Annotated in this window: 97 protein-coding genes and 8 pseudogenes (2 of these 105 cut by a window edge); 64 read left to right on the forward strand and 41 right to left on the reverse strand. The window is 60.0% G+C overall.

Annotated features, from left to right (window positions below):
* Positions 1-574: the 3' portion of a DNA-binding protein gene (locus MasN3_RS13545; protein ID WP_071362777.1), read on the forward strand. The gene continues 494 nt to the left of window position 1, outside the view; 574 of the gene's 1,068 nt are visible here — the last part of the coding sequence; the start codon falls outside the window, past its left edge; it ends in the stop codon at positions 572-574.
* A gap of 129 nt (positions 575-703) precedes the next feature.
* A protein-coding gene (locus MasN3_RS13550; RefSeq protein WP_370662286.1) for an IS3 family transposase occupies positions 704-1,881 on the forward strand; the annotation gives its coding sequence in 2 pieces (ribosomal slippage) (positions 704-971 and positions 971-1,881; 1,179 coding nt in all).
* A 1,694-nt stretch (positions 1,882-3,575) separates the two neighbouring features.
* Here the strand turns inward: MasN3_RS13550 and MasN3_RS13555 are convergent.
* Positions 3,576-4,640, reverse strand: coding sequence for a DNA-binding protein (locus MasN3_RS13555; RefSeq protein WP_281907727.1), 1,065 nt, complete (start codon positions 4,638-4,640; stop codon positions 3,576-3,578).
* A 378-nt stretch (positions 4,641-5,018) separates the two neighbouring features.
* Between MasN3_RS13555 and MasN3_RS25305 the strand changes: the two genes are divergently transcribed.
* Positions 5,019-5,321, forward strand: a complete 303-nt coding sequence (locus MasN3_RS25305) for a hypothetical protein (RefSeq protein ID WP_370662287.1) — start codon at positions 5,019-5,021, stop codon at positions 5,319-5,321.
* A gap of 59 nt (positions 5,322-5,380) precedes the next feature.
* Here the strand turns inward: MasN3_RS25305 and MasN3_RS25310 are convergent, their stop codons facing one another.
* A complete protein-coding gene (locus MasN3_RS25310) occupies positions 5,381-5,779 on the reverse strand; it encodes an HAD-IC family P-type ATPase (RefSeq protein ID WP_370662288.1) in 399 nt (132 codons plus the stop codon).
* A gap of 1,331 nt (positions 5,780-7,110) precedes the next feature.
* Between MasN3_RS25310 and MasN3_RS13565 the strand changes: the two genes are divergently transcribed.
* From MasN3_RS13565 to MasN3_RS13585, 5 genes are all read left to right on the forward strand, one after another.
* Positions 7,111-7,473, forward strand: a complete 363-nt coding sequence (locus tag MasN3_RS13565) for a hypothetical protein (protein WP_281907730.1) — start codon at positions 7,111-7,113, stop codon at positions 7,471-7,473.
* 63 nt (positions 7,474-7,536) lie between these two features.
* A complete protein-coding gene (locus tag MasN3_RS13570; protein WP_281907732.1) occupies positions 7,537-8,904 on the forward strand; it encodes a TolC family protein in 1,368 nt (455 codons plus the stop codon).
* A gap of 18 nt (positions 8,905-8,922) precedes the next feature.
* The gene (locus MasN3_RS13575; RefSeq protein WP_281907733.1) at positions 8,923-10,314 is read left to right on the forward strand and encodes a multicopper oxidase family protein; all 1,392 of its coding nucleotides are present in this window, start codon (positions 8,923-8,925) and stop codon (positions 10,312-10,314) included.
* 40 nt (positions 10,315-10,354) lie between these two features.
* Positions 10,355-10,795, forward strand: a complete 441-nt coding sequence (locus MasN3_RS13580; protein WP_281907735.1) for a DUF411 domain-containing protein — start codon at positions 10,355-10,357, stop codon at positions 10,793-10,795.
* Between the two features lie 32 nt (positions 10,796-10,827).
* The gene (locus tag MasN3_RS13585; RefSeq protein WP_281907736.1) at positions 10,828-11,193 is read left to right on the forward strand and encodes a copper-binding protein; all 366 of its coding nucleotides are present in this window, start codon (positions 10,828-10,830) and stop codon (positions 11,191-11,193) included.
* Positions 11,194-11,254: 61 nt separating this feature from the next.
* On the opposite strand, the gene MasN3_RS13590 is transcribed toward MasN3_RS13585, so the two are convergent.
* The 4 genes from MasN3_RS13590 to MasN3_RS13605 all read right to left on the reverse strand — a co-directional run bounded on the left by MasN3_RS13590 (position 11,255) and on the right by MasN3_RS13605 (position 13,772).
* Positions 11,255-12,742, reverse strand: coding sequence for an NADH:ubiquinone reductase (Na(+)-transporting) subunit F (locus MasN3_RS13590; RefSeq protein ID WP_281907737.1), 1,488 nt, complete (start codon positions 12,740-12,742; stop codon positions 11,255-11,257).
* Between the two features lie 81 nt (positions 12,743-12,823).
* Complete coding sequence (locus MasN3_RS13595) at positions 12,824-13,048, reverse strand: hypothetical protein (RefSeq protein WP_281907739.1); 225 nt, start codon at positions 13,046-13,048, stop codon at positions 12,824-12,826.
* Positions 13,049-13,052: 4 nt separating this feature from the next.
* On the reverse strand, positions 13,053-13,313 hold the full coding sequence (locus MasN3_RS13600; protein ID WP_281907741.1) for a hypothetical protein: 261 nt from the start codon (positions 13,311-13,313) through the stop codon (positions 13,053-13,055).
* An 18-nt stretch (positions 13,314-13,331) separates the two neighbouring features.
* Positions 13,332-13,772: a hypothetical protein gene (locus tag MasN3_RS13605; RefSeq protein ID WP_281907744.1), complete on the reverse strand. Its 441-nt coding sequence runs from the start codon at positions 13,770-13,772 to the stop codon at positions 13,332-13,334.
* 160 nt (positions 13,773-13,932) lie between these two features.
* Between MasN3_RS13605 and MasN3_RS13610 the strand changes: the two genes are divergently transcribed.
* The 4 genes from MasN3_RS13610 to MasN3_RS13625 all read left to right on the forward strand — a co-directional run bounded on the left by MasN3_RS13610 (position 13,933) and on the right by MasN3_RS13625 (position 20,413).
* Positions 13,933-14,301, forward strand: a complete 369-nt coding sequence (locus MasN3_RS13610; protein ID WP_281907745.1) for a hypothetical protein — start codon at positions 13,933-13,935, stop codon at positions 14,299-14,301.
* A gap of 63 nt (positions 14,302-14,364) precedes the next feature.
* Positions 14,365-15,681, forward strand: a complete 1,317-nt coding sequence (locus tag MasN3_RS13615; RefSeq protein ID WP_281907747.1) for a TolC family protein — start codon at positions 14,365-14,367, stop codon at positions 15,679-15,681.
* Positions 15,678-17,267: an efflux RND transporter periplasmic adaptor subunit gene (locus tag MasN3_RS13620; protein ID WP_281907748.1), complete on the forward strand. Its 1,590-nt coding sequence runs from the start codon at positions 15,678-15,680 to the stop codon at positions 17,265-17,267. Before MasN3_RS13615 ends, MasN3_RS13620 begins: the two co-directional genes overlap by 4 nt.
* Positions 17,264-20,413: an efflux RND transporter permease subunit gene (locus MasN3_RS13625; RefSeq protein ID WP_281907750.1), complete on the forward strand. Its 3,150-nt coding sequence runs from the start codon at positions 17,264-17,266 to the stop codon at positions 20,411-20,413. The genes MasN3_RS13620 and MasN3_RS13625 overlap by 4 nt, the downstream gene beginning before the upstream one ends.
* A gap of 84 nt (positions 20,414-20,497) precedes the next feature.
* Here the strand turns inward: MasN3_RS13625 and MasN3_RS13630 are convergent, their stop codons facing one another.
* On the reverse strand, positions 20,498-20,896 hold the full coding sequence (locus MasN3_RS13630; protein WP_281907751.1) for a MerR family transcriptional regulator: 399 nt from the start codon (positions 20,894-20,896) through the stop codon (positions 20,498-20,500).
* Between the two features lie 69 nt (positions 20,897-20,965).
* Between MasN3_RS13630 and MasN3_RS13635 the strand changes: the two genes are divergently transcribed.
* From MasN3_RS13635 to MasN3_RS13655, 5 genes are all read left to right on the forward strand, one after another.
* Positions 20,966-21,304 carry a mercuric transporter MerT family protein gene (locus MasN3_RS13635; protein WP_281907753.1) on the forward strand — a complete coding sequence of 113 codons (339 nt, stop codon included), beginning with the start codon at positions 20,966-20,968 and terminating at the stop codon, positions 21,302-21,304.
* Positions 21,305-21,316: 12 nt separating this feature from the next.
* Positions 21,317-21,595: a heavy-metal-associated domain-containing protein gene (locus tag MasN3_RS13640; RefSeq protein ID WP_281907754.1), complete on the forward strand. Its 279-nt coding sequence runs from the start codon at positions 21,317-21,319 to the stop codon at positions 21,593-21,595.
* A 4-nt stretch (positions 21,596-21,599) separates the two neighbouring features.
* Positions 21,600-21,875, forward strand: a complete 276-nt coding sequence (locus MasN3_RS13645) for a GDCCVxC domain-containing (seleno)protein (RefSeq protein ID WP_281907756.1) — start codon at positions 21,600-21,602, stop codon at positions 21,873-21,875.
* Positions 21,872-23,427 (forward strand): IS3 family transposase gene (locus MasN3_RS13650; protein WP_370662289.1). Its coding sequence is split into 2 segments (ribosomal slippage): positions 21,872-22,343 and positions 22,343-23,427, totalling 1,557 coding nucleotides; the frame shifts between segments, so codons are not numbered across the junction. The genes MasN3_RS13645 and MasN3_RS13650 overlap by 4 nt, the downstream gene beginning before the upstream one ends.
* Positions 23,428-23,568: 141 nt before the next feature.
* Positions 23,569-24,540, forward strand: coding sequence for a cation diffusion facilitator family transporter (locus tag MasN3_RS13655; RefSeq protein ID WP_281907761.1), 972 nt, complete (start codon positions 23,569-23,571; stop codon positions 24,538-24,540).
* A gap of 406 nt (positions 24,541-24,946) precedes the next feature.
* Here the strand turns inward: MasN3_RS13655 and MasN3_RS13660 are convergent, their stop codons facing one another.
* Entirely contained in the window at positions 24,947-25,192 is a 246-nt protein-coding gene (locus MasN3_RS13660) for a hypothetical protein (protein ID WP_281907763.1), read from the reverse strand.
* Between the two features lie 334 nt (positions 25,193-25,526).
* On the opposite strand from MasN3_RS13660, the gene MasN3_RS13665 reads away from it, so the two are divergent.
* From MasN3_RS13665 to MasN3_RS13695, 7 genes are all read left to right on the forward strand, one after another.
* Positions 25,527-26,825, forward strand: a complete 1,299-nt coding sequence (locus MasN3_RS13665) for a TolC family protein (protein WP_091874538.1) — start codon at positions 25,527-25,529, stop codon at positions 26,823-26,825.
* Positions 26,822-28,105: an efflux RND transporter periplasmic adaptor subunit gene (locus MasN3_RS13670; RefSeq protein WP_281907770.1), complete on the forward strand. Its 1,284-nt coding sequence runs from the start codon at positions 26,822-26,824 to the stop codon at positions 28,103-28,105. The genes MasN3_RS13665 and MasN3_RS13670 overlap by 4 nt, the downstream gene beginning before the upstream one ends.
* Before the next feature lie 14 nt (positions 28,106-28,119).
* A complete protein-coding gene (locus tag MasN3_RS13675; protein WP_091874536.1) occupies positions 28,120-31,284 on the forward strand; it encodes a CusA/CzcA family heavy metal efflux RND transporter in 3,165 nt (1,054 codons plus the stop codon).
* 971 nt (positions 31,285-32,255) lie between these two features.
* Positions 32,256-33,206: a cation diffusion facilitator family transporter gene (locus tag MasN3_RS13680; RefSeq protein ID WP_091874635.1), complete on the forward strand. Its 951-nt coding sequence runs from the start codon at positions 32,256-32,258 to the stop codon at positions 33,204-33,206.
* A complete protein-coding gene (locus MasN3_RS13685; protein ID WP_281907772.1) occupies positions 33,203-33,799 on the forward strand; it encodes an SIS domain-containing protein in 597 nt (198 codons plus the stop codon). The genes MasN3_RS13680 and MasN3_RS13685 overlap by 4 nt, the downstream gene beginning before the upstream one ends.
* Before the next feature lie 77 nt (positions 33,800-33,876).
* Positions 33,877-35,874 carry an LTA synthase family protein gene (locus MasN3_RS13690; protein WP_281907773.1) on the forward strand — a complete coding sequence of 666 codons (1,998 nt, stop codon included), beginning with the start codon at positions 33,877-33,879 and terminating at the stop codon, positions 35,872-35,874.
* 528 nt (positions 35,875-36,402) lie between these two features.
* The gene (locus MasN3_RS13695; protein ID WP_281907775.1) at positions 36,403-38,055 is read left to right on the forward strand and encodes a phosphoethanolamine transferase; all 1,653 of its coding nucleotides are present in this window, start codon (positions 36,403-36,405) and stop codon (positions 38,053-38,055) included.
* 1,020 nt (positions 38,056-39,075) lie between these two features.
* Here MasN3_RS13695 and MasN3_RS13700 read toward each other — a convergent pair.
* Entirely contained in the window at positions 39,076-39,474 is a 399-nt protein-coding gene (locus tag MasN3_RS13700) for a diacylglycerol kinase (RefSeq protein ID WP_281907778.1), read from the reverse strand.
* 1,174 nt (positions 39,475-40,648) lie between these two features.
* The gene (locus tag MasN3_RS13705; protein ID WP_281907780.1) at positions 40,649-40,987 is read right to left on the reverse strand and encodes a P-II family nitrogen regulator; all 339 of its coding nucleotides are present in this window, start codon (positions 40,985-40,987) and stop codon (positions 40,649-40,651) included.
* Between the two features lie 487 nt (positions 40,988-41,474).
* Between MasN3_RS13705 and MasN3_RS13710 the strand changes: the two genes are divergently transcribed.
* A complete protein-coding gene (locus MasN3_RS13710) occupies positions 41,475-42,539 on the forward strand; it encodes a patatin-like phospholipase family protein (protein ID WP_370662290.1) in 1,065 nt (354 codons plus the stop codon).
* A gap of 315 nt (positions 42,540-42,854) precedes the next feature.
* Here MasN3_RS13710 and MasN3_RS13715 read toward each other — a convergent pair.
* A protein-coding gene (locus tag MasN3_RS13715; protein WP_370662284.1) for an IS3 family transposase occupies positions 42,855-44,020 on the reverse strand; the annotation gives its coding sequence in 2 pieces (ribosomal slippage) (positions 42,855-43,744 and positions 43,744-44,020; 1,167 coding nt in all).
* Positions 44,021-44,211: 191 nt separating this feature from the next.
* Between MasN3_RS13715 and flgB the strand changes: the two genes are divergently transcribed.
* Positions 44,212-44,616, forward strand: coding sequence for a flagellar basal body rod protein FlgB (gene flgB / locus MasN3_RS13720; protein WP_281907785.1), 405 nt, complete (start codon positions 44,212-44,214; stop codon positions 44,614-44,616).
* Positions 44,617-45,122: 506 nt separating this feature from the next.
* Here flgB and MasN3_RS13725 read toward each other — a convergent pair.
* From MasN3_RS13725 to MasN3_RS13755, 7 genes and pseudogenes are all read right to left on the reverse strand, one after another.
* Positions 45,123-45,575, reverse strand: coding sequence for a DUF6328 family protein (locus tag MasN3_RS13725; RefSeq protein ID WP_307730421.1), 453 nt, complete (start codon positions 45,573-45,575; stop codon positions 45,123-45,125).
* A pseudogene (locus tag MasN3_RS13730) lies at positions 45,566-45,716 on the reverse strand (transposase); the annotation flags it as partial. The gene MasN3_RS13725 and the pseudogene MasN3_RS13730, both read right to left, overlap by 10 nt.
* Positions 45,717-46,055: 339 nt before the next feature.
* Positions 46,056-46,409, reverse strand: a complete 354-nt coding sequence (locus MasN3_RS13735; protein ID WP_281907787.1) for a four-helix bundle copper-binding protein — start codon at positions 46,407-46,409, stop codon at positions 46,056-46,058.
* A gap of 134 nt (positions 46,410-46,543) precedes the next feature.
* Complete coding sequence (locus MasN3_RS13740) at positions 46,544-46,786, reverse strand: hypothetical protein (RefSeq protein WP_281907788.1); 243 nt, start codon at positions 46,784-46,786, stop codon at positions 46,544-46,546.
* 45 nt (positions 46,787-46,831) lie between these two features.
* On the reverse strand, positions 46,832-47,674 hold the full coding sequence (kdsA, locus tag MasN3_RS13745; RefSeq protein WP_281907790.1) for a 3-deoxy-8-phosphooctulonate synthase: 843 nt from the start codon (positions 47,672-47,674) through the stop codon (positions 46,832-46,834).
* Between the two features lie 96 nt (positions 47,675-47,770).
* A complete protein-coding gene (locus MasN3_RS13750; RefSeq protein WP_281907792.1) occupies positions 47,771-48,490 on the reverse strand; it encodes a ZIP family metal transporter in 720 nt (239 codons plus the stop codon).
* Positions 48,487-51,162: a heavy metal translocating P-type ATPase gene (locus tag MasN3_RS13755; RefSeq protein ID WP_281907793.1), complete on the reverse strand. Its 2,676-nt coding sequence runs from the start codon at positions 51,160-51,162 to the stop codon at positions 48,487-48,489. The genes MasN3_RS13750 and MasN3_RS13755 overlap by 4 nt, the downstream gene beginning before the upstream one ends.
* An 897-nt stretch (positions 51,163-52,059) precedes the next feature.
* On the opposite strand from MasN3_RS13755, the gene MasN3_RS13760 reads away from it, so the two are divergent.
* The 7 genes and pseudogenes from MasN3_RS13760 (at position 52,060) to MasN3_RS13790 (ending at position 56,136) form a co-directional block, all read left to right on the forward strand.
* A complete protein-coding gene (locus MasN3_RS13760; protein WP_281907794.1) occupies positions 52,060-52,251 on the forward strand; it encodes a hypothetical protein in 192 nt (63 codons plus the stop codon).
* 774 nt (positions 52,252-53,025) lie between these two features.
* Positions 53,026-53,268 (forward strand): hypothetical protein, encoded by a 243-nt coding sequence (locus MasN3_RS13765; protein ID WP_281907796.1) that lies wholly within the window; start codon positions 53,026-53,028, stop codon positions 53,266-53,268.
* Between the two features lie 174 nt (positions 53,269-53,442).
* Positions 53,443-53,672, forward strand: a pseudogene (locus MasN3_RS25220) (efflux RND transporter permease subunit); the annotation flags it as partial.
* 48 nt (positions 53,673-53,720) lie between these two features.
* Positions 53,721-54,353 carry a hypothetical protein gene (locus tag MasN3_RS13775; protein ID WP_281914635.1) on the forward strand — a complete coding sequence of 211 codons (633 nt, stop codon included), beginning with the start codon at positions 53,721-53,723 and terminating at the stop codon, positions 54,351-54,353.
* A 1-nt stretch (position 54,354) separates the two neighbouring features.
* Complete coding sequence (locus MasN3_RS13780) at positions 54,355-54,540, forward strand: hypothetical protein (RefSeq protein WP_281907797.1); 186 nt, start codon at positions 54,355-54,357, stop codon at positions 54,538-54,540.
* A 90-nt stretch (positions 54,541-54,630) separates the two neighbouring features.
* A pseudogene (locus MasN3_RS13785) lies at positions 54,631-55,497 on the forward strand (cation diffusion facilitator family transporter); the annotation flags it as partial.
* A 57-nt stretch (positions 55,498-55,554) separates the two neighbouring features.
* Complete coding sequence (locus tag MasN3_RS13790) at positions 55,555-56,136, forward strand: SIS domain-containing protein (RefSeq protein ID WP_281914509.1); 582 nt, start codon at positions 55,555-55,557, stop codon at positions 56,134-56,136.
* 87 nt (positions 56,137-56,223) lie between these two features.
* Here the strand turns inward: MasN3_RS13790 and MasN3_RS13795 are convergent, their stop codons facing one another.
* Positions 56,224-58,653 carry a heavy metal translocating P-type ATPase gene (locus MasN3_RS13795; protein ID WP_281907798.1) on the reverse strand — a complete coding sequence of 810 codons (2,430 nt, stop codon included), beginning with the start codon at positions 58,651-58,653 and terminating at the stop codon, positions 56,224-56,226.
* Positions 58,654-58,743: 90 nt separating this feature from the next.
* Between MasN3_RS13795 and cadR the strand changes: the two genes are divergently transcribed.
* The 4 genes and pseudogenes from cadR (at position 58,744) to MasN3_RS13815 (ending at position 63,968) form a co-directional block, all read left to right on the forward strand.
* Positions 58,744-59,172 (forward strand): Cd(II)/Pb(II)-responsive transcriptional regulator, encoded by a 429-nt coding sequence (cadR, locus tag MasN3_RS13800; RefSeq protein WP_091877009.1) that lies wholly within the window; start codon positions 58,744-58,746, stop codon positions 59,170-59,172.
* Between the two features lie 130 nt (positions 59,173-59,302).
* Positions 59,303-61,231 carry a cytochrome c/FTR1 family iron permease gene (locus MasN3_RS13805; protein WP_281907801.1) on the forward strand — a complete coding sequence of 643 codons (1,929 nt, stop codon included), beginning with the start codon at positions 59,303-59,305 and terminating at the stop codon, positions 61,229-61,231.
* A gap of 335 nt (positions 61,232-61,566) precedes the next feature.
* A pseudogene (locus tag MasN3_RS13810) lies at positions 61,567-62,541 on the forward strand (IS481-like element ISKpn27 family transposase); the annotation flags it as partial.
* A gap of 455 nt (positions 62,542-62,996) precedes the next feature.
* Positions 62,997-63,968, forward strand: coding sequence for an arsenic resistance protein (locus MasN3_RS13815; protein ID WP_281907803.1), 972 nt, complete (start codon positions 62,997-62,999; stop codon positions 63,966-63,968).
* A gap of 189 nt (positions 63,969-64,157) precedes the next feature.
* Here the strand turns inward: MasN3_RS13815 and MasN3_RS13820 are convergent, their stop codons facing one another.
* The 4 genes from MasN3_RS13820 to lpdA all read right to left on the reverse strand — a co-directional run bounded on the left by MasN3_RS13820 (position 64,158) and on the right by lpdA (position 67,284).
* Complete coding sequence (locus MasN3_RS13820) at positions 64,158-64,520, reverse strand: CzcE family metal-binding protein (RefSeq protein ID WP_281907805.1); 363 nt, start codon at positions 64,518-64,520, stop codon at positions 64,158-64,160.
* Between the two features lie 276 nt (positions 64,521-64,796).
* A complete protein-coding gene (locus tag MasN3_RS13825) occupies positions 64,797-65,117 on the reverse strand; it encodes a hypothetical protein (RefSeq protein WP_281907806.1) in 321 nt (106 codons plus the stop codon).
* 202 nt (positions 65,118-65,319) lie between these two features.
* Positions 65,320-65,823: a signal peptidase II gene (gene lspA, locus MasN3_RS13830; RefSeq protein WP_281907807.1), complete on the reverse strand. Its 504-nt coding sequence runs from the start codon at positions 65,821-65,823 to the stop codon at positions 65,320-65,322.
* A 24-nt stretch (positions 65,824-65,847) separates the two neighbouring features.
* On the reverse strand, positions 65,848-67,284 hold the full coding sequence (gene lpdA, locus MasN3_RS13835; RefSeq protein ID WP_281907809.1) for a dihydrolipoyl dehydrogenase: 1,437 nt from the start codon (positions 67,282-67,284) through the stop codon (positions 65,848-65,850).
* A gap of 185 nt (positions 67,285-67,469) precedes the next feature.
* On the opposite strand from lpdA, the gene MasN3_RS13840 reads away from it, so the two are divergent.
* From MasN3_RS13840 to MasN3_RS13875, 8 genes and pseudogenes are all read left to right on the forward strand, one after another.
* A complete protein-coding gene (locus MasN3_RS13840) occupies positions 67,470-67,883 on the forward strand; it encodes a MerR family transcriptional regulator (RefSeq protein ID WP_281907810.1) in 414 nt (137 codons plus the stop codon).
* 100 nt (positions 67,884-67,983) lie between these two features.
* On the forward strand, positions 67,984-68,544 hold the full coding sequence (locus MasN3_RS13845; protein ID WP_281907812.1) for a heavy-metal-associated domain-containing protein: 561 nt from the start codon (positions 67,984-67,986) through the stop codon (positions 68,542-68,544).
* Positions 68,541-69,545: an IS481-like element ISKpn27 family transposase gene (locus MasN3_RS13850; protein WP_281907815.1), complete on the forward strand. Its 1,005-nt coding sequence runs from the start codon at positions 68,541-68,543 to the stop codon at positions 69,543-69,545. Before MasN3_RS13845 ends, MasN3_RS13850 begins: the two co-directional genes overlap by 4 nt.
* Positions 69,496-70,131: pseudogene (locus tag MasN3_RS13855) on the forward strand (cation transporter); the annotation flags it as partial. The gene MasN3_RS13850 and the pseudogene MasN3_RS13855, both read left to right, overlap by 50 nt.
* A gap of 911 nt (positions 70,132-71,042) precedes the next feature.
* Positions 71,043-72,122 (forward strand): IS21 family transposase, encoded by a 1,080-nt coding sequence (gene istA / locus MasN3_RS13860; RefSeq protein WP_281907819.1) that lies wholly within the window; start codon positions 71,043-71,045, stop codon positions 72,120-72,122.
* Positions 72,119-72,904 carry an IS21-like element helper ATPase IstB gene (gene istB / locus MasN3_RS13865; RefSeq protein WP_281907820.1) on the forward strand — a complete coding sequence of 262 codons (786 nt, stop codon included), beginning with the start codon at positions 72,119-72,121 and terminating at the stop codon, positions 72,902-72,904. The genes istA and istB overlap by 4 nt, the downstream gene beginning before the upstream one ends.
* Before the next feature lie 466 nt (positions 72,905-73,370).
* On the forward strand, positions 73,371-74,663 hold the full coding sequence (locus MasN3_RS13870; RefSeq protein ID WP_281907821.1) for a hypothetical protein: 1,293 nt from the start codon (positions 73,371-73,373) through the stop codon (positions 74,661-74,663).
* Between the two features lie 243 nt (positions 74,664-74,906).
* The gene (locus tag MasN3_RS13875) at positions 74,907-76,097 is read left to right on the forward strand and encodes a restriction endonuclease (protein WP_281907822.1); all 1,191 of its coding nucleotides are present in this window, start codon (positions 74,907-74,909) and stop codon (positions 76,095-76,097) included.
* A 65-nt stretch (positions 76,098-76,162) separates the two neighbouring features.
* Here MasN3_RS13875 and MasN3_RS13880 read toward each other — a convergent pair.
* Positions 76,163-76,407 (reverse strand): annotated as a pseudogene (locus MasN3_RS13880) (xanthine dehydrogenase family protein molybdopterin-binding subunit); the annotation flags it as partial.
* A 291-nt stretch (positions 76,408-76,698) separates the two neighbouring features.
* Here MasN3_RS13880 and MasN3_RS13885 point away from each other — a divergent pair.
* Genes MasN3_RS13885 through MasN3_RS13900 form a run of 4 tightly spaced genes read left to right on the forward strand, consistent with a single transcriptional unit; the run spans position 76,699 to position 81,262 of the window.
* Positions 76,699-77,814 (forward strand): SAVED domain-containing protein, encoded by a 1,116-nt coding sequence (locus tag MasN3_RS13885; protein ID WP_281907826.1) that lies wholly within the window; start codon positions 76,699-76,701, stop codon positions 77,812-77,814.
* Between the two features lie 14 nt (positions 77,815-77,828).
* Positions 77,829-79,058, forward strand: a complete 1,230-nt coding sequence (locus tag MasN3_RS13890; RefSeq protein ID WP_281907829.1) for a nucleotidyltransferase domain-containing protein — start codon at positions 77,829-77,831, stop codon at positions 79,056-79,058.
* Positions 79,051-80,787 carry a ThiF family adenylyltransferase gene (locus MasN3_RS13895; protein ID WP_281907831.1) on the forward strand — a complete coding sequence of 579 codons (1,737 nt, stop codon included), beginning with the start codon at positions 79,051-79,053 and terminating at the stop codon, positions 80,785-80,787. The genes MasN3_RS13890 and MasN3_RS13895 overlap by 8 nt, the downstream gene beginning before the upstream one ends.
* Complete coding sequence (locus MasN3_RS13900; RefSeq protein WP_281907832.1) at positions 80,780-81,262, forward strand: Mov34/MPN/PAD-1 family protein; 483 nt, start codon at positions 80,780-80,782, stop codon at positions 81,260-81,262. The genes MasN3_RS13895 and MasN3_RS13900 overlap by 8 nt, the downstream gene beginning before the upstream one ends.
* Before the next feature lie 6 nt (positions 81,263-81,268).
* Here MasN3_RS13900 and MasN3_RS13905 read toward each other — a convergent pair whose 3' ends face one another.
* Positions 81,269-82,249 (reverse strand): IS481-like element ISKpn27 family transposase, encoded by a 981-nt coding sequence (locus MasN3_RS13905; protein WP_281907834.1) that lies wholly within the window; start codon positions 82,247-82,249, stop codon positions 81,269-81,271.
* Positions 82,250-82,361: 112 nt separating this feature from the next.
* Between MasN3_RS13905 and MasN3_RS25315 the strand changes: the two are divergent.
* The 4 genes and pseudogenes from MasN3_RS25315 to MasN3_RS13920 form a co-directional block, all read left to right on the forward strand.
* Positions 82,362-82,529, forward strand: a pseudogene (locus MasN3_RS25315) (collagenase); the annotation flags it as partial.
* Positions 82,530-82,593: 64 nt separating this feature from the next.
* Entirely contained in the window at positions 82,594-83,808 is a 1,215-nt protein-coding gene (locus MasN3_RS13910; protein ID WP_281907836.1) for a M24 family metallopeptidase, read from the forward strand.
* Between the two features lie 152 nt (positions 83,809-83,960).
* A complete protein-coding gene (gene glyA / locus MasN3_RS13915; RefSeq protein ID WP_281907839.1) occupies positions 83,961-85,232 on the forward strand; it encodes a serine hydroxymethyltransferase in 1,272 nt (423 codons plus the stop codon).
* An 89-nt stretch (positions 85,233-85,321) separates the two neighbouring features.
* Positions 85,322-86,580 (forward strand): IS3 family transposase gene (locus MasN3_RS13920; RefSeq protein WP_370662292.1). Its coding sequence is split into 2 segments (ribosomal slippage): positions 85,322-85,661 and positions 85,661-86,580, totalling 1,260 coding nucleotides; the frame shifts between segments, so codons are not numbered across the junction.
* Between the two features lie 157 nt (positions 86,581-86,737).
* Here the strand turns inward: MasN3_RS13920 and MasN3_RS25320 are convergent.
* Positions 86,738-86,971: a DUF4118 domain-containing protein gene (locus tag MasN3_RS25320; RefSeq protein WP_370662293.1), complete on the reverse strand. Its 234-nt coding sequence runs from the start codon at positions 86,969-86,971 to the stop codon at positions 86,738-86,740.
* 921 nt (positions 86,972-87,892) lie between these two features.
* Positions 87,893-88,030 carry a hypothetical protein gene (locus tag MasN3_RS13925; RefSeq protein WP_281907844.1) on the reverse strand — a complete coding sequence of 46 codons (138 nt, stop codon included), beginning with the start codon at positions 88,028-88,030 and terminating at the stop codon, positions 87,893-87,895.
* Between the two features lie 84 nt (positions 88,031-88,114).
* On the opposite strand from MasN3_RS13925, the gene MasN3_RS13930 reads away from it, so the two are divergent.
* A complete protein-coding gene (locus tag MasN3_RS13930; protein ID WP_281907847.1) occupies positions 88,115-89,263 on the forward strand; it encodes a sensor histidine kinase in 1,149 nt (382 codons plus the stop codon).
* Positions 89,264-89,865: 602 nt separating this feature from the next.
* Here MasN3_RS13930 and MasN3_RS13935 read toward each other — a convergent pair.
* From MasN3_RS13935 to MasN3_RS13945, 3 genes and pseudogenes are all read right to left on the reverse strand, one after another.
* Positions 89,866-90,171 (reverse strand): annotated as a pseudogene (locus MasN3_RS13935) (Dps family protein); the annotation flags it as partial.
* A gap of 457 nt (positions 90,172-90,628) precedes the next feature.
* Positions 90,629-93,691 (reverse strand): TonB-dependent receptor, encoded by a 3,063-nt coding sequence (locus MasN3_RS13940; protein WP_281907849.1) that lies wholly within the window; start codon positions 93,689-93,691, stop codon positions 90,629-90,631.
* 436 nt (positions 93,692-94,127) lie between these two features.
* Positions 94,128-94,985 carry a protein phosphatase 2C domain-containing protein gene (locus MasN3_RS13945; protein WP_281907850.1) on the reverse strand — a complete coding sequence of 286 codons (858 nt, stop codon included), beginning with the start codon at positions 94,983-94,985 and terminating at the stop codon, positions 94,128-94,130.
* Between the two features lie 251 nt (positions 94,986-95,236).
* Between MasN3_RS13945 and MasN3_RS13950 the strand changes: the two genes are divergently transcribed.
* Positions 95,237-95,515, forward strand: a complete 279-nt coding sequence (locus MasN3_RS13950; protein WP_281907852.1) for a hypothetical protein — start codon at positions 95,237-95,239, stop codon at positions 95,513-95,515.
* 24 nt (positions 95,516-95,539) lie between these two features.
* Here MasN3_RS13950 and MasN3_RS13955 read toward each other — a convergent pair whose 3' ends face one another.
* Positions 95,540-96,700: a tyrosine-type recombinase/integrase gene (locus tag MasN3_RS13955; protein WP_281907853.1), complete on the reverse strand. Its 1,161-nt coding sequence runs from the start codon at positions 96,698-96,700 to the stop codon at positions 95,540-95,542.
* A 108-nt stretch (positions 96,701-96,808) separates the two neighbouring features.
* Between MasN3_RS13955 and MasN3_RS13960 the strand changes: the two genes are divergently transcribed.
* Together MasN3_RS13960 and MasN3_RS13965 are read left to right on the forward strand one after the other, a co-directional pair.
* Positions 96,809-97,261 carry a DUF411 domain-containing protein gene (locus MasN3_RS13960; RefSeq protein ID WP_281907855.1) on the forward strand — a complete coding sequence of 151 codons (453 nt, stop codon included), beginning with the start codon at positions 96,809-96,811 and terminating at the stop codon, positions 97,259-97,261.
* Positions 97,262-97,327: 66 nt separating this feature from the next.
* Positions 97,328-97,669 carry a hypothetical protein gene (locus MasN3_RS13965; protein WP_281907856.1) on the forward strand — a complete coding sequence of 114 codons (342 nt, stop codon included), beginning with the start codon at positions 97,328-97,330 and terminating at the stop codon, positions 97,667-97,669.
* Here the strand turns inward: MasN3_RS13965 and MasN3_RS13970 are convergent, their stop codons facing one another.
* Positions 97,670-98,170 carry a pyridoxamine 5'-phosphate oxidase family protein gene (locus MasN3_RS13970; RefSeq protein WP_281907858.1) on the reverse strand — a complete coding sequence of 167 codons (501 nt, stop codon included), beginning with the start codon at positions 98,168-98,170 and terminating at the stop codon, positions 97,670-97,672.
* 161 nt (positions 98,171-98,331) lie between these two features.
* On the opposite strand from MasN3_RS13970, the gene nadB reads away from it, so the two are divergent.
* The 4 genes from nadB to MasN3_RS13990 all read left to right on the forward strand — a co-directional run bounded on the left by nadB (position 98,332) and on the right by MasN3_RS13990 (position 102,934).
* Positions 98,332-99,960, forward strand: a complete 1,629-nt coding sequence (gene nadB, locus MasN3_RS13975) for an L-aspartate oxidase (protein ID WP_281907860.1) — start codon at positions 98,332-98,334, stop codon at positions 99,958-99,960.
* 51 nt (positions 99,961-100,011) lie between these two features.
* Positions 100,012-100,911: a DMT family transporter gene (locus MasN3_RS13980; RefSeq protein WP_281907862.1), complete on the forward strand. Its 900-nt coding sequence runs from the start codon at positions 100,012-100,014 to the stop codon at positions 100,909-100,911.
* 85 nt (positions 100,912-100,996) lie between these two features.
* A complete protein-coding gene (locus MasN3_RS13985) occupies positions 100,997-101,878 on the forward strand; it encodes an NAD-dependent protein deacetylase (protein WP_281907864.1) in 882 nt (293 codons plus the stop codon).
* A gap of 9 nt (positions 101,879-101,887) precedes the next feature.
* Positions 101,888-102,934: an alpha/beta fold hydrolase gene (locus MasN3_RS13990; RefSeq protein ID WP_281907865.1), complete on the forward strand. Its 1,047-nt coding sequence runs from the start codon at positions 101,888-101,890 to the stop codon at positions 102,932-102,934.
* Between the two features lie 3 nt (positions 102,935-102,937).
* Here the strand turns inward: MasN3_RS13990 and MasN3_RS13995 are convergent, their stop codons facing one another.
* The 9 genes from MasN3_RS13995 to queE form a co-directional block, all read right to left on the reverse strand.
* Positions 102,938-103,261: a hypothetical protein gene (locus tag MasN3_RS13995; RefSeq protein WP_281907866.1), complete on the reverse strand. Its 324-nt coding sequence runs from the start codon at positions 103,259-103,261 to the stop codon at positions 102,938-102,940.
* Entirely contained in the window at positions 103,258-104,154 is an 897-nt protein-coding gene (nadC, locus tag MasN3_RS14000; RefSeq protein WP_281907867.1) for a carboxylating nicotinate-nucleotide diphosphorylase, read from the reverse strand. Before nadC ends, MasN3_RS13995 begins: the two co-directional genes overlap by 4 nt.
* Positions 104,151-105,299, reverse strand: a complete 1,149-nt coding sequence (gene nadA / locus MasN3_RS14005; protein WP_281907868.1) for a quinolinate synthase NadA — start codon at positions 105,297-105,299, stop codon at positions 104,151-104,153. The genes nadC and nadA overlap by 4 nt, the downstream gene beginning before the upstream one ends.
* Before the next feature lie 16 nt (positions 105,300-105,315).
* Positions 105,316-106,917 (reverse strand): ABC-F family ATPase, encoded by a 1,602-nt coding sequence (locus MasN3_RS14010; protein WP_370662294.1) that lies wholly within the window; start codon positions 106,915-106,917, stop codon positions 105,316-105,318.
* A gap of 149 nt (positions 106,918-107,066) precedes the next feature.
* The gene (gene ldcA, locus MasN3_RS14015; RefSeq protein ID WP_281907869.1) at positions 107,067-107,996 is read right to left on the reverse strand and encodes a muramoyltetrapeptide carboxypeptidase; all 930 of its coding nucleotides are present in this window, start codon (positions 107,994-107,996) and stop codon (positions 107,067-107,069) included.
* A 10-nt stretch (positions 107,997-108,006) separates the two neighbouring features.
* Positions 108,007-108,933, reverse strand: coding sequence for an alpha/beta fold hydrolase (locus tag MasN3_RS14020; protein ID WP_281907871.1), 927 nt, complete (start codon positions 108,931-108,933; stop codon positions 108,007-108,009).
* Positions 108,934-109,093: 160 nt separating this feature from the next.
* On the reverse strand, positions 109,094-109,594 hold the full coding sequence (tadA, locus tag MasN3_RS14025) for a tRNA adenosine(34) deaminase TadA (protein ID WP_281907872.1): 501 nt from the start codon (positions 109,592-109,594) through the stop codon (positions 109,094-109,096).
* Positions 109,587-110,033, reverse strand: a complete 447-nt coding sequence (queD, locus tag MasN3_RS14030; protein ID WP_281907874.1) for a 6-carboxytetrahydropterin synthase QueD — start codon at positions 110,031-110,033, stop codon at positions 109,587-109,589. The genes tadA and queD overlap by 8 nt, the downstream gene beginning before the upstream one ends.
* Before the next feature lie 15 nt (positions 110,034-110,048).
* Complete coding sequence (gene queE, locus MasN3_RS14035) at positions 110,049-110,684, reverse strand: 7-carboxy-7-deazaguanine synthase (RefSeq protein WP_281907875.1); 636 nt, start codon at positions 110,682-110,684, stop codon at positions 110,049-110,051.
* A gap of 204 nt (positions 110,685-110,888) precedes the next feature.
* Between queE and MasN3_RS14040 the strand changes: the two genes are divergently transcribed.
* The 3 genes from MasN3_RS14040 to MasN3_RS14050 form a co-directional block, all read left to right on the forward strand.
* Positions 110,889-111,788, forward strand: coding sequence for a sensor histidine kinase (locus MasN3_RS14040; RefSeq protein WP_281907877.1), 900 nt, complete (start codon positions 110,889-110,891; stop codon positions 111,786-111,788).
* Positions 111,789-111,916: 128 nt separating this feature from the next.
* Positions 111,917-112,909, forward strand: coding sequence for a sensor domain-containing diguanylate cyclase (locus MasN3_RS14045; RefSeq protein ID WP_281907878.1), 993 nt, complete (start codon positions 111,917-111,919; stop codon positions 112,907-112,909).
* Positions 112,910-113,007: 98 nt separating this feature from the next.
* Positions 113,008-115,343 carry the 5' portion of a M16 family metallopeptidase gene (locus MasN3_RS14050; protein ID WP_281907880.1) on the forward strand. Its footprint extends 541 nt past the window's final position, so the window shows 2,336 of its 2,877 coding nt (coding positions 1-2,336); its start codon is at positions 113,008-113,010; its stop codon lies beyond the right edge, outside the window.

Raw genomic sequence — 115,343 nt, forward strand, 5'->3', positions numbered from 1 at the left:
GGCTGTTAGTGCTTCGGCAGCTGCCGAGATGAATGCAAAGCTAGCTGATGCTCGCCAAGCTGTTTCGGAAGCCGGGCGGCAGCTTCAGGCAATCCGTGCCGAACACGCTGCGGAAATTGAGCGAGTTACGGCACGGATTGCGCAAGCCGAGGAGCGCTACGCAGCGTTGGAACATCGCGCCCTGGTCGAAATTGATCGTGAACGCACGGCCGTGAATAAAATGGAGAAGGCCCTTGAGTCAGAGCGGAGCCTGTCTGCGGCATCGTTGCAGCGACTCCAGTCCGAGCTGACGCAATCGCAGATCGAAGGGGCGAAGCGGGACAGAGACTTTTCCGCGCTCAAAGATAACCTGAAAGCAGCTACCAATGAGAGGAATATTGCTAGAGACAAGGTCGAGCAATTGCAATCCATTACATCGGATTTGACCTCGCAAATCGCGGTCGAGCGAGCTCGCGCGGAGGTGCTTCGTGAGCAGCTAAATCGTCGCCCGTCTACGTCCAAACGTGTCTCCAAACCAAGTCGACAGGGGGAAATCAGCGCCGCGCGCAGGTCTAAAGCAAAGCCAGCTACATGAATGCGTCGGATACAGGGAACGAAGACAAGAAGTTTTAAGCGCTTGGTCTATTTCTTCTCAGAGGAGTGTAGTGGTCTAATGTCCCCGGACACCTCGATAGGTGGATAATTCACCTTCGAAGGAGTTTACATGACCAGGCAACGCCGCAATTTTGACCCCAGCCTCAAGCTCGAGGTCGTCCGCATGATCACGGAACAAGGGCTCAGCATTTCTCACGTCAGCCAGACAATGGATATCGGCGTGACCGCGATCCGTCGCTGGATGAAGCAATATGAGGCCGAGCAACAGGGCCAGCCAGGGATTGGCAAACCGTTGACGGCTGAGCAGCAGCGTATTCGTCAGCTCGAGCAGGAAAACCGTCAGCTTCGTAGTGATGTGGACGTCTTAAAAAAAGCATCGGCCTTCTTTGCCCGCGAGCTCAAGTGAGCTACCGGCTCATCGACGAGCTGCAAATGAAGGCCATCCCTGTGACACAAACCTGTCGCCTTCTCGGCGTGAGCCGGGCCGGGTTTTACGAAGCCAAGCACCGTGCCGCCAAGCCAATTTTTTGCAAAGCGAGCGTGCACCTGCGAACCGCGTTCATGAGCAGCGGCCAGAGTTACGGCAGCCGCCGCCTGGTCACGGCGCTGGCTAATAGCGGCCTCCAGATCGGGCGTTACAAGGTGCGTCGGCTGATGCAGCAGGCTAGCCTGAAGCCAGTCTGGAAGCGCAAGTTCGTGCACACGACCGACAGCAAGCATGCCCTGCCGGTTGCTCCGAACGTGCTTGCCAGGCAGTTCAACCCGGCAGCGCCAAATCTGGCTTACGCCTCGGATATCACGTACATCCGCACTGGCGCCGGCTGGCTGTATTTGGCTGTCGTGCTCGACCTGTTCTCGCGCAGAGTCGTGGGCTGGGCGATGGCACCGAGCATGCCAGCGACTTTGGTCTGTGATGCCCTGCGCATGGCGATCCAGGCGCGCCGCCCGCCTGCGGGGCTGATCGTCCATTCCGACCGTGGCAGCCAGTATGCGAGCGACCAGTACCAGGCCATGTTGACCGAACATGGCTTTGTCTGCAGCATGAGCCGCAAGGGAAACTGCTGGGATAACGCCGTCGCTGAACGCTTCTTCCTGAACCTGAAGATGGAACGTGTCTGGCAGCGCAATTACGCCAACCACGCGGAAGCGAAGCTTGACGTGGCCAACTACATCGCCGGCTTCTACAACTGCGAGCGCCTGCATTCAGTTTTGGGCAATTTGCCGCCCAGCGTCTATGAACGCACAATGGCAGCGAAAGAACCTATCGTCGTGTCCGAAATTACTTGACCACTACAGAGGGCCCGCGGCACTGAGCCGCTGAAAACGTCCGTTTTCAGTTGTCGAAACGGTCATTCCATCGCAAGTCCGAGTTGCCATATGGTTAAGATCAGCAATTCATGTATCCGCTCTGCTTAACCCCAATGAAAGGAATGTGTATGACTGTTCCGCAAGACAACAACCATCGCGGTGCTCCCCCGTAACTTTCTGCATTGCTGGGAAAGGAGTCGACGACCCTCCCAGTCGATTTCGAAAACATCCTTATCGCCCGATCTGATGGTCGGGAAAGGAAGTTAATCACGACGTATAAACAGGAGGTAAAAGCGTCTAGAGACTGCTTTCACCGTACTTTGCGTCGTTAGTCCAGACAACTGTACTAAAGTACTCCGTCACCTATTTACAATTAATCATATGCGTATAAGGCAGAATTAAAGTGATTACTCGTGCGCAGGGCGCACCAAGTCAATTTTACAAAAAATCTCGAAACTAAAACTATCGCCACGAAGCGATAAAAGACTGGAGGCGACGAGCCAAGTTAAACTAAAAGTGAGTACTTGAGGCGGAATCAACCTTTTTCCCGCAAATATCCGCAAAATCGAAAGATCGTGCATAGAATTAGTTTGGAGCGCTGTTGGCCCTCAGCCGGTCGGGACATTCCAACTCGGCTCTCACATATAACGCCGCATAATCTATATTATGTTAAATGGCGTCGTGCACGTCGAGCTGTGTGTCCTTGGTCAGAGTCGACCGACAGAATATACCCCCTGATACCGACAGAATCCTGTGAATTCTTGCGTTTCCGGAAACGATCGCGAATTACTCACACTATTCTGTCACGCTTTTAGGGTCGCCTCGGGAATGATCAAACTGTTCTGTCGAGGTTCAGACCTTCGTTTTGGCCCGTGGCACCCGGATTTTCGACATCTTCACAAAATTCTGTCGTGCTCTGCTAAGGGCTTGGCATGCATGTCGGCGACAAACTCACATCATTCTGTCGTCAACAACGTACTCACATTATTCTGTCGCTACCAAGACGGCCCGTCCAACTGTCGGGACGGTTTTCTACCCCCAACCGGGGTGCCTACGAGACTTGGCGTAACGCAGTTCGTGGATTTTGTGCCAACAAAGCGGCCGCCGATGGTCCAATAGTCTAGTATTTTGCCGCACGAAACAGCGATAGTTGCTGAGACCATTTATTGTTCGCACATCCAAGAGAATGACCACGCCGCTCTTAGAACTACGTAAAGGATGCGAGAGAAGACTCAGCCATTACTGCCAAAGCTGGGATGCGTAGATTTTTCTTCTGATAGTTCAGACGGCGCGGACGCTTTTTCAGGTGGGAAAACGAAAGAAATACTAAAGTGAGCGCATGGCCAAATGACCGCTTGATTGAAGTCCAGGACTTGGGGCTTGCTTGCGGCCATGCTCGACCCTTCAGTCAGCTCGCATCAGGTGTGCCGACCAGGGGTCTATTCGAGTAGTTCCTAGCGAAATAATGTCCGGATTCCAAAAAAAACTGAACTCGACATTACAGAACATAATGTCGAGTTGATTAAAGAAGCAAGAAATAGCACGACGAACTGCTATTTTTGACCAGTCGCGGTCAAAGGGTTCTCATGGCGAGCAGTGGACTTGGTTTGGTCGTATGAGCCGAAGCATCGTCCAGTGTAACACCAGGCCATGAGGCGCCGGATCGCTGATCCTTATATGTCGTTGCCCTTGCTTTCCTTACTCTGTCGCTTGCTTCTGGTTGAGGACTTTTGGCGCGTGCTAACTTCTCTTCGCGCCCTTTCGAGCTCATCACGCAACTGGTCGACCCGTGCACTGTCGCCGGCGGCTTGTCGTACCGCGGCGTCGAGATGCGTTCGCACGGCCTGCAATTCTACCCTCTCTCGATCCCGCTCGTAATTCAGGGCTTCGACAGAGTTCTGTAGCGCGCCGATCTGCTCTCTCAAGTGCCCAATCGTCGTCTGCGCCGCATTGTGTTCTGAGCGTAATCGGTCGAGGGCCGCAGTGTGCTCTGCCCGTTCTATGTCGAGTCTTTTCTGTAGCTTTGCCGCCGCCGTACGTTCCCTGTCGATTTCGACGAGCGCCCGCTTTTCCATATCTGCGAATCGTTCCTCGGCCAGACGAGTGCGGTCAGTCAGTCTCTCCCGCTCAGTGGCGTGCTCGGCACTCAATTGGTCCATTCGCGCCCCCAGGGTACGAATCTGACCATGCGCCTCCCCCAATCTCGCTTCCAGACTTTCCCTGGTGGCCGCCGCAGCCGCCAGTTCCTCACGCAGGTGGGCAGCGTCTTCTTTGCTTGCGCTCAGGTTCGTTCGTACCTGTTCTAGAGAATTTAGTGCATCCGCTTTGGCCGCCTGCGCGCGCGCAACCTCGGCTTTTGCGCTGTCCACTGCAGCAGCCGCATCTACTTGGAGCGCTGCCAGTGACTCGCGGGATTTCGACTGAGCTGATCTCCACAGGGCGGCGACCAAGTCGCCAGCCGCAGTTCGTAACTCGTCTGGAAGGTCCGAATGCTCGATCGTGACACGTGAGCGTTCGCGCAGCGTCTTCCAGAAGTGATTCAGCGCTTCGGTCGGTGCCGACATGCTGCCCTTGCGCACTAGCTGATACAACTTGTTCGCTGTTGGCGTAATGCCATGCCGGAAAAATAGTAATACGCAGACCTCGCGGTACAGGTCCTGGGTGCGCGGAAACCGCTCGCGCAGCTCCGCCACGCTGGCAGCGATAGCGTTTTCGATCGAAAGCTCTTCGGTCTTCATTGAAAGAACCCTAGTCAGAAGATTTTGTAATATTACATATTACGTCGTAAAACCGACGCCCTACTCTGAAAATATGACATTACTTCTATAATGTCAAATAAGCTTTCGTGTGACGCGGTATTCCTGCTTGTTCATGCTATTTGAGCTGTCGATGCTGTGGAACGATTTCAGGCTTGCTTTGATCGAGACTGGGCCATGAAGTAGCTTAGGCTGGCACCGAACTGTAGCCCTCGATGTGACCAGGTTGGATAATGCCTTTCTTGGGCTGAGGTGCGCCAGCCCACCGCGATAAGCAACCTCGACATGATCCAATGAGAGTCGGAAAGCTAAACTTCATACTTCTTTAACGGATGGGGGGTAGGCTTTGCAGCAGCGAAATTGCGCCTACCTACTCTTGCCACCCCTGCCAGGCTTTCTTCTGCCGCGCGTATTGGTTTCTTTCGCTCGGCTTTTGCGACTGCGGCGTCGCTGGATCTCGCCGTAAGCAATGAACCCGGCGGCGAGGATGCCGAAGATGACCCCGACCATTACCGTCAAACCGACCATCTCGTCTGTGACACCGAAATTCATGTGCGGCTTCCCCTCAAGCGTAGCGCATTACCGCTCACCGAAACCGAATTCAGGCTCATGGCCAGCGGCGATCATTTGCGACAGGCGTTGTCCAGTAAAGGGATAAAGTAGACCTGCGGCGAGCAGAATTCCCATGGCGTTGTAAACAGTGTCAAAGCCGAGATTCTGCCTCATATTGCGCACAGTCTCCAGTGAAAGAAGTCGCGATCGCGCAATCGCACGCAGGTCGCCTTTGATGAGCGCAACGTGAGCTGATTTAATCGCGATGTCAGTATCGGTTCCATCGCAATCCCGGGATCCGCCTTTGCCAGCGCTGGCGCATCGTTGATGCCATCGCCGGCCATCGCGACGACCTTACCCGGCTGCTGCAGCTGTTTGACCAGAGTAAGGTTGTCCAGCGGTTCGACCTCGCCGTAGACGTCCGAAATGCCGAGCTTTGCAGCGACTGCCTTTGCTGTGGTCACACCATCACCGGTCGCCATCACCACCGTCATGCCAACGTCGCGCAGGGTCGCCATGGCTTCCGGCATCGTCTCCTTGGCCGGGTCCGACACTGCGATCAGGCCCACGAGCTTTCCTTGTAGTGCAGATACATCACCCTTGCGCTGACATGCCGAAGCTCTTCCGAGACCTTTTTAAAGCGGCGTCCAGTCAACCCTCCCGATATCCATGAGCGCGGTGTTACCCAATGCTACCCCTGTACAGTGTCACGCTCAACAATGCCGCTGGACGATTCGAAGGTCGCAGGTTTGTGCAGCGGCAGATTCCGCCCACGTGCCTCAGCGACGATCGCATGTGGCACCGGATGCTCGCTCCCCGCGTGTTCGATGTCGCTCCTGTTCCCTAGCAGGGCGTCGCGGAGGCTCGTACCGGGAGCGGCTTCGGTCCTTGCTCCGGCAGGAGCACAATCCGGATGGGGAAGCACCGTAATACTACGCATTCATGCCATCCTTGCCCAAGCCTGGGCTCCGGTAGCGACAAAACAGGCATCCGCCAGCGGGGCCGCGCGTTCGCACCGATACGCCGTCCAGGACGCTGGCAGGGGTGACGTCGTCTGCCCTCCCCTGTGCAGTCCCAATGTTCCTCACAGACCATAGCGCACCGGGGTCAGCGCGCGAATCCGCCTCCTGTAGCGTGCGGCTGTCCTTAGGTTTAAGGGCAAACATGAAAGCCTCCAGTATGTAGACAAGTCCACTGTAAACCTTCCAACTATGGAAAGGTCTAGCGAATTGTTTCATGGAGTTGCGATTCGCTACTTCAGCCCGATTTGCTCTGAAGTATCAGGTGAGGAGACGGTCTCGGCGCGGTCTGGGTGGAAGCACGGAGGCCGCTCCAAGCCAAAATTGTCGTGATATACTCCCCGCAACAATGAACCGTGCTCTGAAGACATTTTTGGTTTGGCTACTGCTGGCCGTGCTTCCGCTCCATGCGGTTGCCGCTGGCCGTTTATCGTGCGGACCGGTTCACCAGCAGTCCAGCCAGGAATCGATTGATCCGGTTTCGCAGTCCCACGAGCACATGGCCGATGCACATGCCCAGCACGGCGGGGAGCATGCAAGCCAGGTGGACGACTCCATGGCCGATGCCGAACCGGCGGACTCCAAGGCCGAGAAAAAGTCATACGCCACCTGCAGCGCCTGTTCCGCGTTCTGCCTGGGCGCCGTCGCGCCACCCTCCACTCATCTCGCAGTCCCGGCTGTCGATGGCTCAGACGCAGTCGTCGTCGCGCCTGCGGCCTTCGCCGTAGGCTTCATCCAGGACGGCCCCCAGCGCCCTCCCCGGCATCAGTCCACTTAATCGTAGCGAGAGCTGACCCGGCTGCCTTTCAGCGCCGCGGTCATGGCTATTAAGCACTCGCGTGTGCATGTGCACGCCCTGTTACCGATTTTGAGGATTGACCATGACCTCCAAGCTTTGGGCCGCCGCCATCGGCGCCCTGCTGACCCTGCCGATTTGTGCGCAGGCCCAGCAATCCCGTCCGCTCGCGGACCCCGCAGACCCCACTGTGGCAGTGCCACCGACCGTGTACGAATCGGTCATGACCGTTCATTCGCGCGCGCCGCAGGACAGCCAGACGACGCCTGATAAATCCTGGCGAGCCGCAAACGATGCCGTTGCCGGCCTGCCGGGCCACGCGGGACATAGTGACACTGGCGGTGAACAGAACAAGCACGGCAACAACGCGGCGCCGGCTCCGTCCGCACCCGCGTCGCCAGTGAAGCCGGTCAGTCCAGCGCCTGTGGATCACAGCAAACATCATTAAGCCGAACACCTAATGACAACAAAGCTTCCTATTCCTACACTGCGTGCCGTCGCGGCAGGCGCCATGGTCCTTGCGTTAAGTGGATGCGCGACGTTCTCCAAGGACGGCGGCCTGGACGTTGTCTCATCCTTGACCGCCGAGCGCACCGGCCAGGACGTTCGCCTGCCCAAGACGAATGCCGATAGCGCAGCCACCCAGGACGAGATGAACCAGCTGCTGAAACAGCCTCTCTCCGCCGACAGCGCCGTCCGTGTCGCCCTGATCAACAACCGCGGCTTGCGGGCGTCACTCGCCGAACTGGGTGTCGCCGAAGCCGACCTGGTGCAAGCGGGCCGCATGGCCAACCCCGGCTTCGGCTTCAGCCGCTTGTCTGGTGGCGGCGAAACGGAGATAGAACGTAGCGTCATGTTCGATCTCGTCGGTCTCGTAACCATCCCGATCCGTCGCGATATCGAGTCGCGCCGCTTTGAGAGCGCCAAGCTGGTCGCGGCAACCGAAGCGGTCCGGCTCGCGGCAGACACGCGCAAGGCCTACTTCAATGCTGTCGCGGCTGTGCAGTCGGCGCGCTATGCGGAGCAGGTGCGTGAAGCGGCTGGCGCGAGCGCCGAGCTGGCACAGCGCATGGCCAAAGTCGGGAACCTCAGCGCCCTCGACCAGGCGCGCGAACAGGCATTCTCGAGCGAAGCCTCGACCCAGCTGGCACGTGCACGGCACAGTGCGACGGCTGCGCGCGAGCAGCTTGCCCGGCAGATGGGTGTGTGGGGAGAGAACACGGCATTCCAGCTTCCGGACAAGCTGCCCGAGCTGCCGGCGGTTCCGCGGGAGGCAGGCAATATCGAGTCGCTCGCGATGCAGCAGCGCCTCGATGTACGCCTGGCAAAGCTCGGCACCGAGTCGACTGCGCGCGCACTGGGCCTGACGAAGGCGACTGGCGTCATCAACGTCCTCGACGCGGGATACGTCGACTCGAGCAAATCCGGCGCACACCGCGAAAATGGATACGAGATCGAACTCGCCCTACCGATCTTCGATTGGGGAGGCGCACGTGTGGCGAAGGCCGAGGCGCTCTACATGCAATCGGTCCACCGCACCGCGGACACCGCCATTAATGCCCGGTCACAGTTCCGCGAAGCGTATTCTGCTTATCGGACAAGCTATGACGTCGCCCGGCAGCATCGGGACGAGCTGGTACCGCTACGGAAGAAAATCTCCGAGGAGAGCCTGCTCCGCTACAACGGCATGCTCATGAGCGTATTCGAACTGCTGGCCGACGCACGCGCCCAGATTGGGGGCGTGAATGCGGCCATCGACGCCCAGCGAGAGTTCTGGATCGCCGAAACGGATCTGCAGGCCGCGATCAGCGGCAGCGGCGGTTCGTCGATCGCCATGGCCTCAACCGCCGCGCCTGCCGAAGCCGCCGCGGAACACTAAACAAGGAATGAATCAACAATGAGTTCTCGTCGAGATTTCTTCACTGGCGCAGCCGCCCTGGTCGGCGCCGGACTGGTCAGCCGCGCCGGCGCGGCCACGCTCCCGGAAGCCCCGATCATGACCAGCGCGGCCACGCAGCCGCCTCCGCCGCCGCCGAACGGCCGACCGTACAATCCGGTCGTCACCCTGAACGGCTGGTCGCTGCCCTGGCGCATGAACAATGGCGTCAAGGAGTTCCTCCTGATCGCCGAACCGGTGGTGCGCGAGATCGCGCCTGGCATGAAGGCCAACCTGTGGGGCTACAACGGCCAGAGCCCGGGGCCGACCATCGAGGTGGTGGAAGGCGACCGCGTGCGCATCTTCGTCACCAACAAACTGCCGGAGCACACCAGCATCCACTGGCATGGCCAGCGCCTGCCCAACGGCATGGACGGCGTCAAGGGCCTGACCCAGCCGGGCATCCAGCCGGGCAAGACCTTCGTCTACGAATTCGTCGCTCGCCGTCCGGGCACCTTCATGTACCACCCGCACGCCGATGAAATGGTGCAGATGGCGATGGGCATGATGGGCTTCTGGGTCACGCACCCGAAGAATCCGGCCCATCACAAGGTTGATCGCGATTTCGTATTCCTGCTGAACGCCTACGACATCGAGCCGGGCAGCTACACCCCGCGGGTCAACGAAATGCTCGATTTCAATATCTGGACCTTTAACAGCCGCGTTTTCCCGGGCATCGATACCATGAACGTGCGCCAAGGCGACCGCGTGCGCATCCGCACCGGCAACCTGACGATGACGAACCACCCAATCCACCTGCACGGACACGAGTTCGAGGTTACGGGCACCGATGGCGGATGGACCCGGCCCGAGTCGCGCTGGCCGGAGGTCACGACCGACATCGCCGTTGGCCAGATGCGTGCTATCGAGTTCATCGCGGACGAGCCGGGCGACTGGGCCTTCCACTGCCACAAGTCGCACCACACGATGAACGCGATGGGACATGACGTGCCAACCCTCATCGGCGTCGACCACCGCGGCGTCGCCGAGAAGATCACCAAGCTCGTGCCGGACTACATGGTCATGGGCGAGAAAGGCGGCTCGATGGGCGACATGGAGATGCCGCTCCCGGAAAACACGCTGCCGATGATGACGGGCCAGGGCCCATTCGGCGGCGTCGAGATGGGAGGCATGTTCACCGTGCTCAAGGTACGCAAGGACCAGAAGCCGGGTGACTACATAGATCCGGGCTGGTACAAGCATCCTGCCGGCACTGTCGCCTACGAGTGGAAAGGCGAGCCTCCGGCTGCGGTGCGCAGCCAGGGCGCTGGCGGCCAGGCGATGCCGGCTGCAAAGCCTGCGGACATCGAGGTAACCGTTCGTAAGCCGACTAGCCACCAGGGCCATCACTGAATAAAGTACGACCTCAACCAGAGTACGAAAGGAGTCTCTAATGAACCGTTTATTACGTCAGGCCGGACTCGCCACTGCCTTGTGCGCACCCATGTTTGCAATGGCGACCGCTCCGGTCATCGAGGTCTTCAAGAGCGAATCCTGCGGCTGCTGCGCGGCCTGGGTGGATCACCTGAAGGCCAATGGCTTCGCGCCCAAAGTGTCGAACGTCGCCAATCCGTCGGATTACCGCGAACGGGGTGGCATCCCCAACGAGCTTGGCTCGTGCCATACCGCGATGGTACAAGGCTACGCGATCGAAGGACACGTGCCGGCGAGCGACATCAGGCGGCTACTGGTCGAACAGCCGAAGGCAAAGGGACTGGCTGTGCCGGCCATGCCGCTCGGCTCCCCCGGCATGGAAGGCCCGCGCAAGGATCCGTTCGACGTCCTGCTTGTACAGGCGGATGGCAAGACCAAGGTTTTTAAGCACTACAAATAAACTCTCTTTCTTCACCACTGAAAGGAATGAACATGAACGCTTGCTCGAAATTCACTCTCGCTATTACCCTGGCTGCCGCAGCTTCCGTTGCCGCCGCCCAGAACGGCGCCCACAGCGGCCATGGCGCCCATGACGCCCATGACGCCCATGCTGGCCACGCCGCACCGGCGACTGCCGAACTGACCGACGGCGAAGTCAAGAAGATCGACAAGGAGGCCGGCAAGATCACGCTGCGCCATGGCGAACTCAAGAACCTCAACATGCCGGCAATGACCATGGTATTCCGCGTCAAGGATTCGGCCATGCTCGGCCAGGCAAAGGCTGGCGACAAGGTCAAGTTCGCAGCTGACCGCGTCAACAACGCAGTCACGATCGTCCAGCTCGAGGTGGCCCGGTAAACCCAGCACCCATGAACCGGGCTCGGTATGCCTGATCGCGTTATTCGAGCCCTTTTGAAGTTCAGATTTTGAAATCGTCGTAGGCGATGTCAGCCTCCGCGACTCCAAGACTGCGTAGCATTGCCCGGGTACTCGACAGCATCGCCGGCGGGCCGCAGACGTAGAACTCGAGCGATCCAATGTCCTGGTGCCTGCGAAGCAGGCCCTCCAGCACGGCCTCATGTACCAGCCCCGCGGGCGCGCCGTTCTCCGCTTTTTCCTCAGACAGTACCAGGTGCCAGTGGAAGTTTGGGTGCCCCGATGCAAATGCCCGCATTTCGTCCACATAAGGAGCATCGCGCCGGGTGCGCGCCCCATACCAGAAGTGCAGCTGCTCGGTCGCTCCCTTTAGCAGCAGCTCATGGATCATTACACGCAATGGCGCCATCCCGGCGCCGCCGCCGATGAACACCTTCTCGCGCGATCCCGGCTTCAGCGCAAAGTCGCCGAACGGCCCGCTGAAGCCAAGCTCGTTGCCCACCTTGAGGGTGTACATGTAGCCTGATCCCCGTCCCGGCCGTTCCCCCGGCATGAAGCGGACCAGGAAGGTCAACTGCGAGCCGGCGCACTCCATGGGAATCGATATCGAGTACGACCTTCGAACGGGCGCATCGTTGGCAAGCGCCGACAGCGAACCTGCGGCGCGCCAGTCCTGCTGATGGTCGCCAGGGACATCTAGGTGGCTGGGATCACGCACATACGCGGGAACGTGGATCTGGACATAGGCGCCTGGCCGGCATTTCACCTGTCTGTCCGGACGCACCGTGATCTCTCGAAGGAACGGCGTAAGCGGCTTGACGCCGGTGACCACGCCAACCCGCTCGGCAGAGGATGCAAGGGCATTCTCGACGTCGATATCGGTACTGCGCGTCACCGGAAGGTTGCAGGCCAACCTGTATCCCGCCGCGAGCTTCTGTGGCGCCAGCAGCGCGCGGTCGGCGCCGGTAGGTTCGGGCGCGCGGCCAAGGCATCTCACCTCGCACAGTCCGCAGCTTCGGCCTCCGCCGCAGTTCGACGGCAACTGCAGGCCCGAGTGGGCGAGCGCCTGAAACACGGTCTCGCCCTGGAGTGCTTCCACCGCGCGCAGGGGCGTTCCGTTTCCCTCCACCAGATTGACGCTACGGCACCGGCGACAGCGGCTCGGCACAAATTCTGCGAGCCGGAGACTGGAGAACAGCAGCCAGACTCCAGTCAGTGCCATCCACAGTCCGCCGATCGCATTGGAGATTAGCAAGGGATTGTTGAAATTGGTCCGCTCGCTATAGTCCATGATGTGGAGCATCCAGAACAGGTCGAACAGGCGCCAGGTACTGTTCCTGTGTTCGAGCACCACCCCCGACCGGCTGGAGACATAGATCGATGTTTCGTCCGGATCGTCGAAGTCGACGCGCCAGACAGGCTCCTTGTGTGCACGTGCCTCGAGCGTGAAGTTCAGCAGGCGCGGTGTGCCGGCTTTGCCGGTTCCCGAATAGGACTTGTGGGCAATCTCCGCAGCCAGGCTGGCGTCCACCGCGACCGCTTCCCCGTCCGATGCGCCGACCAGCCAGCTGCGCTTGTTGTTCTGCAGCCGATAAAGGGGCCGGTCGAGCAGCTAGCCGGAAGTAATTGCCATGACGTTTTCCCGGCTGGCCGCAAGCACGTCGTCCGTGCTACGCACGTCGAGGGGCCATGCGGGCGCCGCCGGCGGCTTGATGCGGAATTCGCGTCCCTGCACCTTGGTCGCGTCGAGCAGGCTCATGACAACGCCGCTCGACATCCACAACAGGAACTGGATCGCCAGGATCACCCCACCCACTTGTGCAGGCGTCTCATCCATTGGCTCATGCCTGTTTCCTCCGTTTGAAGCTGTAGAAGAGCAGCCATGCCCCGCCAAGGGTGAACAGCAAGCCGGTGATCGACGCCGTGCGCAGCAGCGTGTTGTTCACGTTCTCGCGTTCCTCGTAGTCCATGATGTGGAACATCCACAGGAAATCGAACCACCGCCAGAGTTCGTGGTGCCGCGCCACCAAATCGCCGCTGTGAGGCGAAAAATAGAGCGTCGTCTCACCCGGCTCGTCGTAATGGACGGCCCACAGCGGCACCGGCCGTGACGCGACTTCCTAAGGAGCCTTTGTCACCCATTCGACACCCTTGATGCTGCCCTCCCCCACGTAGGCCACATCGGCCAGGGCAATGATCTTGTCGCGATCGAGTGGGCTGATCTTCTCTCCACTCGTGGCGTCCACCAGGCTTGTTTGCTGCCCCTGCTGGATCTCGTAGACCTCCTTGCCCAGCAGGTTTTTCATGCGAACGGCAGTGATGCCCGGATAGGTCTCATGCAGGCGAGCCTGGGTGACGCGGGTAGCGGAGGGCTTGAGCGGTACGGTCGGGACGTGGGCCAGGTGGTCGCCGTGAATGACCTCCAGCGGAACGACGACCATATAAAGGCCACTGATCATCCAGAGTAGTGCCTGCACGCCGATGACAAGTCCAATCCATTTGTGGGCGCGTCGCACCCAGAAGGCTAATTGCATAGTTGTTGTAATGATGAAGTTACCCACTCAGCCCGGCGGCCCGGTGCGAAGCATACATGCTTGCAGGCTCCTTGGCATCATTGGTCAGCCACACAACCAATGCCGGAACAGAAGCTTGGACCCGCCACGTAATATGGTTAGAATGGCAGGGACCGCCGTTACCCACCTAAACCCGATGCGACGCTCCTTGCCGGAACTGTTCAGATTCATTGCACTGCTCCTCGTCATGACCCTCATGACGTCGGGCATGGCGATGGCATCCTATGTGTGTCCGGAGCTGGTCGGCAAGCCGGCACCCATGCAGATGATGGACGGCGAGCCCTGCGCCGGCATGGATATGGAACGTCCCGTCCATTGCGCCGAATTCTCGGCCGACACCAAGGCTTCGGTCGATCACCATCATCCGGTTCCCGCGCTGACCCTTCTGTCTCCCGCAAGCCTGGTTCGTATCGTCGCGCCTGTCTCGGCGCTCGCGATCGTCCCGCCCTGGACCGGCGACCTTCCTGAGCCGGGCGCCGGCCCGCCCTACCTGCGAACCCTGCGCATCCGAGTCTGATCACCTCCCATTTGGCATGTGCCCGGCGAGCCGCCGGCGCTCGTTTTCATTTGCGGAGGATGTATGTATTCTATTTTCACGTCACGTCATGAGGTGCCGGCCAGGCCTGCACGCTCCGGTCACGCCCTGATCGTGGCCTTATTTTTGTTTGCTTCCGTGGGCGCGTCAGCCGCGCCGGATCGGCTCACCCTGAACGAAGCCTTGCGGCTTGCAACGTCCGTATCGGCATCTGCAAAAGCGGCGCGAGTCTCGGTCGCGGCCAGCGAGCATGCTGCCGCGCGCGCAGGCCAGCTGCCCGATCCCACCCTGAAATTGGGCATCGATAACCTGCCCGTAACGGGCCCCGAGCGCTTCCGTCCCAATGCCGATTTCATGACGATGCGCAGGATCGGCATCGAACAGCAGTGGATTTCCCGCGACAAGCGGCAGGCCAGGTCGGAGCTGGCACGCCGTTCAGTCGAGGCCGTCGAGGCGGCCCGGCTGGACAAGCTTGCGAATATCCGGGTCGAGACCGCGAAAGCCTGGCTGACCGTGCTGTACAAGCAGCGCGCACTCGGCCTGTCCAGCTCTATTGCACGGGAAATGGCAAGCGAGCTTTCCGCCCTCCAGGCGGCGCATCGCGGGGCCAAGGCCTCCGCCAGCGACGTGCTGCAGGCAAGGAACGAACTGCTGCTCAGCGGCGACGGCGTCGATGCGGCCGAGCAGGACCTGCAGACCGCGCTCCTCCAGCTGCGCCGTTGGATCCGCACCGAAACCAAAGCCGTGTCCGATGAGGCGCCGAACCTCGAGATAGCGGTGAACCGCTTCGCCATGCCGAACCTGGAGCGGAATCACCCGGCCATCCTCAGCGCGCGCCGTGCCGTCGACCTGGCCGATGCCGACGCCGGCGCGGCCGTACACGAGAGCCGTCCCGACTGGTCGTTCGAAGCCGGCTTCGCCCAGCGCAGCAGCCAGTATTCGAACATGGTCTCGTTCGGCGTCAGCATCCCCTTGACAGTCAATCGAACGCAGCGCCAGGATCGCGAGATCGCGGAGAAGGCCGAACTGGGCACGCGGGCAAGGCTGGAGTACGAGGAAGCGCTGCTTGAGACACAATCGTTGACCGAGGCCCAGTTGGGGCAGCTCGACAGTCTGAATCGCCGCATCGCGCGGCTCCAGAAGGAATTGCTGCCGACTGCGACCCAGCAGGTCGAGATCGCACTGGCCGATTATCGCGGCGGAACCGGAACACTGACCGCGGTATTCAGGGCCAGGCGTGCCGCCCTTGAGCGCAGGCTGCAGGTCAATGCGCTCGAACTGGAGGCGGGGATGAGTTGGGCGGAACTGGAGCTGCGCCTGATCCCACCGGACATGGCAAGTGCAGGGAGGGTCGGCCAATGAAACGCTCCCATATAACGAGAATTCTCCTCCTCACCTTTGCGGGTGGCTTGATCGGCTATGGTGGCTACTGGCTGGGCGTGAACAAGCCTGTACGCACCTCAGGCGAACACGCTGGCCACAATGCGCCCGCCGCTGCCCCGTCGGATTCGGGCAAGCGCGTCCTGTATTGGCACGACCCGATGGTCCCCGGCAAACGCTTCGACAAGCCAGGCAAGAGCCCGTTCATGGATATGCAGCTGGTCCCGGTGTATGCCGACGAGGGCGAGACGGCCGGGGTCCGAATCGCGCCGACGCTCCAGCAGAACCTCGGCATTCGCTTCGCTACAGTGCGGCGCGAGGAAGTCGCCGACTCGCTCGACCTGGTGGGGACCACCCAGTTCGATACCAGCCGCGAGGAGGTGATCCAGAGCCGTACTGCCGGCTACATCGACAGGCTCCACGTCCGCGCACCACTCCAGCAGGTCAAACGCGGCCAGTCCGTTGCCTCGGTGTTCGTCCCGGAATGGATTGCGCCACAGGAGGAATACCTCGCGCTCAAGCGCGGAGGCGACGCAGCCCTTGCTACTGCTGCACGCCAGCGCATGCGCGCACTCTCGATCCCCGACTCCCTTGTCACGGAGCTGGAGCGTACCGGACGTATGCAGACGCACCAGCTACTCACCTCCCCCGTTTCCGGGATCGTCAGCGAACTCGGGGTGCGCGAAGGGGCCCAGGTCACACCCGGCATGACGATCGCCAAGGTGATCGGCTTGCAGACTGTCTGGTTGCTTGCGGAGGTGCCGGAAGCCCTGATCGGCTCCGCGCGAGCCGGCATGCGGGTGAGCGCGACGGCGGACGGCGAAGCCAGGCGCACCCATGAAGGCAAGGTGAGGGAAATCTTGCCTGGCGTGAATGCCGCGACCCGGACCGCCCAGGCCCGTATTGAACTGGACAACCGCGACGCATCGCTGATGCCTGGCATGCTGATGCGCGTCCGGCTTAGCGCTGCGGTAGCGAAGCCCCGCTTGATAGTGCCGACCGAAGCAGTGATCGCGTCGGGTACTCGCTCCACCGTACTGGTCGCACAGGGCGACCGGCTGCGTCCTGTGGTCGTTACAACCGGTCGCGAGATCGGTGACGCCACCGAGATTCTCAGCGGTCTGGAAGAAGGCCAGAAAGTCGTCGCCTCGGGCCAGTTCCTGATCGATTCCGAAGCAAACCTGAAATCGGTCTTGCCCAAATTTGCGGGTGAGGCACCGGCGGCACGCGCCGATGGCGGCATTGGCCAGGCGCCTGCAGCCGACCGCATGGACGCGATGAAGAAACCGCCCGCCGCTCCTGCACGGGCGCAGAAGCCAGGCAAGGCCACTGCAACCGTGCACACGGCGGTTGGCAAGGTGGAGGAGGTTTCGGCTGATGCCATCACGCTGTCGCACGGACCTGTCGCTACACTGCAATGGCCGCCCATGACGATGGATTTCATGAAGCCCGCGCCTGATGCGTTCAAGGATATCAAGGCCGGCCAGACCGTCGAATTCGACTTCATCGAGGGAGCCGATGGCTACCTGCTCAAGCGGGTCGTGGTAACGAAGGGCGGCAAGCAATGATCGCGCGCATCATCCGCGCCGCGATCGCCGCCCGGGTCTGGGTCCTACTTGCCGCCGCCCTGCTGGCGGCATGGGGCGTCCATTCGCTGCGCACGACCTCGCTCGACGCCCTGCCCGACCTTTCCGACACCCAGGTCATCATTCGCGCCCAGTATCCCGGCAAAGCGCCGCAGCTCGTCGAAGACCAGGTCACGTATCCCCTGACCACCGCCCTGCTGTCGGTGCCCGGGGCGACCTCCGTGCGCGGCTATTCCTTTTTCGGCGACTCCTTCGTCTACGTGCTGTTCAATGACGCGACCGACCTGTACTGGGCGCGTTCGCGCGTGACCGAGTACGTCAACCAGGTGCAAGCCCGTCTTCCCGCAGGCGTGAGGGCCGAGCTGGGTCCCGACGGTACCGGCGTGGGCTGGGTATTAGAGTATGCCCTGGTCGACCGGACCGGGCGACATGACCTCAGCCAGCTGCGCGCACTGAATGACTGGTTCCTGAAGTTCGAGCTGAAGACGGTGCGCGACGTCGCGGAAGTCGCCAGCATCGGCGGCATGGTCCGGCAGTACCAGATCGTCCTCAACCCCGACAAGCTGCGCGCGTTCGGCATGTCCCACACCCGGGTGCTCGATGCGGTTTCACAGGCCAACCAGGAATCCGGAGGCTCCGTCGTCGAAATCGCGGAGACCGAGTACATGGTCCGCTCCCACGGCTACCTCCGTTCCCTGGAGGACTTCCGCAACATCGTCCTGAACGCGAGCGAAGCCGGCACGCCGGTCCTGCTGCGGGACGTCGCCTCGGTGCGTCTGGGGCCGGAGATGCGACGCGGTATCGCCGAGCTCAATGGCCAGGGCGAGGTCGCCGGCGGCGTCGTGATCATGCGGTCCGGGAAGAACGCACTCGACACTATTTCCGCCGTCAAGGCAAGGCTCGAAACGCTCAAGCACTCGCTCCCGAAAGGTGTCGAGATCGTCACGACCTATGACCGCTCGACGCTCATCAAAGCATCAGTCGCCAACCTGGGAAGCAAGCTGGTCGAAGAGTTCGTCGTTGTCGCGATCGTGTGCGCGGTCTTCCTGTTCCACGTTCGCAGCGCACTCGTGGCCGTGCTCACCCTGCCGCTGTGCGTGCTGGCTGCATTCATCGTCATGCGCTACCAGGGCGTGAATGCTAACATCATGTCGCTCGGGGGTATCGCGATTGCCGTAGGCGCCGCCACCGATGCCGCGCTCGTCCTGGTCGAGAACGTGCACAAGCACCTTGAGGCCCATGCGGACGCCAACGCGACCGCGGCGCCTGACGCCAGGACCCGCTGGGAGATCATTGCCCGGGCTTCGGTCGAAGTCGGACCGGCCCTGTTCTTTTCACTGCTGATCGTGACCTTGTCCTTCATTCCGGTGTTCGCGCTCGAAGCCCAGGAAGGCAAGCTGTTCGCCCCGCTTGCCTACACCAAGACCTACACCCTTGCGGCAGCCGCCGGGCTGTCGATCACCCTGGTTCCTGTGCTGATGGGTTACCTCATCCGGGGCAGGATTCCGAAGGAATCCGCCAACCCGATCAACCGCCTGCTCATCAAGGGCTACCGTCCGCTGCTCGACGCCAGTCTCCGCCATCCGAAGACCACCCTGGGCATCGCCGTGATCGCGCTCATGCTAACGGCGATTCCCATTTCGCGCCTTGGTGGTGAGTTCCTGCCGCCCCTGAACGAAGGCGACCTGCTCTACATGCCGTCGGCCCTTCCCGGCCTGTCCGCCGCAAAGGCCGGCGAGCTGCTGCAGCAGACCGATCGGCTGATCAAGACGGTGCCCGAGGTGGCGACAGTCTTCGGCAAGGCGGGCCGTGCGGAGACCGCGACCGACCCGGCGCCGATGGAGATGTTCGAGACCACGATCCAGTTCAAGCCGAAGGACCAGTGGCGCCCTGGCATGACCACGGAAAAACTGGTGGAGGAGCTTGATCGGATCGTCAAGGTACCCGGGCTGTCGAACGTATGGGTGCCGCCGATCCGCAACCGCATCGACATGCTCTCCACCGGTATCAAAACGCCGGTAGGCATCAAGGTGTCCGGGCCGGACCTGGGCCAGATCGACAAGCTGACGACCGCCATCGAGGCCGCCGTCAAGACGGTACCCGGCGTCAGTTCGGCACTCGCGGAGCGGCTCAGCGGCGGCCGCTATATCGACGTCAGCATCGACCGGCAGCGCGCCGCGCGCTACGGGATGAGCGTGGCCGCCATCCAGACGATGGTGTCGACGGCGATCGGTGGCGACAACGTGGGCGAAGTCGTCGACGGGCGGCAGCGCTTCCCGATCAACGTGCGCTATCCGCAGGACTACCGCGATTCGGTGCAGGCCCTGCGCGAGCTGCCGGTCGTCACCGCGCGCGGCGCTCAGATCCGCCTTGGCGACGTAACGACGATTGTCGTGATGGACGGTCCCCCGATGATCCGAAGCGAGAATGCTCGCCTGTCCGGCTGGGTGTATGTCGATGTCCGTGGGGTTGACCTTCTCACCGCCGTTCGTGCGATGCAGGAGCGGGTCCGCGACAAGGTTGCGCTGCCCCCGGGCTATGCGATCGGCTGGTCGGGGCAGTTCGAGTATCTCGAGCGCGCGTCCGAGCGCCTGATGACCGTGGTTCCACTCACCTTGCTGGTAATCTTCCTGCTGCTTTACCTGGCCTTCCGCTCCACGGCGGAAGCGGTACTTCTGATGGCGACAGTGCCGTTCGCACTCGTGGGCGGGTTCTGGCTGGTCTGGCTACTTGGTCACGCGGTATCGGTCGCAACAGCGGTAGGGTTCATCGCGCTTGCAGGGCTGGCGGCGGAATTCGGCGTCGTCATGCAAGTCTATTTGCGTAATGCGCTCCGGAGCCGGCTCGATGCCGGGCGTGCATTGACCAGCGAGCTGGTGTTGGAAGCGATCACGGAAGGTGCGCTCCTGCGGGTACGGCCCAAGGCGATGACGGTCGCCGTCATCGTGGCCGGGCTGCTGCCCATCATGTTCGGAAGCGCGGCCGGCTCCGAGGTCATGCAGCGCATTGCGGCGCCGATGGTGGGCGGGATGGTCACGGCGCCGCTGCTGTCGCTGTTCGTGATTCCTGCCGCCTGGCGGATGCTGCAGGAGCGGCGCATACGTAAAAGGAAGAATCAGGAGACCTAGCTTCAGCCCGCGCCGGACGTACGTGAAGGCGCGCTTTCCTAGTCCGGACTACCCTGTTTTCTTAATCCGCGCTTACTCGCCCAATCAGTCGTCGATCAATGCCTGAATGATCGGACAGCTCGTCTCCAGAGCTTCGCTGTCGCAGCGCGCAACCATAGTGGCCAGTGCTGTCCTCATTGCAAGGAGGTCGCCCACCTTTGCCTCCACCAAAGCGAGCTTTTTCCCCGCGAGCGCGCGCGTGCTCGAACATGTCCCCGAGCCTTCCAGTTTCAGCAAGCTCGCAATTTCCTCCAGCGTAAAGCCGAGAAGCTGCGCGCGCTTGACGAAGCGAATCCGGCGTACATGTTCGTCTCCATAGGTGCGGTAGCCGCTACTCGGCCGCACCGGCTCATCGATCAATCCACTGCGCTGGTAAAAGCGGACAGTCTCGACGTTCACTCCGGCGGCGGTCGACAAGCGGCTTATCGTCATTTTCTCAGGCATACACTTGACTCCGTATCTATGTACGGAGTTTATCCTATCTGTGGATCAATCGATTGGGACAGGGACAAGATGGGAACCAAAGGGCCTTTAGTCGCAGGTGCGCTGGCTGCGCTGGGTGCATCGGCTTGTTGTGCGGGGCCGCTCATCCTGCTATTGCTGGGTATCGGCGGCGGTTGGGCGTCTCTCCTGATTGCGTTCGAACCCTATAGCCCCTATCTCACCGCGCTTACGGCACTGTGCCTCAGCATGGCATTCAATAGCTTGTATCTGCGCCGGCGTGCGTGCACGCCGGCTGAAGCCTGTTCCGATGACCGCATGCTCAGGAATCAACGCATCTTGTTCTGGCTTGTTTCATTGCCGGTCATATTGCTGCTGACCTTTCCCTTGTACGCCTCGCTGTTCTACTAAAAGGATTATTCGATGCGCATCTATAACATCGCGATCGCCGGCTTATTGCTGACCGGTTCGGCCATCGCCGGCACAACACAAACCCTCACCCTCGACGTGCAGAACATGACCTGCGCAACTTGCCCGATTACTGTCAAGATGGCGCTACAGCAGGTTCCGGGCGTCAGCGACGTGAAAATCGATTACGAGCGCAAGACGGCCACCGTGCGGATTGACCCCGACAAGGCCAGCGCGGCGATGCTAACGAAGGCGACAGCCGACGCAGGCTTCCCATCGAATGCCAGGAAATAGCCCAATGACCAAAGCTATCCTGGAGTCGGTCCTGACCTGTCCGCATTGCGGCCACAGCAAAGAGGAAACCATGCCGACTGACGCGTGCCAGTTCTACTACGCATGCGAAGGGTGCGAGGTCGTGCTGCGCCCGAAGACTGGCGACTGCTGCGTCTTTTGCTCGTACGGCACGATGAAGTGCCCGCCGATTCAACTGGACCATCCCCCCGGTGTCAGAATAGTTGTCGCGTCACTTGGTGAAGTAAAACCATACCGGGGACGGGCAAGAGAGATTGCGTGAAGCAGTATTCAGCAGAACGGAAAGAAGCACTACTACGGCAGATGATGCCGCCGCAGAACAGGTTGGTGTCGGAGCTGGCTCGCGAGAGCGGGATTACCGAGCAGACCCTTTATACTTGGCGCCGTCAACTTCGTAATCAGGGAACAGCGGTGCCGGGTAGTGGGAAAAATGCTGAGGAATGGACCTCGGAAGACAAGTTTGCCGTGGTGTTGGAGACGGCCGCGCTGAACGCCAGCGAGCTGGCCGAGTATTGCCGTCGCAAGGGGTTATTCGCCGAGCAGATCGCCATGTGGCGCGCCGCATGCATGGCCGCCAATGCGAGCACGACGCAGCAGACGCGGGGCCAGCTGGCGCAGTCGAAGGAAGACAAGAAGCGCATCCGGCAGCTGGAGAAGGACTTGCAGCGCAAGGAGAAAGCGCTGGCCGAGGCGGCAGCGCTGTTGATCTTGCGAAAAAAAGCCCAGGCGATCTGGGGGGACAAAGAGGAAGACTGATCAGCGTCCCAGATCGCCTGTCGTGTGTCGAGTTGATCCGTGAAGCACAGACAGCGGGCAGTCGCCTTGCGCCAGCCTGCCTCGAGTTGGGCATCACCCTGCGCACATTTCAGCGCTGGGTGCGTGAAGGCGACGATGCCGTGGCCACTGACAGCCGTCCAACCAGTGTGCGTCCAGAACCGGCCAACAAACTGAGCGAGGACGAGCGAGCCGAGATCCTGGCCGTTGCCAACAGCGAGGAATTCGCCAGCCTTCCACCGAGCCAGATCGTGCCGGCGCTGGCCGATCGCGGCGTGTACATGGCGTCGGAGTCGAGCTTCTACCGCGTCTTGAAAGCGGCATCGCAACAGCATCACCGAGGCCGAGCGAAGAAGCCTTCTGAGCGCGTCGTCACGAGCCATTGCGCCACCGGCCCGAACCAGGTATGGAGTTGGGACATAACCTGGATGCCGGCCGCCGTGAAAGGCCAGTTTTACTATTGGTACATGGTGCTCGATGTCTTCAGCCGTAAGATCGTCGGCCATGAAGTGCATGTCGCGGAATCGGCGGAACTGGCGTCACGGCTGATGCGCCGGGCCAGCTTGGCCGAAGGATTGGCAGGCCGTTCCCTGGTGCTCCATTCAGACAATGGCAGTGCCATGAAAGGCGCGACCATGCTGGCCACGCTGGAGCAGTTGGGTGTGGCACCGTCGTTCAGCAGGCCGCGTGTGAGCAACGACAATGCCTACGCCGAGTCGTTGTTCCGTACCTGCAAATACCGTCCGGACTACCCGAGAAAACCATTCGGGAGCCTGGAACAGGCGCAGGCATGGACGCAGAAATTCGTACGTTGGTACAACCAGGAGCACAAGCACAGCGGCCTGAAATTCGTTACACCGGCACAGCGTCACAACGGCCAGGACGCGGCGATCCTGAAACGCCGGGAGCAGGTTTATGACGATGCCCGAAACCGTCACCCGCAGCGCTGGTCGCGGGGCATCAGGAACTGGACACTGGAGAATCAGGTCTGGTTGAATCCGGAACGGATTCGACCAGAAGAATTAAAGCGCGCAGCTTGAGGTGACGCGACAACTACGTTGACAAACGCCGCATCCGTGCTGCGGCTGACCTGCGTCGTCTTTGACAACTGGGATTAAGCGCCTAATCAACGTATCCTGGAAGTGAGTGGCGGGCGTCGCGTTTTTGCGCATGGCGGTAACATGCTCGACATTACATCGAACGGCCTGACAAGAACCTTGACTGGAATTGCTGATGAGGATCGATTAATGGGAGGCGAACACAGCCACAGCCACAGCCACAGCAGCGGCAACCTCAAGCTTGCCTTTCTGCTGAACCTCACGTTCACGCTGATCGAATTCGCCGGCGGACTATGGACAAATAGCGTTGCCATTCTCAGCGACGCCGTGCATGACCTCGGCGACTCGATCTCGCTCGGACTTGCCTGGTACTTCGATCGGCTTTCAAAGCACGGCAGCACCCCAAAAGACACCTATGGCTACGCTCGATACTCACTGCTTGGCGGCCTGATCACCGGTATCGTATTAATTGCCGGCATCGGCTTCATCCTGTGGAACGCAGCGCAGCGCCTTTTCGATCCGCAGGAAGTCAACGCGACGGGTATGATCGTGCTGGCGGTGGTTGGCGTCATCTTCAATGGCGCAGCGGTTCTGCGTGTTCGCAAGGGGGAGTCGCTAACCGAGAAAGTCGTCAGCTGGCACCTGCTGGAAGACACCCTCGGCTGGATTGCGGTGCTGATTGGCGCCGCGGTGATGGCAGTCTGGGAACTCCCCTGGATCGACCCGGCCCTATCGATCGGTATTTCGCTCTTCGTCTTGTGGAATGTTTTCCGCAATCTCCGGAAGTTCTTCGAGGTTTTCCTGCAGCGGACTCCGTCCACCTTCGACCTTCCCGCCTTTGAAACTGCGGTCAAGGCTATTCCCGGGGTCATCGATGTCCACGATACCCATAGCTGGTCGATCGACGGCGAGAAACATGTCCTGACAACCCATGTCGTCGTCTCACCGGGAGCTACTGCCAACAAAGTCATGTCGTTCAAGTCGAACGTGAAAAAACTCATCGGTGACAGAGCTTTCGAACATATTGCGATCGACATCGAGGCGCCAGAGAAAACGGGCACAACGTCCGAGGTTCAAAAAAGACGTCAGGACTAAAGGAAAATGGCGGAGTATTCCAATGCAGGAGGCCCTGCTGTACTTGTTCCATGACATGCTTTTTTTATGCTTTGCTGACAATCACGATGCTGCAGCTCAGCTGGAGCATCGTGGCGGAAAATTGTGGAACAGTCTGATGAGATCGGAACATCCGACGCAGCTACCGAATTCCGATTTTTTTTAAAATGCGGAAGACAGTGTCAATCTCACGCCCCACTTAGCGGGCCGTGTCGCTTCAGGAAGGGACGGCTTTTGCTTGCTTCTAGTCGATCGCCAATTACTAAAACGACTCATGCTGGACAACCCCGAAAACTATGGCATTTGACTGATTTCGCTGTCGAAGATCCTTCATTGTGTCTGGCCGATGTAGACGTTTGCCTCTCCCTGAGAGCTCTTTCAGCACAAATCAGATCCATGCTGCCGGACATGCCGCAAAAACTCTGACATCAAGGCTATTGGTTCCGTGGGGTGCTAAAGACAACCGCTGTCTCATGCTATACTTATTCCCATGGCCGCCCGACGCTTCATCTACCTCGTCTTGACGATTCTTGCTCTCCAGCTCAGCTGGAGTGTGGTCGCTGCGTATTGCGAGCATGAGTCGGGCCTTGCCGCTCAGCATTTCGGACACCACTCGTCCGAAGCCGATGTTCATAAATTCGCGTTCGACGGGAAGGACCAGCCCTCTGGCTCGGCAAAGAAAGCAAGTGTGCATTCGCACTGCTCGTCCTGCACCCACATTTCGCTGTCGGTCGCTGCTCTTCCGGTACCCTTAGCGATCGTCGAGCCTGTCCGCCTCGTGCCGCCGGCTACTTTGCTGCACTATTCTTCCTTGCATTCCGATCGGCCAGATCGGCCCCAATGGATCTCTGCCGTTTGATTCGGCGGCAGATCGTATATATCCATTTATCGTTGTGCGGGAGGCCGGTTGGCCAGCCCGATACGTCTCGCTGCTGAATAGCCTTCGTTTTCAATGACCGGAGTTATTCATGCATCCAAAATTTTTCGTCCTCGGGGCGGCTGTGCTATTTTCACAGGCGTTACCGAGTGCTGCGCAGATGACAGCGCAGCAAGTTCTGCCTGAGGCAACCCAGCAGCCCTTCCCGGCCACGAGCTCGCCCCTGACACTCGAGCAGGCAGTTGCTAAGGCCCTGGCGGCCAATCCGACACTGCGCGCAGCCGCGCTCGACGTGGCGATTGCCCAGGGTGCGCGCCGCCAGGCCGCCGTGTTTCGCAATCCAGAGGTCTCGTACGTGCGTGAGGGAACCCAGCGCGGCACCCGCACCCAAACAGTTCAGGTTAGCCAGGTGCTCGAACTCGGAGGCAAGCGCTCGGCCCGCATTAGGCTTGCGGAGACCGAGCGCAGCCTCGCCGAAGGGAATCTTGGCGTTGCGCGCATAGACCTGCGCGCCGATGTCACCAGCGCCTATTTCGACGCACTTGGTGCGCATGAGCGGCTGCAAGTGGCCCAGGCTTCGCTCGACGTGGCCAGCAAGGCTGCCGTTGCGGCGGAAAAACGGGTCGCAGCCGGGCGAGTATCGCCTGTCGAGCAGGATCGCGCCGGCGTCGCCCAGGCAGCGGCCCGGCTAGAACTTTCACAGGCCCAGAACGAACTGTCCATCGCCTTGCACACATTAGCTGCCTACTGGGGGGAAACCACCGCGATATCGCAGCCGCTCGTGATACCCGAGCTGGACCTGGCGCCTGCCCCGGCACTGGACGTGCTGCAGCGTCGGCTGGACGCCTCGCCCCAGCTGCGGCGCTCCCGCCTACAGGTAGAGCGTGAGGTAGCCCAGGTAGGCCTCGACCGTTCCCAGCGCATTCCTGATTTGACGCTCATCGTCGGCAGACAAAAGGATGACGAAATCGGACGCTCGCAAACCGTGCTCGGCGTTTCGGTGCCAATTCCCTTGTTTAACCGGAATCAGGGCAGTCTCCAGGCGTCGCTCTCCCGGGCTGAAAAGGCACGTACTGAACTCGAAGCGGAGCAGCTGCGCCTTCACCAATCGTTGACTGCTGCCTACCAGCGTGCACAGCTCTCCCGAGAACAGGTACGCACCATGCGCCAGGATATTTTGCCGAGGGCGCAGCGTGTGTTCGATGCGGCCGTCACCGGATTTGAAGCAGGCAAGTTCAGTTTCCTCGACGTCCTCGACGCCCAGCGGACGCTCCTGCAGACTCGCACGCAGTATATCCAGGCGCTGTACGACCGCTACCGTGCCGTCGCAGACCTTGGCCGCTATGTCGACGTCGACGGCGCCACCTCATACAACAGGATCTCTCCATGAAGTTCAACATAGACAAAAAGTCCGCCTTTTCCATCCTGACAGTTGTTGCCGTAGGTATTGTTCTTGCGCTTGCCATTCTATTCTGGAAAAAAGATGCCTCTTCCGGCGAGGGCGAAGCGGAACATGCTGAGGAAACGACGGAAAAAACTGCTGCAAAAGGGGGACATGCCGAAGGCGAGAAAGAAACTCATGGCGAAGGTAAGGAAGAGGCTCATGGCGAAGGCAAGGAAGAAGGTCATGCTGACGCCGCGCCCGGCCTGATCAAGATGACTCCCCAGCAGATTCAAAGCGCTGGCATCGTTACCGCCAGAGCTGGCGCGGCCAGCGTCGACACGGCCGTGACCCTGCCTGGCGAGGTGAACTTCAATGAGGATCGCACGGCGCACGTGGTTCCCCGTGTCGCCGGTGTCGTCGAATCGGTTTCCGCCGCGCTCGGCCAGGACGTCAGGAAGGGGCAGGCACTGGCCGAGATTGCGAGCCCGGAGCTCGCTGAACTGCGCAGCGCTGTCCTCGCTGCGGACAAGCGCCTGGGACTCGCGCGTGTGACGTATGAACGCGAGAAGAAGCTTTGGGAGGACAAGATTTCGGCCCAGCAGGATTACCTGCAGGCCGAGCAGCAATACCGCGAGGCCCAGATCGAAGCACAGTCTGCGCGGTCGAAACTGACGGCGCTCGGCGCTGGGCTAGGCTCGGACGCCCTGAATCGCTATGTACTACGCGCGCCGTTCAACGCCGTGGTGGTCGAAAAGCACCTAGCCCAAGGCGAGGCGGTCAAGGAAGACGCCAACGCATTCGTCCTGTCCGACCTGTCGAAAGTGTGGGTACGGATTGCCGTCAGCCCGAAAGACTTGGGAACGATTCGGGTAGGCCAAAGCGTGACCATCCGTTCTCCTGCCGGTGGCGAAGCAGTCAACGGAAAGGTGAGCTACATGGGTAACCTGCTGGGTGAACAGACAAGGACTGCGACCGCGCGTGTCGTGGTCGATAACCCGGGCCTCGCCTGGCGGCCGGGCTTGTTCGTGAACGTGTCAGTGGTACGTGGCAAGAAGGAGGCCGCCGTCACAGTGCAGGCCGATGGCGTGCAGACAATCGAAGGCAAGACGGTGGTGTTTGTCAAGGCGGCGCAAGGCTTCCAGGCGCAGCCAGTCACTCTGGGAGCGAGCGACGGCAAGGTCGTGGAGATCGTTCAGGGCTTGACTGCCGGCGCCGAATACGTTGCAACGGGTAGCTTCGTTGTGAAGGCCGAGCAAGGCAAAGGCAGTGCCGAGCACGCACACTGAACGAGGAACCAGACATGTTTGAACGAATAATCCGCTTTGCCATCGAACACCGATGGCTCGTTATGCTAGCTGTCATCGCGATGGCTGCTGTCGGCATCTACAACTACCAGAAGCTGCCGATCGACGCAGTTCCTGACATTACCAACGTCCAGGTCCAGATTAACACGTCGGCGGCTGGCTATTCGCCGCTCGAAGTGGAGCAACGCGTCACCTTCCCGATCGAGACGGTCATGGCCGGCCTGCCTGGTCTGGAGGAAACCCGCTCGCTGTCGCGCTACGGCCTGTCGCAGGTCACTGTTATTTTCAAAGACGGGACAGACATCTATTTTGCCCGCCAGCTTGTCAACCAGAGGATACAGGAGGCGAGGGAAAACCTGCCTGGCGGAGTTGTCCCAATGATGGGGCCGATCTCCACAGGCCTGGGCGAGATCTACCTGTGGACGGTAGAGAGCGAACCCGGTGCGAAGAAGCCCGATGGCAGCCCCTACACGCCGACCGACCTGCGTGAGATACAGGACTGGATCATCAAGCCCCAGTTGCGCCAGGTTGCCGGAGTCACCGAAATCAACTCGATTGGCGGCTTCGCCAAGGAATACCTGATCGCGCCTGATCCAGCCAAACTCAGTTCCTATGGCCTGTCGCTATCCGACGTTGTCAGCTCGATCGATCAGAACAACAACAACGTCGGCGCCGGCTATATCGAACGCCGCGGCGAGCAGTTCCTGATCAGGGCGCCGGGCCAGGTACGCACCCTCGACGATATCCGCAATAGCATCCTCAGCAACGTCGATGGCGTCCCGATCCGTGTACGTGATGTCGCCACCGTCGATATCGGCCGTGAGCTGCGTACCGGCGCGGCGACCGAGAACGGCCGCGAGGTCGTGCTGGGAACGGTATTCATGCTCATTGGCGAAAACAGCCGTGCAGTGTCCCAGGCGGTGGCTACCAAGATGGTCGATGTCAATCGCTCGCTACCGAAAGGTGTTAAGGCCGTCCCGGTCTACGACCGTACAGTACTCGTCGACAAGGCGATCAATACGGTAAAGAAAAATCTTCTCGAAGGCGCAATCCTTGTAATCGTCATTCTATTTCTGTTCCTGGGGAATATCCGGGCTGCAATCATTACTGCAATGGTTATCCCGTTGGCAATGCTTTTCACCTTTACGGGCATGGTGACCTATAAAGTCAGCGCCAATTTGATGAGCCTGGGTGCGCTCGACTTTGGCATCATCATCGACGGGGCCGTTGTCATCGTTGAAAACTGCGTCCGGCGACTAGCGCACGCTCAGGAACACCATAAGCGGGATCTCACTCTGACTGAGCGCTTCCATGAAGTGTTCGCGGCTGCCAAGGAAGCACGGCGTCCCCTGCTCTTTGGTCAGCTCATCATCATGGTTGTCTACCTGCCGATCTTCGCGCTCTCTGGCGTTGAAGGCAAAATGTTCCATCCGATGGCGTTCGCCGTTGTTGCGGCACTGGTCGGAGCGATGATCCTGTCGATCACCTTCATTCCGGCTGCAGTTGCCCTGTTCATCGGCAAACGCGTTACGGAGAAGGAAAACAGGATCATGGGCCTGGCCAAACGCGCCTATGCACCGATGCTCGAGAAGGTGATGCGCAATGCCGCACTGGTCATCACTAGCGCAACCGTCCTGGTCCTCCTGTCGGGACTCCTGGTGACGCGCCTTGGTAGTGAATTCATCCCGAGCCTGAACGAAGGCGACCTCGCGATTCAGGCCCTGCGAATTCCAGGAACCAGCTTGAGCCAATCCGTAGAAATGCAGAAGAAGATCGAAGCCGGGCTGAAGGCAAAGTTCCCCGAGATCGACCGGGTGTTCGCCAGGACCGGTACTGCGGAGATCGCGTCGGATCCAATGCCGCCAAATATCTCTGATGGCTACATCATGCTCAAGCCCGAATCGGACTGGCCAACGCCAAAGAAGAGTCGGGCGGAGCTGGTCACAGCGATCCAGGAAGAGTCCGAAAAATACGCAGGCAACGCCTACGAATTTTCGCAGCCCATCCAGTTACGTTTTAATGAACTAATTTCTGGCGTGCGCAGCGACGTTGCCGTCAAGGTCTTCGGCGACGATATGGAGGTGCTTGCTTCGACAGGCCAGGAAATTGCCGAGGTACTTCAGCGCATCCCCGGCGCAGCGGAGGTGAAGGTCGAGCAGACGGGCGGCCTGCCGATGCTGACCGTAAACATCGACCGCGAGAAAACGGCGCGCTATGGCCTGAACATCGGCGCCGTTCAGGAAGCACTCGCCATTGCAACCGGGGGGCGCGAGGCCGGTACCATGTTCGAAGGCGACCGCCGCTTCGATATCGTGGTCCGCCTGCCTGAAACGTTGAGGGCCGATCTGGACGCGCTCAGGCAGCTTCCTGTCCCACTGCCTGTCAAGGAGGGGAGCCCGACGTCCTACATTCCTTTGGGCGAAGTGGCGACGCTTGAATTTGCACCGGGACCAAATCAGATCAGTCGGGAAAACGGCAAGCGGCGCATTGTTGTGAGCGCCAACGTACGCGGGCGTGATATTGGCACCTTCGTGCCCGAAGCCGCAGCTGCGATCGCCAAGGAAGTCCAGGTGCCGCCAGGATACTGGACGAGTTGGGGAGGCACCTTCCAGCAGCTAGAGTCGGCAACCGCGCGCCTGCAGGTGGTAGTACCACTCGCGCTGTTCATCGTGTTCACGCTGCTCTTCATGATGTTCAACAACGTCAAAGACGGCTTGCTCGTGTTCACGGGGATTCCGTTCGCCCTGACTGGCGGTGTCATCGCCCTCGCGCTGCGCGGCATTCCGATGTCAATATCGGCCGCGGTCGGTTTCATCGCACTCTCAGGCGTGGCGGTCCTGAATGGGCTGGTGATGATTTCCTATATTCGCACCCTGCGTGAGGAAGGCATGGGACTGGACCGGGCAATCACGCACGGGGCGTTGACACGGCTCCGGCCAGTTCTTATGACCGCCTTGGTGGCATCGCTGGGCTTTGTACCGATGGCCATCGCAACCGGCACCGGCGCCGAGGTACAGCGTCCGCTGGCAACCGTTGTCATCGGGGGTATCCTTTCCTCGACGGCGCTAACGCTGCTTGTGCTTCCCCTTCTCTATCGGCTTGCTCATCGCAAAGACAGCGACGAAGTGCCGGTGCCGCAGGAGAAGGCGCTCGTCCATTAAGTATACTGGGCTACGAGAACTTCTTGCGGCCCAGCCATGGAGACAACATGCGTCTGGACAATCGAACGAGGCTCGCTCGCAGCATCGTTCGACTTGTCAGGCTTGATCTTGTCGCGCATGGGATTCCCTTTGTAACTTTCGTGACCCGGGGAATCGTACTTGAACGCGTCGCCCTGATTGCCTTAAGTGTAAATCGTGTTGTCACTATTGAATTTAGCCGAATGATCAAAGTGGAGCCTGACGATCAGCACAGATTCAGATCTACTGACGCGATGTCCTCGGTGACGCAACTTTTCCTCAGATCAGTTGCGTGGCAGTGTCCATCTAAGTTACTGCCATAGGAACACACGGCCTTTTTCATCCCGAACTGCTAAACGGTGCGTAGATCGACGGCTTTGTAGCACCTGAGGCAGTTGCTGCGACGACCACAGGCTTTCCGGCGTGCCGGTCCGCTTACGCTAGCAGAGCTGATGCGCGGTTCTCGGCAGCGCCGACGGCAGTGCGCGCTGTATCGCCCGTGTTGCACCACAAAGTGGTACGTCAAAGCTGCACCCACTCGCTGGACGCGTTCTAGCGCTGTTGCCTTGCGTGCGTACCGTGCTTTGTCTGAGAACGCTGCTGGACTGATTGGGTGACACAAGTACGTTACTGATCGATATTCGATGGAGGAGATAAATGAATGTTGAGCAACAGACTGCCGACACGGCCCACGTCCACCTCATCACAATGTTTGGAATTGGAGCTCTGGTCCTGTTCGCAGTGATCATGCTGTTCTTAAGTTGGCTGAAATATAAGGATCGAAGCAATCCTGCCAAGACGAAAACCCACAAAAGCATTAAAACCAGGAGAAAGCGAAAATAGTCCTCGGTGTTCTAGTGCAAAGCGACAAAACGAAGCAGCTGTGGTTGATCAGGCCGAGCTACCAGTCGTCATGGAAGCACAATCTTAAATACTATACAAAAGGAGAGATGATGGGTTCAGGACATTCTCATGCAGCACAACAGGGTCAAAACGAACGGCCTCTCTGGATCGCGCTTGTCCTTACCACAACATTTCTGGTTGCAGAAATCATCGGCGGCATTCTCACCAACAGTCTCGCCCTGATCTCGGACGCTGCCCACATGTTCACCGATAGCGCGGCACTGGCCGTATCACTGGCCGCAATCCGCATCGGCAAGCGGCCCGCTGATAGTCAGCGCACCTTTGGCTACTACCGTTTCGAAATTCTGGCCGCAGCCTTCAATGCCATTCTGCTATTCCTGGTGGCGATCTACATTCTGTACGAAGCTTATCAACGCTTGAACAACCCGCCCGAAATCCAGTCTGGAACAATGCTTTTGGTTGCTGCCTTCGGCCTCGTCGTTAACCTCATCAGCATGCGGCTGCTTTCGAGTGGCAAGGATGCCAGCCTCAACGTCAAAGGCGCCTACCTAGAGGTATGGAGTGACATGCTCGGCTCTATCGGCGTCATCATTGGAGCCCTTGTGATCCGTTACACCGGATGGAGCTGGGTAGATTCGGCAATCGCTGTCGGCATCGGGTTGTGGGTGCTGCCTCGCACCTGGACACTGCTTACGGCCAGCATGAACGTGCTGCTCGAAGGTGTTCCCGAGGGGCTCGGCCTTGACGAGGTAAAAGAAGCGCTGTCACGGATCCCGGGCGTGGCCAGTGTGCACGACCTGCATGTTTGGTCAATCACGAGCGGCAAATCCAGCTTGACGGCACACATTGTACAAGATGGAGAAGTTGCCGATTCGCAGGCGCTTCTATTGACTATCCGCGAGCTCGTCGCAAACAAATACGACATTCACCACAGCACGATTCAGATCGAGTCGGTACCGTGCGAACAATCGTTCGAGGAACACTCTTTCGGTCCTGCGACCACGCCTGGGGGCCACAGCCACGAAGGAGAACGTCAATGATTGATCATATCAAGGCGAACCTGGTCCAAGCCCGGGATGCACTCGACAGCTTAATCAGCAACGACCTGCAGCTGGGACATATTGAAGCAGCAGCTGGCTGTCTGATCCACGCATTGCAGAACGGTCATCGCATCATTTCTTGCGGGAACGGAGGCTCGATGTGCGACGCTATGCACTTGGCGGAAGAGCTGTCGGGGCGTTTCAGGGACGACCGCCCTGCCATGGCTGCAGTCGCCATCAGCGACCCTAGTTATATCAGCTGCGTCGCCAACGATTATGGTTACGACCAGGTATTTGCGCGGTTCGTACAAGGGAACGGCTCGGCCGGCGATGTGCTGTTTGCGATCAGCACGAGCGGCAGCAGCCGCTCGGTTATATCAGCAAGCGAAGCCGCACACGCCAAAGGCATGAAAGTGATTGGCATGACTGGCCGCGCAGGCTCCGAACTCGAGCGGCATGCGGACATTTGCATTTGCACTGAAGGCGGGCGTTACGCCGACCGTGTCCAGGAACTCCATATTAAAGTCATCCATATTCTTATCGAGCTGGTCGAGCGTGCACTCCAGCCTGGGAATTATGGACAGCCAGGCTAAGTTAGTTCATTCAACCTCATCCACATTACATTCAGGATCCTTTTGCCCGGGATCCCTTGGTCCACACTGATAGCATCATGAAGAGATCCAATACTTATCCTCGCTTGTCGTTCCACGCAGCCACCGTGAGACTGGCACATCTGACCTCTTGGGCCGGGCCATATGTCACCCTCCTGCAAATGTCACTTTTCGGCCTATCTCTGCTTTCACTGTCCCGCCTTTCGATGATGGTGTGGCAGTGGGACCGTGTCCAGCAAACCGGCATTCCGGGCGAGATCTTGCTTCAGGGAGCTCGGGCCGACCTGATTTTGCTGGGCTATTTCATTGCAATTCCCCTGTTGCTTGCGCCGGTGCTCGCGCATCCTTCACGTGCATCAATCTGGAAATGGTTCACAAGCAGCTGGGCGACGTTTGCACTCATGTTCATCGTATTCATGGAATTGTCTTCCCCGCAATTCATCATGCAGTACGACGTGAGGCCGAATCGCCTCTTCGTCGAATATCTATCCTATCCACGCGAAGTCTTTGCCACTCTGTGGAATGGATTTCGCAGAGCTGTGATACTCGGCATTGGCGCTACGGTCGTCTTGACCGTCCTGTTCTTCTATATCTTCAGGCGTGCGGCTTCGGAAATGAAGTTCTGGCGGACTCGTACCCTGCTGCTGACTTGGCCGCTAATCTGCCTGCTGGTATTTGCGCAGGTTCGCTCGACCACCGGCCATCGTCCTGCCAACCCTGCCCTGTTCGCCCTGACCGGCGACTCGATGGTCAATTCCTTGATCATCAACTCGGGTTGGTCCGTTCTCGACGCCATTAACTCATTACGCAAGGAGGCGAACTCGTCTGAAATTTACGGCAGTATCCCGCCGAGCCAGGTACTGGCCGAAGTAATAGCCGCGCCGTGGCTACGCGACCATGTCTTCCCAAACAAGGATATTCCTACGCTCCACCGGCAAGACGCCGCAATCAAGCGCGATCGTCCGCTGAACCTTGTCATTGTTCTACAAGAGAGTCTTGGCGCCACGTTTGTCGAGTCGCTGGGCGGCTTGCCTGTCACGCCTGAGCTTGAGAAGCTTAAAGGTGAAGGATGGTGGTTCGAACAGCTGTACGCGACCGGGACACGCTCAGTTCGCGGGATTGAAGCGGTTATCGCAGGCTATCCTCCAACCCCCGCGCGCAGCGTTGTCAAGTTGTCGCTTGCGCAGCAAAATTTTTATACTTTGGCGGCCGGTCTGGGCCAACAAGGCTATCACACAGAGTTTGTCTACGGGGGCGAGGCACATTTCGATAACATGCGCAGCTTCTTTACTGGCAACGGCTTTCAGAAAATCGTTGACTTGCCACAGATGTCTCCGCGGTTTGTCGGGAGCTGGGGCGCTTCGGACGAAGACCTCTTCGACAAATCCCTCGAGCGCCTTAAATCATTGCATGCGCAGAACAAGCCCTTTTTCAGCCTGATCTTCACATCGTCGAATCATGAACCCTTTGAGTTCCCGGACAACAAAATCGAGCTGTACGAGAAGCCCAAGCAAACCGTCAACAATGCAGTGAAATACGCGGATTTCGCGCTCGGAAAATTCATCCGGGAAGCCAAGAGGCAGGCCTACTGGAAGGATACGGTCTTCCTGATCGTAGCTGATCATGACAACCGGGTATATGGCAACGCACTGGTACCTATCAAGAAATTCCATATTCCCGGGCTGATCCTAGGTGCGGATATCCAACCCAAGCGCATCCGAACGATCGCGAGCCAAGTCGATCTCGGTCCAACCTTGCTTTCCTTACTCGGGGTTTCGAGTAACCACCCGATGATTGGCCGGGACCTTGTCAGGGATGAAAAAACGCCAGGACGTGCGCTCATCCAGTTCAACAACTACTTTGCATGGCTCGACGATAGTTCCGCCACCATCTTGCGCCCTGGGCAAGCACCCTTGATGGGGCGGTATGACCGCGGAACTGGAGTGCTGGACGTGAGCACGGATGCGCCGCTGCAAGAGCAAGTAACCAGGGCGATGGCACATGTGATGCTGCCTTCATTACTCTACCGTGAGCAGCGTTACCGATTGGTAAAGTAATGCACGCGTGATGTGCCCGATAGGAATATGCGCCTGTATCCACACCAGCTGTCTTGACGATGACAATGCGTATATGCATGTCGTCACCAGCATTGTCGAAGGTATTGCAGGCTTCCCGCGTTCGGTTCGCGATCAAGGCCAGAGGAAGCAGCGTAACTGTTGCCAGTACTGCCCCCCTTCAGGTGCCGAAGGGATTTGCGTCTTTGCCGCCGCAGGGAGTTTGGGGTCACCATTGAATCGAACAGCCGACATTTGTCTTTGACGCCGGCGCCCGACAACGTGCATATCGCGTACTGGACATAATGGAATAATTTATTTTTCGATCGATTGAGTTGAGCACTTCTTATCGCCGCTTAATGATTGGAAATTTCCAGACGCAATCTCATACATACTTGATACATCATCCATCTGAGAGTGGCACCGGCATCCTAGACTGCTTCTGTCTCTTGGCATCAGAAACGATTCAGATTTAAAAACGGAATGAAAACAAACCTACCACCGCGAAGCGCTGCGAACATCCAAAGATTCTTGCACTTTTTTGAACCCATCTTGGCGCGTGTACAGGACTTTTCTGGGCGCAACCCCGACCTGACGTTTGTCCTCGTCGCAGCCTCGGGCTTAGTAACGATATACAACTGGCGCTTCTGGGACAGCTTTTTGGAAGTGATGCCAATTGAAAGTGCGGCGGATGCCGGTTTTGCAATCGCAATTCTGATGTTGCTTATCTGGCTCCATGCCGCAATTTTGCTTATCGTCCCAAGTCGTACGATAATGCGTGCCGCTACCTGCGCATTAATTATTGCGGGAGCGATATGTGCTTTTGTCGCGGATACCTATAAAATCCAGATAGATCGCGACATGGTACGCAACGTGGCGCAAACTGATCTCACCGAAGCAATGGGGTTGTTAAGTCCGAGATTCATTATTTATTTACTGCTCCTAGGTGTGGCTCCGGTTTGGCTGTTAACACGAGTTCGATTGGCTGAAGTCTCGACAAAACGCTTTCTCGCACAAAGATTTGCCGGAATATTTTTGGGCGCAATCATCGTAACAGTCGGAATCATGCCGTATTCAGGGCAATTCGCTACATTCTTGCGTACCCACAAACCGCTCCGTTATCTGATCAATCCCGGCAACGCGTTCCATGCCACATGGCGTTATATACATCATGAAACAAGTTTGTCGCAAAAGCCGCTCGTCGACGTTGATGGAGTAATCACTCGGTCCACTTCTGTAGCCGAGAATAAGCCATTATTGGTCGTACTCGTCGTTGGTGAAACAGCGCGGGCAGCGAACTTCCAGTTTTTAGGGCATGAAGATGCTACGACGCCGCACCTTGGAAAACGCGAAGACTTATACAGGTTTAGCAACGTGAGCAGCTGTGGTACATCTACGGCGATATCCCTGCCATGCATTTTCTCGGGGCTCGGACGCAAAGATTTCGACGTGGGGGCTCCCGTTGAACGCACTAACCTTCTTGATACATTGAACAAAGCAGGCGTAATGGTGGAATGGCGAGACAACAACACCGGATGCAAGGGAATTTGCGACCGTGTGCCGAACGTCCAATTTAAACCTGGAACCGATTCAGCATTATGCGAGCAAGATTATTGCTATGACGAAATTCTCTTGAGCGGATTGCGTGAATCTGTTTTAGCGAACAAAAAGGATCAGCTAAGAGTTTTGCATCAAATTGGCAGCCATGGGCCAGCATACTGGCGGCGCTATCCTGCACAGTTCGAGCGATTTGCGCCAACTTGCCGTACGAATGACCTCAGCAAGTGCACAAAAGAGGAAATTCACAACACCTATGACAATACGATTGTATATACTGACTACGTCCTCGATAGGACAATTGGCATGCTGGAAAAACTATCGGAGCAGTATGACACCGCACTTCTCTATATATCCGATCACGGCGAATCGCTTGGCGAAAAAGGTTTATACCTTCACGGTGCGCCCTATCGGTTCGCACCAAAGGATCAGAAACACGTGCCGATGATATTGTGGCTTTCATCAGGATTTCAACAACGATCGCTGTTATCTTCTGGATGCATACGCGGTATGCAGAACCAACCGCTCAGCCACGATAACATTTATCATACAATTCTAGGAATGATGCAAGTGAGGAATCTCGTTTATTCGCGAAGCCAAGATATGCTACTTCGCTGCCGTCAATAGTGTTATGCAGGATTTCTTGAGCTGAGATGGCGGTTCCTGAGAGGTAATTCCCTCATCCTTATAGCACGCTAAAAGTAGAGCTCAAGCTGCGAGCGCCATTCTTACTTGGAAGGATTGCGCCGAGTGCCCCTGATGAGCGGTCCGGATGTTACCTGAAACGCATAGCCTACCGACTTCTAGTGATCGGAATGGAAACAGTAGTGATCGAATCGGCTGGAACCCACGCCCCCCGTTGCTGTGTTCGAGTCACGCAGCGTGATCTTATGATAGTCGAGGCAAGGGACGTTCCCCTTGACACTGCACAACGACATTGTTATGTACTAGAAAGATATTTTAGTAAAGGTGCGCAATAGAAGTAGTCTGTGGCCATACGATCGCGAGTAAATTGTCTCGAAAAGCATATTTTATAAAAAGCCTTCATACTCAAAGTTCCAAGTCCCGACTTCTCGAGCATCGCGTATAGGTGTCGATGTGAAGTAGCTCAGATGGTCAGGCCATTAGGAGCCGCACCACTTCGCACGCAGTACCAAGAGCTAAAACATGCGTGATTTGGACGCTTCTAACTCAACCTCGCCAGTGAATTCAATTAAAAATGCAGCGCACACAAAACGCATATAGAGTGCTGGCATTAAAACTAAAACATCGCATTGACGCTGCCACGACGGTTTCGAGTTGATGTACATTGCATATGTCTAGGAACAAATGACCTTTGATGGAAGCCCATATCGGGTAGAGGCCGTCTAGAACTGTTCGAGTCATTGTTTCGTATAAAGATTAATGCAGGAGTTTTGGCGGCGTCGAGGATAGTAACTTCATGCACTACCCTTCGCGACCAAGCCACCAAGACCGTAGTAATAATTTGGCGTGCGATGCCACGCTAAGAGCAAAGGAAAAGTTTGAGCATCGTCGTTAGATCCTGCACCAATTCTGATCGGAATCAATATTGACACAGTCCCGGATATTAACAGCACCAACTAAGTATGATTCCGTACCCAAAGGCCTGAATTCACTGGCTAACGTTTATCTCATGAAAACGGGCAGCACAATAACGGCCCATGTAACTATTGCAAGTATCACGGTTAAAAATACTGCTGCACTCCCGAAGTCTTTCGCGTTCTTCGATAGCGGATGCCGCTCAAGAGAGATTCGATCGATTGCTGCTTCGACGGCTGAGTTGAGCAGTTCGACAATCACCACTAGTGCGAGGACCATTATCAAAACCAGTCTTTCCAGGCGGGAGATTGGAAGTAGTAAAGCTGCGAGAATAGCAGGTATTGATACCAATAATTCTTGCCGAAATGCATGCTCTGTTTTCCACGCGAGCTGGAGACCTTGGATAGAATAACGTGATGCCGCAAAAATGCGATTCAGCCCACTTGTACTCTTGAATTCACTTATCTGATGCTCGTTCTGAAGCATATTTCACTTCCCTGTAGAAAAATTGACTATTTCAGTAATAGCCGAACCAAGTTGTTAAGGTGGGTTCGGAAGTTCTGTCATATGTTTCAGCATTCGCATAGTCAAGACGACGTCAAATCACATGCTGACCATGCGCTTTTCCGATGCTAGGAAACGCTTAAGTAACTTGCAACTGCGCATTCGATCTAGGTCAGCCGCACCGTCTAGCTCACGAAGTGAGCACTCCATAACTATATAAGCGCGGCGATAAGCGCATAAAAACGACACTGATGGAGCATTTTATCAGAGCGCGTAAGACTAAGCCGGGAATATATCGTGAACACAAGATTCACATGTAGCTCAAACGGCAGCACTCGGTAGCCGAACAGTACACAGTCGGTGTTGGTAAGCACGATCTAGCTTTCTTGCGGCTGTAACGCAAGGCCGGTTGAACCCAGCCTGCAAAGCCGAGCTCGCAGTTATCGCCGACATCGCGACGGCAATCGTATCGTCGCGAAGGCGCTCGAAAAAGATGATAGAGCCTTCGTTCCGACTAGCAGTGGCGCAGTAGACTGTGACAGAGCTGTCAGCCGCAGTTCAGCTTGCGCGGAGCGTTGGCATCAGTCAAATGTGCTAATGGACAGTGCTGGGTTAGCGGCGGAGAACGCCATCATTGCCGACTAGCCGGCACTCTGATGAGTAACCACTGCAATTTGGGTTTTCGACTTTGCTTCCTGTACGCAGCCGTGTAAAGAGCTCCAACAAATCCCAAGCTTATCGATGGAATCTATCGCGTGCTCGTGCTGAGCTCTGAGGATCATGTAGCGCCATTGGCTCGTGCATGAAACCGCAGCTGCTAGTCCTGATCAAAATCAATAAGAGCTGGTCGTGAACTTCAAGCGCCGTGACCTCTGCGCGGCGTCCGCACAGAGTTAATCTAGCTAGGCCCGGCCGCAGCGGAATGCCTACGTTAAGCGTTACACCGAGACGGCCCCTATAACGGCCTCGCTCACCGCCTGTTTGACATGGAAGGAAAATTCAGGAATTTGCTAACAGCCGACTTTGGAACATACGCCGACAGCTTAATCTGGCTCTGAACTGTTCAAAATGCAGGGCTTAGAAGCCGCAAGTCAACTTGTACTTTAGCGTACAATAGAACAGAAAAGTTCCCGGACCGTTGTCTACTCGACTATTTCTACACCGCATCATCGTTCTGTTCGCCCGTGCGGATGCGAAGTATTGTTTCGACGTTGCATACGGCAATGACGCCGTCCGATGGGTTACCAGTATAAGCAGCTTTTTTGATCGTTTCAACAATCTCATCTGCTTGAGTATCACTGCAATATATGATTAACAAGTTGCAATCGCGGGCAGGGGCCCATTCTGTCGGGGCATACGAATGATGAATACCACTGCCGCGTCCGTGTCCTTTTCCGTTCAATAACGTGAATCCTGGGAAATGGTCAATTGCATGAAGGGCCTGCTCTACAGCTTCCAAGCGAAACGGTTTGATGATGCCGACAATTTGTTTCATCATTTCCCCCTAGGATTTGCTTATTCAGCTAAGTAACTCGATGGTTTTAGCTCTGCACCAATCTTGTGGCATTTCATCAATGAAACGCGAGACTTAGAGTGTGTCAGTCCAGGTGGCCCGCACCAGGCACCGACCGCATTATGATTTTTCAGGAAGGACCTTGACAGCACACGGTACACGCGATTTCATTCGCTCACTATACACGCAATCTTATGCGATCATATGCTTCATGTAGCGAGACACGGAAGACTTACTATCCCATGATCAGAAGTACCGATCTTCTTGACGGCTTTTTTTGGACTTTTATGGCGTTCATTATCGCGATGATTCTTTATTCTGCTTATATTGAAGGGCCGATTTGCGCTCCCGGCATGAACCTCAATTTCCTCACTGCATCCAGTTCCCTATGATTCCACGGCCTGCACCTACGGCAATCCCTAGACGCTCGAAGAATCGTATTGCGCTCGTGTTGCAAGGTGGGGGCGCGATGGGAGCATATCAGGCGGGTGTGTATCAAGCACTCGATGAAAACGGATTTTGTCCTGACTGGGTTGTGGGCACGTCCATCGGCGCTATCAATGGCGCCCTGATCGCAGGCAATGCGCCCTTACGGCGGCTGGAGCGACTTAGGCAGTTCTGGCGCCACGTGTCACAGGCGGAGGACGTGGACATGGTACGCATGAGTGATGCCACTCGCCAACTTCATGCTCGCATGTCCACTGCTGGCGTCCTCATGCAGGGCGTTTCGGGTTTTTTCTCTCCGCGGCTGTTGAGCCCCTTTAGCGCTGGTTTCCCTGTAGCGCCTGAGCAAGCAAGTTTCTATGAAACCTCGGCGCTGGCTGCCACGCTCGAGCGTTTCGTCGATTTTGATCACCTGAATCAGGCCGACGCCACGCGCTTGACCGTCAATGCGTTGAAGGTGACCGATGGCGAACTGGCGAGCTTCGACAATAGCACTCAGACGATAACTGTCGATCATATCCTTGCCAGCGGCGCTTTGCCGCCGGCATTTCCGCCAGTTCGCATCGATGGCCAGCTTTACTGGGACGGCGGGCTCTACTCGAACACGCCGCTCGAAAGCATCCTGAATGACGAGCCTCCTGTTGATACCTTGTGTTTCATGGTCGACCTCTGGCGCGCTCAAGGAGCGGAGCCGAGCACACTTGACGAAGTCAACACACGGCAAAAAGACATCATCTTCTCTTCCCGGTCCACGCGTCATATCAACGCGTATCGGCGCACACATGAGCTTCAGTGCATGCTGCAGCGGGTCTACCAAATGCTGCCTCCTTCATCGCAGCGCGACATCAGCGCTGCGGTGCTGCCGCTACTTGTACCGGAAACCACCATGCACATCGTGCGCCTTATCTATCCCGGCAAGGACTGGCAAATGGCGGCCAAAGACATCAATTTCTCCAGCGGGTCGATCGACTGGCGTTGGGGCCAAGGTTACAGCGACGCAATCCAAGCCATTCAGCAGGCGAAATGGATGGACGAGGTGAAGGGCCATCAAAGCATCATGGTGCACGAACTGGACCGCACGAGTGAATGAGCGCACGGCGTGGAGGCCAGTTCGTATCGGTAAGTTCACCACGTATCATGGATTTTTAGATGAGCGGCAACGCAGTCCTTACAGCAAGCTGCCGTGCGTCTGGCGGACTTCTGGCGGCACTGGGCAGAACATTTACCTTGGTGTATGGCCTGATCCACGGTGCGACGTCAGTTGCATTAGCATCCGCCCCAAGACCTTCTCGTCGCTCTGCTGCGCCCAGATGTTGCGTCGAACTATCAGGTATAAGAGTGTCCGACCAGGTCGCGCACCTTCGGTATTGAATGAGGTGTACTGTCAATAGTGGACACGTCCGTTTCAAGCAGCCAGCTGCTGTCTGCTGAATTCTTCGGCAAACGATGCTGGCGATAGGTACCCGAGACGCGAATGGCGCCGCTGGCGGTTATAGAAAATTTCGATGTATTCAGTGATTGCGGACTCCGCCTCGGCCCTGGTCGCATACCTCTGGTGATGGATCAATTCGTTCTTCAAGCTACCCCAGAAGCTCTCCATAGGCGCGTTGTCGTAGCAGTTCCCCTTGCGCGACATGGAGGCCGTCATGCCGAACTGCTCGAGCAGTTTGCGATAGTCATCTGCGCAGTACTGGCTGCCGCGATCCGAATGGAGAATCAGGCCTGGCGCTGGCCGCTTGTTGCGTACTGCTCGCCAGAGCGCCTGCGCCGTCAACTCCTGGGTCATCCTGGCCCCGAGCGCATAGCCCACCATCTCGCACGTAAAAATGTCCTTGATACCCGCCAGGTAGAGCCAGCCTTCGTCGGTGGCGACGTACGTGATGTCGCTCACCCAGGCTTCATTTGGCTCCGTCGGCGCGAAGGTCTGTTCCAACAGATTCGGTGCGACCGGGTAGGCGTGTTTCGAGTTTGTCGTTGCCTTGAATCTGCGCTTTTGCTTGCAGCACAGGCCAAGCTCTCGCCGCAGCCGCACGATCCGATCACGTCCCGCCTCGAAGCCTTGCGCAGCCAGTTCCGGCTGCAAGCGCAACGGTCCATAGGTCTGACGAGTTTGAACATGAGCAGCCTTGATGGCGATCTTCAGCTTCTCGTCGTTCTGCGCACGCTGCGATGCGGGACGATCCAGCGCTGCGTAATAGCCGCTGCGCGACACGTCAAAGACACGGCACAACAGGCCAAGCGGGTACTCGAGTCGCATCGATTTTATGAACGCGTACCGGGCAGCGACTCCCTGGCAAAGTACGCGGTGGCCTTTTTTAGCACTTCCTTTTCCATCCGCTCCACGGCCAGTTCTTTACGCAGCTTTGCCAACTCGGCTTCTAGTTCCACGACGCTTCGGCTGCCTGGTGGTGCCGCCGGGTCTGTGCTGCGCTTCGCCGCGCTCACCCAGTTGGCCAGCGTCCCTTTCGGCACTCCGATCCGCTGGGCAGCCTGTTCCTGCGACAAGCCCTGTTCCAGCACCAGCTTGACGGCTTCGGTCCTGAACTCAGGTGTGTATGTCTTCAATTTCATGTGTTCGCTCCTTCCGATAATTTTATCAATCGGAAGTGTCCGAAAAAGTCAGCGTACCTCATGAATACGGGAGTGTGTGGTGAGTAGATGGGCACTACTTGTAACAGTGAGCGGTAAAAGTGCGTCTTATTAATCCTTTACATTCCTGAGACACCTGTATTCTTGGAGCATTGACACATTGCGAGTAGGCTATGGAAATAGGCAAAGCAAACGGGCGGGAGAACGACCTTTTCTGGGAGAAGTCACTGAGCATTTATGCAAGACAGCTGGAACTTATTGCGTCTAATATAGCCAATGCCGACACGCCAAATTACAAAGCACGCGACCTCGACTTCAAGTCTGCATTGAGCCAGGCGATGGCGTCGTCTGAAGCAGAACTGCAGAGCAGTCACAGGTCTCGCACACTTCATCCAAATGATCCGTTCCCAACTCTGTATCGCGTCCCATCCCAGGGAAGCGTGGACAATAATACGGTGGACATGGACGTAGAACGGGCTGCCTTTGCGGACACTGCAGTTCGGTATGAGCTTGCCATTCAGAAACTGTCTCACGAGTACAAAGAGATGGAAGAACTCTTTAGGACGACGCCTTACTGATTGATTCGAATATCGTTTCCATGTACGCCATCGTTCCTATGCCAAAAGCAGAGCATGATAAGCGCACCGGCGCTTGCACGGCAGTATCGCATGCGCTTGAAATTCTGAGCTCAACATGCTTTGAAACATCGGGACCAGCACCCAGTTTGTCGCACGTCTCAGCTGCAGAGCCAGGCTACAGACAAGGAGAACTGAACGCGAGCATTCTGGATCGACTCTTGAGCGACCGTTCTGGCAGGGCATGATAGCGACAAACATCATGGCGGTGGTTCTGGCGTGCCGCGAAGCAAAAGTTATGGTAATTCTCCACCTTCCGCGATCAGCAATGCGATCGAATGTCACGCTTACAGGACTCTGAAGGCGCCAGGAGCGAAATCTTGCCATAGGTCCAGCACATCGCTTACTGCTCTAGGGTGCACCCAAACCGGCACTTATGGGCGGGCTTGAGCCATTTTCTGTTGTCGATGCGGTAAAGCCGTCGCACAGTTGCGCCAATATGTCAGGATTCAAAACCGCCCGCTTGCGCGCCACGCCTTAGGCAGCACCCACCACAGTGCCAGAATAAGCACAGCAACGAATCCGGCGACCAAGTTCGCCTGCATGTGGCCGAGTACGCTCGAAAGCACTAGTTGCGTGGCGAGCACGAGTGCCAGAGACAAAGCGCAGGCTCCCGCGAGGATTTGTCGCGTCGCAATGTGTTTAAATCGCGTCCGGTTAGATAGCGGACGCACAAGTCGGTGTTGCACGGCCGGAGCGCTGAAGAGCACTAGCGCGGCGACAGAAAGCACGAAGGTGGCCAGAAACACGTGCTTTTCGACCGCCACCACACTAGCAAACCCGGGCGCAAAAGGCACGGTGATGAGAAAGGCAGACAGCAACTGAGCGCTGGGCAGCAGCACGCGGAGCTCGCCCAACATGTCGCTGAGGTCGCCATCGTCTTCGTCTGTCGTTGCCACCATGCCGCCAAACTTGGCGCACCACTTGTAGAACGTGGCATTGCTGATGCCATGCTCACGACACAGCTCCGGTATAGGAGTGCCGCCCTCGGCTTGCTTGAGAATGGCGATGATCTGGCTGTTAGTAAAGCAAGACGTGTCCATGTAGACGTTTCTCTGTCTTAAGTAGAGAATTCTATTTCTGAACGCACCTTTCGTAGGGGCGATTACCCTACCTGCTGTAGCCGCATTGGCGATCAGCGACCCGAGCAATACCAGTCGTATCGCCAACGCTTATGAGTAAGAGCAATTATTTGCCCGGCTCATCGAAGGGAACGGCGCCGCCAGCAACGTTCCCTTCGCAATCTGCATTAGAGTCAGCTGCCCATCGGTTGTACTTGCCGCGCGGGCGGCCCAAGCAAAAGCAATGAAGTTCACTGCATTACTACTGGACGGCGCCGTTCCGTAGCTCGGGCTATCTGCTACTTCAGCCATTGCACTATCTTACATATCACGCTCACGGGCATGTTTGTCGCATGCAGCTGCACAGGCTTCGCAGGCCGCTTTACATGCGGCGCAATGTGCATGCTTGTCGGCATGTGGTGCACATGCCGCCGCACATGCCCTGCACATATGCGCACAGAGCGTACAGAAGTCACCATGATGCTCTGAACCGCGAGCCAGCGCATTCATGGTTGCGCTGCAAATATCGGCGCAATCAAGATTGATTAACGCACAATTGGCTTCGCCACCTTCGCGAATGTCAGCCGCAGCACATGCCTGCGCTGCATGGATGGCTTCTTCACATGCCTCGATACAGGCCTGCAGGTTGTTTTCGTGCATTTTTGTAGTTTGCATATAGTCCTCCGTAGCGGGTTCAAAAAGAGAGTTTTTCTCATGCGTTCACAATGCTAGACCTAAGTGCGATAATTACGCGCGGAATTGCAAATTGCCTTGTCGCCTGCGGACAGCAAGACGTGCAAACCTTCCGATCACGCCGGTCCCCGCTCGACATCACCTGCATCTGTTTCACCCCCGCTTTCGATATCGCCCCGGTTTGCCGACCGCTCGGAATCTTCGACGCTGTCGATCACGGGAGATGCATCGCTATCGACACGCTCGACATCGTGACCGACGTCCATTCCACGCGTCGTCTCGACGTCGGTTTCGCTCTCAGGACGCTTGGGATCGTCTGGAGATGGTGCCGGGACGTGCGCCCCTTTTTTTGTTGCCATCACAATTCTCCCAAATCCGCTTCGAATGAAAGTACCACGATCGTTTTACGCGATTTCTATTGGTGGCAACGACTTTATAAGTTCATCCATTGCCTTCAGTTGCGAAAGAAACGCTTCGAGGACGTCAAGGGGCAAGGCGCTGGGCCCATCGCATTTGGCTGAATCCGGATCCCGATGGGCCTCCAGGAAGATTCCATCCAAGCCTACGGCGACGCCGGCACGGGCCAACTCCACAATTTGCCCACGCCTTCCTCCAGAACTCGGACTCATCGGGTCGCGCTGTTGCAGTGCATGGGTTACGTCAAAAACAAGCGGTATGCCGGGGCAGGCGTTCTTCATCACGCCGAAACCCAGCATGTCGACGACAAGATTGTCGTATCCGAAGCAAGTGCCGCGATCGCACAACATGACCTGATCGTTGCCAGCCTCTTTGAATTTTTCAACGATAAGGGACGTCTGCGCCGGACTGAGGAACTGAGGCTTCTTGATATTGATAACCCGCCCCGTTTTCGCCAGCGCAACAACCAAGTCGGTCTGCCTGGCGAGGAAGGCAGGCAACTGCAGCACGTCGACGGTTTCCGCGACGACGGCGGCCTGCCCTGGCTCGTGAATATCGGTGAGAACCGGGACCCCAAAGGTCGTTTTGACCCTCTCCAGCATGCGCATGCCGGACTCGAGTCCAGGGCCGCGAAACGAATGTATCGACGATCGGTTCGCTTTGTCAAAGCTCGCCTTGAATACATAGGGAATACCCAACCTGTCGGTCACCCGGACGAATTCTTCGCAGGTACGGAGCGCTAATTCCAGCGATTCGAGTACATTGATTCCGCCGAACACTACCAGCGGCGCGTCGTTTCCTATGTTCACACCTTCAGCAATTTTGATCATCGTATTTTTCCTTCGTGCGAACGCACGTCACGGGTCCCCAAGCGATGCAAGGCACACCGTGCGGCCGGGTGATTGATTTTTGGCCGCAGCCTTACCTCATATCAGCATATCGATCATGAAGAGCAGGATGAACCCGAGGAAGAACATCGCCGCCTGGACGGGTGTTTCCTTGCCTTCGTGCGCTTCCACCAGTAACTCCTCAGTCACCAGATAAAGCAAGGCGGCTACGCCAAACGCCAGCAAAGCGTCGATGAACACCGGGGTCACGGTGTTCAGTATGACAGCGCCGGCGCCCGCCCCTGCCAGCACCCCGATACCGAGGATCCCGGCCGTAACGCCGATCCTGAGCGAGGTCTGGCCGGCGGTACGCAATGACGTCGCGCAGGAGGCGCCAAGAAAAAACGTTTCCAGTACCAGGCCGATCGTGAGCAGCAGGCCTTGCTTTTCACCCGCCGCGAACGAGAGCCCGATCAATGCGCCGTCGAGGACGACGTCGACGCCCAGCGCGGTAAGCAGCGCGCGCGGATCGCGGCCTTCCTCGGCTTTCCCACCTCTCTCGCTCCACCATTTCAACCCAAGCATGAAGGCAACGCCGAGCGAGAATCCGATGAATGTGGGCCAAGGCATGCGTCGATGCATCAGGTCCGGGAGCAACTCGACAGCCAGGACGCTGAACACGGTGCCCGCGGCGAAATGCTGAACCGCGCTGCGCAAGCCTGGCCCCGCCTGCTTTACGAGAGTGAGCAGCGCGCCCGCCAGGGTGGCGACGGCAGGAAGCGCCGCATAGAGCATCACTTTCGACAGGGTGGCTGTCACGACGCCTCCTTCCTGCCGATGTCACCAGGATCCAGGGTTTGAGGAGGCTTCTCGTCCAGCCCCGCCGCTGCGACTGTGTCGACGGGTCGGCTCGCCACGTCCGGGTAGGCGAGCAGGCGTAAGGCATTGATCACCACCAGAATAGTAGAGCCTTCATGGAACAGGACGGCAGTGCCGATATTCAGGCCGAAGATCGTCGCCGGAATTAGGACGGCAACCACGCCCAGGCTTACCCACAAATTCTGCTTGATCACGCGCCTGGTGCGGCGCGACAGGCCAACCGCGAACGGCAGTTGACTGAGATCGTCACTCATCAAAGCAACATCGGCGGCCTCGAGTGCGACGTCCGAGCCGGCCGCGCCCATCGCAATGCCAACGGTCGCGTTCGCCATCGCCGGCGCATCATTGACACCGTCGCCGACCATGGCGACCTTGCCGTGGCGTTCGCGCAAAGCTTTGATTGTCTCGACTTTCTGTTCTGGCATCAGGTCGCCCCTGGCTTCGGTCAGTCCCACCGTTCGCGCGACGGCATCCGCTACCTGCTGATTGTCGCCCGAGATCATCACCAGGCGTTCGATGCCAAGCTCCCGCAACTGCGCCATCACGCCAGGCGCCGCCGCACGCGGCGTGTCCATGACTCCGATGACCCCCAGGAAGCGCGAACCCTTCCTGACGATCATCGTGGTGCGCCCCGACTGCACCAGCTTCTCGTTGGCAGTGGCTAATTCGGGTGGCAGGAGCATGCCGTCCAGCTCGCTGAACAGTACGGGTTTGGCAATATAGACAGTCTCGCCATCGACCGTTGCCTGGACACCGCGGCCGGTGAGACCACGGACATCGTCGGCACGGACCGCAACAGTGTCGGACTTGAGCCGGTCACGCCCGCCCTTGACGAGCGCCGATGCCAGGGGATGGTCGCTGTGCGACTCGACCGCCACGACCAAGGCCAGCAATTCGTCCTCGTTTGCACCACTCGCCACGATCACGTCCGTTAGCTTCGGCCGCCCCTCGGTCAAGGTGCCGGTCTTGTCGAAGGCAATCGAATTGAGGCTGCCGAGGTTTTCCAGCGGGCCTCCCCCTTTTACCAGCACGCCGCTGCGCCCAGCCCGTGCCACACCCGACAGCACGGCACTGGGCACCGAGATCGCCAGTGCACACGGGCTCGCGGCTACGAGCACCGCCATCGCGCGATAGAAGCTGGCCGAGAACGGCTCGTCGATCACCAGGAAGGCGAGCATGAGCAATGCCACTAGCGCAAGGATGACCGGGACGAATACCCGTTCGAACTTGTCGGTGAATTGCTGGGTGGGCGAACGCTGCGCCTCAGCTTCCGCCACCATCTGAACGACGCGGGCCATCGTCGACTGCGAGGCGAGGCGTGCCACCATTACTTCCATCGCGCCGGCCCCGTTGATGGTGCCGGCGAATACGCGGTTAGCCGCATCGACCCGGTCGAACGCGGTAATCGCGCCAGCTCCATCCTGGACCGGCGACTTGTCGACCGGGATGCTCTCGCCGGTCACCGGCGCCTGGTTGACGCTGGATGTGCCTTTGACGACAACGCCGTCAGCGGGCAAGCGTTCATTCGGCTTGACCAGCACGATGTCGCCTGGCGCAAGGGAAGCCACGGGAACCTCTTCCAGCTCGTCGCCGCGCTTGCGCACTGCCGTTTCCGGCGCCAGCTTGGCCAGCGCTTCGATTGCCTGCCGCGCACGCCCCATTGCAAAGTGTTCCAGGGAGTGGCCGAGGCTGAAGAGGAACAGCAACAGGCCACCTTCGGCCCAGTTCCCCAATGCAGCCGCGCCGGCGGCTGCGACCAGCATCAGCGTATCGATTTCGAAGCGACGGGCGCGCAGGTTCTCGACCGCTTCCTTGACGGTGAAATAGCCTCCGAAGAAATAGGCGCCAACATACAAAACCTGAGGCAGCCAATCCGGAACGGCATCAGCTCGTTCGAGCAGCCAGCCGGCCAATACGCAGACGCCGGCGATGACGGCAAATATGAGTTCGGTATGTTCGCCGAAAACTCCGCCATGCGCATGGGTGTGTCCCGCATGACCACCCTTGTCCTCATGCGCGTGCTTGTGCCCGGCATGCCCCCTCTTTTGCTCATGCGCTTGGTCGTGACCGGTGTGCTCAACGTGGCCACGATCACCTTTATGTTCCACCGCACTCTTGTGTCTGTGATCGTGATCGTGATCGCGTTCCGTTGCCGGACTCGCGTCAGTCAATTCCGCACCAAGGGACTTGATCACGTCTTCCAGCCGTGTTTGCGCCACGGCGGCGCGCTCGTATTCGACACGAATCCTGCCGGAGGCGGAGACCTCGGCCTCCAGCACGCCTGGAACCTTACGCAAGCGCTCCGAAAAGAGCCGTGCGCTGCGCGAGTGGAGCGGCGAGGACGCGCAGCCGATGTAATGGGCGAACTTTTCGCTGAGTTGCGCACCCACGACACTGACCAATTCACGCAGCCGCGACACCGTGATGAGGGACGGGTCATAGTGCAGGCACAGCAGGGGCGGTGATCCCTCTTGTATCTTTATATGAACATGTTCCACTCCCGGTCGGCCTGTCAGCAGGCTGACGAGCCGCCCGACACAAGGATCACGCTCATCATCCACTTCGGGCAGGATCAATGGCAACTCAAGCCCAACTCGTTCCGATCGTTCCATATGGCCTCTCGTTCCTGGGAAACTCCAGAATAATATCCTGCCCGAATATCGTCCGTTTGCCAACGCACCGAAGTGGACCACGTAGCGACAACCCAGCCGGCAATTATGGCACCCCGGTGTCAATGACAGACCGATGAATGGTCGATCTCGTCTTGACGATCCTCGCTCGAGAGTTTGGCTGGAACGTGGATGCTGCCCATTTTCATGACGAATCGGGATCTGTGCCCGGCATTTCGGACCTCAGTCGTCGGAGACAGGCAGAGCCGACGGCAAATCGTATTAATCCAATGGAACCTTTGACCTTCAAGTAGTTAGAAGGCGTGAAATATCAGGCTTTCGTACGTGAAGAAAGCTCCCCCAATATGGGGTATTCCATTTGGCGTCGGCTGGTAGCCCTTCTCTATTCTTTGGTTGCGTGATCAGCGCGACACACGCAAATCCCAGGTCGTCACAAGCAGAAGTCGCCAGCTCTGGCGGTTGCTCGATCATGTCGCCGTAGATTACGCTGGCGCGTTCCAGAACGAAGCGATTGTCAGCGAACTGGAATACGGCGAAATGCAGGAGTTCTCGACGCAAGCACAGAACCAGGTGAAGGCATTGCCTGCATCCCTTGCACGCAGAACTGGTAGCTGACGCCTAGAGATCGAAACAGGCAGTTGAACGGAAGGACTCACCGCAACCGGTTTCCCAAGTCGCTCGTGAAGCGAACTGGTTGATCCTGCAGGCCTACCCCTTTCGCGTTGCGCCCCGCGCCATGACCTATCCCGGGCCGCGGCGCTATACCTAGCACAATGTGCTTCGCGCCACCGCGCGACCGGCGCTGGCGCACCGGCAGCCAAGCTTGAACCCAAACCGATCGCATTTATGGATGAGGAACGAACGCGCTCACGGTCTCTCATGGCGCTGCACCAGGTGATCAGCCAGGGTGTTGAGGGCACATCGATGCCTGCCTGTGCAAGCTTGTCCGAGCATGACCGTTGGTCTCTAGCCTTTCATGTTGGCACCCTTGCGTTCAAGGACACGGATCTCGAAGCCGGACAGTCTGCATTTGCACAGGACAAAGCCGAGTACGCCACGATTCCGGCATGAACACGCTCATGACGGTGACAGAAGAAAGAACTTACAAAGACCAGCTTACCGTCGACCGCGCGGGCGGTGCTGGCTTAAGCACGCGCCCACCCCGAGGTGGTGCAGGAACAACGGGAACGTAAGGGCATCGCCCTTGCGCGAAAAGGTTGTAGGACTGTCTGAATGCCTTGAAGAGTAACCAGCGGGCTAAGGCCACCGAGCTTGCTTTATCGGCCTATCTAGGAGGCCTCGGACCGCTCGAGGCGACGCTCGACGGGACTGACCGCCAGCTCCTGGTAAACGTAGAGCGAACCACCTGATGCACCGGTGCCGGGTGAACAAGGCAACATATTGCCTGCGACCGAATATGCCGAGCACCTAGACGCGTATTTCGTACGTGTCGAGGAGCTCACCAGCGCGAACAGGACCGACGCGACAGCGGTATCCGTGGGCGCGTTGACCATTAAGCTGCGCGACGGTGTCGAAGCCGTGCTATCGTGAATCGCCATGGTCGCGTTCCCTCGCGACGCGGAGCGTCTACAAGCGTTGCGCTACGTACACGCCGGCTCCTGGTGGCTGTCTTGGCACTTGCCCTGGTCCGTGAACGTTTCGCAGGGCTGCAGGAAGTTTAGGTGGATGATGGCTACGCCAATCATCGGACTGTGCTTGCCTATGCTTGGGATCTACCCGACCATACGGACCTATGGAGCGCAGTTGGCCCTGCTTCTAGCAGCGGGCCTTGTTTTTGATTCAATTTGTTAAAGCCCGCAGAAATTAGCCCGACAAGGAGCAATCATGATGAGCAAAAAGATCTATACCGTTTCATTTGCTGCACTCGTTCTCCTGGTCGGCTGTGCCAACCCAAGCGTAGGGCCGAACAGCAAAACCGGCTGGGTTACCGAACTTTATACGGCGGAGAGGCTAAGGGCGAACCGCCCTTCTTGCCTAGGAAATCTCAGCGACACGGATATTGCCAACAATCAATATGCGCTAATTTCAATCCTCGCCTCCGGTCTTATAGGTATACAAGCGTATTAGTACCCGACTCAATCGAGGTACGGCTTCACGATAAGGTCGAGATATCCCCGCCTTCTTGCGCGGATGGCGCGTTACCTGAAGTCGTGCAGGTGCTGAAGCACTCTCGCAAGAAAACTGGTGACCAATCCGGTAAGTACCGTGAGCGTTCACTGTAGTTTGGGCCATGTCGTGCTCATCCGGCCGGTCCTGATGACTGCCCTGGTCGCATTGCTAGGCTTTGTGCCGATGGCGATCGCGACCGGGACAGGCGCCGAAGTGCAGCGGCCGATGGCAACCGTCGTCATAGGCGGGATCCTGTCGTCGATCGCACTGACGCTGCTCGTTCTTCCCATGCTCTGCGGTTCGCGCATCGCAAGGATCCTGATGACGAACCGGTACAGCCGGCGAAAGTGGTCGTCCAGTAAGCGTATGGGCCGCAGCTACCGTTCGCGGCCCAACTCAGAGAGGACGATATGGGACGAGACAATCCCGGGCGGCGCTTCCCGGTCGGGCGCCGGCTCGCCAGGCTGGACCTCGTTGCGCATGGAGTGGCCTTCGCCAGCTGCGCGGCGGGAGGAATTATTGTTGAAAGCGTTATCCTGGTGGCAGCGGCTTCGCATCACGCCGCAACGATTGCGTTCCGGCTGTTATCGATCGAAAAGCTGGCGATGCAAACGAGACCCAAAACCGAGGTCGCGTTCTCGGTCGTGCAGATCGCTCTTTGCATGTGTTGCGTCGTCATGGTCTTGGTCGTAATCGCGCTGGGGACGCATGACATTTTTCACGGAGAATCTCTCGATGCCCTGGCAGTTGCTGCGTTTGCCCTGCCTGGATCGTTCGCCATTGCCACGACGGCTGGATTGGCTTGTGGGTCGGCTCGTGCCGGCGAGGACCCCAGCAGAGCCGATGCAGTTCTTTCTGCGGTACCGACCGCACTAGCGTTCGGTGTCGCTTTTTGCGATTTGGGCATCGCTGCAGGAAGGTTGGACGCGCTCGCCGGACTTGTAGCTGTACTGGTCCTGTGTGTGCGCGCCGTGATCAATCTCGGCCAGACGCTGGATTTAATGGCTGCGAACAAGCAAGTGGACAACATCGAATGGAGGTGACATGAGACTGCCACAACAGGCACCAGAGCCATTGCACGAAAACCTCTTTGAAGTTTTCGGCATTATCGGCCTTGCATTGGCCGGGATGATTATGGTTTTTCTCGGCTGGCTGAAGTACAGGGACCGGTACAAGCGCCCCGGGTCGAAACCTCGGAAACGTGCAAAGGAAAATGGCAAGAAAATGTAGGAGAAGGCAGCAACACGATCATCACAACGCAAGGGGAGCACGATAGGTTCATGACATTCTCATGCAGCGCAGCCGGGTCAGAACGAGCGTCTGCTCTGGATAGCGCTCATTCTCACGACGGCTTTTCTTGTAGCCGAAATCATCGGGGGTATTCTCACTAACAGTCTTGCGCTGATTTCGGATGCGGCGCACATGTTCACCGACACCGCGGCGCTGGCGATCTCGCTTGCGGCGATCCGCATCGGCAAGCGGCCGGCCGACAGCGAGCGGACCTTCGGATACTACCGCTTCGAGATCCTGGCGGCGGCATTCAACGCCATACTGCTGTTCCTGGTGGCCATCTACATCCTGTATGAGGCCTACCAGCGTCTGAACAACCCGCCGGAAATCCAGTCAGGAACGATGCTCCTGGTTGCCGCCTTTGGCCTGGTCGTCAACCTGATCAGCATGAAGCTGCTATCGAGCGGCAAGGACAGCAGCCTGAACGTCAAGGGCGCATACCTCGAGGTATGGAGCGACATGCTCGGTTCGATCGGCGTCATCATCGGCGCCCTCGTCATTCGCTACACCGGTTGGGGTTGGGTCGACTCGGCGATCGCCGTCGCCATCGGCTTGTGGGTGCGCCCCCGCACCTGGACGCTGCTCAAGGCAAGCATGAACGTGCTGCTTGAAGGCGTCCCCGAGGGTCTCGGCATTGCTGAAGTCAAGGACGCGATCACGCGGATACCGGGCGTGGACAGCGTGCACGACCTGCATGTCTGGTCGATCACAAGCGGCAAGGCCAGTTTGACCGCACACATCGTACAGCGTAGAGACGTCGCTGACCCACAAGCCCTCTTGACCGGCATTCGCCAGCTCATCGCGAGCAAGTACGATATCCACCACAGCACCATCCAGATCGAGACAACTCCGTGCGAGCAGGCAGCCGAGGAACACCGCTTCGGCCCAGCAGCAGCCACGAACATGCCGACCGCGCCGGTCACGACCAACACGAGGAAGATGATCGACCATATTATGAACAATCTCATTGAAGCGCGGGATGCGCTTGGCCGCCTCATCAACAACGATGTCCAGCTGTGCAATATCCAGGCGGGTGCAGGCCTGCTCATCGACGCATTGCGAAGCGGCCGCCGAGTTATCTCGTGCGGTAACGGAGGCTCGATGTGCGAAGCCATGCACTTGGCGGAAGAGCTGTCAGGGCGGTTCCGCGAGGATCGCCCTGCCATCGCAGCAGTCGCCATCAGCGATCCAAGCTACATCAGCTGCGTCGCCAACGACTATGGCTACGAACAGGTATTCGCTCGCTTCGTCGAGGGCAATGGCGCCGCCGGCGACGTCCTGTTTGCAATCAGCACGAGCGGCAGCGGCCGGCCGGTGATCCTCGCCGCGCAAGCCGCCCGTGCGAAAGGCATGACGGTGATTGGCTTGCGCGGGCGCCCCGACTCTGCGCTCGAGGAAAATGCCGATGTCTGCATCTGCACGAGTGCGGGACGCTATGCCGATCGAGTACAGGAACTCCATATCAAGGTGATTCATTTCCTGATCGAATTGGTGGAACGCGCCCTTCAATCAGCCAACTATGTCGTAAAACCATAAGATCTGGACAACGATCACAAGATTGGCCCCTCCGCCATAGGGCGGCTAACGGGTGCCAGTCGAGCCGGCATCGCTCGGCCACCATGCCTAGCCGCGTTTCTTCCGGCTCTTGAGCAGCCGCAGTCCGTTGAACACCACGAGCAGACTCGCGCCCATGTCCGCGAACACGGCCATCCACAAGGTAGCCGATCCTGCGATAGCGAGCACCAGGAACACAGCCTTGATCAGCAAGGCGGCGACGATGTTCTGCTTGAGGATGGCGGCAGTCTGCCTGCTCAGGCGAATGAACTGCGGGATCTTGCGAAGGTCGTCATCCATCAGCGCGACGTCGGCTGTTTCAATGGCGGTGTCGGTGCCCGCTGCGCCCATTGCAAACCCGATATCGGCCTTGGCCAGTGCCGGGGCATCGTTGATGCCGTCGCCCACCATCCCGACGGTGCCGAATCGCGCCACCTCGTCATTGATGGCTGCCAGCTTGTCTTCCGGAAGCATGTTCCCCCGGGCATCGTCGATGCCCACCTGCCGTGCGATCGCCTTGGCCGTCACCGCATTGTCGCCGGTGAGCATGACCGTCCGGATTCCCAACCCGTGAAGCTGGGCCACCGCTTCGCGACTTGTTTCACGAATCGTATCGGCCACCCCGATCACCAGCAGTGGCGACGTCTCATCGCAGAGGACAACCGCGGTCTTGCCTTCACCCTCCAGTGTCGACAGGACGCTTTCCGTCGCGGTATTGCAGATGCCGAGCTCCTCGACCAGGCGGTGATTGCCGAGGTAGTACCACTTCCCGTCGATCCGCCCTTTCGTGCCACGGCCGGTCAAGGCCTCGAACTCGGTCACGGATGCAAGGGGCAGGTCCAGGCCCGAGTTTTGCCAGTGGCGGCTCACCGCGGTCGATACCGGATGGTCGGAACGGTCCGCGAGCGCGGCCGCGAGCTGCAGATGAGTCTGTGCATCGCCTTGCAGGGGCAACACGTCCGTCACCTCGGGTTTACCCTGGGTGATCGTGCCGGTCTTGTCCAGTGCGAGCGAGCGCAGCTTGCCGCCCTGCTCCAGGTAGACGCCGCCTTTGATGAGGATACCGGCCCGCGCCGCGGCAGCCAGACCGCTGACGACGGTGACCGGGGTCGAGATCACCAGGGCGCACGGGCACGCAATCACCAGCAGGACGAGCGCCTTGTAAATCCATGGCATCCATTCAGCGCCCAGCATGAGCGGCGGCACCAGGGCGACGGCGAGCGCGATGGCGAACACGATGGGCGTGTAGATGCTGGAGAAGCGGTCGACGAAACGCTGCGTGGGCGCGCGGCTGCCCTGCGCGTCCTCGACAGCGCGGATGATGCGCGACAGGGTCGAGTTGCTATGGCCGGCGGTGACACGGTATTCGAAAGAGCCGGTTTCATTGATCGTGCCGGCGAACACCTTGTCGCCGACCGTCTTCGGTACCGGCATGCTCTCGCCCGTGATCGGCGCCTGGTTGACGGAAGACTGGCCAGTGCTCACTTCCCCATCCAGGGCGATCCGCTCGCCGGGCGCGACACGGGCCAGGGCGCCGATCGCGACCGTGGTCGCGTCCTGTTCACTCCAGCTGCCGTCGTCAAGGCGCACGCTGACCCGCTCGGGTGTCAGTGCCATCAGGCCCTGAATGGCGTTTCTTGCCCGGTCGAGCGAGCGCGCCTCGATCATCTCGGCGATGGCGAACAGGACCATGACCATCGCCCCTTCGGGCCACTGCCCGATCAGTACCGCGCCGGTCACGGCGATCGACATCAGGGCATTGATATTCAGGTTGCGGTTCTTGAGTGCGATCCAGCCTTTCTTGTACACGCCCAGGCCCGTCGTCGCGATCGCAAGCAGCGATAGCAGAATGACTGGCCACCAGTTTTCATCGCCCGTCGTCCATGCGACGACCTCGGCACCGACTGCTGCAGCCAAGCCCAGGGCAAGGAATGCATACTGCCGCTTTCGGGAGACGGGTGGGACCGCCTCGGCTCGTCCTTGTCCAGCCGCAACGAGCACCGCCTGCATGCCAATGGACGTCAGTGCATCCTGGATCGCCGCTGCCGGCCCACTATGCCTGACGACCAAACGACGCTGGACGAGATTGAAGTCGAGCTGTTCGACCTGCGGCAGGCCGGACAGCTTGTTACGGATGAGCTTCTCCTCGGTTGGGCAATCCATGTTCTCGATGCGGAAAACAGTGCCGGCTGCTGACCCGCTTTGCTCATCGGCCTGTTCAACCACCGGGTCCATGCCGACCGCCCGTACTGCTGCAAGGATCGCCTGTGGATCGCCGAGGCTGTGCTCCACCCGCAAGCGGCGCTGGACAAGATTGAACTCGAGCTTTCCGACGCCTGCGATGCGCCCGAGCGCTTGCCGCAGCAGTCCCTCTTCTGTCGGGCAGTCCATCTGGTCGATGCGAATGAGAAGGGAACGGTCCAGGGCTGAAGACGAGGCACCCGCGGTCTCGATCGGTGCAGATTTTTCGCAACATGATTTGGTCTGGCATTCCGACATGACGACTCCTTGAGAACTGTGTATAGTTCCCATTGAACACCCTGTAGGGGGTACGGGGTCAAGCACTAAATTAACGCACCGGGATTTCTCTTGAAAATTGGCGAATTGGCAGAACGCTCAGGCTGCCTGGTTGAAACCATCCGCTACTATGAGCGCATTGGATTGCTTGCTCCGCCTGAGCGGTCGGCGAACAATTATCGAGCCTATAACGAGCTTCACGCTGAGCGCTTGCTGTTCATCCGGCATTGCCGCGCCCTGGACATGACACTCGATGAGATCCGGACGCTGCTCGATTTTCGCGAGGCGCCGGGAAAAAATTGCGAGAGCGTCAACGCGCTGCTCGACAAGCATATCGGGCACATCGTCGACCGTATAGCAAACCTGTCAGTACTGGAAACGCAGCTCAGAGACCTCAGGAGCCGTTGCGTCGCCACCGACAGCACAAACCCATGTGAAATCCTGCAGGCGCTCGGCACTGCCGACGCTTGCGACGAGCCAGCAAGGCTTGGGCGCCATTGACCAGCCGTGGACTTTCCGCGCCATCACTGCATTGCCGAATCAGCGAACAGCCGGAACAATGCGCTTGACCTTCAAGTAGCTAGAAGGTGTTTAATATCAGGTTCTCGAACCTAAAGACAAGTATCCCGATATGACGTACCCCATTTGGCGTCGGCTAATCGCCTTCGTAACGTTCTGCTGCTGCGTGATCGGTACGACACACGCTAATCCCACATCATCGGAAGCGGAAGTCCGCCAGCTCTGGCAGTTGCTCGATTATGTCGCCGTCGATTACGCCGGCGCGGTCCAGAACGGAGCGATTGTCAGCGAACTGGAATATGGCGAAATGCAGGAGTTCTCGACGCGCGCGCAGAACCAGGTGCAGGCATTGCCTCCGCATCCCTTGCATGCAGAACTGGCAGCTGCCACCATCAAACTAAAGCAGGCGGTCGAGCGCAAGGAATCGCCGCAACAGGTTGCCCAGCTTGCGCGGGAGGCAAACCGTGTGCTGCTGCAGGCCTACCCCTTCCCTGTTGCGCCGCGCGCCCTGCCCGATCTGGCCCGCGGTGCGGCGCTGTACCAGGTGCAATGCGCTTCATGCCATGGAGCGGCCGGCGCCGGCGATGGGGCACTCGCGGCCAAGCTCGAACCCAAGCCAATCGCATTTACCGATGAGGAAAGAGCCCGCTCCCGATCTCTCATGGCCCTGTATCAGGTCATTAGCCAGGGTGTCGAGGGCACATCGATGCCGGCCTTTGCAGGCCTGTCCGAGCATGAGCGCTGGTCTCTGGCGTTTTATGTCGGCAGCCTGGCGCTCAAGGACACGGACATCGCAGCCGGCGAGTCTGCATTCGCACAGAACAACGCCACATCTGCCACGATTCCCGACATGAACACGCTCGTGACGGCAACCGAAGAAGAACTGGCTAAGGCAAGCGAACCGTCGACCGCACGGGCGGTTCTGGCCTACGCACGCACCCACCCCGGGGCCGTACAGGAGCAGCAGGAACGCAAGGGCATCGTCCTTGCGCGCAAGCTGCTGCAGGACAGCCTGGATGCCTTGAAGAATAACCAGCGGGCGAAGGCCACCGAGCTTGCTCTATCGGCCTATCTGGACGGCTTCGAGCCGCTCGAGGCAAGGCTCGACGCGACTGACCGCCAGCTCCTGGTCGACGTGGAGCGAACCATGCAGCTGTACCGGGGCGCGGTTGCACAAGGCAATGTGTTACGTGCGACCGAATATGCCGGGCAGCTGGACGCGGATTTCGTACGTGTCGAGGAGCTTACCGGCGCGAACAAGACCGACGCGACGACGGTGTTCGTGGGCGCGCTGACCATTCTCCTGCGCGAAGGTGTCGAAGCCCTGTTGATCGTGATCGCGATGGTCGCGTTCCTCCGCAAAGCGGAGCGTCCACAGGCCTTGCACTACGTGCACGCCGGCTGGATCTCGGCGCTGGCGGCAGGCGCCTTGACATGGGTGGTGGCCACCTATGTCGTTAGCATCAGTGGCGCAAGCCGTGAAGTGACCGAGGGCCTGTCCTCGCTCTTCGCCGCCGCGGTGTTGTTGTCGGTCGGGCTATGGATGCACCAGAAAGGCCAGGCCGGACAATGGCAAGCCTACCTCAAGCAGCATCTGACGGCGGCGATGGAAAAACGTTCCGCATGGGCCTTGTTTGCCCTCGCGTTCATCGCGGTATACCGGGAAGTCTTCGAAACGGTCCTGTTCTACTCGGCGCTCGCAGCCGACGGCAACGGTGCGGCCCTGTTGGCAGGATTCGTGACAGGCTTGGTCCTGCTGTCGGTGCTTGCAGTGATTTTTCTGCGGACCAGTGCACGCATGCCGATCGGTAAATTCTTCTCGTTCAGCTCGGTGCTGGTGGCCGTCCTGGCAGTTGTCCTGGTCGGAAAAGGAATCGCAGGGCTGCAGGAAGCCGGGTGGATGATGGCCACGCCAATTACCGGGCTGCGCGTGCCCGTGCTTGGGATCTACCCGACCATACAGACCTACGGAGCGCAACTGGCCCTGCTTCTGGCAGCTGGCCTCGGTTTTGGATTTAACTTGGTAAAAGCTCGCAGATAGTCGGCAGACAAGGAGCAATCATGAGAAACAAGACAATCGTTACCGTTTCAGTTGCTGTGCTCGTGCTCTTGGGCGGCTGTGCCGACCCAAGCCTGGGACGAAACAGTAGAACTGGCTGGGTTACCGAATTCCACCCGGCAGAGAGGCTTTCGACGGCCCGCCCAGCCTGCCTGGAAAATCTCAGCGACGTAGATATTGCTAGCCATCGATACGCCTTATTTAGGTACTATTTGTCTGGACTCGTGGGATCATGTACCCATGCGTAGCTGGCCGCTCTTCAAGGCCAGACACGTTTTGCGTACACTGTTCCAATCCGACTCTTCACTGGCAACTCGATGACCCAGGCACTGCACAGCCAAGCCCGTACTACCCACCTGATCCGTGAGGAAATCAGGAACTCGACGCTCCCGCAGGCCGAACTGGCCAGGATGTACAACGTCACCCGCCAAACCATCCGAAAGTGGCAAAACCGCGAGTCTCCTGAAGACAAGTCGCATGCGCCGAACAAGATGTACACGACGCTCACGCCCGAGCAGGAGCTCATCGTGGTGGAGCTGCGCAAGACGTTGCTGCTGCCCACGGACGACCTGCTGGCGGTCACGCGCGAGTTCATCAATCCAGCCGTCTCGCGTGCCGGCCTGGGACGTTGCCTGCGCCGCCACGGTGTCTCGGATCTACGTAACCTGGTCGAGCAGGAAGGCACTGCGCCCGCCACGAAAAAGACCTTCAAGGACTACGAGCCGGGCTTTGTGCACATCGACATCAAGTACCTGCCGCAGATGCCCGACGAGACGGCAAGGCGCTATCTCTTCGTTGCCATCGACCGTGCTACGCGCTGGGTCTTCATCGAGCTCTATGCCGACCAGACCGATGGCAGCAGTGGCGACTTCCTCAACAAAGTCCAGCAAGCCTGTCCCGTCAAGATCGTCAAGCTTCTGACCGACAACGGCAGCCAGTTCACCGACCGCTTCACGGCTGGCGGCAAGAAGAAGGAACCCAGCGGCACACACGTGTTCGACCGCCTGTGCAAGCAGCTCGGCATCGAACACCGGCTCATCCCGCCTCGTCATCCGCAGACCAACGGCATGGTGGAGCGCTTCAACGGTCGTATCAGCGACATCGTCAACCAGACCCGTTTTGGTTCAGCTGCCGAACTGGAATCGACGCTGCGCAATTACGTCAAGATCTACAACCACAGCATTCCGCAACGCGCGCTCCAACACAAAACACCCGTTCAGGCGCTCAAGGAATGGCATGAAAAACGCCCTGAATTGTTCAGGAAGCGCGTGTATAACCAGCCGGGTCTTGACAACTATTATCTCCGATCATACAAACATATAAGCGTATTGGTACCTGATTCAATTGAGGTTCACCTTCACGATAAGGTCGAGATATCTCCGCGCTCATGTGAAAATGGAGCGTTGCCGAAAGTCGTGCAGGTGCTGAAACATTCCAAACGAGAAGACAGGTGACCATTCCGGGAGAACGGGGAGGGTTTGCTGAATATTTTGCGTAGAATTTATAAAGGTGGTAATAACATAGTTCTGACGAATCAGGCCTGGATGCTGCAAACGAACGCAATCACAACATTCTATGAAAAGTTCTACTGATCATTCCAGGGCAGTGCCTGGCCTGCGTCGTAGGCGGCACTGGGGCATCCTCAACGCTGTGATCGGCACCGGCCTCAATAACGTGGGGGTGTTGCCGTTTACGGCGCGAGTCTGTACGCTTGTAATCGTCACGTTATCGCCAAGAGGTAAACAGCTTGAACCGCGAAAGCCTGGAACGGAATCAGATTCCAGTCTATGTTGCCAGCGCCGCCTTGGCCGTGCTCGGGGGGATCCTTGCGCCTGACGCTGCGACCAAGCTTGACCTTTTGGTGACACCTGCCATTGCGGTCCTGATGTATGCGATGTTTCTGCAGATTCCCTTTCTCGAGCTAAGGCAGGGCTTGGGTAATAGAGCGTTCATATCTGCAGTTTTGGTCGCCAATTTTGTGCTGATACCACTTCTGGTATGGGGCCTGACGCGTGGACTGAGCGATCATCCTGCGCTGCTCATCGGCGCACTTCTGGTCCTGCTGACGCCATGTATTGACTACGTCGTCGTATTCACTCATCTCGGGAAAGGCGACTCGCGCCTGACCCTGGCCGCTACGCCAATCCTGCTTCTGCTTCAGCTGCTCCTTCTGCCCATCTACCTTGGCGTAATGACTGGCGGAGAATCCGGGGTCGTCATCGCTGTCGCGCCGTTTGTCGACGCATTCCTGCTGCTGATCGTGGCTCCGCTGTTGCTTGCAGTGGCTACTGCCGGGCTGGCGAAGCGATCGTCCATCGTCGAGAAATGGAATACCGGATGGGCCTGGCTCCCGGTTCCCGCCATGGCCGCAGTGCTGGTCGTCGTCATCGGTTCGCAGATCGGGGCGATCATCAGGGAAATCGAGCAATTGGCGCCGGTCATTCCGGTTTATATTGGCTTCCTGGTGCTTGCCCCACTGGTGGGAGCCTTCGCGTCGCGCATGTTCAAACTGCCGGTAGCAGCGGCTCGCGCCGTGACCTTCAGCGCGTCGACGCGCAATTCTCTGGTAGTGCTGCCGCTCGCGCTCGCGTTACCCGACGATTTGCGTGGAATTGCGGCGGCGGCTGTGATCACACAAACCCTGATCGAACTGGGCAGCGAACTGGTTTATATTCGTGCAATCCCTGCTTTGATCAAGGGACGATCGGACTCGCGCTAGAAAAGGCTTGCCGCCAAACCAGGAAATTTATAGCTTCAACGCTGATCATATTTCACAGCATTTACACATAGATTTTCGGGGCCGTGGCAAGGTCGCGAACGCACGAATGGCAAACTTTCAATGCGGTTCGATGCCGCGAGCGGCATCGAACGGAAGATGGCGATCTTATATGATCACCAATAGTTGAGATTAGTTAGCATACATCGGATTTTCCTCAACATAAATCATTACCTTCGATGCGTCAGCAAGGATGTTCGCCAACGGGATCGGCGCTACGCCGAGCGTATCGAACGTCCAGGTAACGCTTCTTGAGCCATCCACGATACGGACAGTCTCGAGTCGCGTGACGTGAATCGATCTGGTCTTGCCTGCCACTATTGTGATAACGCGGTCAGGCGCTGCATTGGCGGCGTATCCGAACGGTGCTGCTCGACCAGTCTTCGCTTCTGCAGCGCTCCTCGCGGGTATGTCCCCCTCATTGGCCCGCGAGTCGAGTGGAACGAACATGCACGCGAGAAGTACTGCGGATACGAAGTTGATGTGAGTTTTCATTGAATTTTCCTGTTGAGCGTTTGATTTTCAAGCACACTGACTCTCGACGTGGCCGATTATTGACCGCCGTGGTCGTCAGTAAGCCACGTATGCACGCGATGCATCTGAATTGCCGGGAAGCGCAAATTGCTACGGCACGGTCCACGCCCGTGACTCGCACAACTGCGCATCGGCTTGGTCAGATGCCGCTGCTTGATTTGTAGAGACGGATGGAGTCGTGCAGTGCTTGTGCACGATTAGCCATCAGGCGCAGACGGAAGTTGCCGGCTTCGATGATCAGCGCCATTTCGGCCGAATCGGGCCGTCCAGTACTGGAGACTGGTAATTTAGTTGACTACGGCTGGCGGGGCAGGAGCGCGACTGCCCTGACCATTCGATCAAGGAAGCACCGCTGCCGAGCGGCTGCAAGTCGCATGCCGATACACAAGTCGCGCTGCAGCCAGCATCGAACAGCACTTCTATTGGATTTTCAGCGCCGGTTACATCGGATACCGCTGCGGTGGCCGACGCTTCGTCGGAAATCACGCACCATCCTGCCGCCCAGCCAGTCTGTAAGGGCAAAAGCGCGAGCAATATGATCAGAAACAGGCGCTTCATGGAGTCGTTGACTGCTCGGTTACGGAAGAGAACACTGGAGTATTGCAAATTTTACAACGCCCGCCGGGCAAAAACATGGGTCTCGAATTGTTGTAGATCTGATTATCTTTGTTCTGTGGGGGCCGGATCGTCGCCCTGTTCAGACCGCCCCGCGCAACTGGCCATGCTTCCGGCGGCAGTGCGCGCCCAGGGGGGGCGATGACTACCGGGTCTTGTCGGATACCGAAGGCGCTGCGCGGTCACCGAACAGCGTGTGCAACACGATGACCGCGGCGCCGACCGTGATCCCGATATCGGCGATGTTGAAAGCTGGCCAGTGATGCGCTCCTACATGCACATCGATCCAGTCAACGACGCCCATCCGCGCAGTTCGGTCAACGAGATTGCCAACCGCTCCGCCGAGGATCATGGCCAGAGCGATCCTTTCCGCGGAGCCTGTTTCCGGTTTCCGGATCATCCGGACGATCAGGATCGACGCGAGTACGGCTACAACGATGAAAAGGTAGCGTTGCCATCCGCCAGCCGTGGCCAGAAGACCGAACGCCGCTCCCTGGTTGATAGCATGGACGATGTTCAGCAAGGGGAACAAGTCGATCTGCTGGCCGTAGGCCAGAAGTTGGACGATCGCGGCCTTGGTGACCAGGTCGGCAAGGGCGATCAGCCCGGCGACCGATACGGCGGCGAGCGGTGAAAAGGGTTTGGCCACTATCTGTTCCTAAACAGTTGACGGTCAGATGTTCAGCGCACGCTTGTCGACAGCGAGCGACGCTTCCCTGACTGCTTCATACAATGTCGGGTGCGCGTGGCAGATCCGGGCGATGTCCTCCGAAGACGCCGAAAACTCGAGCGCCATTGCCGCTTCACCGATCATTTCCGACGCGAGCGAGCTGACGATATGCACGCCCAGCACAAGGTCCGACTCCGCATCGGCCAGGACCTTGACAAACCCTTGGGTGTCGCCGTGGCCGAGTGCGCGTCCATTGGCCGAGAAAGGGAACTGTCCCGATTTGAATGCGCGTCCTTCGCGGGCCAATTCCTGCTCCGTCTTGCCAACCCACGCGGCTTCCGGACTCGTATAGATGATGAAGGGGATGGCGGCGTAATTCACGTGCCCGGATTGCCCTGCGACGATCTCGGCGACCATGATTCCCTCTTCCCCAGCCTTGTGCGCAAGCATTGGCCCGCGCACGACGTCACCGATGGCAAACAGGTTCGGCAATGTCGTCCGGCAGTGTTCATCGACCGGCACGTAGCCGCGCTGGTCAAGCTCCAGGCCAATTGCCTCGATTCCCAAGCCATCCGTATTCGGCACGCGCCCGATCGCTACGATCACCTTGTCGCAAGCGAGCTCCTTGGCGGCGCCGGCACGGTCGCGATACGAAATTTGCGCCCCACCGCCGCTGAGTGCGATGCTGTCGATGGCCACGCCAAGGTCGAATTTCAGCGCCTGGCCAGACATCAGCTTGAGCATTTCCCTGGACACGGCGCTGTCGCAGCCCGGCAGGAAGTCCGGCATGGCGTCGAGCAGGGTGACATCCGCACCCAGGCGCCGCCACACTGATCCCAGCTCGAGACCGATCACGCCGGCACCAACCACACACAGGCGTTTCGGCACCTCGCGGAAATCGAGCGCTCCGGCGTTGTCGCAGATGATCGAATTGTCGATCCGGGTGCCCGGCAGCTGGCGCGGCTTCGACCCGGTGGCGATAATCACGTTACGCGCGCTGATCTGCTGCACGGAATCCTGGCCCGAGACCTCCAGGGAATACACCCCGTCCTGCATCCCGACGAAGCGCGCCCGCGCCTTGATAAAGTCGACCTTGTTCTTCTTGAATAGGTATTCGATCCCCTTGGCCATCTTAGAGACCACCCCGTCCTTCCGGTCGATCATCTTGTCGATGTCGATTGCCGCGCCGCCGGTGGTGATACCGTGCTCGGCAGTGTGGTGCAGGACCTGTTCGTACAGGTGGCTCGACGCAAGCAATGCCTTGGATGGGATGCATCCCACGTTCAGACAGGTTCCTCCAGGGCGCGCCTGGCCGTCGGGTGCGGCGTAAGGATTCGATTCGATGCAGGCCACGGACAAGCCGAGTTGTCCGGCGCGGATTGCGGCGATGTAACCGCCTGAACCCGCGCCAACGATGACCAGGTCGTATTGCGCTTTCATGTGATTCCTTCCAATGTCCGAGTCGTTCCGTTCACTCTACCGGATTGTTCAAATTCCCTACGCCAGGTTCTCCCTTGGAAGGGCTGTGGCGACGGAAGCGTTCATCTTGATGCGCATGACTGGATTTGCTTGACGGATTAATAAATGAGCTTTATAAACCTTGAAGCCACTTTAATGTCAAGCACATGTCACGCACATTTACTATAGGACAGCTGTCCGCTGCGGCGCAGATGCCCCCAGCGACGATTCGCTATTACGAGAAAATTGGGTTGCTCGACTCCCCATCCCGCTCCGGCAGCAACTACCGGCTTTATGGGAGCGAGGATGTAGCCCGCCTGAGCTTTGTTCGCCGTGCACGGGAGATCGGGTTCACGGTCGACCAGGTTCGAAGCCTGTTGGCCTTCTCCGACCAGCGAGACGGCGACTGCTGCGCCGTGACAGCGCTGACAGAACAACACCTTGCCGAGGTCGAGCAAAAGATCAGAGACCTCAACTTATTGAAAAAACACCTTTCCCGTCTACTGGTTTCATGCCGGGGCGGTCGATTTGCCGATTGCCGGATCATCGATGCCCTCACGCCGCCGGGAGAAGCCGGGTAGCTCACTCAGCCTGGCGCCGATCGCAGGCCCTGAATACACTTGACCTTGAAGCTGATTGAAGGTTTATCCTCCGATAACCAGTCGCCATAGGTTCATTGTCATGACACAAGATCAAACCACGGCGGCAACCCGCCTTGAAACCGAACTGTTCGTTTCCAAAATGGACTGCCCGTCCGAGGAAAACCTGATCAGGATGGCTTTGGGCAAAGTCAACGACGTCGATCACATCGCCTTCGACCTTCATACCCGCACTGTCACTGTGCTACACCATGGGAACGCAGATGCCCTTTTCGACGTGCTGCAACCCTTGCGACTCGGCGTCGAACTGCGCGGATCGCGCCCGGCCAAGCTAGCCGGCCGACGTACGATTAGCACACTTGGAATTCCGAAGATGGACTGCCCTTCCGAGGAAAACATGATCCGCATGGCACTCGCTGATGTCGATGGCATCCAATCGCTCAACTTCGATCTCTCCCGGCGGCAGCTCCACGTCTCGCACACGGCAGACGTCAATCCCATCTTGGCCAAGCTCGCCCCGCTAAACCTGGGTACCTGTCTGGACTCGTGGGATCATGTACCCATGCGTAGCTGGCCGCTCTTCAAGGCCAGACACGTTTTGCGTACACTGTTCCAATCCGACTCTTCACTGGCAACTCGATGACCCAGGCACTGCACAGCCAAGCCCGTACTACCCACCTGATCCGTGAGGAAATCAGGAACTCGACGCTCCCGCAGGCCGAACTGGCCAGGATGTACAACGTCACCCGCCAAACCATCCGAAAGTGGCAAAACCGCGAGTCTCCTGAAGACAAGTCGCATGCGCCGAACAAGATGTACACGACGCTCACGCCCGAGCAGGAGCTCATCGTGGTGGAGCTGCGCAAGACGTTGCTGCTGCCCACGGACGACCTGCTGGCGGTCACGCGCGAGTTCATCAATCCAGCCGTCTCGCGTGCCGGCCTGGGACGTTGCCTGCGCCGCCACGGTGTCTCGGATCTACGTAACCTGGTCGAGCAGGAAGGCACTGCGCCCGCCACGAAAAAGACCTTCAAGGACTACGAGCCGGGCTTTGTGCACATCGACATCAAGTACCTGCCGCAGATGCCCGACGAGACGGCAAGGCGCTATCTCTTCGTTGCCATCGACCGTGCTACGCGCTGGGTCTTCATCGAGCTCTATGCCGACCAGACCGATGGCAGCAGTGGCGACTTCCTCAACAAAGTCCAGCAAGCCTGTCCCGTCAAGATCGTCAAGCTTCTGACCGACAACGGCAGCCAGTTCACCGACCGCTTCACGGCTGGCGGCAAGAAGAAGGAACCCAGCGGCACACACGTGTTCGACCGCCTGTGCAAGCAGCTCGGCATCGAACACCGGCTCATCCCGCCTCGTCATCCGCAGACCAACGGCATGGTGGAGCGCTTCAACGGTCGTATCAGCGACATCGTCAACCAGACCCGTTTTGGTTCAGCTGCCGAACTGGAATCGACGCTGCGCAATTACGTCAAGATCTACAACCACAGCATTCCGCAACGCGCGCTCCAACACAAAACACCCGTTCAGGCGCTCAAGGAATGGCATGAAAAACGCCCTGAATTGTTCAGGAAGCGCGTGTATAACCAGCCGGGTCTTGACAGGTACCCATCTGATTCGATCCCGTCCTGACTTGTCTCAAGCGGCCCCTGGTACCGACAAGGCCGGTGACGCATCGGAGGCGAAGACGCTACGACTGCTGCTCGCGATCAATGCCGCGATGTTCGTGGTCGAGCTGGTGTGGGGATTGATTGCCGAATCAGCTGGGTTAGTGGCTGATTCGCTGGACATGTTCGCCGATGCTGCCGTCTACGGCCTGGCCTTGTATGCGGTTGGCCGTGCGGCTGCGCTGAAGGCCCGTGCAGCCCACGTGGCTGGATGGTTGCAGCTCGTATTGGCCCTGGGTGCCCTAAGTGAAGTGGTTCGCCGCGCCTTCTTCGGCAGCGAACCCGAGTCGGCGTTGATGATGGGTGTCGGCGCAGTGGCCCTCGTTGCGAACGTTGCTTGCCTGGTGATGATCGCCAAGAAGCGCGATCGCGGAGCCCATATGAAGGCAAGCTATCTCTTCTCTGCGAACGACGTCATCGCAAACCTCGGTGTGATCGCGGCCGGGGCGCTTGTCACCTGGACCGGTTCGCCTTATCCCGATCTGATCGTTGGCACTGTCATCGCCGTGATCGTTCTTACTGGCGCGCGTCGGATTCTCAAGCTGAAGTGACGACGCTGCCGATCGCCTGCCCCTTGCCTTCACAGCGGACGGCGCGGCAGTCCGCAGAAAGAACTTCTTCCGCTACATCATCTGCTCATGGTAGCTGCACTAGTACGATGAGGCATGGGCTGGGACGATTGCCACTGCCGGATTTAGAACTGCCAAACATTGAGCCTACTGTGCAGTACTGAGTGATTACGCCTGGAAAGCACGTCCGCGGCCATAAAGCACAGTTTTCAGGCGTTACCAAACAAGCAGGTCTCGCTTCGAACCAGTGACATAATTCCCATAATGTCAGACGCGGGCCTAAGCATCAGCCGGAACTTCTCGGCTAAGCTAACAAGCAAGGGACTCAACACCGTTCATCATCGCGGCCATCCTTCCTTCGGTCAACTGAAAGTTGTATTAATTCAAGCATAAGACGTACACTGGTCTACTGTAAGACCGAGTTCGGCCAGAACGAAATGTCCAACTTGGTACGTTGTGGCTCAGTTGCTCCAATCCGCCCCGCTTTGTTATCACAAAGGACCGGTTCGGGTTGGCTGCGAAACACATCGCGACAGGACTGCTCCTGCCCTTGCTCGAAGAGTGGTGGCCTACTTTTCCCGGCTATTACCTGTATTATCCAAGTCGCCTGCAGTCGTTAGCAGCCATGTCTCTGGTGGTCAACGCGTTACGATACAAAATCTGAACCGCCGACAGGTGTCCGTTTCATTTAGCGCTCGCTCATCCGCTTGCGAGCTTCGGTATATCTGACTCCCCGTTATAGAGATCTTTACGCCCGCTTCTTCAAGGTGCCTCAGGGCACCTGCTGTCAGCACATGTGCAGTGCTGCTGTCAGCAGCGGTTGTAAACTGATACAGGCAGCGATTGAAAACTGATACACCATTTTGAGAAGATGGCCGCTTTGCGGAGCGGCCTTGAAATCCAAAGAGGTGTACGTGGAAATCCAACTCCTGAAGAAGCATGGGTTAAGCCTTCGGCAGATCGCCGCCGAGGTAGGCTGCGCAGTGAACACGGTGCGCCGGCATCTGGCCCTGGAGGCTGTGCCGAAGTACGAACGCAAAGTGAAGCGCAAGACGAAGCTGGCGCAATTCGAGCAGTACCTGAAGGATCGGCAGCAAGCTGCTCAGCCCGACGTGATACCGGCCACCGTGCTGTACCGCGAGATCGCCGCGCGCGGCTACGAGGGCGGCATGAGCCAGTTGCGCGCCTTCGTGCGCACCTTGCGCCCGGCGCCTCCGGCCGACCCGGTGGTGCGCTTCGAGACGGCGATGGGCGAGCAGCTGCAGGTGGACTGGGTTGAATTCCGCAAAGGCAGCGCGCCGTTACATGCGTTCTGCGCGACGCTCGGTTTTAGCCGGGCCAGCTACGTGGAGTTCGTCAGCAACATGAAGGTGGAAACCCTGATCGCCTGCCATGAGCGCGCTTTTGCGGCGTTTGGGGGCGTGACGCGGCGGGTCCTGTACGACAACATGAAAACAGTGGTGCTGGAGCGCGATGCGTACGGCGAAGGCGAGCACCGCTTCCACGCCGGCTTCCTGGACTTTGCCAGGCATAGCGGTTTCGTGATCAAGCTGTGCCAGCCGTACCGGGCCAAGACCAAGGGAAAAGTCGAACGCTTCAATGGCTACCTGCGCCGCTCGTTCTATGTGCCGCTGGCGAGCCGGCTGGCGCAAAGCGGCCAGAAGCTCGACGTCGTAACGGCCAATGTGGAAGTGGCCCACTGGCTGCGCGAGGTGGCCAATGCGCGCATCCACGGTACGACTGGCGAGCCACCAGCTGAAGCATTGAAGCGGGAAGTGGAGCATCTGCAAGCGCTGCCGGCACCGTGGCGTGCGGACATCGCGGCAGCCAGGCCGCAACCGACCGCCGCAGCACCTACGGTGCCGCGGCCGGCGGCAGTGGTGGAGCGGATCGCCCAGCCATCTCCAGTACAGCATCCGTTGCAGGTGTATGACGCGCTGCTGGTACGGGTAACGGAAGGAGTGGCGGCATGAACCTGCAGCACGAGCGTATCGCGGCGTTGTGCGAGAGCCTGAACCTGCCGTTCGTGGCCCAGGGCTACGGCGCTGCAACGCAGAAGGCAGCGAAGCAGGAAATGGCCTACAGCGACTTCCTGGAGGGCCTGCTGAGGGAGGAAGTCGCCGGGCGCAACGTGCGCAAGCAAAGCACGATGACCCGACTGGCAGGATTCCCAGCGGTGAAGACGCTGGACGAGTTTAACTATGACTTCGCCAAAGGCGTGAAACGCAGTCAGGTCGAGGAGCTGGCTGGCCTGGGCTTCGTTGAGCGACATGAGAACGTGGTGCTGGTCGGCCCCAGCGGCGTGGGCAAGACGCACCTGGCGATGGCACTCGGTTACAAGGCCACCCAGGCCGGCATCAAGACGCGCTTCACCACGGCGGCCGACCTGATGCTGGCGTTGACGACGGCGCATACCCAGAACAATTTGAAAGCGGTGATGCATCGCGCGATCAAAGCATACCGGCTCTTGATCATCGACGAGATCGGCTACTTGCCGATGAACCGGGAGCAGGCGAACCTGTTCTTCCAAGTGATCGCGGCCCTGTACGAACGCAGCAGCCTGATCGTGACCAGCAACCTGCCGTTTGGGCAATGGGACACGACCTTTGCGCAGGATACGACGCTGACCGCGGCCCTGCTCGATAGGCTACTGCACCATGCGCACATCGTGCCGATTGCCGGCGAAAGCTACCGGCTGAAGCACCAGCGACAGGCCGGGATGATGAGGGGGAATGATGTTGCAGAAATGGGCTGAACACGGACCGTGTTCGGCGACGGCGGTGTATCAGTTTTAAATCGCTGGCACGACGATATCTGTATCAGTTTTCAATCGCCGTTGACAGCTGCGATGCTTTCTTCAAAGTCGTTTACCATTGCACGATTTAGCAGCGGATGTTTTTCTACGCCCGATCCATTTCTTTTCCGAGTTACGCCAGCGAACAGCATAGTGGGCCCTATAAAGAAGCCCTAATGCACAGGGTGACAATCTCTTCTTCGAGTTAGGCTTTGCCGAGAAACCTCGGCGCAACAAGCTGATGGCTAGTAAACCAACTGTCCCGTACACTGAATCTTCCGCACTCTGCTTTCATTTGCTGACATTCGCGATTGACCGTTACCAGACTTAGAGCCGCCGACCGCAGCTATCGCCTGCCATAAATTGCCGCATTCACAACAATCCGCTAAAGTGCGCTTGTTATGCACACAAACAAATAGGACCTAACTTGAATTCGGAATATCTGTCTCTCAACGGCTCACCACTTCGATTCAGTAACCAGCATGAAGAGTTGCTTGCGGAGCATGTCTTGCAGCGGTATCGCGAGGTTTGGGTCATCACAAATAGCCGCCCCTATCTGGCTGTGGACAAGAATGCATTGCGGGCAAAAATCGCATCAATCGAATCATTCACTGTCTTCTCGGCAGGCTACCTGTTTCAAAATATCAGCGGTCGCGACTTGAGTACTCGACTGATTGCGGGCCTAGTCGGACCGGGAACCGTCGCGTCGTCTTCGCTAACAGCCGATACGTTCGTAGAGGGTGAGGCGAACCCTCAAGCACACTGGGTGTTCCGTGGAAATGGGTTACTTCAGATCGGTACGCATCCATTTGCTGCCCTTGCCACGCACTACATTGCCGTCGAGCCTGGAAAGATATTCCAACGCAAAATTGGCGAACTAACGACCGTCGATGACGGAAAAAGGAGCCAACCTTTCTGCCCAGACTTCGACTTTGACAAGCTTGGACGTCTTGCTCAGGAATTCCACGTTGCTCGCTTCAGCCCTGGCTTAACAGTTGATCAAGCGCTCCTCGCCCGGCTCTTGGACGATATTTTTGAACAGAATCTTGAGGCGCTATCGTTTTCGGAGACACATCACGCTCGCGAACCACAGAATGGACCGAAATACAGCTATAAACCGATGAAGCTGACCAGATACGGCCGGCTTGTCCATACGGAACAACGTGAGCCGAAAATTGAAACGGCCTTCGCACTGCTTCACTATGAGAAGGCTTTATATGAATTCCACTCGCTCAAGCGCGCGACTGCAGCCCAAGACCCCGAGCGTCAGTACATGCATGGTGTCTACTGCGTAATTGCGATCGCTAGCTGCCTGGAAGCCGTCGCTAACAAACTCGCTTTCGAAGCCACTAGCCAGTATCCCTCGGGGAGTCAATCAAGCAGCGCGCTCGGGCGCATAAACTACGCAGCCCGCGAACTAGCCATCGCCCATGGGACTACCTTTAATACCATTGGCGGCAAACGACCTGAGTTCGTGTCGATGGAGCAGATCAGGGTTCTACGAAATTCGTTCGTGCATGCGAACGAGGCCGGTGCTCCTGTTGACCGAACGATGTCGACCTCTGCTCAAATGGCACAGGTTAGTGAGTCAGCCTGTCGGAGCTTCCTGGAAAACCTCAGACTAACGGTCACGCTTGTTTTCGACCAGCTACCATGGATGACAAGCCCGCTTGTGACGGCAACCAACGTGAAATGGCTCGGCGATATGGAAGTACCGTAACGATGGATGAAATCTCAATTTGCAAGATAAACGTCTAATCGCAGGCGCGGCCGAGATGAGAATTTTCGCATGGGGATTCCCAACGCGATGTCTACTGCGGGTCGACGGAAGTCGGCCGCGGCAAACAGTAGTTGGCCATAACCAATCGGTGGCCAACGTCAGTTTCCATGTAGACCGAAGACTCTAAGCGAGATTAAGCAACTGCAGCCGCACTCTTGATAAACCACGCAACAGATATCACTCTTGATGGCTACCACTCGTACTATTGGCCCCCTGCACTTCGAAGACCTGGAACCGAAGAGATTCGAAGATCTCGTGCGGCAGCTTACGTATCAGTTCAAGCCTTGGCGGCGACTCGAGGCCACGGGACGGTCGGGCACCGATGATGGGTTCGATGCGCGAGGCTATGAGATCGTCGCCCGGACGGTCCAGCCCTCTGCTTCAGAGGAAGAAAGTGAAACGGCCGAAGAGCTGTCAATCCTCAACGAGGGCATCGATGACAGGCTCTGGCTCATCCAATGCAAGCGTGAGAAGGCCATTGGGCCGAAAGCGTTAATCGCATACTTGGACGACACCGTGCTCAGCCCAGGCGACAAGCTTCACGGACTTGTATTCACGGCGGCCTGCGATTTCTCCAAAAAGGCCCGCGACGACTTCGCCAGAAAATGCCGTGAGATGGAAATTGAGGAGTGGCACCTCTGGGGAAAGGCTGAGCTCGAGGACCGGCTTTTCCGTCCCGAGAATGATCACCTGTTATTCGCCTACTTCGGCGTTTCTCTGGTCATCCGCCGGCGCTCGCAGCGAACCGATCTGCGGGCCCGTCTGGTGATAAAGAGGAAGGCACACCGCATGCTGAAAGATGCATCCCATGCGTCGTTATTGCTGCGCTCGCCTGATGCCACAAACTACCCGTACACGGGCGACCTCGCTGATTTCAAGAACAACCCGTTATGGATGGTATGGCCGTACCGCGGTATGTCACATCAGGGGCTTCAGTTCTGCGTGCAACGCTACTTCGCGTACCTCTCTGACGATGGTAAATCGTGGGACGCCGCGATGGCTGTGAATGACGCTAGAAGCAGCACACACGACGACCCTTGGTTGGGCAAGAATCTGCACGACGAGATGCGGCAGAATATCCACGAATTCTGGAACAAGATTCCTGAGGCGAACCGAGCGTGGCTGGAAGTTGTCGGCATTGTGCTGTTCGACGATATCTTGGATATCGATGACCTCGGCGACGAATACGTGCAAGCCCCGCACGTTTACGCACCGTTCGCACCCGGAAGGCGTGGCCCTTTCAAAAGCTTCCTCGCGGAGGTCGAGACTATCGATCGATGGAACCAGCGCACGTTCTCTCCCCGCGACAAAGATGAGGACCGCATCGAGTACTTCCCTAAAATGTTGCGCGAGATCAACGACGACAGCATATAGCCACGCCCTATCGGTGGGGCACTCATGTCCGCCGGTACGCTTGAATCCTTTAATTCAACAGGCAGGGGCATTTTTTGCAGCAGTTTGTCGAGCGTAACCGGATAATCGCGGATCCGCACGCCCGTCGCGTTATAAATCGCATTTCGCCACCGCCGCACCAACGCCGCACAGGCCAGCTCGCCGACGCCTTTGCTTTCATCGTCGAGGCCAGTGGGTCGGTCTCGTCGAGGAAGATCACTTCCTGGTGCGGGATGTCGGCGTGCACCGGCGCCTCATAGCGCGCAAGGTCGTGGTTGACAAAAAATCCCAAGCACGGCCACGCAGTTATGCATCCCGATGACCGAGCCTGAGGCTATAAGCACTCGCTCATGCATCTAGGCCTGCGGAGCGTCGCTTGGTCATCTGGGGCGTCGAGTCGGATTAACCCTGTGTTGATAGCCACGTGGTGATGGCTATATCGCAACATTGGCATCGATCTTGCACGCATCGTCCTAATAAAGTCGGACATCTGCCACAGCCACCTGATGGTTGCCCATCGGTTCGTACTCCCGGTTATAATTGCCTGTGAATAATATTTACGCGTGAATAGGCCCTGAGAAAAATGAACGTCTTGAACTGGGCCATGGGCCTGATAAATCAGTTGGTGGCATGGCACACGCGGAAGCGGAACCTCGGCGTTAGCTTGATGGGTGTGTCGGGCGCTGGCATCATTGGGCTCGCTCCCGGCGGCTTTTCGTTCGAGGCGACGGGTGTGGCGGGCATTGTCCAGGCCTTCAGGTTTTCCACCAGCGAAGGCCTGCCTGGCGTCCTGCAAATCGGCCTGGTCGTGCTCCTCGCCATCACGTTTGTCATCGGCTTGGTTCTGGTGATCGACAGCTATGTGCGCGAGCGCCGCGAGACCGATGTCAACTGCGTGGTGGTGGTCGAAATGCGCGGCTTGGTCGATACCTCGGACCAGCCCCTGATCAAGGCAGCACCGCCGGCACTCGTCGGCAGGCGCCTCGACGCACTCGTCGACGTCCGCCAGCTCCTGACGGGCCCGACACCCAACATCGGTGAAGCGCTGGAGGAGATTGGCCACGTCCGCCGTACAGTGCGGAAGGCCCGCGGTGACACGGCTCGCGCGCATGTGAAGGTTCTGGCAGGAGGTGTGATGCACGTGCCCCTGCTGTTCTACGCGGGCACCCTGTTCGATGATGAGGGCAAGGTTGTGTTGATGGATTGGGAACGCACGGCCGGCCGCTGGTGCGAACTAAACCGTGTGGATGACGGAAGTCGTTTTGTTATCCATGGGCTGGACGCACTTGTGCCCTCGAGCGATGTTGTTGTGGCGGTGTCGGCATCCTACCCGGTGTCGCTCTCGGACATCGCGACAACCTTTTCCGGTTTGCCAGTAGTGCATCTCGCGTTGGCCAAGCCGCAACCGAACACGCTGTGGGCCGAGGGAACCCAGGCTGCGCTGACCCAGCAGTTTTTGGAGACCTTGGCTGACCTTGCTGGCCGAGGTGTTCAGACAGTTCATCTGGTCCTGGCCGCGTCGGCAACCCTCTCTATCCGATTCGGCATGGCTTACGACCATCGGAACATGCCCGATCTTCGTTGTTATCAGCGGGAGCGTGACCACGTCCCGCCCTACCCATGGAGCATCCAGATGCCAACCGCAACCCAACCGGTCGGCTACCTGGAGACGCCAGTACCTGCCGTGGTAACCCTCTAACCTGAAGGAACATAGTGAATCAGCAAGTCCAACACAAGAAGCGTCTCCGCCTGGTCCTCGAGTCGCTGAACGAGCGCCATGAAAGCCAGCAATGGGAAGAGTTTATCGTCGCGATGTTGACCAAGCTCGAGCTGTCTGCCGAAAAACGCAGGGCAGCCGAGCAACGGTACCAGGAACTCGGCCGCCATGTCGCCCGCAAGCTCGGCATCGGCGAGGACGACGCCCATGTGGTCGTCCAGGGGTCGATGCGCACCCAAACGACGATCGCCGGGGACGGACGTGAAAAATTCGACTTGGACGTGGTCGTGAAGCTTTGCGGGCCGAAGTTCGAAGATCTGCGGGAATCGGAGCCGTTTTTCCAGGCCTTCGGCAAATCGCTGGAAGGGATCGATGGGGCGGGCAAGCCGGAGCCGAAAAACCGCTGCTGGCGCTTGCCCTACCCTGGTGAGCCGTTCTATTTTGACGTAACTCCGGCCCTGCCGATGTCGGAAGAGATCACGGGCACCCACCTGCGCGTACGCGATCCGAAGACTGTCTGGAGCCCGTCGAACCCCCAAGAGTTCGCCGATTGGTTCTGCACGATCGCGAACAAGCGTTTTCAGTTCCAGGACCAGTTCCGCAAGATCGCGATGGAAGCCCACACGGTAGTCGACCCGATACCGAAAGGGAAAGTGCACATCGAAGACATCTTGCGCCGGATGGTGCAGCTCATGAAGCTGCATCGCGACAGCTATTACAAGCGACAGTCGGACGCTCGCCGCGACGCCAAGCCTATCTCGGTAATCCTGGTGACGCTGGCGGCAAAGGCCTACGACGAGATCGTCACCAAGGAAGCACATCAGTACTCGTCGGCGATCGAAGTCGCGCTGGAACTGGTCGAGCGGATGCCCGACTTTGTTCAGCGTGGTCCGCACGCAATCCGCGTCGACAACCCTGCATTGAGCGGCAGGGCGGGCGAGAACTTCGCGGACCGCTGGAATTCCGACGGGGGTCTGCGCGATCGCGAATTCAAGACCTGGCACGACCAGTTCATGGACGACATCGAAGCCCTCTTCGCTGAAGAATACAGTAAGCGTTCCGAGGATCGTGTGCGTGCCGTCTTCGGTGAACATGGCGTGAAGGCGTGGAAAGACAGTTTGCCGCAGAGTGTCCTCGGCGGCTTGCTGTCTTCCATTCCGGCCCAGCCCGTGAAAAGCCAGCCGCAGTCGCCGCGTGCAACCGGCTACAAGGATTCCCTTGCCTGACACCCGAACGACAAGCACCCCATCCGAGCTTGCCGCCGCTAGCCTCGAGGCCTGGCTCGATGGGCCGGCGGCGGCGTTCGCACGGCGAAGCCAACGGCCGGATTCGCGCCGCAAGGTGGCATCCTGGGAGTTCGATCTCGAGCATCCGGCCCTTGGGCCGCAGCGTGTTCGCTTGTCCGTGCCGCGTGATTTTCCCGCCACGCCTCCCGAAATCCATTTCGACTCGCGGCTGTGCCTCGTGCTTCCACACATCGAGGACGACGGCAGGTTCTGCCATGGTGTTCTGCCTTCGCCCGGCGACTACGCTTGGCCGGAAGGCGCCGCACAGGCCGTTCTCCAGTCTCTGCAGCGCTTCTGGACGCAGGTCCTGGATCCAGCCTGGGTGCTGAGCGAGTTCCATCGGGAGCGCCTGTCGTACTGGCAGCGGTTCTGCGAACAGTTCCGTACCCTCCACAAGGCGCCAACGCCACGTACCACACGCGTTGTACTGCAGCAGCTCGACGGCGTTGCCGAGGGAAAGTTAGCGGTATATTTCAGGCGCAGCCAGGCGGCGAGTAGCGACCTGATGGTTGCAACCGTCGGGGACGCAGACCCTCATTCGATCGCTGTACGCCACCGCTGGAACGTCGGCGCGCTGGTCCGCGGCCACGTCCTGTTCGTCCCGGTGCCGGCGAATGTCCGCTGGGCTCCCTGCGACTGGCCGCGCACTCTGCAGGAACTCGAGCGCTTTGTCGGGCATATCACGGGCGGCGAAAGCTCGGTAGTACGCTGGGTTGAGGCGGAGCAGGACCAGGCCCCCCAGCCGTTCGTCGTCGTGCTTGTTCAGGACAACACGTGTTACGGTTACCTGCTCACCCCTGCACCGGTACCGCTGTTGACCGTGCCAGGAATTACTCCGATAGTCATCGATCGCGTTGACGTCAACTGGGTGCTCGCAAGGGACTACAAGTTGCCAACGTTGGGAGCGCGAGCCGGAAAAAAGGTTCTGGTTCTCGGATGTGGTTCTCTTGGCGCGCCGGTTGCGGAGCTGCTCGCGCGTGCCGGCATCGGCAAGCTTGACCTGCTCGACATGGAAGCCTTCGAGGCAGAAAACTGCGCCCGCCACATTCTCGGTGCCAGCGACATAGGTCGTGGTAAGGCGGAGTCGCTGGCGGTCCGACTACGGCAGCTGGTGCCGGGTATCGAGGTAGGGGCATATCGTGCGCGGGCGACGGATTGGATCCAGTCAGTCTGCAAACCGGATGCCTACGACCTCGTAGTTGATTGTACCGGCGAGAGCCACGTGCGGGTCATGTTGGCGCACTACCGCAGCCATTCCGTGGGCCCATGTCCAATGGTGCATGCCTGGGTGGAGCCGTTCTGCGCAGCTGCTCATGTCGTACACATAGCTGGACACGAAGTCTGGCCGGACGACGACCCCGGTGAAAGGGTCGCGGCAGCTTCATGGGGTGACGACGTAAGGATAAATCTGCCCGCCTGCGGCGCCGGCTTCCATCCCTATGGTGCGAGCGACGCATGGCAAGCAGGCGGTTATGCGGCCGAAAGAATATTGGCGGTGCTGGACGGAAAAGTCGAAGCGTCCACTGTCTGGAGTTGGGTACGGTCGAAATCGTTTTTCGACTCCCTGGAGGTCGATGTCACAGTCGGCCCCCTGGTGCCGACCACAGGATCGGCTTTCGATTCGGTCCAGCTCACGCGCCTGCTGAAGGACGTTCTCGGCAATGAGTAAACAGAAGCTTGTCTATCGCATCCCTGGTGCCGTATGGAGTCTCGAATTTCCGCCGAACGCGGTGGCCTTACTGACTTCGAAAGCCCAGCGCCGCTGGTGGTCCAAGGAACGGGTCGGCCAGCTCTATTCTGCCGATCTCACTGGCAGTGCGGCCGAGGTCAGCGTAGTCACTACGCTGACCTCGAAATCGAGCAGCTATACAAGTGTGCGCCTCGACATGCCTGAAGTCGAGGAAGAGCGGACAAAGCAGTTCGAGAAGGGCCTACATTGTCTCGGCTTCTGGCATACGCATCCCGAGCCGGTACCGGAACCGTCGCCGGCAGACATTGCCATGGCTGCGGACCATGCGCGAGCGGCAAAAGAGGTGTTCGCTGGCATCGTCTTCATCATCGTCGGAACGGCGCGTCCCCCGGACGGCATTGGGGTATGGGTACATGATGGCACAACCCTCTGGCGCGCGTTGCCTGATGCCTAATGGCCGCTAATTGTCAAGACCCGGCTGGTTATACACGCGCTTCCTGAACAATTCAGGGCGTTTTTCATGCCATTCCTTGAGCGCCTGAACGGGTGTTTTGTGTTGGAGCGCGCGTTGCGGAATGCTGTGGTTGTAGATCTTGACGTAATTGCGCAGCGTCGATTCCAGTTCGGCAGCTGAACCAAAACGGGTCTGGTTGACGATGTCGCTGATACGACCGTTGAAGCGCTCCACCATGCCGTTGGTCTGCGGATGACGAGGCGGGATGAGCCGGTGTTCGATGCCGAGCTGCTTGCACAGGCGGTCGAACACGTGTGTGCCGCTGGGTTCCTTCTTCTTGCCGCCAGCCGTGAAGCGGTCGGTGAACTGGCTGCCGTTGTCGGTCAGAAGCTTGACGATCTTGACGGGACAGGCTTGCTGGACTTTGTTGAGGAAGTCGCCACTGCTGCCATCGGTCTGGTCGGCATAGAGCTCGATGAAGACCCAGCGCGTAGCACGGTCGATGGCAACGAAGAGATAGCGCCTTGCCGTCTCGTCGGGCATCTGCGGCAGGTACTTGATGTCGATGTGCACAAAGCCCGGCTCGTAGTCCTTGAAGGTCTTTTTCGTGGCGGGCGCAGTGCCTTCCTGCTCGACCAGGTTACGTAGATCCGAGACACCGTGGCGGCGCAGGCAACGTCCCAGGCCGGCACGCGAGACGGCTGGATTGATGAACTCGCGCGTGACCGCCAGCAGGTCGTCCGTGGGCAGCAGCAACGTCTTGCGCAGCTCCACCACGATGAGCTCCTGCTCGGGCGTGAGCGTCGTGTACATCTTGTTCGGCGCATGCGACTTGTCTTCAGGAGACTCGCGGTTTTGCCACTTTCGGATGGTTTGGCGGGTGACGTTGTACATCCTGGCCAGTTCGGCCTGCGGGAGCGTCGAGTTCCTGATTTCCTCACGGATCAGGTGGGTAGTACGGGCTTGGCTGTGCAGTGCCTGGGTCATCGAGTTGCCAGTGAAGAGTCGGATTGGAACAGTGTACGCAAAACGTGTCTGGCCTTGAAGAGCGGCCAGCTACGCATGGGTACATGATCCCACGAGTCCAGACAGCTACCTAGCTACCCGGTTCATGATGGAAAATCACAGACCGGAGATTGATAAAATGCTTTCCTTCACGCGAGTAGGTGACTATCCACGATATCAGGCTGTTGTACGGGAATGGGGAGCCAAATATGATGGCGAATTCGCGGAGTGGCTGACAAAGCTTGCAACGGAAGCGAAGTAAAGACCATGTTATCAGAAATCATAAAAACTTGTGTCTCCCTCAACTATCAGGATAACTTACTGAAATGACCATCGGCGGTAAAACACAGCAGCAAGCAATCGAGGCACTGTCTCGCATGACCGATAACGCGGTTCCGATTGACATCGTCGAGTACGCTGCGCGTATTAAAGTCGCGCAGGAATATATGGTGCGTCATAACATCGATGCCACGTATCTAAATGCGGGTAGCAACCTCACGTACTTCACAGGCACCAAATGGAATCCAAGCGAAAGAATGGTCGGCGCGGTTCTTCCAGCGATTGGCGATCCCGTGTACATCGCGCCGGCATTCGAGCGGAGCACAATTCAAAAGTACATGGTGATTCCAGGGGACATTGCCTGCTGGGACGAGCACGAAAACCCAGCACTCTTGCTCCGTAAAGTCCTTGCTGATCTTGGTATTTCAAAGAGCACCGATTCACCACGGCAGCTGTACATAGACGAGAGCACGCCACTTTTCCTGTTCACCGCGATCCGTGCAACGATGTTAGGTTACGCGCTCCAACCCGCGACACCTCTTACTGCATTCTGTCGCGCGCGTAAATCTGCCGCTGAGATTGCGCTGATTCAGTGTGCGATGAACATGACCATGGAAGTGCATCGTGCAACAGCTTCGATGCTTCACGAGGGCATCACAACTAAAGAAGTCGAGGACTTCGTGAACCAGGCGCACAAGCGCCTAGGATCATCCGGATCATACTTTTGCATTGTCCTTTTCGGCGAGGCATCGTCCTATCCCCACGGTGTCAATTATGTCCAGACATTGAAGAAGGGCGACATTGTACTCATTGATACCGGTTGTAAAGTACACAACTACATTTCTGATATCACTAGAACATATGTCTTCGGCAAACCATCTGAACGACAACGATTCGTATGGAACTCGGAGAAGGCCGCGCAATTAGCTGCCTTCGAAGCCGCTCAACTTGGAGTTCCATGCGAGGAGGTTGATAAGGCCGCCAGGCGTTCGCTCGAGTCGAACGGCTTTGGTCCCGGTTACAAACTCCCTGGACTACCGCATCGGACCGGTCATGGAATCGGTTTGGACATTCACGAAGGCCCCTACTTGGTCGGCGGAGAAACGCGCCCCTTGGAGACGGGTATGTGCTTCTCTAATGAGCCAATGATCTGCGTCCCTGGCGAGTTTGGCGTTCGCTTGGAAGACCACTTTTACATGAGCGCGTCGGGACCAAAGTGGTTTACCGAACCTGCCGCGAGCCTGGAGGCACCGTTCTCCTAAGCCTATTGCTGACTCGCCGTACTGAACAAGCATCAAGAGACGCTGTGGCCGAGTAATCCTTCCACAGCCCGTCCATACACAGGAACCGACGACTGAACTAGATTTGTTCAGTTCAGTCAGCTCAGCGGTTCTACTCACCATACGGAGTTGAAATGTTTCCAGGAAACTATACGCTCGCCAACATCGACCCGGAACTGTGGGATGCCATCCAGAAGGAAAACGTTCGCCAGCAAGACCACATCGAACTGATCGCTTCGGAGAACTACACCTCGCCGGCGGTGATGGAAGCGCAGGGCTCGCAGCTGACCAATAAATACGCCGAAGGCTATCCGGGCAAGCGCTACTACGGCGGCTGCGAATACGTCGACGTCGCCGAGCAGCTGGCGATCGACCGCCTCAAGCAACTGTTCGGCGCCGAAGCCGCCAACGTGCAGCCGAACTCGGGTTCGCAGGCCAACCAGGGCGTGTTCTTCGCCATGCTCAAGCCCGGCGACACCATCATGGGCATGTCGCTGGCCGAAGGCGGCCACCTGACCCACGGCATGGCCCTGAACATGTCGGGCAAATGGTTCAACGTCGTTTCCTACGGCCTGACCGAGCAGGAAGACATCGACTACGAGGCCATGGAACGCCTGGCGCGCGAGCACAAGCCGAAGATGATCATCGCCGGCGCTTCCGCTTTTGCCCTGCGCATCGATTTCGAGCGCTTCGCCAAGATCGCCAAGGAAGTCGGCGCCTACTTCATGGTCGATATGGCCCACTACGCCGGCCTGATCGCCGCGGGCGAGTACCCGAACCCGGTGCCGCACGCCGACTTCGTCACCTCGACCACCCACAAATCGCTGCGCGGCCCGCGCGGCGGCATCATCCTGATGAAGGCCGAGTACGAGAAGCAGATCAACTCGGCGATCTTCCCGGGCATCCAGGGCGGTCCGCTGATGCACGTGATCGCCGGCAAGGCCGTGGCCTTCAAGGAAGCGCTGTCGCCGGAGTACAAGGAATACCAGAAGCAGGTGGTCAAGAACGCCAAGGCCCTGGCCAATACCCTGACCGAGCGCGGCCTGCGCATCGTCTCGGGCCGTACCGAGTCGCACGTGATGCTGGTCGACCTGCGTTCGAAAGGCCTGACCGGCAAGGAAGCGGAAGCGATCCTGGACCAGGCACACATGACCTGCAACAAGAACGGCATCCCGAACGACCCGCAAAAACCTTTCGTCACCTCGGGCATCCGCCTGGGCAGCCCGGCCTTCACTACCCGCGGCTTCAAGGAAGAAGACGCGGTCAAGGTCGGCCACCTGATCGCCGACGTGCTGGACAACCCGCACGACGCCGCTACCATCGAGCGCGTCAAGGTGGAGGTGAAGCAACTCACAGAGAGGTACCCAGTCTATCCAGGGAAGTTGCAAACTAGCGCCTTACGCTAGCGCGCGCAAGTTCGCATGCTGAGATAGCCCCCTGATCCACCAAACACAGTCGATGCGGTATCCTTACGGATAGGAATACGACTGTGAATATGACTAGGAACAACCAAACCATCGAAGTAGTGACGGTGTCAGAGGAGCGGCGCCGTCGCTGGTCAGTGCAGGAAAAAGCTGCGCTGGTCAAGGAAACGTACGAGCCGGGGATGAGCGTGTCGCTGGTCGCGCGCAAACATGGCATCAGTGCCAGCCAGCTGTTCAATTGGCGCAAGCTCGAGCGCGAAGGCGCGCTGGTGGCCGTCCAGTCCGGCGAATCGGTGGTACCGGCAAGCGAACTGGCTGCCGCGCGTGCCCAGATCGCACAACTGCAGCGCATGCTCGGCAAGAAGACGATGGAAGCGGAAATCCTGCGCGAAGCGATCGAGGTAGCCCGCGAAAAAAAGTGGATTGCGCGCTCACCCTTATTGGACAAGGACGGGCAGTGAAGCCGGTCTGCGCTGTCCTTGGTGTAGCGCGCTCGAACGTGATTGACCGCCTTGCGCGTCCTGCAGACTGGGTCGACGGTCGTGCATTGGCCAGGCTTGACCCAGTCGGTGACGCCATGATCGCCGACGCCGTACGCGCCGAGATCACGGCATTGCCGACTTACGGCTATCGACGTGCTGGCGCCCTGGTGAACCGCACGCGCAGCCTGATGGGCCTGCGGCCGGTCAATCACAAGCGGATGTATCGCGTGATGAAGGCCGAGGGTCTGCTGCTGCCGAAGTCGCCCAAACGCCGGGACAGCGGCCGCGCGCATGATGGCAAGGTAGCCGTCGAGGAATCGAACCGGCGCTGGTGCTCGGACGGCTTCGAGATCGTCTGCGACAACGGCGACGTCGTGACGGGCGTTTTCATGAAGGACTGCTGTGACCGCGAGATCATTGCCTGGCGTGCCTGGATCGGCCGTGGCCTGCCTGGCGAACCGGTGCGCGATATGATGATCGAGGCGGTGGAAGCACGCTTTGGAAGCACAGACGAGCGGGCGATTACGCTTGAATTCTTGAGCGACAACGGCGGTGCTTTTCGGGCAATCGAAACGCATGCCTTGGCCAACGAACTGGGCATCAAGCCGGTGCACACGCCTGTCAACAGCCCGCAATCAAATGGCATGGCCGAGAGCTTCGTGAACACCTTTAAACGCGATTACGTGGGCAGCATGGACCGCAGCACCGGCACCGCCGTGCTGGCCCAACTGCCCGACGCCTTCAGGCATTTCAACGAGGTGCATCCGCACTCGGCGCTGGGCTATAAATCGCCGCGCATGTTTAGGAAAGAGCGACCGTGTCAGGCTCTCGAAACTGACGCTAACTAAGCATCAGGCTGTGTCCGGGAATAGCGGGGCAAGATCACATGCAAGAGCCCGGTACCATCCGGACTCTTGTATAAAGTTTCGGTTCAATGTGATTGTGATTGTGATTGTGATCGTGATGTCAAATGTGGCCCGCGCGCCGTGCGTGGAATAACAATCTTTAGCTAGCTCGAGCAGGGTCAACCTCCACCAGCGTGCAGAAGAGTCCAGGCCAGAACCCGCCATGTAGCGCAGAGATAACCACAGGCACGGTAAATAATACTACCGGGATGGCTTTTCCTAGAATCGGCCCTAGCTTATATCTAACAGCTGCCGCAAAAAATACGCCAACGAGCGCGAGTATGTAACTTCCAATGTCCCGATCAAATCTATGGTGTTGTTTCATGTATATCATTCCAAATAGACTTGAATATCCCGGGGCACCGATTCTGCCGCACTGTCAGCCTTGCTCGTTCGAAATATGATGGTATATCCGCATTGGGCAAGTCAGATTAAAGCAGAAGAGGAATTCGTCGCAACGTAAAATCCGCGCTGGGCTCATGATCACCGCAAAGCCGGCCTAACTGGGGCGCAGCGGCCGTTGGTCACGAGCATCCGCGTTATTGGTCAGATGAATTCGCGATCGATTGGCGCCGGTCGGGAGGAAACCGCATTGGGCGCTGATTAGTCCGAAGCCAAGAAGTAAGGATTTGACAATAGATCAAGTATTCGACCGGATTGCGAGCGAAACTGAGGAATTTTTTGACAGTTAAGATCCGTGACAAAGCGTTTGAGCCAACAAGGGCTGCGCCTTGTCTCATCATATAGGCTCAAGCTCGCCCTCGCTAGCTCGTTTTATCATGACCAACTGCGGAATTCAGCACAAACATCTTCTGCACATTATTGCAGAATAGATCTTCGGCGATAGCTGGCAGTTCATCCTTCACTTTCAGCGAAAGTCGGTATTGCAACATGGTTGCGTCCGCAGCCTTGATTTACCTCTTCCGTCCCTGCTACTTGGGTTCAAGGAGTCAACTTGTTGGCTCCTTTTTTTCCATTAAACGTCAGTGCTAACTATTAGAACAGGCATCGAAGTCCCGTGTTGGCAGCGAGTTATCGCCTAGTAGACCAAAGGCGTTCGAGAAAGAGGTGGCTGAATTGGCGCGGGTGCCGGCAAAGTCGTCGCGTTCCGCTGCGGTCCGAGGTTGGCATGCAAGAGCATGGCGTGGCTCCGCAGCGGGACGCTGGCGATGCCTGCGATGAAAGGATTGCCGGCCGAGCCGCGGGACACCCGACGGTCACGCTCAGTGCCGAGCACCACGCCAAAGCCGTCGTGTTATGCGTCATAAGGCCTGAAGAGTGTCTTCACCTGGATCACGGCGACCCCGACGTTCGCGCCAGGTTCGCTCAGGCGCGCGCCGCCGAGCGAGACTTTTGCGTAAGCCGTGACGTTGCTGGCGGGCAGCGCCACCACGCTTGAATCTTCTTGCCAGCAGCCCTCTGACTGGAATAGTCTATTCAGCTCGGGCTGCGCTATTCCAGTACGAAAGGAGCCAATATGGCGTTAACAATCGATCAAAATTACGAACGAAGCAACCTGTCGTCGACCAGTAAAAGAATGCTGAAGCTTCGAGAAGTGGTTCTGACTGAATGGGAAACAAGAGTGCGTGCATCAGTCGAGGAATCCAAGAGTCTTTCTCATGCTCTTCTGATTGACACGTTCCTGGTCATGTACAACCGCATCGTCGAAGCCCTTACACCAAGTCATTTTGGAACGAGCGCAGCGGTTACTACGGCTTCCGCTGCAGCAGAGCATGGCGCTGAACGTGCCCGGCTCACGCATTATGAAATTACCGGAGTCATCTCGGAATTCCAAATTTTAAAATCGACAATCCTTGACGTCTTGCAAAAGCATAAAGTTGCGGTAAGTAATGATGAAATGCAAATCATTAAGTACACCATTGATACGGCGATACAGGAATCCGCCATTGCATTTACTCTTGCCCAGTCCGCCTTCCGAGAGCAATTTGTCGCAGCGCTCGCGCATGATTTGCGAACTCCATTGGGGGCAGCCAGCATGGCAGCACAGTTAATCATCCACATCAAAGACTCCGAGAAGATAGAAGCTCTCGCTAGAAAGATTGTTGAAAACATCGGGCGGGTCGACGAGATGGTTAAGGACTTGCTGGATACCATTATGTTCCAGCGAGGTGAGCGGTTGTCTGTTCACCCAACCCACTTCGACATTGCAGATGTGGTTAGAGAAGTATGCGAACAGACGACTGTTATTCATGGCCTTCGCATTGAGGTGGTTGGTACATCAATTACAGGTTGGTGGGGGCGCAATGCCATCAAGCGAATGCTGGAGAACCTGATTGACAACGCAATCAAGTACAGCGCTCGGGATACCCCTATTCGCGTCACTTTCGAGGAACGCCACGGACGGATGCTGTTATCGGTACACAATCAGGGTAACCCGATCCCGCCTGAACAAGTGGAAACCATGTTCCAGATCTTCGGGCGGGCAAAGGCCGCCAAAGACAGCAAGCAAAAAGGATGGGGGATCGGGTTGCCCTATGTGCGGAGTGTCGCAGAAAGCCATGGTGGCAGTATCGATGTACACAGCGAAGAAGAAAGGGGAACGACATTTTTCGTCAACCTACCTCTGGACTCGCGGCCCTTCCAGGGCGCTCCCACCTCGGAATAAATATTGTCATCAATTTTCGTCAGCACCATGAGCCTTTCGCATGAAATCCATCGCTTATCCATTCGACTACCCTCAAGTGATTAGAGCATGTTCGGTCAGGCTGGCATTAAATTCAGGGAACTGCTGAACTGGCAGGGCGCGTGGCACTCCAAGCGACGCTGGATATCATATATAGACAACAAACGGGACACGAGCCAAACCAGCATGTGGAAGTATGTCTTCGCCTGTTACTAAAAATTCGGGAATGGCGATGGTCTCGATCAAGCTCTGGCCGGTTCCCGGTCCTGCGATCCAGTTAGGGGAGCACTGATCAATTGACGATTTTCCGGCACCGTCGGTGTTTAACGATCAAGTTGCCTTGCACTTCGAAATGCTATTTTGCAGCATCGCTACAGGCGGCTTTTTCAGCAATTGGCAGTGTTTATTGCGCTTATCGGCGCTCAGGACGCACTTCGGTTTCAGGATCGTAAATCGCCGGCCCGCCAATAATAGGTTGGCGAAGCCGAACAGCGTGGACAGTCCCATTGGCCTCCCGAGTTGCGGAATGGGGACTATCGCAAGCGAGCGCGCAGCGGCTATCCGTTCCAAAAGGGATGCTGGAAAACCAGTTGTTTGATCATCTCCTGCGCTGTCGGCACGCCGGTCGTTTCCTTGACCAAGCTCAGGCGTTCGAACTCGGCATACGTGTCGGGCGCCGGGCTGCCAAGCGCGCGGAATCGCTCGGCAATCACATCCACTGCATCAGCAAGCTCCGTGTATTGCTGCTCGAACATATCGTGCAGCTTCTGGAACAGCGGCTTAGTGACAACCCAGTGAAAATTATGCGTCTTCAGGTACAAGGTATAGGTGTTCGCGAGCAATGCAGACAGACCCTGCACAATTTCTTGTCGATCTTTCTGCATCGGCATATCGGATTCACTCCTACTCGTTTAGTCCCTCGTCGGCGGAGTCGAGCCTTCCCGGCGCTACCTCCAACTACTATGAGCTCTGCTGAGACCCCGCTCCCACCTTTGTCTTCGCCCTTTCAGGCACAAGGCGGGGCGTCCCAGGTAAGGGCCGCACTCCTTCATCACACAACCGCCGCATCTACGCCGCCTCTCCTTGACCACAGGAGCTTTGCGGTTGTTGGCCCGCTCGCCTTGATCGGGAACGCCTTCTATGCGATTCGTGTTCCTCGGCTCATGAGTTACGCTCCACGCTTCCTTCCCACACTCGGTTACCCTCATGCAGTTGCGCTTCACTTCGCTCACTGTGGTGACCTCGCGACGGGACTTGCACCCGCAGGAGTGCGCCCATGCTGGGCGCACCAACGAAAAAAACCGCGGACTCGCGCCCGCGGCTTTCATCACACAAGCGATCTAGAACTTAGAACTTGTGGTTGTACTCGACCGTGAAGCGCGCATAACGCGGCGTCTGGGTCGACAGCACGCGCCCGTAGCTGTCCAGCAGCGTCTGGGTCGAACCACTGTTCAGCATTTCCGACACCGACTGCACGGTTTGGCGGTTGGCGACGTTGAACACGTCGACCTTTGCCGTCAGGCCTGGAATGAAGCCCGGCATGTAGGCCAGGTTCAGGTCCAGGCGCGTGGTCCACGGCAGACGGCCTTCGGAACCGCGCGGCGCCGGACGGCCGAAGCACGTCGCGTAGTACGAACCGTAGCTGTGCGCGCCCGGCACGGTCGGGTCGGCGCCCAGGCAGTTCTTCGGACGGCCCGACTGCGCCAGCAGGTTACCGCCGACCATCCACTCAGGCGTGACCTGGTAGAAGCCGAAGGCTTTCAGCTGGTGGCGGCGGTCGTTCGGCAGCGGACCGTATTTGCCGCGCATCAGTTCCGGCTTGTCCCAGCTGATGGTGTGGGAGACGTCCAGCTGGCCGATGTCGGACTGGGTCTGGCCTTCGGTATTGCCCTCGTTCTTCGACCAGGTGTAGTTCACGCGGCCGTACCAGCCATTGCGGAACGGATGCTCGACGAACAGGTCGATCGCCTTGTAGGTGCGTTTGGCGTCGTCGAAGCCCAGGTCAGCCTTGCTCAGCTTGACTTCGGTCAGGTTGGTGCCGGTGTTGGCGAAGTCGACCAGGAAGGTATTGTCCTCGCCCGGATTGAAGGCCGCGCAGCCGAAACCGGTCCACTTGCTGGTGTTTACGGTCGGGTTGCGCGCCAGCCAGGCCTTGAACGGACGGTCGTCGCACATGTCGTCGATGGTCGAGCGCAGCGTGCGGTAGGTGGCGCGGGCGCCGAAGGTCATGTCACGCGACAGCGCGCGCTCGAAACCGAGCGTGATCTCGTCCTGGTAGGTCGGCTTCAGGCTGGTTGCGGCGACGGTATTCGGGTGCTTGTACTGGAAGTACTCGTTGTTGGTCGAGAATGGCGCCGGGGCCAGGGGCTTCAGGCCCTGCGGAGCGCCGGTGGCCGGATCCACACCGGTGTAGGTGAAGGACTGGGTGGTGAACAGCGAGCGCGAGGCGCCGCGCACCGAGATGTTGGTCGGCACCTGCACGAAGTAGCGGCCGGCGGTACCGAACACCTTGAGCGAGGAATCGCCGTTCACGTCCCAGGACGCAGCGAAGCGCGGCGCGATCTGGTCCTTGATGTCCATGAACTTCTGCTTCTCGCCATTGCGGTTCTCGAACTGTTCGTTACGCACCCCGACCGTGATCAAGAGGTCCTTGGTGGCCTGCCAGCGGTCTTCGAGGTATTGCGCCGACTGGTCCGAGTAGGCGTCGGTGATCGAGGTGAACTTGGTCTCGGTCACGTAGTAGCCGCGAGTACCGTAACCTCCCCCGCTGGCAGTGGCCACCTGGACGTTCTGCAGCGTAATCGGGGTATTCGGCGTATTGGTGAACCCATAGGTCCACAGGCCGCCGCCGGCGCGGAAGACACCGGCGTCTTCCGAGCTCAGTCGGTTTTCGTCGATACCGGCGCGCAGGGTATGGTTGCCCAGCCTGTATTCGAGGTCCAGGCGAGCCGACTCGACCGTGTCCCGTCCGCCCGTCACCGGGACGTTGCCGCTGACCGGGTTGGGGTTGACGTAGTTTGCTGCGATTTCCGGCACACGCGTGGACGGGCTGGACGAGACCTGGTACACGTTCGGGTTCACGCCCGGATAGGTACCGTAGGTGTTCTCGTGCTTGGTGGTCGATTTGCCGTACAACGCGGTGATGGTCAGGTCTTCGGTCACGTTGCCGGTATATTTGGCGATGTTGACGATGCCGCCGACCGGGGTTTCACCCGAGAAGTTCTTGTAGTGTTCGCTCGCGCCGATGACGCCGTTGCGCGCGCCGCTGGCATAGTTGTAGCCGGACAGGTATTTGTCCTTCTTCGAGGTGTCGCCGAAACCGGTGTACTCGAGGCGGTGGTTGTCGTTGATGTTCCAGTCCAGCTTCACCAGGTAGCGGGTGGTCTTGGTTTCCGACTCTTCCCAGCCGCGGCCGGCGGCCGAGGTACTGGTGCGCAGGCCGTTGACGGCATTGGTGCCCGAGAAATCGGTGCGCGACTGCTCCAGCGAGCCGAACACGAACAGCTTGTCCTGGATCAGCGGGCCGCCGACATTGACGCCCACCAGCTTGCGGTCGGTTTCGTTGCCCGAACGGCGGCGGTACAGGGTGCCGTCGGTGGCGGCGGTATTGGTCGCGCCCAGCACCGGGTAATAGATATCGTCCTGGCTGGCCTGCAGGTTCTTCGGATCCCACTGCACCAGGCCGCCCACTTCCCAGCGGTTGGTGCCGCTCTTGGTGGTGATGTTGGCGACACCGCCGACCGAGCGGCCGAACTCGGCGCCGAAGCCGCCGGTCAGGATCTGGGCCTGGCCGATCGCGCCGTACGGCAGTTCCATGTAGCCCAGCTGGGTCAGCGGGTTGGTGACCGGGAAGCCGTTCACGTAGTACGAGTTCTCCGACACCGCACCGCCGCCGAAGCTGTTGGCGCCGTTCGGGTAGCGGCTGTCACCCTGCGTGGTGTTCGGCGCGATCAGGATGATCGATTCGACGTTACGTGCGATCGGCAGCTTTTCCAGCTGGCTGGCAGTAAAGATGGCGCCGTTGTTGGTGTTGGTGACGTCGATCGCGCGACGGCGGCCGACGATCTGCACCTGCTGGGTCGAGAACACGGCTTCGGCGCCCTGGCCGATCAGCACCTCGACTTCGCGGCTTTCGACGACACTACCGTTGCGCACCAGCTGGACCGAGTAGCGGCCCGGCGGCAGCGAGGTCGCCAGGAAGCGCCCGTTGCCTTCGACCGAGACGGTACGGCGCAGCTTGGTGTCGAGGTTTTCGACCACGACCGTCGCGCCGGCCGGGCTTTCCACCGCGCCGTACACGTTACCCGTGGTGTTCGATTGGGCCAGCACGGTCGAACTCATGCCCAGCGTCAGTGCCGTCGCTCCGAATGCAAGGGCGAGCGAGCGGGCCAGCTTCGTTTTTACTGCCATGAACTATCTCCTATCGTTTGTGAACCTGCCGCCAAGTCAGGGACAGGCTGGACTCTTCCTTCAGCCGGTCGCAGCCGGTAGGTCCGCCTGGGCTAAGAAGGATTTGACGATTGTATTTAGTAAATACTTGATCACGATCCATGTGCATGGAAAATAGATTTTCCAAAGGATGCATATCCGGAAGGACGCGTCAGGTCGTGAATGGCAGATGTACGAAAGATATGCGCGGGTTCGATGCTGTTCCTTGCACGTTGAGTGATGGTGTTCTTATTAACTTTTTGGTCATCTATGTAAAGATGTTGTATTGACGCAACTGAACCTGCTGGATGCAAAGGAGGGGGCCGGCCGTCTCTCCCAAATGGCAGAGCCGGCGAGGATGGAAACCCTCGCGAAACGCATGGCGGACCCTAGCGGCGCGTTCTCAGGCACCAGGATGTCAGCCGCGCCACAGGAGCGCCGACGCATCGTCCGCCCGTTTCACGACGGCCGGCCCGGCAGCGCGGTTCGCGGCTTCGTAGTCGCGCAGCTGCGCCATGGCCGCCGGCAATCCGTGCTCCAGGCAGAGGGCAAACAGGCTTTCCGGGGTATGCAGCCCGTAGGTGTCGACCAGGCGGTAGAGACCATCGGTCAGCGCCAGCAGCGCCGAGCCGGCCGGCGCCTCGAAAGTGGATGTGCGTGCGCCGAAGGCGCCGTTGGGCTGCAGGCACAGGGAATTGGGCCTGGCTACGGTATTCTGGAATTCGCGCCGGGCGCGCAGCATCGGCATCAGGCGCGCCTGCCTGTCGGCGGCGTCGCGAACGCCTTCCTGCGCGAGTTTCTCGATCGCGGCGCGCAGGATGGCTTCCTGCGGGTTGACGAAGGGATCCAGGTCCAGGACCTCGCCGCCGGGCCGGCGCAGCAAGAGCTTGCAGTCGCCCAGGCAGTACAGCTCGAGCCGGTAGCTGGCGCCGTGTTCGCGCACGCGCACCCAGCTCAGCGCCGCGATCGGCCAGGCATACAGGGGCACCTGCTGGGCGGCGCAGCGTGCCAGGAACTCCCGGCGAACCTGCTCGACGGCGGCGTGCACGGCTTCCTGCTGACCACGCCCGGTATCCATGTCCGCGCCAAGCGCCGCGGCGAAACGGCTGACGAACCAGACGACGTCGCCCTCGCCCGGGTCGATGTAGTCGCGCTCCGCCACCGATGTGGCGCCGTCGATGACCAGGAGCTCGGTCGCGGCCGCCGACCGGAAGGCGCCGGTCCAGTCCTCGTTGTGGTCGGGCTTTGCGCCGTGGGAGATCAGATCGAGGTGCATGGACATGAGTAGAAGTTGTGTGCGGGACCCTTGGAAATCAATGCGGCATTGTAGATGCTGACTTCGAATTAATTTTGGCATGCACATTCCCCTCGCGTAGCCCCGTTAGCATGCGCCTGCTATTTGCCAAAGCTCGTGCGGCCCTGCCGGTGCAGGCCCGGCGCGCGCACGACTGGCGTCCCGCCGTTTGCACCCCTGCGCCGCGTGGGTAAGAATGCAGCTATGCGAACTGATCACTCGAAAGGATGAGCATGGGCATCACCGTGAAGCACACCAGGCCGGATACGGCCAAGGTCACCCTGGTCGGCGAGATGATGGACGGGAGCTTCGACGCCCGGGTCATGGCAGAGACCGATGTGCCCTACACCAAGTACTGGGACAACGAGCTGGAACAGCGCGTCGTCTACCTGAACCCGGACCCGGAGCAACTGAAGGCGATCGTCGCCGCCCTGAACGAGCGCCGCCTCTCGCTCGACGACCTGCAGGACTTCGGCAGTTCCGCGGGCGGCGAGTCCGAATTGCCGATCTGAGACCGCCCTCGCCTCGGCCGCGCCTCAAGGCACCAGCTTGGCGCCCGAGCCGATGATCTCGTCGTGGCGTTCGTGGTCGCGCTTGTGCAGGTAAGCGGCGGTGGTCGCTATGTTGGCGTGGCCGGCGGTGTCTTGCAAGGTCTTGAGCTGTACCCCGCTGTTGGCGTGGTTGGTCAGCATGCTGTGGCGCAGCCAGTGGGTCGAGGCCTGGCGCAGCGCGGCCGCGCTGTCGGCGTCGCCCTGTCCCAGCGCGCGGTCGGCGGCGGCCACGAACACGGCTTTCAGCGCCTCGGACGCCGCTTCATCGGTGATGCGCGCCGCTTCCTTGCTGCGGCTGGACAGCACCAGCGGCGTGCGGTCGGCGCGGCCCGTCTGTGGCGGCAGGCCGAAGGCCTGGCGGTAGTCCTGGTAGGCGGCCAGCATGGCCGGCGGCACCGGCAGGCGGCGCGGCTTGGCGCCTTTTCCCATGACGTCCAGCCACCAGCGCCCGTCGCCCTCGCTGTAAATCGCGCCCATGTGGGCGCCGACGATCTCGTTCAGGCGCGCCCCGGTCTGGGCAAACGCGACCAGCAGGAAGCGGTCGCGTTCGCGCTGGCGCAGGCTGGCCGGGGTGTCGGCCACGCGCGCTGCGACGGCGTCGAGCGCATGCGCGATCGCCTGCGGCGTCAGGTAGCGCGTGATGCGGCTGCCGTGGGCGGCCCGCACGTTGCGCACCAGCCTGGCCGGATTGCGCCGCAGGTAGCCGGTCTGCTCGGCATAGCCCAGCAGGCCTTTAATGGCGATCATGGCCTGGCGGCGGCTCGCATCCGACAACGGGCCGGAGAACGGCCGGTAGCGCGGATCGTTGCGCGGCCACTTGGTGGTGGAAATCCATTCCGGCGGCGGGTTGCGGATGAATTCCTTGTAGGCGTTCAGGTCGGCGACGGTCAGTTGCTGGAAGCTCTTGCGCGCTTCTTCGCGGCACCAGGTGAGGAAGCGGTAGAGTTCCTTCTGGGTGTTGGCGATGGATTTCGGGCTCAGCTCTCCCTGGCCGATGTACTCGCGCGCCAGTTCGGCGTCGCTGCGGGCATCGGTCACCGGCTCGTCTCCCACGCCGCGGAACACGGCGCTGCGCGCACTGGCCGCCATCCGCAGGGGCGAGTCTTCTGGGAGCGGGTCGAGATCGATCGGGAGGAAGCTGGGCATCGTGGAACCAATACTGTGTTTATGTACAGTATAACATCGCGCGGCCGGGTCACCAAGCGCGCGCCTGCGGCATAATGCGGGTTTGTTCCCACCCATCCCGGAGTCACCATGTTCCTGCCGCGTTTCCCATGTCCGCTGCGCCATGCCGCCGCCGCCCTCCTCGCCCTGCCGCTGGCCGCCACGGCCGCGCAGCCCGTGATCGAGGTCTACAAGACCGAGTACTGCGGCTGCTGCAAGGAGTGGATCAAGCATCACGAAGCGAACGGGTTCCAGGTCAAGGCCCAGAACGTCGCCAATCCGTCGGACTACCGCGAGAAGTTCGGCATCCCTGCCGAATACGGCTCCTGCCACACCGGCCGCGTGGGCGGCTATGCGGTCGAGGGCCACGTGCCGGCCGGCGACATCAAGCGCATGCTGGCGGAAAAGCCCAAGGCCCGCGGCCTGGCGGTGCCCGGCATGCCGATGGGTTCACCGGGCATGGAAGGATCGCGCAAGGATCCCTACGAGGTGTTGTTGGTCAAGGACGGCGGCAAGACCAGCGTCTACAAGCGCTACGAGTAAACGAAGCCCGCGCCGGCCCTGCGGCGCCCTTGGCATAATGGGTTTCCAGCATCGAGGGAGACCACTATGCCCACCCAGCATCCGCAGAACGACCCGTCGACGACGCTCGGCGTGGGCGGCGCGACCAGCGGCCAGCAAGGCGCCACGCCCGTCCACGAAACCCAGCGGGAAACCGGCGGCAGCGGCGGCGACGGCCTGACCCGCAACCAGTCCGGCGAGACCGCCAACGCCCCGGGCGGCGCCGGCGCCGGGGGCGGCCGCCCGGAAGCCGAAGGCAGCGCCATGACCCACGTCGGACGCGGTCCGCAGGACACCCGTCCGAACCAGGCCAGCCCCGGCGCGACCGGCCTGGGCACGCCGGAGACCGGCGGCAACCAGAGCGAAGCCGACCTGCCGCCCGCGACCTGATTACATCCGGATGGTCCCGTGCTCGGCGTCCACGTCCGGCGTGGAGCCGGTCACGGCCGCCTTGGCCATGGCGAACATGCGCACCATCTTGCTGTCGTTGGCATCCCAGTATTCGGCGGCGTGCGGCATCACCCGCACCAGCACCACGTGCTCGTCCTCGGGACCGGCCGGGAACCAGGCCTGCACCATGGGGTTCCACAAGGCGTGGATCCGGGCGCGCTCGACCACGCGCTCGGCGCGGCCGCTGACCGAGACCCAGGTGCTGTTGTCGGGGTCGGCGAAGCTGACGTTCACCTCCGGTTGGTGGGCGATGTTGTCCCACAGCTCGGTCGTGGTCCGGGTGTAGAACCACAGGGCGCCGTCGGCGTCGACCTCTTGGTTGGTCATCGGCTGGCTGACCAGGTGACCGTTCTGGTCGCGGGTCGTGAACATGGCAAAGCGCATCGAGCCGATCTTCTCGGACAGCGCGGCCGCGTGCGCCCGGGCGTATTGATCTGACATGTGCATTCCTTTCAGGTGGTTGGTACGGCGATCCTAGCGCCGCATCGACGCCCCATCCGTGCGTCCGCGTACAGTGTCCCGCGCTTGACCCACCGGCCCGACCCTGACGCGACATGGCCAAATCGACTATAGTGATGCCTCTGTACAAATTTGACACCACCATGAAATTTGACGTCGCTATTGTCGGCAGCGGTCTGGCCGGCCTGTCGGTGGCCCTGCACCTGGCGCAAACCCGCAAGGTTGCAATCGTTTCCAAACGCGCCCTCCTCGACGGCGCCAGCAACTGGGCCCAGGGCGGCATCGCCGCGGTGCTCGATTCCAGCGACAGCCACGACCAGCACATCGCCGATACCTTGATCGCCGGCGCCGGCCTGTGCGAGGAAGCGGCCACCCGCTACATCGTCGAGAACGGCCGGGCGGCGATCGAATGGCTGATCGAGCAAGGCGTGCCCTTCACCCGCGACGCCTCGGCGGAGCTCGGTTTCCACCTGACCCGCGAGGGCGGCCACAGCCAGCGCCGCATCATCCACGCGGCCGACGCCACCGGCCATGCGGTGCAGGTCACACTCGAACAGAAGGTGCGGGCGCACCCCAACATCTCCCTGTTCGAGCACCACTGCGCGATCGACGTCATCACTTCCGACAAGCTGACCGGCAAGGGCGTGCACGGCGGCGCGCCGCACCTGGTGGGCCAGCCGCGCTGCTACGGCCTGTACGTGCAGGACGAGCAAAGCGGCGAGGTGCTCACCTTCGAAGCCGAGCACACGGTGCTGGCCACCGGCGGGGCCGGCAAGGTCTACCTGTACACGACCAATCCCGACACCGCCACCGGCGACGGCATCGCCATGGCCTGGCGCGCCGGCTGCCGCGTGTCGAACATGGAATTCATCCAGTTCCACCCGACCTGCCTGTACCACCCGTATGCGAAATCCTTCCTGATCACCGAAGCGATCCGCGGCGAAGGCGGCCTGCTCAAGCTGCCGCCGGAAGCCGGCGCCGCGGCCGGCACCCGCTTCATGCCGGCCCACGACGAGCGCGGCGAACTGGCGCCGCGCGACGTGGTGGCGCGCGCCATCGACTTCGAGATGAAAAAGCGCGGCCTGGACTACGTCCACCTCGACATCAGCCACCAGGATCCGGCGTTCCTGAAGGAGCACTTCCCGACCATTTACGCGCGCTGCCTGGAGCTGGGCATCGACATCACCAGGGAGCCGATCCCGGTGGTGCCGGCGGTGCACTTCACCTGCGGCGGCATCGTCACCGACCTGGCCGGGCGCACCGACATTCCCGGCCTGTATGCGGTCGGCGAGACCGCCTGCACCGGCCTGCACGGCGCGAATCGTCTGGCCAGCAACTCCCTGCTGGAGTGCGTGGTGGTCGGACGCGCCTGCGCGCACCAGATCGCGGCCGCACCGAAGATCGAGAACCCGGTGCTGCCGCCCTGGGACGAGTCGCGCGTGACCAATGCCGACGAAGAGGTGGTGATCGCCCACAACTGGGACGAGCTGCGCCGCTTCATGTGGAACTACGTCGGCATCGTGCGCACTACCAAACGCCTCGAGCGCGCCCAGCACCGCATCAAGCTGCTCAAGGAAGAGATCGACGAGTATTACCGCAACTTCCGCATCACCCACGACTTGCTGGAACTGCGCAACCTGGTCGAGGTGGCCTCGCTGATCGTCAACAGCGCCTTGTCGCGCCACGAAAGCCGCGGGCTGCATTTTTCGCGCGACTTCCCGGACACCCTGCCGAAGGCCCTGCCGAGCGTGCTGACGCCGGAACGCCGCTGATTTCCCGGCCGGCCGGCAAATGCGGGCCGGCCGCCATGCCGCACTTATACCATGTCGCGCCCCGCCCTCACGCCCTCCACCATCCTGCTGCTGACCGTACCCCCGGTGCTCTGGGCGGGAAACGCCATCGTCGGCCGCCTGGTGCGCGACGCGGTGCCGCCGATGACGCTCAACCTGATCCGCTGGACGATCGCCCTGGCGGTGCTGGTGCCGCTCGGGCGGGCCGCGCTCAGGCACGGCAGCGGGGTGCTGGCCAACTGGCGCCGCTACGCCATGCTCGGCCTCTTGGGCGTGGGCCTGTACAACTCGCTGCAATACCTCGCCCTGCAGAGTTCCACGCCCATCAACGTGACCCTGGTGGCGTCCGGCGTGCCGGTCTGGATGCTGCTGGTCGGGCGTCTGTTCTACGGGGTGCCGGTCAAGCGCAAGCAGATCGTGGGCGCGGTCCTGTCGATCGCGGGCGTGCTGGTGGTGCTGTGCCGGGGCGACCTCCACGGCTTGCTGGCGCTGCGGCTGGTGATCGGCGACCTGTACATGATCCTGGCCACCATCGCCTGGTCCTTCTACAGCTGGATGCTGATGCAGCAGAAGGACGCACCCGGCCTGCGCGCCGACTGGGCGGCCTTCCTTCTGGCCCAGGTCGGCTACGGCGTGCTGTGGTCGGCCGCCTTGGCCGGGGGCGAATGGGCGTTGCATGACGTGGCCATCAGCTGGAGCTGGTCCTTGGGAGCGGCCCTGCTGTACGTGGCGATCGGGCCGGCCATCCTGGCCATGCGCTGCTGGGGCGCGGGCGTGCAGCGCGCCGGGCCGAGCATCGGCGCCTTCTTCATCAACCTGACGCCGCTGTTCACGGCGGTACTGTCTTCGAGCTTCCTGGGCGAGGCGCCCCACCTCTACCACGTGCTGGCCTTCGGCATGATCGTCGGCGGCATCGCGGTGTCGGCGCGCTAGGCGACGCAATTCTTTAGCCAGGGAATCGTGTTTTGCTTTGACAAGGGCGGATGCTACGATCCCAGCCAATGGAGGATCACGCAACATGGCAGCAGTCTTGACCGTCCAAGGCCAGGCGGAAGCGCTGGCGGCATTCCTGGAACGGTATCCGCGCGCGCTGGTGCTGACCGGCGCCGGCCTGTCCACCGCCTCGGGCATTCCCGACTACCGCGACCGTGACGGCACCCGCCGCGGGCGCCAGCCGATCCAGGGGCCGGAATTCCGGCGCTCGGCCGACATTCAGCGGCGTTACTGGGCGCGCAGCATGGTGGGCTGGCCGATCATGGCCGGGGCCAGGCCGAACGGCGGCCACCACGCGCTGTCGCGCCTGGAACAGCACGGCCGCTTCGGCTACCTCCTGACGCAGAACGTCGACGGCCTGCACCAGCAGGCCGGCAGCCATGGCGTGCTCGAGCTGCACGGCAACGTGCACAGCGTGGTGTGCATGCATTGCAAGGCGCAGTTTGCGCGCGCCTTCGTGCAGACCCTGCTGAACGAGGCCAATCCCGAGCTGGCGAACGTGCTCGCCGCCCCGCTGCCGGATGGCGACGCGGCCATCGAGCCGGATGCGCTGGAGGACTTCCACCTGCCCTTCTGCGTCCATTGTGGCGGCGCGCTGGCGCCGGATGTCGTATTCTTCGGCGACGGCATCCCGCCACCCCGCACCGCCCGCGCCCTGGCGCAGATGGAAGCGGCCGATGCCCTGCTGGTGGTCGGTTCGTCGCTGATGGTGTACTCGGGTTTCCGCTTCTGCCGCATGGCGCAGGAGAGCGGCAAGCCGATCGCCGCTGTGAACCTGGGGCGTACCCGGGCGGATCACCTGATCGCACTCAAAATAGAAGAGTCGGCCGAGCGGCTGTTGCCGCGCGTCGCCGACCTGCTCCACGCGGAAGGAGCCGGAGGAGTCACATCGATTACTCGACCATAGGGGGATAGTGTGACCAAGAGCTACCGCAAGACAACAACGAGCAGCACCGGTTCCAGTGGGCTGCGCACGGGCGCCATCTTGGCGGCGCTCGGCCTGGCCGCCTCTTTCGCGTATGTGCGCGCCATGACCCGTCAGGCCGAACGCGACAATCCGCCGCAGGGCAAGTTCGTCGAGGTCGACGGGGTGCGCCTGCATTACGTGGAGCGCGGCGCCGGCCCCGTCCTCGTGCTATTGCACGGCAACGGCGTCTATTCGAAAGATTTCGAAACGAGCGGCCTGCTCCAGCGGGCCGCCGAGCACTACCGTGTGATCGCCTTCGACCGGCCCGGCTTCGGCTACAGCGAGCGCCCGCGCAGCACGCTCTGGACCCCGGACAAGCAGGCGGCCCTGCTGCACCGGGCGCTCGGGCAGATCGGCGTGGAATCGGCCATCGTGCTTGGTCACTCCTGGGGCACGATGGTCGCGCTCGCGATGGGCTTGCAGCAGCCCGACTTCGTGCGCGGCCTGGTGCTGCTGTCGGGCTACTACTACCCGAGCCTGCGCCTGGACGTGGCCACGCTGACCCAGCCGGCAATACCGGTCGTCGGCGACGCCCTGCGGTATACGGTGTTGCCGCTGATCGCCCGGGCGATGTGGCCAGGCATGGCCAAACGCTGCTTCTCGCCGAAGCCGGTCGATGCGCGTTTCGACGCCTTTCCGCTGTGGATGGCCCTGCGGCCGAAGCAGTTGCGCGCCGCCGCGGCCGAGACCGCGGTCATGATTCCCGCGGCGGCCACCCTGTCGAAGCGCTATGCCCAGCTAAAGGTGCCGTCGGTGATCGTGGCCGGCACCCAGGACAAGATCGTCGATGCCGGCCACAATTCCGAGCGCCTGAGCGAGCGCCTGGCCCTGAGCCAGCTCGAGCTGGCGCCCGGCGTCGGGCACATGACGCACTACGACAGTCTGGACAAGGTGATGGCCGCGATCGACACGATCGCGGCGCAGGTGGGCGAGCCGCTGCATGTGCGCTCGCCCGAGGCGGAAGCCCTGGCGCGGGCGAGCGAGAGCGGCGTGTAAAAATCAGCCCTTGAGCACGTACTTGATGATGATCCCGGCCGTCAGGGCCGCGAAGATCACCAGCGACAGGCCGCCATGCAGCACGGGCGAACCGATCGACACCTGCGAGGTGCGCGGGTCCATTTCCATGCGCACGGCCTTGCCGAACATGACCGGGCGCAGGAAGCCGCGCACGCCCACCAGCACCATGCCGATGCCGAAGCACAGGTCGGCGGTATTGTGGGTGTTCAGGCCATTGACCAGGGTCGGCATGCCCAGCAGCAGGCCGAAGGCCAGCCACAGGATGCGCGCGCCGGTCGAAAGGCGCAGTCGGCTCCAGTCCATCATGCCGCCACCTCCTTGAGCGCACCGACGATGCGCAGCGAATAATCGGTCGCGCGCACGTCCTTGGTCAGGCTGCCCACCGAGATCCGGTCCACGCCGGTCGCGGCGATCGCGCGCACCGTGTCCATGTTGATGCCGCCGGAGGCTTCCAGCAGCGCACGGCCGGCGTTGACCCGTACCGCCTCGGCCATCATGTCGAGGTTGAAGTTGTCCAGCAGGACGGACTTCACGCCGGCCGCCAGCGCTTCTTCCAGCTGGGCGATGGTCTCGACCTCGATCTGCACCGGCGCGCCCGAGTTCAGGGCTTCGGCCGCCTGCAGGGCGCGGGTGACGCCGCCGGCCGCCGCGATGTGGTTTTCCTTGATCAGGATGCCGTCGTACAGCGCCATGCGCTGGTTCTGGCCGCCGCCGACACGCACCGCGTACTTCTGCGCCAGGCGCAGGCCCGGCAGGGTCTTGCGGGTGTCGAGGATCGCCGCCTTGCTGCCCTGGATCGCATCGACATACTTGCGGGTGGCGCTGGCCACGCCCGAGAGCAGCTGCATGAAGTTCAGCGCCGCGCGCTCGGCGGTGAGCAGCGAGCGCGGGGAGCCTTCGATGGTGCAGACGACCGAGTCCGCGTCCATCAGGTCGCCCTCGGCATACTTCCAATCGATCTCGATGTCCTGGTCGACTGCCAGCATCACGCCTTCGAACCAGGGCGCGCCGCACAGCACCGCCGCTTCGCGCACGATGACGCGCGCCTGCACCCGCGGCTGGCTGGGCACCAGCATGCCGGTCAGGTCGCCGGTGCCGACGTCTTCCAGCAGCGCCGCCAGGATGTTGGCTTCGAAAGCGGACTGCAGTTTCTCGTCAAACTGCTCTTCAGAAATGTAAGGATTACGCAGGGTCGTCATGCGGGGCCGACTCCGTTGAACAGCGTTGCGTTCTGCTCGAGCGCACCGCTCGGCAGGGCCTGTGCCTTCTTGGCGGCGGCGAAGTCGAGCATGCGGTCGATCGCGCGCCTGGCCTGGCGGCCGATCTCCGGGTCGACGTGCACTTCGTTGACGCCGGTCTCCAGGGCGTCGGCCAGGTTCTTCAGGCCGTTCATGGCCATCCATGGGCAGTGGGCGCAGCTCTTGCAGGTGGCGCTGTTGCCGGCGGTAGGCGCTTCGATGAAGTGCTTGCCCGGAGCCGCGGCGCGCATCTTGTGCAGGATGCCGTTGTCGGTGGCGACGATGAAGGTGCTCGCCGGCAGGTTCACCGCGGCGTTGATCAGCTGGGTAGTCGAGCCGACCACGTCGGCCTGGGCCACCACCGAGGCGGGCGACTCCGGGTGCACCAGCACCTTCGCGTCCGGATATTCAAGCTTGAGCAGATCGAGTTCGACGCCCTTGAACTCGTCGTGCACCAGGCAGGAACCCTGCCACAGCAGCATGTCGGCGCCGGTCTGCTTCTGGATGTACGACCCCAGGTGGCGGTCGGGCGCCCACAGGATCTTCTTGCCCTGCTCGTGCAGGTGCCTGACGATGTCCAGGCCGATCGACGAGGTCACCATCCAGTCGGCGCGCGCCTTGACGGCGGCGCTGGTATTGGCGTACACCACCACGGTGCGGTCCGGGTGCTGGTCGCAGAAGGCGGCGAACTCATCGGCCGGGCAGCCCAGGTCCAGCGAGCAAGTCGCGTCCAGGTCCGGCATCAGGATGGTCTTTTCGGGGCTCAGGATCTTGGCCGATTCGCCCATGAAGCGCACGCCGGCCACGACCAGGGTCCTGGCCGGGTGGTCACGGCCGAAACGCGCCATTTCCAGCGAATCCGAGACGCAGCCGCCGGTTTCCTCGGCCAGGTCCTGCAGTTCGGCGTCCACGTAGTAGTGGGCCACCAGCACGGCATCGCGCTCCTTCAGCAGGCGCTTGATGCGTTCCTTGAGTTCCGCTTTTTCGCTGGCGCTCGGCACGGCGGGCACGCGCGCCCAGGCTTCGGCCGTCGCCGGGTTGATGGTGCAGGCTTCGCCGACCTGGGGCCGGTCGTATTCGTAGGTCTTGATCGGTGCGGTGATCATGCGGTCGGGTCTCCTATCAGGCGATGCCCTGGCTCGTCAGGTATTCTTCGTAGTTGCCGCGGAAGTCGACGATCTCGTTCTCGCGGATCTCGAGGATACGGGTGGCCAGCGAGGACACGAACTCGCGGTCGTGCGAGACGAAGATCATGGTGCCGGCGTACTTGTCGAGGGCGATGTTGAGCGACTCGATCGACTCCATGTCCATGTGGTTGGTCGGTTCGTCCAGCAGCAGCACGTTGTGACGGCCCAGCATCAGCTTGCCGTACATCATGCGGCCCTTCTCGCCGCCGGAGAGCACCTTGACCGACTTCTTGACTTCGTCGCCGCCGAACAGCAGGCGGCCCAGGATCGAGCGCACCGCCTGGTCGTCGTCGCCTTCCTGGGTCCACTGGCCCATCCAGTCGGTGAGGTTCTCGCCGCCGGCGAATTCCTCGGTCGGATCCTGCGGCATATAGCCGACGTCGGCATTCTCGGCCCATTTCACGCGGCCCTGGTCGGCGTCCAGGCCGGTGATGTCGGCGCCGCCGATGCAGCGCAGCAGCGTGGTCTTGCCGGCGCCGTTGGCGCCGATGATCGCGATGCGTTCGCCCGCTTCGACCATGATCGAGAAGTTCTTGAACAACTGGCGGTCATAGGATTTCGACAGGCCCTCGGTCTCCACCGCCAGGCGGTGCAGCTTCTTCTCGCCTTCGAAGCGGACGAAGGGATAGGCGCGCGAGGACGGCTTGAATTCCTCGATCTTGATCTTGTCGATCATCTTGGCGCGCGACGTGGCCTGGCGCGCCTTGGACTTGTTGGCCGAGAAGCGGCGCACGAAGTCCTGCAGTTCGGCGACCTTTTCCTTCGCCTTGGCGTTGTTGGCCAGCTGCTGGTTGCGCGCCTGGGTCGAGGCCAGCATGTAGTCGTCGTAGTTGCCCGGGTAGATTTTCAGCGTGCCGTAGTCCATGTCGGCGACGTGGGTGCAGACCTGGTTCAGGAAGTGGCGATCGTGCGAGATGATGATCATCGTCGAGTTGCGCTGGTTGAGGATGTCTTCCAGCCAGCGGATCGTGTTGATGTCCAGGTTGTTGGTCGGCTCGTCCAGCAGCAGGATGTCCGGGTTCGAGAACAGGGCCTGGGCCAACAGCACGCGCAGCTTCCAGCCCGGCGCCACGGCGCTCATCGGTCCCTGGTGCAGGTCGCTGGCGATGTCCAGGCCGAGCAGCAGCTCGCCGGCACGCGCTTCGGCCGAGTAGCCGTCGTATTCGGCGACCTTGCCTTCCAGTTCGGCGGCGCGCATGTAGTCTTCGTCGGTCGCTTCCGGATTGGCGTAGATCGCGTCGCGCTCGGAGATGGCGTTCCACAGTTCGGTGTGTCCCATCATGACGACGTCGAGCACGCGCACGTCCTCGTACGCGAACTGGTCCTGGCGGAGTTTGCCGAGGCGCTCGCCCGGGTCGAGGCTGACGTTGCCGGCGGAAGGCTCGAGGTCGCCGCCGAGGATCTTCATGAACGTCGACTTGCCGCAACCGTTCGCACCGATCAGGCCGTAACGGTTGCCTTCGCCGAACTTGACGGAGATGTTCTCGAACAGCGGCTTGGCGCCGAATTGCATCGTGATATTGGCAGTGGATAGCACTAGGAAACCTTTAGAAGCTGAGTTAGCAACAATGTTGCCGGATAACCCGCGATTCTACCATCGCAGTGACGTCAGGGCTAATCGCGGCGCCCGGCAAGGCGAAACGGCGCACCCGCGTGCGCCGTCGAGGACCGCAGTGCGGGGCTGGTTCAGCCGCAGTAGGCGGCCTGGCGCAAGGTCGGATAGTCCGACAGGGTCAGCGTGAATCCTTCGCCGTGCGTCACCAGGCGTCCCTGGGCGCCGAAGGGAATCGTCACCCGGCGCGGGATGTGCCCGAAGCTCAAGCCATGGATGAGCGGCACCGGCAAGCTCGCGCGCAGGTGGGCCAGCATGGTGTCGAAATCGTAGCCGTTGTCGTTCGGCGCCAGCTTGTAGCCGGAGAAGTCGCCCAGCACCACCGCGCGCTGGCGCGCCAGGACGCCGGCCTGGTCGAGCTGGAGCAGCATGCGCTCGACCCGGTATGGGTGCTCGCCGATGTCTTCCAGATAAAGGATGCCGCCATCGATGCGCGGGAAGTAAGGCGTACCCAGCAGCGAGACGATCATCGCCAGGTTGCCGCCCCAGAGCGTGCCCTCTTCCTGGATGCAGGGGTTGCCAGCGGCGCGCTCGACGATCGTATGCGTCGGTCCCGTCAAGCATTGCCAGAAGTCGTCCAACGTGAACTGCACCGGTTCCCGGGCGCCGAAATCGCCCGCGATCATGGGCCCGGCGTAACTGAGCGCACCCGTGCGCGCCATCAGGCCCATGTGGATGGCCGTGATGTCGGAAAAGCCGACCACCAGCTTGCCACTGGCGGCGATGCCCTCGAAGTCGATGTGCGGCAGCAGTCGGGTGGTGCCGTAGCCGCCGCGCAAGGCCATGATGATCTGCACGTCCGGGTCGGCGACGGCGGCGGCAAGCTGGGCCAGGCGGCCCTGGTCGGTGCCGCCGAAGCGCTCGTGGATGCTGGCGTGGTCGTAATAATTGTGGACGAGGCAGCCGTGCTGCTCGAGGCGGGCAATGCCGCGCTCGACCGCGCACGGGTCAAGCGCCTGGCCGGCCGGGGCCACGATGGCGATGCCGATTTGGGGGGTGATCACTGTTTGACGATTATTGTTTGACAAATAAGCTCGGTGTTGAGTCTGGCAACATCTTACCCCTGGCATGGGCGTCGATCAAGGCAAGAAGCCGCTCGACCAGCTGCGGCGGAAGGTCGTGCCCCATGCCCTGGATGACTTCGAGGCGGGCGCCGGGGATGCGGCTGGCCGTGTCTTCTCCGCAGGCGGGCGGCACCAGCGGGTCGCAGGCGCCATGGATCACGAGCGTGGGCGCGGTGATCGTGGCCAGCTGTGCACAGCGGTCGCCGGACGCCGCGATCGCCATCATCTGGCGCGCCTCACCGCTCGGGCAATAGCTGCGGCGCACCGAGCGGGCGACGCGCTTGCGCAAGACCTTCTCCGGGGTCGGGTAGGACGGGCTGCCGATGGCGCGCAGGAGCTGCACGCCGTGCTCGATGATGCTGTCGACGTCGCCCGGGTCGGCGGGACGCCGGGCCAGCAGGCTGGCGAGCTTCTTCCCGGGGCCGGGCAGCCCGCGGCGGCAACTGCTCGACATGATCGAGGTCAGGCTCAGGATGCGCTGCGGGTAACGTGCCGCCAGGATCTGGGCGATCATGCCGCCCATTGCGACGCCGACCACATGGGCGCGCGCCACCCCGAGGGCCGACAGCACCCCGATCGCGTCCTCGGCCATGTCGTCCAGGCGGTAGGCCGCGCGCAGCGGCCAGCCGAGTTTCGATTTGATCGAGGCCAAGGTCAGGTTGGGAACGCCGGCCTGTTCGAACTTGGTGGACAGGCCGCAATCGCGGTTGTCGAAGCGGATGACATAGAAACCGAGTTCGACCAGGCCTTCGACGAACTCGTCGGGCCAGGCGGTCAGCTGCATGCCGAGCCCATGCACCAGCAGCAGCGGCGGGGCCTTGGGGTCACCTGCGGTGTCGAAGGCGATGCGGATTCCGTTGGCGTTCAGCGTGGGCATGGCGGCATGCCGGCGCCGCGCAGGGGCGGCATCGGCTCTTCAAGCGACAGGGTTGGCTCGCCGCCCAAGCGAAAACCACCGGGCGGCCTGCAAACAGCATATCACTTTCACCAGGGGGCGGGCGCTCGTGCCGGCGTACGACTCGTCTTACGCCGAACGCTTACGCCGAACAGCCAGTCGGCCCGTGCTCATCCGCCGCGGGAAGCTTGCGGGCCGCGGCGCGGCGCTCGGCGAAGAAGGCTTTCAGGAGGCTGCTCGACTCGTCCGCCATCACGCCCCCCTGCACCTCGGTATGGTGGTTGAGCCGCTCCTGCTCGAACAGGTCGAGCACCGACCCGCAGGCGCCGGTCTTGGGATCGCGCGCGGCGTACACCACGCGCGCCAGGCGCGCATGCATCATCGCGCCCGAACACATGACGCAGGGCTCGAGGGTCACGTAGAGTTCGCAGCCCGGCAGGCGGTAGTTGCCGAGCTTGGCTGCGGCGGCGCGCAGCGCCACGATCTCGGCGTGGGCGGTGGGGTCGTGGCGGCCGATCGGCTGGTTGTAGCCGGTGGCGATCACTTCGCCGTCCTTGACCACCACCGCACCTACCGGCACCTCGCCCTCGGCCCAGGCCAGCCTGGCCTGTTCCAGGGCCAGCCCCATGTAGCGCTCAAGCATCGGTCACTTCGGCCCAGCAGTTCGGGGTTTCGTGCAGCACCAGCTTATGCAGGCGCAGGCCGGTGCCGTAGCGGTCGGTGAAGACCGTCTTGAGGATGTTGAAGGCGACGCGCGCCAGGTTTTCCACGGTCGGGATGCAGTCGATCACCACGGTCTTGTGGTCGGGCAGCGAGGCGAGGAACTCGCGTACTTTGTCATCCTTTTCGTACACGAGGAAGGCATGGTCCCACACGTCGACCAGATGCTGCTTGGCCAGGGTCTTGACGTCGGAGAAATCCATGATCATGCCGTTGTCGGAATTTCCTTCAACATCGATGACGTCGCCGGTCAGGGTGATCTCGAGGGTGTAGCGGTGGCCGTGCAGGTTGCGGCACTGGCTCTTGTGGTCGGGAATGCGATGGCCGGCATCGAATTCCAGCTTGCGGGTGATAGTTAACATCGGGTCAGCAATGATTCAGGGAATCTGGAGGAGTTTGTGGGTCTGCAGGCTCAGCTTCCACTTGGGATTGCGGCGGCAGGTTTCGATCGCCAGGCGCGTGTTGTCCGCGGCGAGCGGGCCGTCCATCGGCTGCACGTAGAAATTCTCGAAGTCGAGCCCCTCGTAGGCGGACAGGTCCTGGCCTGCCTGGGGAATCACCACCTTGATCTCGTTGCCCTTCGCGACCACCAGCTCGGCTCCCATCTTGGGGCTGACGCAGATCCAGTCCACGCCTTCCGGGACCGGCAGCGTGCCGTTGGTCTCGATGGCGATCGTGAAGCCGCGCGCGTGCATGGCGTCGATCAGCGGCCGGTCCAGCTGCAGCAGGGGTTCGCCGCCGGTGAAGACGACGTACTTGCTGGCGCTGTGGGTGGCCGGCCACAGGCCGTCGATCTCCGCCGCCAGCAGCTCGGGCGCGCGGAACTTGCCGCCGCGCTCGCCGTCGGTGCCGACGAAATCGGTGTCACAGAAGGTGCAGACGGCCGTGGCACGGTCGGCCTCGCGCCCGGTCCACAGGTTGCAGCCGGAAAAGCGGCAGAACACGGCCGGGCGCCCCGCATGGGCGCCTTCGCCCTGCAGGGTATAGAAGATCTCTTTGATGCTGTAAGTCACGGTAAGCCTCTCGTCAACCGGCGATTATACCCTGCGTCCGGCGCCGTCGGCCAGGCATCCATGCATTGAGGATGAGCAATATTGCCCATGGGACTCAGGTGTACCTTCATACGGAATCTTCCGAATGCTAGTCAGAAGGATGCCATGAACAAGCACAGCTCATTCCTAGTCCCATTTTCAGCGTTTGCCTCAGTGCTCGGCGCCATGGCACTGAGCGCACCGGCCAGCGCCGCCATGCCGCTGCCGCTACGCGGCGCACCGCCCGAAATGATGGCCGCGGCGATGGTGACCCTGGCCGCCATCGCACTGGCCGTGCTGCTCGAGCGCCGCGGCCACGCCACCCAGGAACGGATCCGCGCGCTGGAGCAGCAGCTGGAGGCCGAGCGCGGTGCCCATGCCGATGTCGAGGACGCCCTGGCGGGCAGCCACGAGGTGCTGTGCCGCCTGGTGCGCAAGCAGGAAAGCGTGCGCGAAGCCGAGCGGGCCCGGATCGCCCGCGACCTGCACGACGAGCTCGGCCACCGGCTGCTGTCGCTGCGGGTGGAGCTGGCGCTCCAGCAGGCTGCGGTACGCGGCACTTCCCCTGCCGTACATGACAAGCTCACCGCCGCCATCGGCAACCTGGATACCGCCATCCGTTCGGTGCGCGCGCTGGTCACCGGCCTGCGTCCAATCGCCAAGGGCATGAGCCTGCGTCACGCCGCCGAGCGCCACCTGGCCGACTTCGCGCGCCTGCATGGCCTGGACTACCGCCTGGATGCGGGGCGGGACGGCGGCGAGGACGACGAACGCCGCGACCAGGAACAGGACGCGGTGCTGTTTCGGGTGCTGCAGGAATCGCTGTCGAACGTGGCCCGCCATGCCCAGGCCACGATGGTCTGCGTGACCCTGGTGGAATCGGCCGGCGAGGCGGTCCTGACGATCGAAGACGACGGCATCGGCCCCGGCGCCCTGGGCCACCTCGATGCCCGCGGCTGCGGCATCGACGGCATGCGCGAGCGGACCGAGGCCTTCGGCGGCACCCTCACCGTCCTGCCGGGCCGGCGCGGCGGGACGGTCGTGAGTGCCACGCTGCGCTTGCGGCGAACACCGGTCCAGGCGTAAAGCCGGGTGCCGGCGGCTATCAGCAAAGGCTCTTGCTGAAAATCAATAAGGTTGTCCCTGCGCGGTAGCAGAATCGTTTCCTGTTGGCAGTCAATTCGGCTGCCGGACCGGAACCGTAGAGGACGACCATGATCAGCCCACACAGCTCCAGCGCCAGCGCGCCCGCCCCGACAGCGCTCGTCAAAGATGGCGCGTTCGTCGGTCAGCTGGTGGCTTCCCTGTCGATTCCGGTCTTCGTCCTCGACACCGAGGCGCGGGTCATGATCTGGAACCGGGCCTGCGAGCAGCTCACCGGCGTGGCCGCCCACGAGGTGCTCGGCACGGCCGACCATTGGCGCAGCTTCTACGAACACCGCCGCCCTACCCTGGCCGACCTGGTGCTGCAGAACCGCAGCGAGGACGTGCGTAAAATCCTGCCGCGCTCCGCCTCCGAGCATTCGCCGGCCAGCCTGTGCATCGAAAGCTGGTTCGACATGCCGCGCGCCGGGCGCCGGCGTTACCTAGCCGCCGACGCCAGCCCGATTTTCGGCTCGGACGGCGAGCTGGCGGCGGTGGTGGAGACCCTGCGCGACCTCACCGACGAGAAGATGGCCCAGGCGGCCCTGGAACAGCTGGCCACCCGCGACGGGCTGACCGGCCTTGCCAACCGTCGCTGTTTCGACGACACCCTGCACGCCGAATGGGCGCGCGCCCTGCGCCAGCAGCAGCCGCTGTCGCTCTTGATGGTCGATGTCGACAACTTCAAGGCCTATAACGATGCCAACGGCCACCTCGGCGGGGACGAATGCCTCAAGCGCATCGCCCGCGCGGTGGCCAGCGAGATGCGCGCCAACGACCTGGTGGCGCGCTACGGCGGCGAGGAATTCGCGGTGATCCTGCCCAACCAGTCGCTCAAGGGGGCCGCCATCGTGGCCGAACGCATCCGTTGCCGCGTCGAGCAGCTGCAGCTGCCGGGCAGCGCGCCGACCCGCCACGTGACGGTGTCGATCGGGGCCGCGACCGCCATGGCCGGCCCGGACAACAGCGCCAGCCAGCTGGTCGCCACCGCCGACGCCGCCCTGTACCGGGCCAAGCATCTTGGCCGCAACCGCATCAGCCTGCCCCTGAGCGAGGCGGCCTAGCAGGCGGCCGGCGCAGGTATGCACGCCTGAATTCCCTGTTCTTTCCTTGTTGAATAATCTATCCTTTGCGGATAGTAATATTCCCACAAGGAGAGAACGTGTTGAAAACCACCCTGTCGCGCAGCGTCCTCGCGACCCTCGTGCCGGCCGCATTGCTGGCCTTCGCGCCGGCGGCCGGCGCCGCCCCGGCCGCGAAAGCCGCCACCGCGAAAGCGGCCGGCGCCGATGTCCTGCCCTTCAAGGCCGTCGAGAAAACCCTGCCCAACGGGCTCAAGGTGATCGTGGTACCGACCGGCTTCCCGAACCTGGTGTCGGTGCACATCCCGGTGCAGACCGGCTCGCGCAACGAAGTGGAACCGGGCAAGTCGGGTTTCGCCCACTTCTTCGAACACATGATGTTCCGCGGGACGCCCACGTATCCGCCTGAAAAGTACCAAGAGATCATCACCCGCGCCGGTGCGCGCCAGAACGCCTATACCAGCGACGACCTCACCAACTACTACACCACCTTCGCCAAGGAAGACCTGGACACGGTCCTGAAGGTCGAGGCCGACCGCTTCCAGAACCTGGCCTATCCGGTCGAGGCCTTCAAGACCGAGTCGCGCGCCGTGCTTGGCGAGTACAACAAGAACAGCGCGAACCCGATGCAGAAGCTGTTCGAGACCCAGCGCGAAGCCGCGTTCTCGACCCACACCTACCGCCACACCACGATGGGCTTCCTGAAGGACATCGAGGACATGCCCAACCAGTACGAGTACTCGAAGGTCTTCTTCGACCGCTGGTACCGTCCGGAGCGCACCACGGTCATCATCGCCGGCGACGTCGAGCCGGCCAAGGCGGTGGCGATGGTCGAGAAATACTGGGGCGGGTGGAAACGCGGCAGCTTCAAGTCGAACGTGCCGGTCGAGCCGGCGCCGCAAGGCGCGCAGTACCGCCACGTGGCGTGGCAGACCCCGACCCTGCCGCTGGTGACGGTCGCCTTCCGGGCGCCGGCCTTCTCGGATACGCAGAAGGACCAGGCGGCGCTGTCGATGCTGCTGTCGTTGTCCTTCGGGCGCACCTCGCCGCTGTACAAGCGCCTGGTGCAGGACGAGCAGAAGGTCGACCAGCTGTTCGACTTCGTACCGAACCGGGTCGACCCGACCCTGGCCACGATCGGCGCGCGCGTCAAGAAGCCGGGCGACGCGCTGTACGTGCGCGACGCCATCCTGCAGACCGTGGCGAAGCTGCGCGACGAACCGGTGACGGGCGCCGCGCTGGCCGATGCGAAGTCCGCCAACAAGTACGGCCTGATCCGCACGCTCGACAACACCGAGGCGATCGCCTCCACCCTGGCGTCCTACGTGCACTTCAACCGTTCCTACGACACCCTGAACCGCTACTACCGCGTGGTCGACAGCCTCACGCCGGCCGACCTGCAGGCGGCCGCCCGCAAGTACCTGGTGGACGAGTCGATGGTGGTGACCACCCTCTCGCACGAAGCGCTGCCGGAAGCGATCAAGAGCCTGCCCAAGCTGGCCAGTTTCGCGCCCAAGGCGGGCGAGGCCAGGTTCGACGTGCTGGTCCAGAAGTCGGCCCTGCCGCAGATCCGCTTCAAGCTGCTGTTCGCGGCCGGTTCCGCGCACGACCCCAAGGGCAAGGAAGGCCTGGCGGCCCTGACCGCGGCCATGGTGGCCTCGAGCGGCTCGCGCGAGCGCAAGATCGATGAAGTGACCAAGGCCCTGTTCCCGCTGGCCGGCAGTTTTTCCGAGCAGACCGACAAGGAAGTGACCACCTTCAGCGGCTCGACACACAAGGACAACTGGGACCAGTACCTCGGCATCGCACTGCCGCTGCTGGTCGATCCGGGCTTCCGTGAAGAAGATTTCCGCCGCCTGAAGGACGCCCAGAAGAATGCCTTGGTGCTCGACCTGAAGGACAACAACGAGGAGGAATTCGGCAAGGAGCGCCTGCAGGCGAACGTCTTCGCCGGCACCCCTTACGGCCATCCGGTGCTGGGCACGGTCAAGGGCATCGAATCGATCACCCTGGACGACGTCAAGAATTTCTATCGCCAGGCCTATACGCAGGGCGCGGTGCGGGTCGGCATCTCGGGCGACGTGTCGGACGCCATGGTCGCCTCGCTCAAGGGCGCGCTGGCGCGCCTGCCGGCAGCCGGCGGCCTGGCGCCGACCCCGGCCATCCGCGGCCGCATGCCGAACGGCCTGGACGTCGAGATCATCGAGAAGAACACCCGCGCCACCGCGATCTCCTTCGGCCTGCCGATCGAGGTGACCCGTTCGCATCCGGACTTCCCGGCCCTGTGGCTGGCCAAGACCTGGCTCGGAGAGCACCGTGCCTCGAGCGCCCGCCTGTACCAGCGCATCCGCGAGGAGCGCGGCATGAACTACGGCGACTATGCCTACATCGAAGCCTTCCCGCGCGGGATGTTCCA

Source organism: Massilia varians, from assembly GCF_027923905.1.
Lineage (GTDB): Bacteria > Pseudomonadota > Gammaproteobacteria > Burkholderiales > Burkholderiaceae_D > Telluria > Telluria varians_B.

Coding starts and splice junctions, on each gene's coding strand:
- MasN3_RS13555 (WP_281907727.1), bottom strand. CDS start 4,640: ATGAAGACCGAAGAGCTTTCGATCGAAAACGCTATCGCTGCCAGCGTG.
- MasN3_RS13565 (WP_281907730.1), top strand. CDS start 7,111: ATGACCTCCAAGCTTTGGGCCGCCGCCATCGGCGCCCTGCTGACCCTG.
- MasN3_RS13570 (WP_281907732.1), top strand. CDS start 7,537: ATGGTCCTTGCGTTAAGTGGATGCGCGACGTTCTCCAAGGACGGCGGC.
- MasN3_RS13575 (WP_281907733.1), top strand. CDS start 8,923: ATGAGTTCTCGTCGAGATTTCTTCACTGGCGCAGCCGCCCTGGTCGGC.
- MasN3_RS13580 (WP_281907735.1), top strand. CDS start 10,355: ATGAACCGTTTATTACGTCAGGCCGGACTCGCCACTGCCTTGTGCGCA.
- MasN3_RS13585 (WP_281907736.1), top strand. CDS start 10,828: ATGAACGCTTGCTCGAAATTCACTCTCGCTATTACCCTGGCTGCCGCA.
- MasN3_RS13595 (WP_281907739.1), bottom strand. CDS start 13,048: ATGGATGAGACGCCTGCACAAGTGGGTGGGGTGATCCTGGCGATCCAG.
- MasN3_RS13615 (WP_281907747.1), top strand. CDS start 14,365: ATGTATTCTATTTTCACGTCACGTCATGAGGTGCCGGCCAGGCCTGCA.
- MasN3_RS13620 (WP_281907748.1), top strand. CDS start 15,678: ATGAAACGCTCCCATATAACGAGAATTCTCCTCCTCACCTTTGCGGGT.
- MasN3_RS13625 (WP_281907750.1), top strand. CDS start 17,264: ATGATCGCGCGCATCATCCGCGCCGCGATCGCCGCCCGGGTCTGGGTC.
- MasN3_RS13630 (WP_281907751.1), bottom strand. CDS start 20,896: ATGCCTGAGAAAATGACGATAAGCCGCTTGTCGACCGCCGCCGGAGTG.
- MasN3_RS13635 (WP_281907753.1), top strand. CDS start 20,966: ATGGGAACCAAAGGGCCTTTAGTCGCAGGTGCGCTGGCTGCGCTGGGT.
- MasN3_RS13640 (WP_281907754.1), top strand. CDS start 21,317: ATGCGCATCTATAACATCGCGATCGCCGGCTTATTGCTGACCGGTTCG.
- MasN3_RS13645 (WP_281907756.1), top strand. CDS start 21,600: ATGACCAAAGCTATCCTGGAGTCGGTCCTGACCTGTCCGCATTGCGGC.
- MasN3_RS13655 (WP_281907761.1), top strand. CDS start 23,569: ATGCTCGACATTACATCGAACGGCCTGACAAGAACCTTGACTGGAATT.
- MasN3_RS13660 (WP_281907763.1), bottom strand. CDS start 25,192: ATGAACATCGGCTTCGGACGAGTGGTGTCCGAAATGCTGAGCGGCAAG.
- MasN3_RS13665 (WP_091874538.1), top strand. CDS start 25,527: ATGCATCCAAAATTTTTCGTCCTCGGGGCGGCTGTGCTATTTTCACAG.
- MasN3_RS13670 (WP_281907770.1), top strand. CDS start 26,822: ATGAAGTTCAACATAGACAAAAAGTCCGCCTTTTCCATCCTGACAGTT.
- MasN3_RS13675 (WP_091874536.1), top strand. CDS start 28,120: ATGTTTGAACGAATAATCCGCTTTGCCATCGAACACCGATGGCTCGTT.
- MasN3_RS13680 (WP_091874635.1), top strand. CDS start 32,256: ATGGGTTCAGGACATTCTCATGCAGCACAACAGGGTCAAAACGAACGG.
- MasN3_RS13685 (WP_281907772.1), top strand. CDS start 33,203: ATGATTGATCATATCAAGGCGAACCTGGTCCAAGCCCGGGATGCACTC.
- MasN3_RS13690 (WP_281907773.1), top strand. CDS start 33,877: ATGAAGAGATCCAATACTTATCCTCGCTTGTCGTTCCACGCAGCCACC.
- MasN3_RS13700 (WP_281907778.1), bottom strand. CDS start 39,474: ATGCTTCAGAACGAGCATCAGATAAGTGAATTCAAGAGTACAAGTGGG.
- MasN3_RS13705 (WP_281907780.1), bottom strand. CDS start 40,987: ATGAAACAAATTGTCGGCATCATCAAACCGTTTCGCTTGGAAGCTGTA.
- MasN3_RS13710 (WP_370662290.1), top strand. CDS start 41,475: ATGGGAGCATATCAGGCGGGTGTGTATCAAGCACTCGATGAAAACGGA.
- flgB (WP_281907785.1), top strand. CDS start 44,212: ATGGAAATAGGCAAAGCAAACGGGCGGGAGAACGACCTTTTCTGGGAG.
- MasN3_RS13725 (WP_307730421.1), bottom strand. CDS start 45,575: ATGGTGGCAACGACAGACGAAGACGATGGCGACCTCAGCGACATGTTG.
- MasN3_RS13735 (WP_281907787.1), bottom strand. CDS start 46,409: ATGCAAACTACAAAAATGCACGAAAACAACCTGCAGGCCTGTATCGAG.
- MasN3_RS13740 (WP_281907788.1), bottom strand. CDS start 46,786: ATGGCAACAAAAAAAGGGGCGCACGTCCCGGCACCATCTCCAGACGAT.
- kdsA (WP_281907790.1), bottom strand. CDS start 47,674: ATGATCAAAATTGCTGAAGGTGTGAACATAGGAAACGACGCGCCGCTG.
- MasN3_RS13755 (WP_281907793.1), bottom strand. CDS start 51,162: ATGGAACGATCGGAACGAGTTGGGCTTGAGTTGCCATTGATCCTGCCC.
- MasN3_RS13760 (WP_281907794.1), top strand. CDS start 52,060: ATGGCGCTGCACCAGGTGATCAGCCAGGGTGTTGAGGGCACATCGATG.
- MasN3_RS13765 (WP_281907796.1), top strand. CDS start 53,026: ATGATGAGCAAAAAGATCTATACCGTTTCATTTGCTGCACTCGTTCTC.
- MasN3_RS13775 (WP_281914635.1), top strand. CDS start 53,721: ATGGGACGAGACAATCCCGGGCGGCGCTTCCCGGTCGGGCGCCGGCTC.
- MasN3_RS13780 (WP_281907797.1), top strand. CDS start 54,355: ATGAGACTGCCACAACAGGCACCAGAGCCATTGCACGAAAACCTCTTT.
- MasN3_RS13790 (WP_281914509.1), top strand. CDS start 55,555: ATGAACAATCTCATTGAAGCGCGGGATGCGCTTGGCCGCCTCATCAAC.
- MasN3_RS13795 (WP_281907798.1), bottom strand. CDS start 58,653: ATGTCGGAATGCCAGACCAAATCATGTTGCGAAAAATCTGCACCGATC.
- MasN3_RS13805 (WP_281907801.1), top strand. CDS start 59,303: ATGACGTACCCCATTTGGCGTCGGCTAATCGCCTTCGTAACGTTCTGC.
- MasN3_RS13820 (WP_281907805.1), bottom strand. CDS start 64,520: ATGAAAACTCACATCAACTTCGTATCCGCAGTACTTCTCGCGTGCATG.
- MasN3_RS13825 (WP_281907806.1), bottom strand. CDS start 65,117: ATGAAGCGCCTGTTTCTGATCATATTGCTCGCGCTTTTGCCCTTACAG.
- lpdA (WP_281907809.1), bottom strand. CDS start 67,284: ATGAAAGCGCAATACGACCTGGTCATCGTTGGCGCGGGTTCAGGCGGT.
- MasN3_RS13840 (WP_281907810.1), top strand. CDS start 67,470: ATGTCACGCACATTTACTATAGGACAGCTGTCCGCTGCGGCGCAGATG.
- MasN3_RS13845 (WP_281907812.1), top strand. CDS start 67,984: ATGACACAAGATCAAACCACGGCGGCAACCCGCCTTGAAACCGAACTG.
- MasN3_RS13850 (WP_281907815.1), top strand. CDS start 68,541: ATGACCCAGGCACTGCACAGCCAAGCCCGTACTACCCACCTGATCCGT.
- istB (WP_281907820.1), top strand. CDS start 72,119: ATGAACCTGCAGCACGAGCGTATCGCGGCGTTGTGCGAGAGCCTGAAC.
- MasN3_RS13885 (WP_281907826.1), top strand. CDS start 76,699: ATGAACGTCTTGAACTGGGCCATGGGCCTGATAAATCAGTTGGTGGCA.
- MasN3_RS13900 (WP_281907832.1), top strand. CDS start 80,780: ATGAGTAAACAGAAGCTTGTCTATCGCATCCCTGGTGCCGTATGGAGT.
- MasN3_RS13905 (WP_281907834.1), bottom strand. CDS start 82,249: ATGACCCAGGCACTGCACAGCCAAGCCCGTACTACCCACCTGATCCGT.
- MasN3_RS13910 (WP_281907836.1), top strand. CDS start 82,594: ATGACCATCGGCGGTAAAACACAGCAGCAAGCAATCGAGGCACTGTCT.
- glyA (WP_281907839.1), top strand. CDS start 83,961: ATGTTTCCAGGAAACTATACGCTCGCCAACATCGACCCGGAACTGTGG.
- MasN3_RS25320 (WP_370662293.1), bottom strand. CDS start 86,971: ATGATATACATGAAACAACACCATAGATTTGATCGGGACATTGGAAGT.
- MasN3_RS13930 (WP_281907847.1), top strand. CDS start 88,115: ATGGCGTTAACAATCGATCAAAATTACGAACGAAGCAACCTGTCGTCG.
- MasN3_RS13940 (WP_281907849.1), bottom strand. CDS start 93,691: ATGGCAGTAAAAACGAAGCTGGCCCGCTCGCTCGCCCTTGCATTCGGA.
- MasN3_RS13945 (WP_281907850.1), bottom strand. CDS start 94,985: ATGCACCTCGATCTGATCTCCCACGGCGCAAAGCCCGACCACAACGAG.
- MasN3_RS13950 (WP_281907852.1), top strand. CDS start 95,237: ATGGGCATCACCGTGAAGCACACCAGGCCGGATACGGCCAAGGTCACC.
- MasN3_RS13955 (WP_281907853.1), bottom strand. CDS start 96,700: ATGCCCAGCTTCCTCCCGATCGATCTCGACCCGCTCCCAGAAGACTCG.
- MasN3_RS13960 (WP_281907855.1), top strand. CDS start 96,809: ATGTTCCTGCCGCGTTTCCCATGTCCGCTGCGCCATGCCGCCGCCGCC.
- MasN3_RS13965 (WP_281907856.1), top strand. CDS start 97,328: ATGCCCACCCAGCATCCGCAGAACGACCCGTCGACGACGCTCGGCGTG.
- MasN3_RS13970 (WP_281907858.1), bottom strand. CDS start 98,170: ATGTCAGATCAATACGCCCGGGCGCACGCGGCCGCGCTGTCCGAGAAG.
- nadB (WP_281907860.1), top strand. CDS start 98,332: ATGAAATTTGACGTCGCTATTGTCGGCAGCGGTCTGGCCGGCCTGTCG.
- MasN3_RS13980 (WP_281907862.1), top strand. CDS start 100,012: ATGTCGCGCCCCGCCCTCACGCCCTCCACCATCCTGCTGCTGACCGTA.
- MasN3_RS13985 (WP_281907864.1), top strand. CDS start 100,997: ATGGCAGCAGTCTTGACCGTCCAAGGCCAGGCGGAAGCGCTGGCGGCA.
- MasN3_RS13995 (WP_281907866.1), bottom strand. CDS start 103,261: ATGATGGACTGGAGCCGACTGCGCCTTTCGACCGGCGCGCGCATCCTG.
- nadC (WP_281907867.1), bottom strand. CDS start 104,154: ATGACGACCCTGCGTAATCCTTACATTTCTGAAGAGCAGTTTGACGAG.
- nadA (WP_281907868.1), bottom strand. CDS start 105,299: ATGATCACCGCACCGATCAAGACCTACGAATACGACCGGCCCCAGGTC.
- MasN3_RS14020 (WP_281907871.1), bottom strand. CDS start 108,933: ATGCCCACGCTGAACGCCAACGGAATCCGCATCGCCTTCGACACCGCA.
- tadA (WP_281907872.1), bottom strand. CDS start 109,594: ATGCTTGAGCGCTACATGGGGCTGGCCCTGGAACAGGCCAGGCTGGCC.
- queD (WP_281907874.1), bottom strand. CDS start 110,033: ATGTTAACTATCACCCGCAAGCTGGAATTCGATGCCGGCCATCGCATT.
- MasN3_RS14040 (WP_281907877.1), top strand. CDS start 110,889: ATGGCACTGAGCGCACCGGCCAGCGCCGCCATGCCGCTGCCGCTACGC.
- MasN3_RS14045 (WP_281907878.1), top strand. CDS start 111,917: ATGATCAGCCCACACAGCTCCAGCGCCAGCGCGCCCGCCCCGACAGCG.